Annotated in this window: 102 protein-coding genes (1 of these 102 cut by a window edge); 53 read left to right on the top strand and 49 right to left on the bottom strand. The window is 67.0% G+C overall.

The window, feature by feature from the left end:
• Positions 1–535 carry the 3' end of an aldehyde dehydrogenase family protein gene (locus DEQ67_RS18655; protein WP_115861441.1) on the top strand. 956 nt of this gene lie to the left of the window's left edge, so 535 of the gene's 1491 nt are visible here — the last part of the coding sequence; the start codon falls outside the window, past its left edge; its stop codon occupies positions 533–535.
• A 214-nt stretch (positions 536–749) separates the two neighbouring features.
• Here the strand turns inward: DEQ67_RS18655 and DEQ67_RS18650 are convergent, their stop codons facing one another.
• The 10 genes from DEQ67_RS18650 to DEQ67_RS18605 all read right to left on the bottom strand — a co-directional run bounded on the left by DEQ67_RS18650 (position 750) and on the right by DEQ67_RS18605 (position 10106).
• A complete protein-coding gene (locus DEQ67_RS18650; RefSeq protein ID WP_004041164.1) occupies positions 750–1559 on the bottom strand; it encodes a molybdate ABC transporter permease subunit in 810 nt (269 codons plus the stop codon).
• A complete protein-coding gene (locus tag DEQ67_RS18645) occupies positions 1540–2457 on the bottom strand; it encodes an extracellular solute-binding protein (RefSeq protein ID WP_004041165.1) in 918 nt (305 codons plus the stop codon). Before DEQ67_RS18645 ends, DEQ67_RS18650 begins: the two co-directional genes overlap by 20 nt.
• Complete coding sequence (gene mobA / locus DEQ67_RS18640) at positions 2454–3212, bottom strand: molybdenum cofactor guanylyltransferase (RefSeq protein WP_115891581.1); 759 nt, start codon at positions 3210–3212, stop codon at positions 2454–2456. Before mobA ends, DEQ67_RS18645 begins: the two co-directional genes overlap by 4 nt.
• Positions 3213–3216: 4 nt before the next feature.
• Positions 3217–3690, bottom strand: a complete 474-nt coding sequence (locus DEQ67_RS18635) for a molybdopterin-dependent oxidoreductase (protein ID WP_006600054.1) — start codon at positions 3688–3690, stop codon at positions 3217–3219.
• A 151-nt stretch (positions 3691–3841) separates the two neighbouring features.
• Positions 3842–4435 (bottom strand): TorD/DmsD family molecular chaperone, encoded by a 594-nt coding sequence (locus tag DEQ67_RS18630; protein ID WP_115861433.1) that lies wholly within the window; start codon positions 4433–4435, stop codon positions 3842–3844.
• Positions 4432–5745, bottom strand: a complete 1314-nt coding sequence (gene nrfD / locus DEQ67_RS18625) for an NrfD/PsrC family molybdoenzyme membrane anchor subunit (protein WP_115861431.1) — start codon at positions 5743–5745, stop codon at positions 4432–4434. The genes DEQ67_RS18630 and nrfD overlap by 4 nt, the downstream gene beginning before the upstream one ends.
• Entirely contained in the window at positions 5745–6566 is an 822-nt protein-coding gene (gene dsrO / locus DEQ67_RS18620) for a sulfate reduction electron transfer complex DsrMKJOP subunit DsrO (protein ID WP_004041170.1), read from the bottom strand. Before dsrO ends, nrfD begins: the two co-directional genes overlap by 1 nt.
• Before the next feature lie 2 nt (positions 6567–6568).
• Positions 6569–9100 (bottom strand): molybdopterin-dependent oxidoreductase, encoded by a 2532-nt coding sequence (locus tag DEQ67_RS18615; RefSeq protein WP_115891582.1) that lies wholly within the window; start codon positions 9098–9100, stop codon positions 6569–6571.
• Positions 9093–9332 (bottom strand): 4Fe-4S ferredoxin N-terminal domain-containing protein, encoded by a 240-nt coding sequence (locus DEQ67_RS18610; RefSeq protein ID WP_115891583.1) that lies wholly within the window; start codon positions 9330–9332, stop codon positions 9093–9095. The genes DEQ67_RS18615 and DEQ67_RS18610 overlap by 8 nt, the downstream gene beginning before the upstream one ends.
• Before the next feature lie 132 nt (positions 9333–9464).
• Complete coding sequence (locus DEQ67_RS18605) at positions 9465–10106, bottom strand: helix-turn-helix domain-containing protein (RefSeq protein WP_004041174.1); 642 nt, start codon at positions 10104–10106, stop codon at positions 9465–9467.
• Positions 10107–10264: 158 nt separating this feature from the next.
• Here DEQ67_RS18605 and DEQ67_RS18600 point away from each other — a divergent pair, with 158 nt between their 5' ends.
• From DEQ67_RS18600 to DEQ67_RS18570, 7 genes are all read left to right on the top strand, one after another.
• The gene (locus tag DEQ67_RS18600) at positions 10265–11527 is read left to right on the top strand and encodes a glycosyltransferase family 2 protein (RefSeq protein WP_115861427.1); all 1263 of its coding nucleotides are present in this window, start codon (positions 10265–10267) and stop codon (positions 11525–11527) included.
• Between the two features lie 248 nt (positions 11528–11775).
• A complete protein-coding gene (locus DEQ67_RS18595; RefSeq protein WP_004041176.1) occupies positions 11776–12942 on the top strand; it encodes a hypothetical protein in 1167 nt (388 codons plus the stop codon).
• A gap of 177 nt (positions 12943–13119) precedes the next feature.
• Entirely contained in the window at positions 13120–13845 is a 726-nt protein-coding gene (locus DEQ67_RS18590; RefSeq protein ID WP_004041177.1) for a hypothetical protein, read from the top strand.
• 69 nt (positions 13846–13914) lie between these two features.
• Entirely contained in the window at positions 13915–15741 is a 1827-nt protein-coding gene (locus tag DEQ67_RS18585) for a spermidine synthase (RefSeq protein ID WP_115861425.1), read from the top strand.
• Positions 15742–15747: 6 nt separating this feature from the next.
• Complete coding sequence (locus DEQ67_RS18580; protein ID WP_115861423.1) at positions 15748–16272, top strand: hypothetical protein; 525 nt, start codon at positions 15748–15750, stop codon at positions 16270–16272.
• Positions 16273–16288: 16 nt separating this feature from the next.
• Positions 16289–17260, top strand: a complete 972-nt coding sequence (locus tag DEQ67_RS18575; protein WP_115861421.1) for a hypothetical protein — start codon at positions 16289–16291, stop codon at positions 17258–17260.
• A gap of 237 nt (positions 17261–17497) precedes the next feature.
• Positions 17498–19801: a pentapeptide repeat-containing protein gene (locus DEQ67_RS18570; RefSeq protein WP_115803614.1), complete on the top strand. Its 2304-nt coding sequence runs from the start codon at positions 17498–17500 to the stop codon at positions 19799–19801.
• Positions 19802–19826: 25 nt separating this feature from the next.
• Here DEQ67_RS18570 and DEQ67_RS18565 read toward each other — a convergent pair whose 3' ends face one another.
• On the bottom strand, positions 19827–20657 hold the full coding sequence (locus tag DEQ67_RS18565; protein ID WP_004041188.1) for a carbon-nitrogen hydrolase family protein: 831 nt from the start codon (positions 20655–20657) through the stop codon (positions 19827–19829).
• 42 nt (positions 20658–20699) lie between these two features.
• Positions 20700–21053: a hypothetical protein gene (locus DEQ67_RS18560; RefSeq protein WP_006600061.1), complete on the bottom strand. Its 354-nt coding sequence runs from the start codon at positions 21051–21053 to the stop codon at positions 20700–20702.
• A 253-nt stretch (positions 21054–21306) separates the two neighbouring features.
• On the opposite strand from DEQ67_RS18560, the gene DEQ67_RS18555 reads away from it, so the two are divergent.
• Complete coding sequence (locus tag DEQ67_RS18555) at positions 21307–21732, top strand: DUF5518 domain-containing protein (RefSeq protein ID WP_004041190.1); 426 nt, start codon at positions 21307–21309, stop codon at positions 21730–21732.
• Positions 21733–21934: 202 nt separating this feature from the next.
• On the opposite strand, the gene DEQ67_RS18550 is transcribed toward DEQ67_RS18555, so the two are convergent.
• The 3 genes from DEQ67_RS18550 to DEQ67_RS18540 all read right to left on the bottom strand — a co-directional run bounded on the left by DEQ67_RS18550 (position 21935) and on the right by DEQ67_RS18540 (position 26249).
• The gene (locus tag DEQ67_RS18550; RefSeq protein ID WP_115891584.1) at positions 21935–22657 is read right to left on the bottom strand and encodes a ThuA domain-containing protein; all 723 of its coding nucleotides are present in this window, start codon (positions 22655–22657) and stop codon (positions 21935–21937) included.
• A gap of 492 nt (positions 22658–23149) precedes the next feature.
• Positions 23150–25099, bottom strand: a complete 1950-nt coding sequence (locus DEQ67_RS18545; RefSeq protein ID WP_115891585.1) for a hypothetical protein — start codon at positions 25097–25099, stop codon at positions 23150–23152.
• Between the two features lie 211 nt (positions 25100–25310).
• Positions 25311–26249: a dihydrodipicolinate synthase family protein gene (locus DEQ67_RS18540; RefSeq protein ID WP_049922017.1), complete on the bottom strand. Its 939-nt coding sequence runs from the start codon at positions 26247–26249 to the stop codon at positions 25311–25313.
• 102 nt (positions 26250–26351) lie between these two features.
• Here DEQ67_RS18540 and DEQ67_RS18535 point away from each other — a divergent pair, with 102 nt between their 5' ends.
• The 6 genes from DEQ67_RS18535 (at position 26352) to DEQ67_RS18510 (ending at position 33209) form a co-directional block, all read left to right on the top strand.
• On the top strand, positions 26352–27404 hold the full coding sequence (locus DEQ67_RS18535) for a Gfo/Idh/MocA family protein (RefSeq protein WP_115891586.1): 1053 nt from the start codon (positions 26352–26354) through the stop codon (positions 27402–27404).
• 92 nt (positions 27405–27496) lie between these two features.
• Positions 27497–28738 carry a mandelate racemase/muconate lactonizing enzyme family protein gene (locus tag DEQ67_RS18530; protein WP_115891587.1) on the top strand — a complete coding sequence of 414 codons (1242 nt, stop codon included), beginning with the start codon at positions 27497–27499 and terminating at the stop codon, positions 28736–28738.
• 99 nt (positions 28739–28837) lie between these two features.
• Entirely contained in the window at positions 28838–29974 is a 1137-nt protein-coding gene (locus DEQ67_RS18525; protein WP_115861410.1) for a mandelate racemase/muconate lactonizing enzyme family protein, read from the top strand.
• Positions 29975–30097: 123 nt separating this feature from the next.
• Positions 30098–30547, top strand: a complete 450-nt coding sequence (locus DEQ67_RS18520; protein ID WP_004041197.1) for a universal stress protein — start codon at positions 30098–30100, stop codon at positions 30545–30547.
• Between the two features lie 63 nt (positions 30548–30610).
• Complete coding sequence (locus DEQ67_RS18515; protein WP_115861408.1) at positions 30611–32044, top strand: glycoside hydrolase family 4; 1434 nt, start codon at positions 30611–30613, stop codon at positions 32042–32044.
• 82 nt (positions 32045–32126) lie between these two features.
• Positions 32127–33209, top strand: coding sequence for an LLM class flavin-dependent oxidoreductase (locus tag DEQ67_RS18510; protein ID WP_115803623.1), 1083 nt, complete (start codon positions 32127–32129; stop codon positions 33207–33209).
• A 57-nt stretch (positions 33210–33266) separates the two neighbouring features.
• Here DEQ67_RS18510 and DEQ67_RS18505 read toward each other — a convergent pair whose 3' ends face one another.
• The 3 genes from DEQ67_RS18505 to DEQ67_RS18495 form a co-directional block, all read right to left on the bottom strand.
• Entirely contained in the window at positions 33267–33512 is a 246-nt protein-coding gene (locus DEQ67_RS18505) for a hypothetical protein (RefSeq protein WP_115861406.1), read from the bottom strand.
• Between the two features lie 70 nt (positions 33513–33582).
• Complete coding sequence (locus tag DEQ67_RS18500) at positions 33583–34236, bottom strand: ThuA domain-containing protein (protein ID WP_115803625.1); 654 nt, start codon at positions 34234–34236, stop codon at positions 33583–33585.
• Positions 34237–34336: 100 nt separating this feature from the next.
• The gene (locus DEQ67_RS18495) at positions 34337–35020 is read right to left on the bottom strand and encodes a carbohydrate-binding family 9-like protein (protein WP_115803626.1); all 684 of its coding nucleotides are present in this window, start codon (positions 35018–35020) and stop codon (positions 34337–34339) included.
• Positions 35021–35106: 86 nt separating this feature from the next.
• Between DEQ67_RS18495 and DEQ67_RS18490 the strand changes: the two genes are divergently transcribed.
• The 6 genes from DEQ67_RS18490 (at position 35107) to DEQ67_RS18465 (ending at position 41515) form a co-directional block, all read left to right on the top strand.
• On the top strand, positions 35107–36297 hold the full coding sequence (locus tag DEQ67_RS18490) for a UxaA family hydrolase (RefSeq protein WP_115861404.1): 1191 nt from the start codon (positions 35107–35109) through the stop codon (positions 36295–36297).
• Positions 36294–36605, top strand: coding sequence for a UxaA family hydrolase (locus DEQ67_RS18485; RefSeq protein ID WP_008612426.1), 312 nt, complete (start codon positions 36294–36296; stop codon positions 36603–36605). The genes DEQ67_RS18490 and DEQ67_RS18485 overlap by 4 nt, the downstream gene beginning before the upstream one ends.
• Positions 36602–37816, top strand: a complete 1215-nt coding sequence (locus DEQ67_RS18480) for a UxaA family hydrolase (RefSeq protein ID WP_115861402.1) — start codon at positions 36602–36604, stop codon at positions 37814–37816. Before DEQ67_RS18485 ends, DEQ67_RS18480 begins: the two co-directional genes overlap by 4 nt.
• A gap of 192 nt (positions 37817–38008) precedes the next feature.
• The gene (locus tag DEQ67_RS18475; protein ID WP_223174136.1) at positions 38009–39148 is read left to right on the top strand and encodes an MFS transporter; all 1140 of its coding nucleotides are present in this window, start codon (positions 38009–38011) and stop codon (positions 39146–39148) included.
• A 132-nt stretch (positions 39149–39280) separates the two neighbouring features.
• Complete coding sequence (locus DEQ67_RS18470; RefSeq protein WP_115803631.1) at positions 39281–40315, top strand: Gfo/Idh/MocA family protein; 1035 nt, start codon at positions 39281–39283, stop codon at positions 40313–40315.
• Between the two features lie 78 nt (positions 40316–40393).
• Positions 40394–41515: a Gfo/Idh/MocA family protein gene (locus DEQ67_RS18465; RefSeq protein ID WP_115891588.1), complete on the top strand. Its 1122-nt coding sequence runs from the start codon at positions 40394–40396 to the stop codon at positions 41513–41515.
• 161 nt (positions 41516–41676) lie between these two features.
• On the opposite strand, the gene DEQ67_RS18460 is transcribed toward DEQ67_RS18465, so the two are convergent.
• Together DEQ67_RS18460 and DEQ67_RS18455 are read right to left on the bottom strand one after the other, a co-directional pair.
• Positions 41677–42792 (bottom strand): ABC transporter ATP-binding protein, encoded by a 1116-nt coding sequence (locus tag DEQ67_RS18460; protein ID WP_115891589.1) that lies wholly within the window; start codon positions 42790–42792, stop codon positions 41677–41679.
• Positions 42789–43850 carry an ABC transporter ATP-binding protein gene (locus DEQ67_RS18455; RefSeq protein ID WP_004041211.1) on the bottom strand — a complete coding sequence of 354 codons (1062 nt, stop codon included), beginning with the start codon at positions 43848–43850 and terminating at the stop codon, positions 42789–42791. Before DEQ67_RS18455 ends, DEQ67_RS18460 begins: the two co-directional genes overlap by 4 nt.
• Positions 43851–44065: 215 nt before the next feature.
• On the opposite strand from DEQ67_RS18455, the gene DEQ67_RS18450 reads away from it, so the two are divergent.
• The gene (locus DEQ67_RS18450; RefSeq protein ID WP_115803634.1) at positions 44066–44284 is read left to right on the top strand and encodes a hypothetical protein; all 219 of its coding nucleotides are present in this window, start codon (positions 44066–44068) and stop codon (positions 44282–44284) included.
• A 233-nt stretch (positions 44285–44517) separates the two neighbouring features.
• Here DEQ67_RS18450 and DEQ67_RS18445 read toward each other — a convergent pair whose 3' ends face one another.
• Together DEQ67_RS18445 and DEQ67_RS18440 are read right to left on the bottom strand one after the other, a co-directional pair.
• Entirely contained in the window at positions 44518–46644 is a 2127-nt protein-coding gene (locus DEQ67_RS18445; protein WP_115861396.1) for an ABC transporter permease subunit, read from the bottom strand.
• A 204-nt stretch (positions 46645–46848) separates the two neighbouring features.
• Positions 46849–48942 (bottom strand): ABC transporter substrate-binding protein, encoded by a 2094-nt coding sequence (locus tag DEQ67_RS18440; protein WP_115861394.1) that lies wholly within the window; start codon positions 48940–48942, stop codon positions 46849–46851.
• 162 nt (positions 48943–49104) lie between these two features.
• Between DEQ67_RS18440 and DEQ67_RS18435 the strand changes: the two genes are divergently transcribed.
• The 3 genes from DEQ67_RS18435 to DEQ67_RS18425 all read left to right on the top strand — a co-directional run bounded on the left by DEQ67_RS18435 (position 49105) and on the right by DEQ67_RS18425 (position 52625).
• Positions 49105–49347 carry a hypothetical protein gene (locus DEQ67_RS18435; protein WP_231896186.1) on the top strand — a complete coding sequence of 81 codons (243 nt, stop codon included), beginning with the start codon at positions 49105–49107 and terminating at the stop codon, positions 49345–49347.
• 566 nt (positions 49348–49913) lie between these two features.
• Positions 49914–50978, top strand: coding sequence for an alpha/beta hydrolase family protein (locus DEQ67_RS18430; protein WP_115861392.1), 1065 nt, complete (start codon positions 49914–49916; stop codon positions 50976–50978).
• A 96-nt stretch (positions 50979–51074) separates the two neighbouring features.
• The gene (locus DEQ67_RS18425; protein ID WP_115891590.1) at positions 51075–52625 is read left to right on the top strand and encodes a glycoside hydrolase family 28 protein; all 1551 of its coding nucleotides are present in this window, start codon (positions 51075–51077) and stop codon (positions 52623–52625) included.
• Positions 52626–52671: 46 nt separating this feature from the next.
• On the opposite strand, the gene DEQ67_RS18420 is transcribed toward DEQ67_RS18425, so the two are convergent.
• Together DEQ67_RS18420 and DEQ67_RS18415 are read right to left on the bottom strand one after the other, a co-directional pair.
• Positions 52672–54048, bottom strand: coding sequence for a DUF362 domain-containing protein (locus tag DEQ67_RS18420; RefSeq protein ID WP_115891591.1), 1377 nt, complete (start codon positions 54046–54048; stop codon positions 52672–52674).
• Positions 54049–54071: 23 nt separating this feature from the next.
• Positions 54072–55220 carry a Gfo/Idh/MocA family protein gene (locus tag DEQ67_RS18415; protein ID WP_115891527.1) on the bottom strand — a complete coding sequence of 383 codons (1149 nt, stop codon included), beginning with the start codon at positions 55218–55220 and terminating at the stop codon, positions 54072–54074.
• Between the two features lie 377 nt (positions 55221–55597).
• On the opposite strand from DEQ67_RS18415, the gene DEQ67_RS18410 reads away from it, so the two are divergent.
• The 3 genes from DEQ67_RS18410 to DEQ67_RS18400 all read left to right on the top strand — a co-directional run bounded on the left by DEQ67_RS18410 (position 55598) and on the right by DEQ67_RS18400 (position 59780).
• Positions 55598–57712, top strand: coding sequence for a pectate lyase (locus DEQ67_RS18410; RefSeq protein ID WP_199506011.1), 2115 nt, complete (start codon positions 55598–55600; stop codon positions 57710–57712).
• Between the two features lie 84 nt (positions 57713–57796).
• Entirely contained in the window at positions 57797–58903 is a 1107-nt protein-coding gene (locus tag DEQ67_RS18405) for a Gfo/Idh/MocA family protein (RefSeq protein WP_115803641.1), read from the top strand.
• Positions 58904–59012: 109 nt separating this feature from the next.
• Positions 59013–59780, top strand: a complete 768-nt coding sequence (locus DEQ67_RS18400; protein ID WP_008605612.1) for an IclR family transcriptional regulator — start codon at positions 59013–59015, stop codon at positions 59778–59780.
• A 386-nt stretch (positions 59781–60166) separates the two neighbouring features.
• On the opposite strand, the gene DEQ67_RS18395 is transcribed toward DEQ67_RS18400, so the two are convergent.
• The 3 genes from DEQ67_RS18395 to ade form a co-directional block, all read right to left on the bottom strand.
• Entirely contained in the window at positions 60167–60961 is a 795-nt protein-coding gene (locus DEQ67_RS18395) for an IclR family transcriptional regulator (RefSeq protein ID WP_004041223.1), read from the bottom strand.
• A gap of 333 nt (positions 60962–61294) precedes the next feature.
• A complete protein-coding gene (locus DEQ67_RS18390; protein ID WP_004041224.1) occupies positions 61295–62470 on the bottom strand; it encodes a BMP family ABC transporter substrate-binding protein in 1176 nt (391 codons plus the stop codon).
• A gap of 169 nt (positions 62471–62639) precedes the next feature.
• Positions 62640–64319 carry an adenine deaminase gene (gene ade / locus DEQ67_RS18385; RefSeq protein ID WP_233509318.1) on the bottom strand — a complete coding sequence of 560 codons (1680 nt, stop codon included), beginning with the start codon at positions 64317–64319 and terminating at the stop codon, positions 62640–62642.
• A gap of 220 nt (positions 64320–64539) precedes the next feature.
• Between ade and DEQ67_RS18380 the strand changes: the two genes are divergently transcribed.
• The 3 genes from DEQ67_RS18380 to DEQ67_RS18370 are packed head-to-tail and all read left to right on the top strand — an operon-like array spanning position 64540 to position 68293.
• A complete protein-coding gene (locus DEQ67_RS18380) occupies positions 64540–66168 on the top strand; it encodes an ABC transporter ATP-binding protein (RefSeq protein ID WP_115803643.1) in 1629 nt (542 codons plus the stop codon).
• Complete coding sequence (gene tsgB13, locus DEQ67_RS18375; protein ID WP_115891529.1) at positions 66165–67307, top strand: glucose ABC transporter permease TsgB13; 1143 nt, start codon at positions 66165–66167, stop codon at positions 67305–67307. Before DEQ67_RS18380 ends, tsgB13 begins: the two co-directional genes overlap by 4 nt.
• On the top strand, positions 67301–68293 hold the full coding sequence (locus DEQ67_RS18370) for an ABC transporter permease (protein WP_008607967.1): 993 nt from the start codon (positions 67301–67303) through the stop codon (positions 68291–68293). Before tsgB13 ends, DEQ67_RS18370 begins: the two co-directional genes overlap by 7 nt.
• A gap of 322 nt (positions 68294–68615) precedes the next feature.
• On the opposite strand, the gene DEQ67_RS18365 is transcribed toward DEQ67_RS18370, so the two are convergent.
• From DEQ67_RS18365 to DEQ67_RS18345, 5 genes are all read right to left on the bottom strand, one after another.
• On the bottom strand, positions 68616–69200 hold the full coding sequence (locus DEQ67_RS18365) for a nucleotidyltransferase family protein (RefSeq protein ID WP_115891530.1): 585 nt from the start codon (positions 69198–69200) through the stop codon (positions 68616–68618).
• A complete protein-coding gene (locus DEQ67_RS18360; RefSeq protein ID WP_115861377.1) occupies positions 69197–70339 on the bottom strand; it encodes an XdhC family protein in 1143 nt (380 codons plus the stop codon). The genes DEQ67_RS18365 and DEQ67_RS18360 overlap by 4 nt, the downstream gene beginning before the upstream one ends.
• A 116-nt stretch (positions 70340–70455) precedes the next feature.
• Complete coding sequence (locus DEQ67_RS18355; RefSeq protein WP_115891531.1) at positions 70456–71325, bottom strand: FAD binding domain-containing protein; 870 nt, start codon at positions 71323–71325, stop codon at positions 70456–70458.
• On the bottom strand, positions 71322–73685 hold the full coding sequence (locus tag DEQ67_RS18350; protein WP_115803647.1) for a xanthine dehydrogenase family protein molybdopterin-binding subunit: 2364 nt from the start codon (positions 73683–73685) through the stop codon (positions 71322–71324). The genes DEQ67_RS18355 and DEQ67_RS18350 overlap by 4 nt, the downstream gene beginning before the upstream one ends.
• Position 73686: 1 nt before the next feature.
• Positions 73687–74163 (bottom strand): (2Fe-2S)-binding protein, encoded by a 477-nt coding sequence (locus DEQ67_RS18345; RefSeq protein WP_115803648.1) that lies wholly within the window; start codon positions 74161–74163, stop codon positions 73687–73689.
• A gap of 922 nt (positions 74164–75085) precedes the next feature.
• On the opposite strand from DEQ67_RS18345, the gene DEQ67_RS18340 reads away from it, so the two are divergent.
• The 9 genes from DEQ67_RS18340 (at position 75086) to DEQ67_RS18300 (ending at position 83417) form a co-directional block, all read left to right on the top strand.
• A complete protein-coding gene (locus tag DEQ67_RS18340) occupies positions 75086–76405 on the top strand; it encodes a Zn-dependent hydrolase (protein WP_115803649.1) in 1320 nt (439 codons plus the stop codon).
• Positions 76406–76431: 26 nt separating this feature from the next.
• Positions 76432–76848 (top strand): DUF3830 family protein, encoded by a 417-nt coding sequence (locus DEQ67_RS18335; RefSeq protein WP_115803650.1) that lies wholly within the window; start codon positions 76432–76434, stop codon positions 76846–76848.
• Between the two features lie 359 nt (positions 76849–77207).
• The gene (locus tag DEQ67_RS18330) at positions 77208–78632 is read left to right on the top strand and encodes a uracil-xanthine permease family protein (RefSeq protein WP_115803651.1); all 1425 of its coding nucleotides are present in this window, start codon (positions 77208–77210) and stop codon (positions 78630–78632) included.
• Positions 78633–78718: 86 nt separating this feature from the next.
• A complete protein-coding gene (locus tag DEQ67_RS18325; protein WP_115891532.1) occupies positions 78719–80098 on the top strand; it encodes a dihydroorotase in 1380 nt (459 codons plus the stop codon).
• A gap of 83 nt (positions 80099–80181) precedes the next feature.
• Positions 80182–80688 carry a 2-oxo-4-hydroxy-4-carboxy-5-ureidoimidazoline decarboxylase gene (uraD, locus tag DEQ67_RS18320; RefSeq protein WP_115803653.1) on the top strand — a complete coding sequence of 169 codons (507 nt, stop codon included), beginning with the start codon at positions 80182–80184 and terminating at the stop codon, positions 80686–80688.
• A gap of 97 nt (positions 80689–80785) precedes the next feature.
• The gene (gene pucL / locus DEQ67_RS18315) at positions 80786–81772 is read left to right on the top strand and encodes a factor-independent urate hydroxylase (protein WP_115861369.1); all 987 of its coding nucleotides are present in this window, start codon (positions 80786–80788) and stop codon (positions 81770–81772) included.
• Between the two features lies 1 nt (position 81773).
• Positions 81774–82124, top strand: coding sequence for a hydroxyisourate hydrolase (gene uraH, locus DEQ67_RS18310; RefSeq protein ID WP_004061872.1), 351 nt, complete (start codon positions 81774–81776; stop codon positions 82122–82124).
• 594 nt (positions 82125–82718) lie between these two features.
• Positions 82719–82904: a hypothetical protein gene (locus tag DEQ67_RS18305; protein WP_004041242.1), complete on the top strand. Its 186-nt coding sequence runs from the start codon at positions 82719–82721 to the stop codon at positions 82902–82904.
• Positions 82905–83015: 111 nt separating this feature from the next.
• Positions 83016–83417: a hypothetical protein gene (locus DEQ67_RS18300; protein WP_004061875.1), complete on the top strand. Its 402-nt coding sequence runs from the start codon at positions 83016–83018 to the stop codon at positions 83415–83417.
• A gap of 47 nt (positions 83418–83464) precedes the next feature.
• Here DEQ67_RS18300 and DEQ67_RS18295 read toward each other — a convergent pair whose 3' ends face one another.
• The 5 genes from DEQ67_RS18295 to DEQ67_RS18275 all read right to left on the bottom strand — a co-directional run bounded on the left by DEQ67_RS18295 (position 83465) and on the right by DEQ67_RS18275 (position 88686).
• The gene (locus DEQ67_RS18295) at positions 83465–84598 is read right to left on the bottom strand and encodes an ABC transporter ATP-binding protein (protein WP_004041244.1); all 1134 of its coding nucleotides are present in this window, start codon (positions 84596–84598) and stop codon (positions 83465–83467) included.
• A 10-nt stretch (positions 84599–84608) separates the two neighbouring features.
• On the bottom strand, positions 84609–85475 hold the full coding sequence (locus tag DEQ67_RS18290) for a carbohydrate ABC transporter permease (RefSeq protein ID WP_115861363.1): 867 nt from the start codon (positions 85473–85475) through the stop codon (positions 84609–84611).
• Between the two features lie 4 nt (positions 85476–85479).
• A complete protein-coding gene (locus DEQ67_RS18285) occupies positions 85480–86373 on the bottom strand; it encodes a carbohydrate ABC transporter permease (protein WP_004041246.1) in 894 nt (297 codons plus the stop codon).
• Positions 86374–86395: 22 nt separating this feature from the next.
• The gene (locus DEQ67_RS18280; protein ID WP_115891533.1) at positions 86396–87877 is read right to left on the bottom strand and encodes an ABC transporter substrate-binding protein; all 1482 of its coding nucleotides are present in this window, start codon (positions 87875–87877) and stop codon (positions 86396–86398) included.
• Positions 87878–88008: 131 nt separating this feature from the next.
• Positions 88009–88686 carry a glycerophosphodiester phosphodiesterase gene (locus DEQ67_RS18275; protein WP_115803656.1) on the bottom strand — a complete coding sequence of 226 codons (678 nt, stop codon included), beginning with the start codon at positions 88684–88686 and terminating at the stop codon, positions 88009–88011.
• 114 nt (positions 88687–88800) lie between these two features.
• On the opposite strand from DEQ67_RS18275, the gene DEQ67_RS18270 reads away from it, so the two are divergent.
• Positions 88801–89565, top strand: coding sequence for an inositol monophosphatase family protein (locus tag DEQ67_RS18270; protein WP_008610349.1), 765 nt, complete (start codon positions 88801–88803; stop codon positions 89563–89565).
• 97 nt (positions 89566–89662) lie between these two features.
• Here the strand turns inward: DEQ67_RS18270 and bioB are convergent, their stop codons facing one another.
• Together bioB and DEQ67_RS18260 are read right to left on the bottom strand one after the other, a co-directional pair.
• Complete coding sequence (gene bioB, locus DEQ67_RS18265; RefSeq protein WP_115861359.1) at positions 89663–90721, bottom strand: biotin synthase BioB; 1059 nt, start codon at positions 90719–90721, stop codon at positions 89663–89665.
• 140 nt (positions 90722–90861) lie between these two features.
• Positions 90862–91059 carry a hypothetical protein gene (locus DEQ67_RS18260; protein WP_004041251.1) on the bottom strand — a complete coding sequence of 66 codons (198 nt, stop codon included), beginning with the start codon at positions 91057–91059 and terminating at the stop codon, positions 90862–90864.
• A gap of 149 nt (positions 91060–91208) precedes the next feature.
• Between DEQ67_RS18260 and DEQ67_RS18255 the strand changes: the two genes are divergently transcribed.
• On the top strand, positions 91209–91727 hold the full coding sequence (locus DEQ67_RS18255) for a TRAM domain-containing protein (RefSeq protein ID WP_004041252.1): 519 nt from the start codon (positions 91209–91211) through the stop codon (positions 91725–91727).
• A gap of 93 nt (positions 91728–91820) precedes the next feature.
• Positions 91821–92261 (top strand): hypothetical protein, encoded by a 441-nt coding sequence (locus DEQ67_RS18250; protein ID WP_049896016.1) that lies wholly within the window; start codon positions 91821–91823, stop codon positions 92259–92261.
• 141 nt (positions 92262–92402) lie between these two features.
• Here DEQ67_RS18250 and DEQ67_RS18245 read toward each other — a convergent pair whose 3' ends face one another.
• The 4 genes from DEQ67_RS18245 to DEQ67_RS18230 form a co-directional block, all read right to left on the bottom strand.
• Complete coding sequence (locus tag DEQ67_RS18245) at positions 92403–93437, bottom strand: transcription initiation factor IIB (protein ID WP_004041254.1); 1035 nt, start codon at positions 93435–93437, stop codon at positions 92403–92405.
• A gap of 170 nt (positions 93438–93607) precedes the next feature.
• Entirely contained in the window at positions 93608–93910 is a 303-nt protein-coding gene (yciH, locus tag DEQ67_RS18240) for a stress response translation initiation inhibitor YciH (protein WP_004041255.1), read from the bottom strand.
• A gap of 99 nt (positions 93911–94009) precedes the next feature.
• Positions 94010–94783, bottom strand: a complete 774-nt coding sequence (locus tag DEQ67_RS18235) for a helix-turn-helix domain-containing protein (RefSeq protein WP_004041256.1) — start codon at positions 94781–94783, stop codon at positions 94010–94012.
• A gap of 113 nt (positions 94784–94896) precedes the next feature.
• Complete coding sequence (locus DEQ67_RS18230; protein ID WP_115891534.1) at positions 94897–96279, bottom strand: helix-turn-helix transcriptional regulator; 1383 nt, start codon at positions 96277–96279, stop codon at positions 94897–94899.
• Positions 96280–96699: 420 nt separating this feature from the next.
• On the opposite strand from DEQ67_RS18230, the gene DEQ67_RS18225 reads away from it, so the two are divergent.
• From DEQ67_RS18225 to DEQ67_RS18215, 3 genes are all read left to right on the top strand, one after another.
• Positions 96700–97137 (top strand): hypothetical protein, encoded by a 438-nt coding sequence (locus DEQ67_RS18225; protein ID WP_115891535.1) that lies wholly within the window; start codon positions 96700–96702, stop codon positions 97135–97137.
• A 365-nt stretch (positions 97138–97502) separates the two neighbouring features.
• Positions 97503–98120, top strand: coding sequence for a class I SAM-dependent methyltransferase (locus DEQ67_RS18220; RefSeq protein ID WP_004061895.1), 618 nt, complete (start codon positions 97503–97505; stop codon positions 98118–98120).
• 67 nt (positions 98121–98187) lie between these two features.
• Entirely contained in the window at positions 98188–98349 is a 162-nt protein-coding gene (locus DEQ67_RS18215; RefSeq protein WP_004041260.1) for a hypothetical protein, read from the top strand.
• Between the two features lie 99 nt (positions 98350–98448).
• On the opposite strand, the gene DEQ67_RS18210 is transcribed toward DEQ67_RS18215, so the two are convergent.
• Complete coding sequence (locus tag DEQ67_RS18210; RefSeq protein WP_115803661.1) at positions 98449–99237, bottom strand: helix-turn-helix transcriptional regulator; 789 nt, start codon at positions 99235–99237, stop codon at positions 98449–98451.
• Between the two features lie 199 nt (positions 99238–99436).
• Here DEQ67_RS18210 and DEQ67_RS18205 point away from each other — a divergent pair, with 199 nt between their 5' ends.
• Positions 99437–100408 (top strand): DMT family transporter, encoded by a 972-nt coding sequence (locus tag DEQ67_RS18205; protein WP_115803662.1) that lies wholly within the window; start codon positions 99437–99439, stop codon positions 100406–100408.
• 266 nt (positions 100409–100674) lie between these two features.
• Here the strand turns inward: DEQ67_RS18205 and DEQ67_RS18200 are convergent, their stop codons facing one another.
• From DEQ67_RS18200 to DEQ67_RS18190, 3 genes are read right to left on the bottom strand one after another with little or no spacing between them, the layout of a single operon-like run.
• Positions 100675–101073, bottom strand: coding sequence for a hypothetical protein (locus DEQ67_RS18200; protein WP_115891536.1), 399 nt, complete (start codon positions 101071–101073; stop codon positions 100675–100677).
• Positions 101070–101435, bottom strand: coding sequence for a phosphatidate cytidylyltransferase (locus DEQ67_RS18195; protein WP_115891537.1), 366 nt, complete (start codon positions 101433–101435; stop codon positions 101070–101072). Before DEQ67_RS18195 ends, DEQ67_RS18200 begins: the two co-directional genes overlap by 4 nt.
• A 57-nt stretch (positions 101436–101492) precedes the next feature.
• Positions 101493–103199, bottom strand: coding sequence for a histidine kinase N-terminal 7TM domain-containing protein (locus tag DEQ67_RS18190; RefSeq protein ID WP_115861349.1), 1707 nt, complete (start codon positions 103197–103199; stop codon positions 101493–101495).
• 204 nt (positions 103200–103403) lie between these two features.
• Between DEQ67_RS18190 and DEQ67_RS18185 the strand changes: the two genes are divergently transcribed.
• The 5 genes from DEQ67_RS18185 to DEQ67_RS18165 all read left to right on the top strand — a co-directional run bounded on the left by DEQ67_RS18185 (position 103404) and on the right by DEQ67_RS18165 (position 110787).
• Positions 103404–105392, top strand: a complete 1989-nt coding sequence (locus tag DEQ67_RS18185; protein WP_115891538.1) for a helix-turn-helix domain-containing protein — start codon at positions 103404–103406, stop codon at positions 105390–105392.
• 199 nt (positions 105393–105591) lie between these two features.
• Positions 105592–106224, top strand: a complete 633-nt coding sequence (locus DEQ67_RS18180) for a TasA family protein (RefSeq protein ID WP_004061909.1) — start codon at positions 105592–105594, stop codon at positions 106222–106224.
• Between the two features lie 153 nt (positions 106225–106377).
• Positions 106378–108081 carry a TasA family protein gene (locus DEQ67_RS18175; protein ID WP_115891539.1) on the top strand — a complete coding sequence of 568 codons (1704 nt, stop codon included), beginning with the start codon at positions 106378–106380 and terminating at the stop codon, positions 108079–108081.
• Positions 108078–108902 carry a signal peptidase I gene (locus DEQ67_RS18170; RefSeq protein WP_115891540.1) on the top strand — a complete coding sequence of 275 codons (825 nt, stop codon included), beginning with the start codon at positions 108078–108080 and terminating at the stop codon, positions 108900–108902. Before DEQ67_RS18175 ends, DEQ67_RS18170 begins: the two co-directional genes overlap by 4 nt.
• A gap of 7 nt (positions 108903–108909) precedes the next feature.
• The gene (locus tag DEQ67_RS18165) at positions 108910–110787 is read left to right on the top strand and encodes a hypothetical protein (protein WP_115891541.1); all 1878 of its coding nucleotides are present in this window, start codon (positions 108910–108912) and stop codon (positions 110785–110787) included.
• Positions 110788–110821: 34 nt separating this feature from the next.
• Here DEQ67_RS18165 and DEQ67_RS18160 read toward each other — a convergent pair whose 3' ends face one another.
• Both DEQ67_RS18160 and DEQ67_RS18155 read right to left on the bottom strand, forming a co-directional pair.
• Complete coding sequence (locus DEQ67_RS18160) at positions 110822–111178, bottom strand: hypothetical protein (RefSeq protein ID WP_004061917.1); 357 nt, start codon at positions 111176–111178, stop codon at positions 110822–110824.
• Positions 111179–111243: 65 nt separating this feature from the next.
• Positions 111244–112266: an LLM class flavin-dependent oxidoreductase gene (locus tag DEQ67_RS18155; RefSeq protein WP_115861339.1), complete on the bottom strand. Its 1023-nt coding sequence runs from the start codon at positions 112264–112266 to the stop codon at positions 111244–111246.
• 345 nt (positions 112267–112611) lie between these two features.
• Here DEQ67_RS18155 and DEQ67_RS18150 point away from each other — a divergent pair, with 345 nt between their 5' ends.
• Positions 112612–113790, top strand: coding sequence for a M24 family metallopeptidase (locus tag DEQ67_RS18150; protein ID WP_115803671.1), 1179 nt, complete (start codon positions 112612–112614; stop codon positions 113788–113790).
• The last annotated feature ends 15 nt before the right edge of the window (positions 113791–113805 follow it).

The following is a 113805-nucleotide window of genomic DNA, read 5'->3' as shown; positions in this document are numbered from 1 at the left end:
CGTCGGCTCCGCCCACGAGGACGACACGGTCGTCGGCCCCATCATCGACGAGTCCCAGCGCGACGAGATGCTGGGCTACGTCGAGGAGACGGTCGCCGCCGGCGCGACGCTGGAAACCGGCGGCTCGACGGCCGACCTCGACGGCGTCGACGACTCGCTTGTCGTCCAGCCGACCGTCCTCTCGGGCGTGACCAACGACATGGCCGCGGCCTGCAACGAGCACTTCGGCCCCATCGCGCCCGTCATCCCGTTCTCGGACGTCGACGAGGCGGTCGAACTCGCCAACGCGACCGAGTACGGCCTCTCCGGATCGGTCCACGCCGGCGACCTCGCCACCGGCAAGGAAATCGCCCTCCGGATGGAGACCGGCAACGTCCACGTCAACGACCAGCCCATCAACGACGAGGCGCACGTCCCGTTCAGCGGCATCGGGGCGTCCGGCGTCGGCACCTACAACAGCGACGCCTTCCTCGACGAAATCACCGAGGACAAGTGGATTTCCCTCCAGCACGAACCCCGCGACTACCCGCTGTAAGCGGGACGACGCCGGTCTGAGTGAGTCCTGCGGTCGGTAGCCCGACTCCTCTCTTCGTTCCTTCCTCTCACGCCCCCGTCGTGCGCCAGCGACAACACGACGGCCTCGCCGGAGACGACCGTCTCGTCGCCCACGCTCGCGACGGGCATACGGTCGCTTCGGGGGCCGCCGCACTCGACCCTCGGGTGCGGCGCGATGGTGGGTTTCTGTCCGTTCACTCCCACGGGTTCGTCCCCAGCGCGTGGACCAGCAGAATCGCCCCGACGGCGATGCCGACGAGGACGAGCGCGACCGGGAACGCGGCGTCGAGGCCGGTCGAGAGGTACGACACCCAGATTTGCACCGGGAGCGTCCGCGGGTAGTACGCCAGCATGAGCGTCGCGCCGAACTCTCCGATTGCCCGCGCGAACGTCAGGGTCACGCCGGCGAGGATGCCCTGCTTCGCCAGCGGGAGCGTCACGCGTCGAACGCTCCCGACGCGGTCCTCTCCGAGCGAGCGGGCCGCCGCTTCGAGTTGCCTGTCCACGCCGTCGAAGGCCGTCTTCGCGGTCACGACCAGAAACGGCGAGGCGACGTAGGTCTGCGCGAGAACGACGCCGAAAAGCGAGCGCGTCAGCGGGACGCTCGTCAGTTGGCCGAGGCCGGCGGGGCCGACGAGTCTGAGCAGTAACATCCCGCTGACGACCGGCGGGAGGACGAGCGGGAGCATCACCAGCGCCAGAATCACGTCGCGGCCGCGGAACGACGTGCGCGAGAGCCAGTAGGCCAAGGGAACGCCGAAGGCGACGGCGACCAGCGTACTGAGCGTCGCCGCGACGACGGAATTGGTGGCGGCGGTCAGGACGACCTCGTTCGTCACGTCGGTAGCCAGCGACGCCGGCGACTGCGCGAAGACGAGCGCGCCGATTGGAAGCAGGTAGTAGAGGAGAAGCACCCCCGCGAGAAGCAGCGTCAGGCCTCGCCACGTCTCGGGCAGGAGTCGCGTGACGCCGCGCTCGCGGCGGTTAGGCTGTCGGTGGGACATCTCCGAAGTAGTGTGGGTGGCTCGCGCGCACGGTGAACCCGGAGGGTTCGAGGAAGTCGCCGGCGGTCCCGACGAGCGCCTCGAACACCGACTTCGCCGCCGCCGTGTCGGTGCGGCGCGTCGCGGCGTACCGAATCGGGCCGCCGCGGACGGTGACGCCGTCCGGGAGCGTGTAGCTGACTGTCGCGTACGCCGACGCGTGGTCGGGGTCGCTCAGGTTGATTGCCGCCGGGAGTTCGAGGTACGGGTAGTCGCGCTCGACGGCCATGCTCCGGTAGACGAACGCCGCGTCGACGCCGCCGGCGTCGAACTGCGCGAGCAGTTGCGTCTCGGGGTATATCTGGTCGCGGCGGAGCAGGTCCGCTGTGAGCGCCGGCCGGTCGTAGTGGTCGGCCGCGAGCGCGAGCGCGAACCGCGTCCGGTAGCCCAGCGGGTCGAGGTCGGGGTCGGTCCGACCGAGGCTGACCGCGTCGTCGAGGAGGGCGTCGGGCCACGAGGCGGCCTCGGTGACCCGCGTTCCGCCCTCCGTCTGGGGGTTGTACGCGACGACGAGCGCGTTGTTGGCGAACGTCGCGTACCACGGGACCGAAAGCGGCGCGTCGAACAGCGCCGGGTCCGCGAGGGCGACGATGTCGGGGTCGCGTTGGTCGTCGTCGACCATCCGGGCCACGCGCGCTGAGCCGTGGGCCTCGACCTCGATGCGAGTTCCGTCCGGCGCGTCGAACTCGGTGGTGAGCGCCCGCTGGAGGCTTCCGGCGGCGAGAATCGATACGGTCGGTGCTTCCTCACCCCGGCCGAGACAGCCCGCTGTCGCGGTGAGGCCGCCGGCCGCGACCCCGCCGACGGCCGCGAGGAACGCCCGTCTGCTCGACCGACCCGCGGCCGAGTCGGGGTTCATCGCCGCACCTCGTCTCCGGCGGCGACCCGCGCCAACTCCGTGCGCGTGTTCACGTTCGTCACCGACCGGTCGACGCTCTCGGGAAGCGCGTCGAATCCGACGTACTCGACGCCGTCGAGTCGGTTCAAAAGCGCCCCGAGGCCGTCGTCGGGAGCGAGTTCGGAGACGTTGTCTCGGACCGCGGCACGACGGTACAGGGCGTGAAGCGGTTCGTGGCCGCGCTCGGAGACGGGGACGATGGCCGGCGGACTGGGGCGGTCGCCGTCCGCTGAGACGTGCCGGTCGCGGTCGCGGTCGCGGTCGCCGTCGCTCCGGGCGGCGCACTCGAACAGCGCCGCCACCGCGTGCGGTTCGAGAAGCGGCATATCACAGCCGGCGACGAACAGCCACGAAGTGGTGACTGTGTCGGCGGCCGCGGTGACGCCCGCGAGCGGCCCCGCTAGCCTCGGTTCGTCGCGGACGAACCGCACGTCCCAGTCCCTCGGGAGCGCCTGCGCGAGGCGCTCGCGCTGGTCTGCGGTCCGAACCGCGACTATCGGGGGGCGGCCCGCCACGGCTCGGAGCGTCCCGACGACGCGCCGAATCAGCGGCTCCCCGTCGAGCGTCGCGAGAGCCTTGTGTCCGGGCCCGAAGCGGGTGCTCTCGCCGCCGGCGAGGACGACGGCCGTCGCGTCCGGCGTGGGCCGTAGACTCGGCGCGGCCGCCGCTGTCGGCGCGTCCGTCCGGTCCGGTCGGTTCTGTCTCTTTCGCATCATCTGGTCAGGGTTTCTTGAAGATGTCTTCGAGCGATTCGGGGTCGGTGGCGGGGTCGAGCGCGAGCGCCTCGACGGCGCGGACGCCTTTCACCGTCCGCGACCCGTCGACGTCGGGCGCGATAAAGCGCGTCTCGTAGTCGTGTTCTTCGCCTATCGGTGTCCCGTCACGGGCGTAGGCGACGACCGCGTCGAGGGCGGCGTACACGTCGATGCAGACCCGATAGCCGTCGGCGCTCTCGACCAGGAGGTGCGTCGTCTCGTCGTCGAGGCCGGCGTCGGCAAAGAGGTCGAGGACCGGAACCCCGGTCCACGTCGCGGTGTGTCGCGTCCCCGACGCGCACGCGACCGTCACTGTTCGGTCCTCGCTGGCTAACCCGCGTAGCTCTGGGCCGGTCAGCGACACTCGACTGTCGCCGCAGACGAGAATCGACTCGGAGAGGGGGGTCGCCGGCCGCGACCGGTCGTGGTGTGCGTGCATGCGTACTCACTACTCCAATATCGGTTGACTCTAACGGTGTATGTAACCGCTGATAATTAAGGCTTTTAAAGAGGTCGAAAAAGCGAGTCGACTCGGCGCGGGAGCGACCTGGTGAGTGCGTTCGGTTCGGCGGTTCCAACTCGGCTGTGTGTCAGTCGCTGACCACCTCCCGCGTCGTCCGGGCGAGCGCCGCGTAGAACGGCGACCGCGTCTCGGTTTCGACCCGGTCACAGAGGTCGTCGACCCACTGCGTGAGGTGTTCGTCGCGGAACTGGTCGAGGCGGTCGTCGCGGCCGTGTTCGGCGAGGTACGCGCAGAACTCCAGTTCCGTCGCGACGTGGTCCGGCAGGTCGCGCTGCTCGGGTCGGTGCTCGACGCCGAACGCCTGATACCAGCGCTCGACGGCCGTCGTCGCCGGTCCCAGTACCTCTCCGAACTCGTCGTCGTCCGCCCTGTCGCGGTAGACGCTCTCGTAGGGCGGACACGGCGGGCCGGCCGGGCCGATGAACAGCCGGGCGTACTCGCTTCGCAGCGCGTGGAGTTCGAGCGACTCCAGCGGGCCGAAAAACGCCGACAGTTCGCCGTCGTTTGCGACTTCGACCAGCCGCTCGGTCGGTTCGCGCCAGCAGGCCGCGAGGACCGCGTACGTCGCCGTCCGAGCCGACTCGAAGGCGTCGCCGGCCGCCGCGTGCTCCTCGTACTTCTCGTTCCCCTCGCTCGGGCTTTGGGCGGCGGGTTCACTCATCGGTCTTCCCCCCGCGTCTCGCCACCGTCGGTCGCGACGGCGGTCGATTCGGGTTCCGCCTGAACCGGGACGTACCGCAGTCCGAGGGTGACGATGAGCGCGCCGATGGCGATGACGCCAGCGGTGACCGCGACCTCGACGAGCGTGGGAGTGTACGACCCCGCGGTCGCCCAGATGTCGGTCGTCACGCCGGCGTACTCGCCGCCGACGGAGATGCCGGGCGCGGCGTTGATGTTGGCCGCGTCGTAGCCGGTGAAGACCAGTCGAACCCCCTCGAACGTCGTCCCGAACACCGCGAGGGCGCTGGCGGTGAAGATGACCGACACGCGCTTGCGGAACGACGGGAGCGCGAGCATGACAAGCGGGACCGCCCCGCCGACGACCGTCCAGAGCCAGAAGTACGCCGACTCACCGATGAGGAAGCTTTCGGTGATGGCCCAGAACCCGAAGTGGTCGGCCCACGCGTGCGGGAGGCGCTCGGCCGCGAGCAGGTAGACGACGTGGAACGCGAGGAAGATGCCGAGCACCTTCCCGAGGCTCGTCAGCTCCTCGCGGTCGACGCTGAAGCGGGTGAACCGCGAGACGAGGACGGAGACGACCAACAGCAGACCGAGCCCGGACACGAGCGCCTTGGCGATGAACACCGGCGCGACGAGCGGGCTGAACCAGTCGCCGCGGCCGATTTGCGTCGCGAAAATCCACCCGGTGACCGAGTGGAGCGCGACCGCGGTCGGCAGCGCGACGGCGGCGGTCCAGAACATGAGCGTCCGGTCGCGCTCGCGGCCGGCTTCCGTGTCCTCGACGCCGAGCGCCAGCCGCGACCCGCGGGCCGCGAGGTCGCGGCGGGTCAGGAGCCAGAGATACCAGAGGTTCAGCGCGCCGTAGAGGATGACGATGCCGAAGTCCCACACCATCGGTGACCGGAAGTCCGGCGAGGTGAAAAACTGGTAGAGGCGCTCGGGGCGGCCGATGTCGGGCAGGATGAGCAGCCCGGCGACGGTGATGCACGCGAGGCTCACCAACACCCCGAGGCGCGCGAACCCCTCGTAGCGGTGCGAGTGGAAGAACTTCGGCGCGCTGGAGATGATGAGCCCGCCGGCCGACAGCCCGACGAACAGGACGAACATCATGATGTACAGCCCCCACGAGAACACGTTGCGCATCCCCGTGACGACGAGGCCGGTGGTGAGCTGGTAGGCCCACGCGGCGACGCCCACTAAGACGACGGCGGCGAGAAAGCCCACCCAGAGCTTCCCGGCGCTTCCGAACTCGGGGACGACGAACCGCGAGGTGGCGGTCTCTCTCGACATCAGTCGTCACCTCCCTCGAACGCGGGAACGTGCGGAAGCGCGTCGTTCGACAGCGAGCCGTGCGACCCGCCGCCGCCGCTTCCGCCGCTTTCCTCGACCGGACCGTTGTCCTTCGGCTCCGACCAGACCGACACGTCGTCGAGTTCGCTCTCCATCTTGTCGGAGGTCTGCGGGCGACCCGGACTCATCTCGCCGCGGATGTAGTACGTCTTCGGGTCGGTGCCGCGGTCTTCGAGCAGTCGCGTCGTCTGGTACTTTCTGATGTACTTCGAGACGGTGCTTTCCTCGTTGTCGAGGTCACCGAAGATGCGGGCGTCCGCCGGGCAGTTCACGACGCAGGCGGGGTCGAGCCCCTCCTCGACGCGGTGTGAACAGAACGTACACTTCTCGACGACGCCCTGCGGCCGGGCCGGCACGTCGCCGGTGCCGTCTTCGGGGACCGTCTGCGGTTCGTCCCAGTTGAACACGCGGGCGTTGTACGGGCAGGCGGCCATGCAGTAGCGACAGCCGATACACTTGTCGTAGTCGATTTCGACGATGCCGTCCTCGCGGGTGTAGGTCGCGTTGACCGGACACACCTTCACGCACGGCGCGTTGTCGCAGTGCTGGCAGGCCGTCGGCTGGTAGGACATCTCCAGCGTGCCGTCCTCGCCGTTCTCCGGGTACGTCCCGGCCGGCGTGTCCATCTTGTCGCCGCCCTCGGTGAGCACGCGGTTCCAGTACTGGCCGAGGCCGACGTTGTTCTCCTGTTTACACGTCACGGCGCAGGCGTGACAGCCGATACACCGCTCTTGGTCGATTACTAAGCCGTAGTTAGTCATGGTCAGTCACCTCCCGCCCCGGCGCTGGTCGCGCCCGAACCGGTCGGCTGGTCGCTCGTGTACTTGCTCGTGTCGACGTCGCTCGGCGCCGGTTCGACCTCGACTCTGGTGTCGTAGAACGCGAAGTTCCCCGTCACCTCACACACGTCCGTGTGGGTCAGGTCGTTGTGGTGGCCGCGGACGTAGTCGCTTCCCCACCAGCCCTGGTCGGTGTTCACCAGCCCGGGCTGCATCCCGTCGTTCAGCTTCGCCTTCACGACCATCTCGCCGCGCTCGTTGTGGACGCGGACGTAGTCGCCGTCTTCGATGCCGCGGGCCGCGGCGTCCTTCGGGTTGATGTCCAACTGCGGCTCGTTGTTTATCTCCCGCAGCCAGTTTTGGTACTCGTACTGCGAGTGGATGCGCCACTTCGAGTGCTTCTGGATGAACATCAGCGGGTAGTCCTCCGCCGTGTCCCAGTCGTCGGCCGTCCGGCTCTCGATGTGCTTCGGCAGTTCCAGCGTGACGCCGCCTTCGGTCGGCGCGTCCTCGTCGTACAGTTCCAGCCGGCCCGACGGGGTGTTGAACTCCCCAGTGAACTTGACGACCGGCGTGCTCACCTTCACCGTTCCCTGTTCTTTCAGCGTCTCGTAGTCCACCTCGTCGTCGTTGGCGAGCAGTTCTCGGAGCGTCGCCGACTTATCGCGGTTGAAGTAGTCACCGAAGCCGAGGCGCTCGGCCAGCCTGACCAGCATCCAGTGGTCGGACTTCGACTCCCACAGCGGGTCGTGGGCGGGCTGGCGGTACATGATGTGCGGGTGGCCGCCCCACGTGTCGACGACGTCCTCGCGTTCGAACCAGTGGGACGCGGGGAGGATGATGTCCGCGTGCTGGACCGACGGCGTGTGGTGCATGTCGGCGACGGCGATGAGGTCGAGGTTCTTCGACGCCTCCAGCCACCGCTGTCTGTCCGGCATCTGGTTGGCGATGAAGTTCGACTCCTGTGAGTACATCACCTTTAGCTGGTAGGGGTCGCCGGACTCTATCGCGGTGAGGATGTCCGTCTGCGGGAGCGACGTGGTTCCGGGCCCGTCCTCGGGGGCGTCGTAGCCGCCGTTGTCGTACGACCCGCCGAGCGGGTGGCTCCCCTGAATGCTCCCGTGGCGACCGAAGTCGCCGGTCAGCCCGAGGAGGATGGCGTACGCCTGCCCGAAGGTGTGACCGTACTTGTAGCGGTCGACGCCGTAGCCGGAGGCGATGCCGCCGGGGCCGCGCGTTGCGAGCCAGCGCACCGCGGTGCGGATGTTGTCGGCGTTGATGCCGACCTCGGCGGCGACGGCATCGGGGTCGTAGTCGGAGACGTGTTCTTCGAGGAGCGAAAGCGCCGTGTGGCAGTCGACGCCGGCGACGGTGTACTCACCGAACAGCGCGTACTCGCCGTACGTCTCGGGTTCGAGCGCGACCGGCTCGCCCGTCGATTCGTCGACCGCGACGGGCAGGTCCTCGGTCACGTCGTCGAACACGTCGCTCGCGTCGAGCAGTTCGCCCGTGTCGTCGCGGACGAGCGCCGGCCCGAGCGTCCGCTTCCGGAGGAACTCGGTGTCGTAGGTGCCGTCGTCGAGGACCGTCTTAATCATCGACAGGGTCAGGAGCGTGTCCTTCCCCGGCTTGATGGGGAGCCAGAGGTCGGCCTTCGCGGCGGTGTTCGTGTACACCGGGTCGACGCAGACGAGCTTCGCGCCGTTTTCGACCGCGTCGAGGAGCTTCGAGGCGTCCTGTTGGAGGTTGCTGGCGAAGATGTCCGACCCCCAGACGATGACCGTGTTCGCGTTCCGCCAGTCGACGACCTCGTTGGTCGGGACGTTGAAGAAGCCGGCCCCGGCGAGTCGACTGAAGCCGAGTCCGACGTTGATGTCGATGGACCACGATTTTTGAGTCCCGCCGAACAGCGACGACAGCCGGCTCTGGATGGTGCCGCTGATGCCGTTGTTCCCCGACCCCGTCTCGAAGTAGACGCTCTCGGGGCCGTAGTCGTCGCGGACGCGCTCCATCTCCGCGGCGATGTAGTCGAGCGCCTCGTCCCACGTGACGCGCTCGAACTCGGCGTCGTCGCCGCGACCCTCGGGGTTCGGACTCCCCGGCTCCCAGCCGACGCGCTTCATCGGGTACTTGAGCCGCGTGGCGTTGTAGATGCGCTGGGTGTGCGACAGCCCGAGGGTACAGGCGCGTTTGTACCGCTCGTCTTCGGGAATCTGCGGCTCGATTTTCCTGACGCGTCCGTCGCGGACGTGCGCTTCGAGCGGACACTTCCCGCGACAGTTCGGCGCGCACGCCGTCCTGATAATCTCGTCCTGTCCGACGTAGCTCTCGATGCCGGGGTTCTGCCTCGACGCCGGTTCGGTGGCGGTCTCGGCCAGCGAGGAGGCGTAGCCGCCGCCCCCGAGTCCGAGCGCGACGGCCGCGGCCCCGCTGGCTTTCAGCACGTCGCGTCTGAACACGCCGTCGCCGTCGCCGTCGCCACCACCTCCCGTCGAGCCGCGTCCGTCGTCACTCATCGAACCCCTCCGGTTCGGTCGGGCGGGCGTCCTCACCGAACTCCGCGACGACCGCCTCGTGGTACTTCTCGTGGAACGCCTCGTCTGAGAGTTCGCCGTTCGAGACCCGAATCGCGTCGCGGGCCATCCGCAGTCCCAACTCGGCGTCGTAATCGCCCCCGTCGAGGATGTTCGCCGCTTCCGTCTCCCACTCGTCGAGCGGAGTCAGTCGCGGCTGTTGTGGGTCGCTCATGGTTACACACGTACCGAGGGTGGCGGCCTCGGTAGGCCACCCGCTGGATAATGAAGCGGTTTATATACTCGACGTCGCACCGAGCCGTCTCGAACGTCAGCTGTCTGCCGTTTTTGCGGGGTGGTCGAGGGATTACTCGGAGTCGAACACCGCCGTCGCGAGCTTGGCTTCCACGGCGTTCAACCGCTGGGAGAGCGCCGACTTCGAGATGCCGAGCGCCTCCGCGAGCGTCGCCAACTCCGTCCGTCGCGGCGTCTCGTAGTAGCCGTGGTGGACGGCGATGAGCGCCGCCTCGCGCTGCTTCGCCGTGAGCGACGAGAGGTCGATCGTCGCCGTCTTCGACTCGGTCGAATCGCCGCGCCCGTCGGAGGTGAGTCGCCTGAGACAGACGCGCTCGGTCAGTTCGTCGAGCCGCTCCACGAGGTCGGTGATGACCGCGCGGTCCGAGAGATACGTCTCGACGACGATACACTCGCCGTCGGCGCGGCGGATTCGCGGTACGCATTCGAACTCGGCGAACGCCCGGCAGAGACAGTCGTCGCCGACGCTCGTCGTCGCGTGGACCACTTTCGAGGCGTCCCCGTCGCCGACGGTCACCTCGGCGTGGCAGACGTCGCCGTCGAGCTGCGTGTGGACGTCTTCGACCGCCGAGTCGGGGCCGGCTAACGGGCACGAACAGCGCTTTGCAGGCTCGATTTCCAGCAGGAGCTGGAGGTGTTGTTCCCGCAGTGTGTCGGCTTTCGCCTCCGCGACGCCGCTCGTGGAATCAGCCATTGGTAGTCAGTCGGTCAACACGGGGGAAGTGGGTTGTGCTGGTTCTCAGATTCCGGCACTGCTCTGTCTCGTCGCGGGCGACGGCTCCTGGCCCGCACCGAGTCGGTCGATTCCGTAGTCCGTACATTCATTACTCCAAGAATGTATGTCTAATCTACATGTTCGAAGTCCAGTCCGAGCTGGCGATATTCGTCCTCTTGATGCTCGTCTGGACCGTCTTCGCGCTCTACTCGGCGTCGGTCTTCACGTGGTTCGTCGAGGTGCTCGTCCTCGCGTGGCGACAGACTATCGCCGCCGACGACGTCGCCTACGGCTACGACGACATCCAAGTCCGCATCATCACCATCGACGCGGCGGGAATCGTCCAATCGACGGTCGACGCGGTCCCCGACGGCCTCGCGGACGTTCGGGTCGTCGCCGAGAAGCCGATTTCGGTGGACGGTGCGTCGGTCCACGTCGTCCCAGAGGAGTTCACCTGCACGGCGACCCACAAGGGCCGGGCGCTCGAATGGGCGCGCCGCGAGATTCCCTGCGACAAGGAGTTCGTCCTCTACCTCGACGAGGACACGCTGATGGCGAACTTCGAGGGGTTGCCGGAGGGCGACATCGTCCAGATTACGGAACTCCCGCTGTACACCGGGTCGTGGGTGACGTATCTCTCGGAGGTGTTCCGCATCGGCTACCAGCGCGAGCAGCGGGCGTTCGGCCGGTTCAGATTCCCGCTGTACGCGTGGGGCGGCGGCATCGCGATTCGGACGCGCCTCGAAAACGACATCACGTGGGACTCGAAGACCATCACCGAGGACACGGACTTCGCGTGGCGCGCCGCCAGCGCGACGAACCTCGAGTTCAACGTGCTGGACTGCAAGTTCCGCAATCAGGCCCCACCGTCGGTGATGACGATGCTCAAACAGCGCCGTCGGTGGTTCTCGGGGACGCGACAGGATTCTGACCTCCTGCCGCTACATTATCAGGTGTTCCTCCAGTTCCGCCTCGTCGCGTGGGGCTTTTCGCCGCTCATCCCGCTGATAACGCTCCTCACGTTTCTCGTCCCCGGCGCGCTCCCCGACCTGATGCTCTACCGAATCGGCTCGCTCGTCGAGTTCGCCACGCTGTTCGTCGTGACGGGCGTCGGCGTCGCGAGCTACTGGTCCGAGTCGAAACTCACGCTCCTCGCGGTCCCGTGGACGCCGGTTCTCGTCGTTCTCAACACCGCGGGCGCGCTCTGGGGGTTCGTCTCGCCGGTCGAACACTTCACCGTCACGACCAAGGTTCCCCTGGAGACGGTCGAAAAGCGGAACCCCGCGTTCGAACCCGGTTCGCTCACGGACCACGACGGCCGGGACGACCTGCCGGAACAGTTGGACGTGCACCGACTCACGACCGAACTCCGCGAATCATTTCACATAGATGATGATTGATTGTGGGCCGACCGAGCCGTCTCGACGTGGCGGCTGATAATATCCCGTAGAATACAGTGTGTGCGCTGCCGTCCAGCGATTTTTGGTTCGTCGTCAGCCCGTGAGAATCGAATCAAGCCTTATCCACCGTATCTGTGAATCTCCATGTGTATGTCACCGAACATTCAACTATGTCAGTGCCCGTCACGGTGCTCGGTCGGGTGCGGTTCGACCCCTCGCGTGCATCTCGGTCTCGGGGGTGACCGCCCGTGGCGATAGTCGAGTCGCTCGTCGGCAACGGCCTGTTCGTCCTGTTCCTCGCGGTGCTCGTCGGGATGGGGCTCGGCAAAATCAGCTTCCGCGGCGTCAAGTTCGGCGTCGCCGGCCCGCTGTTTGCGGGGCTGGTGCTCGGCCACTTCGGCTTCACCGTCCCCGACGCGTACAGCGGGCTCACGCTGGCGCTGTTCGTCGCCGCCGTCGGTCTCATCGCGGCGCACGAAATCGAGGGGACCGTCAAGGCGTACGGGCTCAACTTCGTCGCCGTCGCGGTGCTGATGCCGACCGTCGCGCTGGCGCTCACCTACGTCTGGACGCAGTTCGTCTTCCCCAACGCGTCGACGCCCCTCATCATGGGGTCGTTCTCGGGCGCGCTGACGAGCAGTCCGGGGCTGGGGTCGGCTATCGAGGCCCTCCCCGCGGCCGCCCGGCAGGACTACCAAATCGGCCACTCGGTCGGCTACGTCGTCGGCGTGCTCGTCATCGTCGTGTTCCAGCAGTTGTACCCCGTCATCGCCCGCCTCGACCTCGACGAGGAGAAGCGCGGCTTCGACGAGGCTATCGGCGGCACCGACGACGACGAATCGGGCTCGTCGGTCACCGAGGTGACGTTCAGCGTGATGGGCTACGCGCTCGTCATCGTCGCCGGCGCGGTCATCGGGTCGATTCCGATTCCGATGGGACCGTTCGGCACGCCCTCGCTCGGGACCACCGGCGGCGTCCTCGTCGCCGCGCTCGTCTTCGGTTACTTCGGCCGGGTGGGTCCCGTGCCGACGCGCATGGACACCGGCATCCTCTCGGAGATTCGGGCGTTCACGCTCGCGATGTTCCTCGCGGTCGTCGGCATCGGTGCCGGCGGCGGCTTCCTCGCAACCATCTCCGAGTACGGCCTCCAAATCGTGGCGGCCTCGGCGCTGACGAGCTTTATCGCCATCCTCGCCGGGCTCGCGCTCACTCGCTACGTCTGGGGCATGGACTGGATTAGCGCCGCCGGCGGTATCACGGGCGGCCACACCGACACGAAGGGTCTCGCGGCCGCCGTCGACGCCACCGGAGCCGACGAGGTCGCGGCGGGCTACGGTAACACCTACCCCTTCGCGCTCCTGTTCATGGTCGTCTACGCGAAGCTCCTCGTTATCATCATCCCGCTGGCCGCGTAGCCGCTCGTGTGCGTTCGCCGCGACACGAGGCGGTCGGCGCGGTCGCGGGCCCACCGCGGGCCCACCGCGGCCCCGTTCCGAGATACGCACCGGCCGGCGCGGTTTTCTCTCACGCCGAACGTATCGAACCACAAGACTGTTATCCTAGTTTTCTGATTGACAGAGACGAGAGTCCCCATGAAGCGCCGCACGTTCCTCCAACTGACCGGTCTCGGGGCCGCCGGCGGGCTCGCCGGCTGTCTCGGCTCGAACTCCCCTCCCCCGCGAAAGTCCAGCGTCGTCTCCGACTTCGAGGTGTCCGACGGCTCGCTCGTCGTCGACCTCGCCGACCAGACGTGGGTGATGTCCCGCTACGAAGCCGCCGACCAGTCGTCGCTGTCAGGGTTCGACCCGCAGTCGCTGGCCGCGCTCAGTCCCGTCGGGGTCGCGAGCGCGAAAGGAAAGGGCGGCGGCGGTGGCGGCCGCGGTGCGACCGGTCGCGGCACGGGCGGCTACGCCTCCGCTCCGCGGACCGTCCACGGCCACGCGTGGTACCACGGCGGCGACTACGCCGACGACTGGTACGAGAACAACGCCGGCAAAGTGAGCCGGTTCCCGGTCGGCGTCGCCGCGCTCGGCATCGCCTACCTCGGGTCGACCGCGGCGATGCGCGACGACGCGCCCGACGCCGGCCCGGTGCCGTGGGACCGCGAGATACAGGACCCGAGCGGCACCGCCGAGTACGACATGTCCGACGGGAGCCAACTGGGTCGCGACGGCTGGTACCGCGTCGGCGCGCACATCGTCGGCGACGACGTGAACCACGACTTCCGCTGGGAGTGTTACGACCTCGAAGTCACCGACGGCATCGGTGACGCGGGGTACTCCATCGAGGAAGAGTGGAAAGTCTCCCCGCGCATCTGACCGGGACGAACCACGACGACCGCCGCGGCGACATCGTCGCGTCCGCCGCGACCGACTCGCCTTCCATCGATGTCTAACACACGAACCGACACGGCGACGCTCCTGACGCTCACCTTCGTGGTGTCCTTTTGTAGCTTCGCCTACGAGTTCGTCTACTCGGAGCTGCTGACGGTGATGTACGGCGGAACGGTCACCCAGTACGTCATCACGGTCGGGCTGTACTTCTTCAGCCTTGGCATCGGCGCGGCGCTTTCGGACGACCTCGACGGCGAGACCCTCGGCGGGAACTTCTTCCGCACCGAGGTGCTCTTGGCCGCGGCCGCACCCGCGGGCTTCCTGCTCATCGTCGGCCTCAACAGCGTCCGCATCCCGCAGGCGGTGCCCGCGGAACTCGTCTGGACCGTCGCCCGCCTGCCGGTCGTCGTCGTCGGGTTCCTCTCCGGGTTCGAACTCCCGCTTTTGACCCGCATGTTCGACGACCTCGACGGCGACGGGTCGTCGACGCCCTCGTGGCTCCGGACCGTCGGCACGCGAATCCACGATTTCGTCGTGGCCGCCGTCGGCACCCTCTGGACCGTCGAGCGGACCGAGGGCCGCAGAAGCGGGCTTTCGGTCGTCCTCGCGATGGACTACGTCGGCGGCCTCGCCGGTGCCGTCGTCTACGCTCGCGTCCTCTACCCGGGTATCGGCCTCATCCCGACGATATTCGTGCTGGCGCTCCTCAACGGGGTCGCCGCGCTCGTCTTCGTCGCCCACTTCGGTGCGTGGTCGTGGTGGCCCCTCGGCGGCGACGAGGCGTCCGCAAGCGCCGGCACCGGCGGGAACGCGGCCGCCAGCGCCAGAACGGACGGCTCCGACCGCTCGCTTTCGGCCGCCCGCGTCTCGAAGACGCTCCTCGTCGTCTGCCTCCTCTTGACGGCGACCTACGCGGGCGTCGTCGCCAAACACGACGCCGCCGACGAGCGCCTGTCGCAGCTCTACCTCGAACAGCAGATAGAAAACGAGTACCCGCCGGGCGCGATACGCGCGACGGTCACCTCACAGGAGACGACCGCCTACCAGCACGTCATTCGGTACGACCGAACCTGGACCGGCACCGGCCCGAACCCGCACTTCGACGGGCGGACAGAACGGTGCCTCCGCCTCGGCGCGGCCGTCCAACTCTGCGAGAGTTGGGCCGACAGCTACCACGAGGGGCTGGTCGACGTGCCGATGTCGCTGGTCGACCCCGGCCCCGACACCAAGGTGCTCGTCGTCGGCGGCGGCGACTGGATTGCCGTCGACCACCTGCGGGAGTACGGCGTCACCGTCGACCACGTTGACCTCGACGGCGAGTTCATGCGCGACGCGAAGACGGACCCGTTTTTCGCCCGCTGGCACGACGACGCCTACGAGTACGACCGGCTGAACACGACGGTCGCGGACGGCTACCGCTATCTCCAAAAGACGAACGAGACGTACGACCTCGTGTTGCTCGACATCCCCGGCGCGACCGACGACGACCTGCTCACCCTCTACTCCACGGAGTTCTACCGCTCCGTCCGAACCCACCTCTCCGAGGACGGCGTCGCGGTGACGTGGGGCTACTCGCCCGACGCCTACCCCGAACACCACAAGGCGTTCGTCAACACCGTCGGGGCCGCGGGCTTCACCCGAGAGCTTTCCTACTGGGTGCGCGAGGATCTCGACGACGACGGCGAGACCGAGCGCGTCGAGCAGTTCTACGTGCTCGCCCCCGGCGACCGCCCCCGACTCACCGGCGACGGCGCGACCCGGTACGTCCGCGCCCGCGAGGAACACTACGGCGCGGTCGAGTGGCACGCGGTCCCGCACTACCGCGGCGTCCGCGAGAACTCCATCTTCCACCCGAACTACGACATCCTCGTCGACACTTGATTTCCCATGCCCTCCCACCCACCTTCCACGACCGAATCGCCTTCCCCCGCCGACCCGTCGCCGCCAGCCGAGACACCGACGGAACTGTACTTCGGTTACAGCGCCGACGTCCCCGACCTGACGACCGTGGACGTGAAGACGGTCGCCCCGGCGACGCTCGCGGGCGAACCGGCGGTCCTCACCGTCATCGGCGAGTCCCACTACGTCGGCCTGCCGGCGCTCGACTTCCACGAGCTGTGTTCGTGCAAGCCGCTGCCGCACGAACGGACGCATCGGACGCCGCTGTCCGCCGGCGCGGAACGCGAGTTCAGCTTCGAGAGCGACCGGCTCGACGCCCGAACGGTCGTGGAGGGTCGGCCGCTCGAGGCCTTCCCCGGCCCGGACGACGCGACGGTCGCCTACCGGTTCGACCCGGAGGCGTGGACCACCATCCGCATCGCAGACGGTGGCTACGAGACGTACCACACCTACCCGGAGTACGACCTCGCGCTGCACACGGAGACGACGATGACGCCCAACACCCACCGATGACGCTCAACACCCACCGATGACCCGAAACGCTTCCACCTACGACGGCGACGTGACGCTCAACGGCTCCGAACGACCCCCGGTCGAACTCCGCGACCCCGCGGACGTGTTCGTCGGCGGCGCGAGCGTCGCCGGCGACCTCGCGGTGCAGAACGCCGAGTACGTCTTCACCCACGCGCCGGTGACCGACGACGCGGCCGTCGGCGATGGGACGGGCGGCGACGCGGCCGTCGAGACCGAAATCCGCGGCAGTCTCGAAGACGGCTACGTCCAGTCGGTCGCCGGCGACGTGCTTCTCGGCGACGCCGAAGACGTGTTCATCGCCGCGGACGCCGCCGACGGCGCGGTTTCGGCACCCGGCGCGGAGAACGTCTACGCTGGCGAGGCAACGCCCGCGGCCGCCCCCGACGACTACGACGTGTCCACCTTCGGCTGGAAGCAGTCGGGGAGCGTGACCGACCCGGACACGGGCGTCTACGCGGTCGGCATGGCCCACGACATCGACCTCACGAAAGTCACCGCCGACGTGGAGCTCTACCTCGTCGGCCACGGCCACGAGGTGCGCGTCGAGGGTCGGGGCGCGGCCGTTTCGGTTCACTTCGTCGGCTACGACAACACCGTCAGCGTCGGGCCGTATCTCGCGTCGAGCGTCGAGACCGACACCGGCTTCGACAACGCGGTCGATTCCGACCCGTATCCAGCCGAGGACCTCGTCGAGATGTCCAGAAGCGAGGCGTACTCGAACGCCGGGTTCGGCCGCCGGAAAGTGACGTTCCAAGAGCCGGCCGACGGCGACGAGTGGTGTCCGAACTGCGGCAAGCCCGCCGAAGCCATCATCGAGCGCCACCAGATGGAGGCGTTCTTCCTCTTCGGGTGGCCGCTTTGGACCTTCGAGCAGAGCACTAATCCCGCCCGCGAGTGCGAACACTGCTCGCCCAACGCGATTCACGCCGAACTCTCGGCGTCCGAGCGCCGCGAGATATTCGACTGACGCCGGCGGCGGTCCGAAGATATATATCAACACGTCGGACAATGTTGCACATACGACCGTCCGCGCGGTCGAGCGTCGCCCCGACGCCCGAGCGCGCTCGCCGCACTCGGCTCGGCCGCCGGACTCGCGGCACCCGTCACGCCCGCCGTCCTCAGCGCGCCCACCGCAGCCGTCCGCCCCTCCCCAGCCATCCGCCCCTTCCCAGCCATGTCGAGAAATGAGTCCACGCCGGCGCTGATGTCCTCTTCGTCGTGTCGGTACACGTTCGACCCGTCGGTGCAGACCGACGCCCACCTCCAGACGACGTGGGAGTGTCCGCACGAAGCCCACCCCGAAAGCGAGTTCTGCGTGTTCCACATGAGCCGCGACGAGCGCGCATCGCTCGACGTGACCGGCGACGACATCGTCGACGAACTCCGGGCGAACCTCCAGTCGCCCGACACCCGCGTCAACGAGTACGTCGGCGCGGACCTCCCGCATCTCTCGCTCACCTATCAGGACATCAACGGCGCGACGAACCACGTCCTCAACTTCCAGCACGCCGATATCGAGGGCTTGGATCTCACCCACGGCCGCCTCGACCAAGGGTTGATTCTCCGCGAGGCGACGGTCGACCGCCTCAAACTCGACGAGGCGGTCGTCACCGGCGACGTGGACGCCCGGGAAGTCACCGTGACCGGCGCGGTGACGGCCGACGAGGCGACGTTCGAACAGGACGTTCGCTTCTCCGGGGCGACCTTCCGCGGCGAGGTCCGGTGCGACGAGACGGTGTTTCAGGGCGACACGAGCTTCGCGGACGCCACGTTCCACGGCACGGCGCGCTTCCGAAACGTCGAGACCAGCGGGAGCAGTCACGTTCTGGAGGACCACATCACCTTCGCGGACGCGACGTTCCGCGACGACGCGAGCTTCAGACAGGCCATCTTCGACTACGTGACGTTCGACGGCGCGCGGTTCACCGCCGGCTCGGACTTCGAACACGTCGAGTTCGAGGGCGACGCGCGGTTCGACGGCGTCCGCTTCGACGAGATGGCCGACTTCGACGAGGCGCGGTTCGACGACGACGCGAGCTTCGCAAACGCCCGATTCATGCAGTTGGCCGAGTTCCGCGGCGTCGAGTTCAACGGCGGCAGCCGGACGACCCACGACGACGTGACGTTCGAGGGCGCGACGTTCGAGGGCGAAGCCGACTACAAACTCGCGCGATTCCGCTATTCGGACTTCAAAGACGCCGTGTTCAAGGGCGCGGTCAGCTTCGACCGCGCGACGTTCACCGCCCGCACCGACTGCTATCGCCTCCGCGTCGACGGCGCGTTCGACCTCTCTTTGGCGTCGTTCGGCGGGCAAGCGAACTTCGACGACAGCGAGTTCCACGACGCCGTCGTCGCCGAGGAGGCGACGTTCGGCTCCGATGCCTCGTTCGAGGCGGTCGAGTTCCAATCGAACGCCCGGTTCGGTGAGGCCCGATTCGAAGAGGACGTGAGATTCAACGCCGCCACGTTCCGCGGCCTCGCGTCCTTCCGCGGGGCGTTCTTCCAGGGCGAACTGCAACATCTCGAAGCCAACGCCTCGTTCAACGAGGCGACCTTCGAGGCCGGCGCGGAGTTCGAGGCCGCGAACTTCACGAGCGCGTCGTTCTGGGAGACGACGTTCCACGACCGGGCGGACTTCCGGCAGTCGGACTTCGAGACGGCGCGCTTCCGCGTGCTCGTCGGCGACCGCGACACCTACCTCGACTTCACCGACGCGACGCTTGACGGCGGCACGATTTCGCAGGGCTCCGGCGAGCCGACGCCGTACGACCTCACCCGCGCGACCATCGGCGACCTGACGCTGGAGGGCGACGGCAACGAACACCAGCTTTTGGACCACTTCCGCTTTTGCCTCACCGAGTTCGACCGCTTCGACTTCAGCGACCACCACGGCTATCTCGAACGCAACGACTGGACCATCCACGACTTCGTCGGCAACGGCGCGACCGGCCAGTTCGCCGTCGAACTGACGCCCGATATCATCGAAGAAACGTACCGAAAGGCGCAGGACAGCGCCAACGCCGTCGGTGACACCCCCGCGAGCCGCGAGTTCGAGTTCAAGCGCTACTACTACAACCGCCAGAAGAACTTCGACATCATCCTCAACGAGTACTCGCTGAACACGTGGGCCCGCGGCAAGAAGGTCGCCAGCGTGGGGCTGAACACGCTCATGCAGGTCACCTGCGGCTACGGCAACCGACTCCCGCGAATCGCGGCGTTCACGTTCCTCCTCCCGGCGCTGTTCGGGCTGTGTTACGCCCTCGGCGGGCCGTTCCTGACGCAGGCGGGGAGCGTCTTCGACCCCGCCGCCGTCGACAAAACGACGATGGAAGTGCTCTTCGACAACGTCTATTACAGCTACATCAGCTTCAGCACGGTCGGCTACGGCGATATCAACCCGCTCGGGCCGGCGGCGCGGGTGCTCGCGGCGAGTCAGGGGATGTTGAACGGGCTGTTCTTCACCCTGCTCACGTTCACGCTGTTCAAGCGCGTCCTCGGCGGGAGCTAATCGGGCCGGGTCCGCGGTCCTGTCCTCACTTCTCCGACCGCTCGTACACGTCCGGTCGCGCGTGCTGGAGCGTCTGCATGTCGCGGCGAATCTCGTCCAGGTGCGACAGGTCGATGGTCGCCGTGACGACTTCCTCGCGGTCCCGCGCCTTCGAAATCACGTTCCCCCACGGGTCGACGACGAGCGTGCGGCCGTAGGTCTCGACCCACGACGGCTTGTCCCCGATTTGGCCGGGCGCGATGACGTACGCCTGATTCTCGATGGCGCGGGCGCGAAGGAGCGGCTCCCAGTGGTCTTTTCCGGTGTGCATCGTGAACGCCGACGGGACGAGTAGGACGTTCGCGCCGGACTGCGCCATCGCCCGGTAGAGCCCCGGAAACCGGAGGTCGTAGCAGATAGAGAGGCCGAACGTCGCGAGGTCGGTATCGACCGTCACCGGCCTATCGCCGGGGGCGACGTAGTCGGACTCGCGGTGTTCGACGCTGCCGTCGAGTTCGATGTCGAACAGGTGGACCTTCCGGTAGGTGTCGAGCACCTCGCCGCTCGGGCCGATGAGCGCCGACGTGTTGTAGACTCGGTCGCTGTCCGGAATCCGCTCGAAGAAACTGCCCGTGTGGACGAAGACGCCGTGCTCGCGGGCCTTCTCCGAGAACCGTTGTATCGTCGGGCCATCCAGCGCCTCCGCGACCTCTGCGAACCGCTCTTCCGGGCCGATGAAGGTCGTCATCTCCGGGAACGCCACGAAATCAGCGCCGTCGGCCGCGGCCTCGTCGAGGAGGCCGAGCGCCCGCTCCACGTTCGCCGCCTTGTCGTCTCGGGAGTCTAGCTGGCACGCGGCCGCCACGAATCGGGACATCTCGTCGGGAGGCTACGCGGACCGGCGGTATGGTAGTCACGGTTACTCGCTCGGGTCGAACTCCAGATAGACGAGTCGCTCGTCTCCGACCGTCCAGCCGCGATGCCCCGGCGGGATGGTCGCGGCACGGCCGGCGGCAATCTCCGTCCGCGCCCCGTCGTCCAGTTCGAGACCGAGCGTCCCGGAGACGACGTAGATGTCGTGGGCGTTCTGACAGTAGTCGGGTTCCGTTCCGTCGCGGTCGGCTTCCGCTCCCCACCCCGGCTCCAGCGTCGCTCGCGTGACCGACACGCCGCGTAGTTCGACCGACTCCGTGCGACCGCCTTCGAGTGCTGTCGAGGTTGCGTCGGAAAGCTTCGTGACGACCAGTTCGTCGACTGTTGTACTGTCTGCCATGAAACACGTCCTGCGGGCATCGTAGTATCTCTTGCGTCGGAACCGAACCCCCCGATTACAATATATCAAAATACTTTATAGATTATATTCATCTACTACTTATGATATTTATCGCTCCGAGGGTCCTGTCGTCATCGCCGGCCCCACAGTCTGCGAACAGTACCACGAACGGCCCGGACGCCGAGTACAGTTCGACCCCCGCGGTCAAACCCCGCCAAATATATGACTTCTTAGCCGCCTTACATACGTGCGTATGGTCTCGATTCCCCGCTTCAGTGCCCTCTCTCCGGAATGGAACGCCGCGCTCGTCGGGGCGATAGCCTCGCTTCCCATCAGTGCCGTGGTGAACTGGTTCCCGAACTCGGAGGCGACCGTCGGTGCCGGGATGATGATATTCGGGGCGGTCACCGCGGGAGTCGTCGCCGCGGTCCGCTCGGTGGATTCGGACGCCGCCGGACTCTACGCCGGTTTTCTTGGCGGCGTTCTAGAACTGGTCATATTCGCGGTGACGACGGGAACGACGGTGGCGTGGCCGCTGTCCAGAGTCGCGTTCTTCGCATTCGCCGGCGGGGTCGTCGTCTGTCTCGCCTCCATGTTCGGTCTGGGGTGCGGTCGAATCGGCGGATGGCTGATGCGGACTGTCGGCTCACGGTGGAACCCCACCGCGAGCACGTCGTAGCCTCCTGTTGCTGTTCTACGTTGAATTACCAATTTTCAAATATATATCTAAATCTGGTATGTGTGGCCGTCCCGCTGCTCAACCCCGAGGTCGAACATCCTCCCAGTTCTCCCAGTGACCAAAGAGCGAATTCGTTCAGCAGCAGTTGTGGTCGTCGTTCTTCAGTGGGGAACAGTCTCCGCGCCGACGCGCGCCGCTCCGCTCACTCCTCGACGTGTTCGAGCGGGTCGGTCTTCCCCCACCGCACCGACGCGCCCTCGGTCGGCGTCGCCCACTCGACGGCGTTGTCGATGACGCGTTTGACCTCGTCTTGGTGGAAGATGGGATACTCCTCGTGGCCCGGTCGGAAGGCGAAGATTCGTCCGCGACTGCGGCGGTAGCAGACGCCCGAGCGGAACACGTCGCCGCCTTCGAACCACGAGATGAAGACGGTTCTATCGGGTTCAGGGATGTCGTAGGGCTCGCCGTAGGTCTCCGTTGCCGGGATGACGAACTGCTCGTCGAGGCCGTCGGCGATGGGATGTCCGGGGTCCGCGACCCACACCCGCTCGCGCTCGCCGCCGTGGCGGTATTTGATGTTGCAGGTCGTCCCCATCAGTCGCGTGAACGGCTTCGAGTTCTTCCCAGAGTGCAGCGGGATGAAGCCCATCCCCTCGTGGACGCGGTCGACGACGCGCTCCGCGACGGCGTCTGTCACCTCGTCGTTGGCGCAGTGGGACCACCAGACCAACACGTCCGTCGCGTCCAGCGTCGCCTCGTCTAAGCCGTGTTCGGGTTCCTGTAACGTCGCCGTTCGTACCTCGCGGTCCGGTCCCTCCAGATGCGCCGCGATGGTTCCGTGGATTCCCGTCGGATACCGCTCCGCAACGGCCGGTTCCTCCCGTTCGTGGACGTTCTCGTTCCAGACGGTGACTCGTGTGGGCATGCGCCATAGTGTTCGCCCCCGGTGATAAATTCTCTCACCACTCGTGACTGCGGTCCTCGTTCACGCGCAAAGCCCGTTCCCTCAAAGGGAACAATGTGTATAATCGAAGAAGAACGGCTATCAGCGACGAATCAGCCACTCCTGCGTTCGGAGCCGACGAACTACGAGATGCTGACCCGATTTCCCGACCCATTTTCGTTACAGACGTATGGGTGTAATCTGTGTCTGGTAGCTCCTCCCACGGCCCTCGCTCCGGACTCGTAGAATATATCTCGATTAATAATTCCCAACACGGGAACACCGTCTCTCCCGGTGTTTCCGTCGCAGGGCGACCTGATAGCTAATCATCGGTTTCGAGGCTTTTCAGTCGCCCTCTCGAATACTGAGATGCCACGCGACGACTACTGTCGTTCCCGTGACGGGAACGAATCGACGCTTTTCCCGTCCTCGTACGCGCCTTCCGAACCCGGCGCGGCCCGGTCGGCGTGTCGCTTACGGCTCCGTCTCCGACCACGGGTGGTCGTAACTCGGGTCGTCGACGAAGCGGTCGAGGCCGGCGCGAATCGACATCCGGCTTCCGGCGGGGAGTCGGACCCGGAGCGCGTCCGCGCTGTTGTCCTCCCCGTCGCTCGCGCTGTCGGAGTCGTCCGCGCCGTCGTCGACACCGCGCTCCGCCCCGTCGGTCTCGACCGCGGTGAACCGGTGTTCGCCGTACGCGCCGGCTTGGACGACGACCTCCTCCCGCCTCGCGCCGGTGTTGACGAGCGTCAGTTCGAGGCCGTCGCTCGTCACCGACTCCACGAGCGCGGCGACGCCGGACGGGAGCCCCGGCCGCTCTCTTCGGGCGTCGAAGTGGCGCACTTGGGCCATCACGAGGCCGCCGTAGTAGACCGGCTGTGGCGCGCCCATCGTGAGTTGGAGGAGCGCCTTGTGGAACGCCGGGTTCCGGTCCCTGAGGTAGTCCTCGTCCACGGTCGTCGGTTCGTTCCCCTCGGCGTCGAACAGCCGCAGTCGCTCGTCGACGTGCTCGCGCGTCGCGTCGAGGATTCGGTCCGGGTAGTCCGGGAACTCCCCGTCGAGATAGGCGAGCCACGCGTACTCGTGGCCGTCGCCGTGTTTCGTCTTCGCCCGCGGGTCGACGCGTCGCCAGTCCTGCGTCCCCCAGTCGCGGAGCCGACGAATCCGGTCTCGGTCCTCGTCGCGCATCGACATATACCAGAGGTGGACCGCGTAGGGGTCGTCCGTGTGCGGCTGGAACTCGTACCAGCCGTCCCGCCACAGTACCTCCCCGTCGTCCTCCGTGAGGACGCCCGACGCGTCGTAGTGGTAGTCGCCCTCGCCGCCGTACTTGTGCGGGATGTGGAGGGTGCTGTGTACGTCGTCCTCGGCGACTTCGATGCCGTTCTCGATGAGGACGTCGAGCTGCGACCGCGGGAAGTCGAGATACTCCCGGTCGCCTTCGAGCAGGACCGCGTTCTCGGCGGCGACCGTCGGCCCGATGCCGACGTAGTGCCACCCGCCCCACGACCAACCGTAGTAGCCGCCGTACCACGAGCCGTCGGTGTACTCACCGATTTCGCCGGAGCGCCCGACGTTGTCGGGGATGATACCGCCGTTCTCGGCCGTCCGCTCCCGCCACGCGCCGAGGTAGTCGGTCACCCACTCGCGGTAGCGTTCCTCTCCGGTGTGGAGGTAGGCGTTCGTCATCAGGCTCGTGATGTTGAGGTTCAGCGGGATGTCGCCCTTCGCGCAGCGCTCGTTCAACACCTCGAACAGGCGCTCTTCGTTCGCCGGGTCGAGGAGGTCTGCGGCCTCGTCGAACTCCAAGTCCCGCCACGGGAGGCCGTGTCTGGCCCAGCGGTAGTCCGCGCCGTAGGGGTGGTGTTCGTAGGCGGAGAAGTCGCAGAACTCCGGGCCCATGCTCCCGTTCATCGGCCCGCGAACCACCCGCTCGTCGGCGTCGTAGTTCCTCGCCTCCGAGTCGGCGGTGTAGAGCTCCGCGAACTTCTTCGCCCGGTCGACGACCGCCTCGTCGTCGGGCGCGGCGAGGCCCATGTTGTACGTGTAGAGGTTGCCCTCCCCGAGGTGGAACCAGTCGCGGCACTGTTCGAACTCGTCGACGACCATCGGATGGCCGAACGGCGTCTCGGTCTCCGCGCCGCGTTCGAGCGCGGCCTCGTACACGCGGCGGGCGTGGTCAAGCAGACGTTCGTCGCCGCCCATCGCGTACACGAGCGGCCAGTTGTAGAATCCCTCGACCACGTCGTCGAAGCCGTCGACGCCCACGTGGTCGTCCGGCGGCCAGAACGGCTCTCCGTCGGGTCCGGTGTAGTCGGCGACGAACCGGTCGACCGCGTCGGCGGTCAGGTCGAACAGCGCTCTCTGTTTGTGCGCCCACGTCGGCGGCCGAGTCGCCTCGGCGGTCGCTTCGAACTCGCGCATGCCAACATACCCCGCGTCTCGGGTGATGAATATTTGGGTCGCGCGAGATACTGGTGGCTGTCCGGTCCGGCCCGCGGTGCGCAGGCCGGCCGTCTCGTCGCTGAACCGTCGGTTCAGTCGTCACTCTCCGCGCCGATAGCGACGCACTCGACCTCGTGCGTGGCCGTCGCTCTCGCCGCTGTCGGTCGTCGGCGTCTTCTGTCGTCCCCACTCAGTCGATGAGACGTTCGATGTCGTCGTCGAGTTGGTCGTACAGTTCCTCGGCGCGGCGCTCGTCGTCGGCCGACAGCGACCGAATCGGCTCGCGGACTTCCCCGCCGCGCAGGCCGGCCAGTTCGAGCCCCTTCTTCACCGCTGGGACGCTGATAGCGCCGTCGAGGCTGTTGTTCTGCCCGGTCTGGTCGCGGAAGTTCTGGTAGGGCAGACAGATGTTTCGAAGCTCGCGGGCGCGCCCCCAGTTCTCCTCGGTGAGCGCCTCGAACAGCGCGAGGCCGACTTCCGGGCGGAAGTTGCTCACGCCCGCCGAGAACCCCTCGATGCCCTCGTTCCAAAACGAGACGGCGAAGGGCTCCGCGAGGCCGTCCACCCAGACCACGTCGTCGCCGGTGGTGCTGGCGGCCGCGCCGAGTTTTACGGCGTCTTCGATGGCGTACTTGATGCCGACCACGCCGTCGAGTCCCGCGAGGTCACGGAGATAGTTGATTGACGGGTTAAACCCCTTCACGTACGGCACCAGCGGGGCCGTCGAGGCCTCGGCTAGTTTCTCGTAGTAGCGAAGCAGGCCGCGCTCGTGGACGTAGGTGTGGTCCGGCGGCATTATCATCATCCCGTCGACGCCGATGCGGTCGTAGGCGTCGATGAGTTCGCGCGCGCTCGCCGTGCTCCCGCCGACGCCGGCGAGGACGCACACGTCTGACGGGAGCGCGTCGACCGCCGTCGCCGTCACATCGACGCGTTCCTGCCGGGTCAGCGAGTGGTACTCGCTGATGTTCGCCGACGCGAGGAACGTGCGGATTCCCCCGTCGTAGAGCGTCGTCGCGTTCGCTGCCAGTTCGTCGTGTTCGATGTCGAGGTCGTCGTCGAACGGGGTGAGGAGCCCGGCGGCGACGCCGCGCAGGTGCTCGCGCACACCGCTCTCTGCGAGTGGCATACCCGAACCACCGGGCACTCGCGCATAAAATCTTCGGACAGGGGGGTCGCGCGCCCGACGACCGTCACAACAGTTATCTGCCCTATCTCTGTAATCGCATCCATGCCGCGTCAGACAGACCCGTCTCCAATCGCCGTCGGCGTCGTCGGCCTCGGTAGCCTCGGTCGTCGGCTCTGCCAACAGTTCGTCGAACTCCCCCGGTCGGACCTCGTCGCCATCTCCGACGTGGACCCCGACGGCCTCACCGAGGTCGGTGACTCCTTCGACGTTCCCGAGGCGCACCGCTACCGGTCGTTCGAGGCGTTCCTCGACTCGGCCCCGATGGACGCCGTCGCTGTCGCGACGCCCAACGGCCTCCACTACGAACAGACCTCGGCCGTGTTGGACCGCGGCCTGCACGTCCTCTGCGAGAAGCCGCTCGCGACCGACGCCGAGGAGGCCTACGAACTCACGACCCGCGCCGAGGCGAGCGACCAAACCGTGATGGTCGGCTACCAGCGACACTTCAATCCGGCCTACAAGCGCGCCCGCGACGAGTGGGCCGACGGCGACCGCGTCCCGCGCTTTATCACCGGCGAGGTGACTCACGACTGGCAGTCCTACTACGAGAAGGAAGACGACTGGCGGATGAGCCCCGAGTTGAGCGGCGGCGGCCACCTCCTGAACGTCGGCACGCACGTCATCGACGCCATCCTCTGGACGACCGGCCTCACGCCGACCCACGTCAACGCCTACGTGGACTTCCACGACGACGAGCAGGTGTTCGACCGCCAGTCCTCCATCATTATCGAGTTCGCGGAGGGAGCGGTTGCGAACGTCTCCGACACGGGCGTCGTCGCGCGGACCCGCGAGCACGTCCACATCTGGGACGACGAGGGCGCGATATACCTCGAAGGCCACGAGTGGGACGACCGCACCGGCTACGTCATCGACGACGAGGGGACCGAACACCACCCCTACGACGGCTACGAGCGGTGGCTGAGCAAGGGAACCGCGTTCCTCGACGCCATCGAGACCGGCGAGACGCCGCCCGCGACCGCCCGCGACGGCCTCAAGGCGGTGCTCATCACCATGGCGGCCTACGAGTCGGGCCGGCGCAACGAACGCGTCGCCCTCGACGACCTCTACCCGTTCGCCGCCGACGTCTTCCAGTAGCGCGCCGCCTTTCTCTCCCGGTTGTCTCCGCTCCCTCCCCGAGTCCCGCTTGCGAGGCGGAGTTTTATCGTGATGGCCGAGTCTGTTGAGATATGCGAATCGCGACTATCAGCGGCTACGCTCTCTCGTCACCCATCGAACCGCCGCAGGACCGCCCCTTCCACGGCGGCACCCGTCGCCTGCTCAAACGCGACGTGGTGCTCGTCGTCGTCGAGTCGGCCGACGGCACCCGCGGCATCGCCACCGCCGGCGCGAGCAGTTCCGCGATGCGGGAGTACTTCGAGGGCGACTCGCAGGGGACCTTCGCGGACGTGGTGAACGGTGCGGTCGCCGACGCGCTCGAAGGCGAGCCAATCGAGGAAGTCGAAGACGCCCACGCGATACTCCGCGACACCGACCTGCCCGACCGACTCCGCCACGAGGCTATTTCGGCGCTCGACGTGGCGCTGTACGACATCCGCGGGAAGCAGGTCGGCGCGCCCATCTACGAACTGCTCGCCGACGACTACGGCACCGACCCGACGACGGAGATGCCCCTGTACGCGAGCGCCGGGATGTACATGGAACCCGAGGGCTACGCCGAACAGGCGGCGACCATCCGCGACCTCGGCTTCTTCGGCTACAAGTACCGACCGGGCATCGGTCCCGACGGGGACCGCCGGACTATCGAACTACTCTCCGAAATTGCGGGCGACATGAAAGTGATGCTCGACGTGCACACGTGGTGGAAGATTCGCGACGGCTACGACCGCGAGACGGTCGAGGACCTCGTCACCTTCGCCGCCGAGCGGGACTGCTACTGGGTCGAGGAGCCGGTCTCGCCGGACGACCACGCGGGCTACGTCGACCTCGCGGCGACGGGCGCGCCGCTGGCCGGCGGCGAGAGCGAACCGACGCCAGACGGACTCGTCGCGCTCGGTGAGACGGGTGCGGTGGCCTTCCTCCAGGGCGACGTTCGCCACCACTGCGGCTACACCGGCTGTCGTCCCGCGGTCGAGTCCTGCGTCGGCCGCGACGTGGAGTTCGTCCCGCACAACTTCGGGACGTGGGTCGGCCTGCTGGCGAACGCGCACCTCGTCGCGGCCGCGCCCGAGGTGTCGCTTCTCGAATATCCGGTCTTCGAGGACGACCCGCTCCTCGACGCCGACACCGACCTCGGCATGTACCCCTTCGACCTCGCGTTCGACATCATCGAGGGTCAACCCACCGTCGAGGACGGCGTCCTCTCGCTGTCCGACGCGCCGGGGCTTGGCGTCGAGGTGAACCTCGACGTGCTCGACGACTACCCCTTCGAGGAGGGGCCGTGGACCGAGTTCCACTACGACGGGGACTGAGCCGGCGATTCGAAGGTTCTTCGTCGCTCTCGTCTCGTCCGCCGCGCCGCGTTCGCCGTCTGCACAAGCTATAATGCGTCTCTCCGTGGTACACTTTTCATGCACGTAACCGACATCGAAGTCATCCCGATATCGCACCGCCTGCCCGACGGGCAGGGCCTCGGCGACGCGCGCGGGTTCGGCCACGACAGGGCGACGACGCTCATCCGCGTCGACACCGACACCGGCGAGGTCGGCTGGGGCGAGGCGTTCGCGCCGGGGAGCGTCGTCGCGCCCGTCGTCGACGAGTTTTTCCGCGACGACGTGGTCGGGATGGACCCCTTCGACGTGCGGCGGCTCGCCGAGGAGTCGTACACTGACCCGTACCACTTCGGCGGGAGCGTCTTCGTCCAGAGCGCCCTCAGCGGCATCGACGTGGCCCTGTGGGACCTCGTCGGCAAGGCGACTGGCAAACCCATCCACCGGCTCCTCGGCGGGACGCCCCGCGAGACGCTCACGGCCTACGCCTCGACGATGTACTTCACCGAGGCGGACCGCGACATCGCCGCGCCGATTCGAGACGCCGTCGACGAGGGCTTCTCGGCGGCCAAGATAAAAATCGGCACCGGCACGGACTCCGACGTGGAGCGGGTTCGAACCGCCCGCCAACTCCTCGGTGACGACGCGCGACTGATGGTCGACATCAACGGGAACTACCGGCCGCGACAGGCGATTCGAACCGCGAAGGCCATCGAGGAGTTCGACATCACGTGGATGGAAGAGCCCGTCCCGCCGGAGAACCTCTCGGGCTACCGCGAGGTCAAACGCGGCGTCGACGTGCCGCTGGCGGCCGGCGAGGCGCACTACGGCCGCTTCGAGTTCAAGCGTCTCGTGGACGACCGGACGGTCGACGTGGTCCAGCCCAATCTCGGTCGGTGCGGCGGGCTCTCGGAGGCGAGTCGCATCGCCGACCTCGCCAGCACGGAGAACGTGGCGGTCCGGCCGCACGTCTGGAACAGCGCTGTCGGCCTCGCCGCGGCGGTCCAGTTCGCGGCCTCGGTCTCGGACTACCCGCACACGCGGCACGTCCCGGACCCGATGATGGTCGAGTTCGACCGGAGCGAGAACCCGCTCCGCGACGAGATTCTCAAGTCGCCGTTCGACCCGACCGGCGGCGAAGTGGACGTGCCACAGGGCCCCGGACTGGGCGTCGACATCGACGAAGACGCGGTCGAGCAGTACCGCGCCGACAACTGAATCGGGCCGTTCGCCCGCTCGTCTCCTTCCTCACCGCGCCGCCGAACCGACCTCGCGCTGTTCCGACTCGCGGGATAGTTTTATGCGTCAAAGCACCGTGGCACCGGTATGCAGTCATCGTTAGTGGTAGTCGACAGTACGGACTCCAACGAGCGCCTCCTCGCCGAGGCGGGGCAAATCGCGGCCGGCACGGACACGCCGCTCGTACTCCTCACGCGGATCACCGAGGACGAAATCGTCGAGAACGCCGAGACGTTGCAGGCGATGAGCGACGCCGCCAACACGCCGCTGGAGTCGAACTCCGCGCGGGAGGTCGCCACCCGATTCGCGTCGCAGGCAGCGGACGAGGCGTTCGAGTCGGTGGACGGAACCGTCGAGTACGACGCCGTCACCGTCGTGGCCGAGGAGGGCGAGTTCGCGGACGAGGTGATTCGCGTCGCCGCCGAGCGCGGCTGTGACCACGTCTACGTCGCCGGCCGACAGCGCTCGCCGACCGGAAAGGCGCTGTTCGGGGACACCGCACAGCGCGTCGTCCTCAACTTCGACGGACCGGTCACCATCCTGACCGAGTGACGGAGCATCCGGACCTCCCGAAACGACAGCTATTTGCGACCCTGTCTCGTCATATGTTATCACATGTATCAGCTATCGGAGCAGGCGGAGCCTGTACCGTCGGGTTCGTCCCGAACCATCGACATCGGCTACATCGGCGGCGGGAGTCAGGGGTGGGCCCACACGCTCATCAACGACCTCGCGCAGTGTCCTGACCTCGCGGGGAGCGTCACGCTGTACGACGTGAACTACGAGATGGCGTCGAAGAACGCCCTCCTCGGCAACCGCGTGATGGACCGCGAGGAGGCGGCCGGTGACTGGTCGTTCGAGGCGACCCGGAGCATGGACAAGGCGCTCGACGGGGCCGACTTCGTCATCTGTTCGATTCAGGACCCGCCGGGCGAGACGTTCGTCCACGACATCGACGTGCCGCAGGAGTACGGCATCTATCAGACGGTCGCAGACACCGTCGGTCCCGGCGGGGCGATTCGGGCGCTGCGCGCGATTCCGCAGTACCGCGACATCGCCGCGACGGTCCGCGAGCGCTGCCCGGACGCGTGGGTTATCAACTATACCAACCCGATGACGGTCTGCACGCGGGCGCTCTACGAGGAGTTCCCCGACATCAACGCCATCGGGCTCTGCCACGAGGTGTTCAAGACGCAGGAGCTGTTCGCCGACATGGCGGAGCGCTACATCGACGAGGCGGAGGACGTCGCCCGCGACGAGATTCGAGTGAACGTCAAGGGCGTCAACCACTTCACGTGGGTCGACGAGGCGCGGTGGCGCGACCGCGACGTGTTCCAGTACCTCGACGAGGAACTCGACCGCCGGAAGCCGCTTTTCGACCGCGACCCGGGCGACCTCGACGGCGAGTCCTACTGGGTGAACAACGAGGCGGTCGCCTTCGACCTCTACGACCGCTTCGGCGTCCTCGGCGCGGCGGGCGACCGTCACCTCGTGGAGTTCGTCCCGTGGTATCTGAGCATCGACGAACCGGAGGTAATCCAGCGCTACGGCATCCGACTCACGCCGAGTTCGGCCCGCGTCTCCGACGACGAGGGTCCGGACGAGATGGAGCGCTACCTCGAAGGCGACGCGGCGTTCGAGTTCCGCGAGTCCGGCGAGGAGGCGGTCGACATCATGCGGGCGCTCTCCGGCGAGGGGACGTTCGTCACGCACCTCAACTACCCCAACGAGGGGCAGGTCGACGGCCTCCCCGAGGGCGCGGTCGTGGAGACGAACGCGCTCCTCTCCGGCGACGACGTGACGCCCCTCTGTGCGGGCGGCCTGCCCGACGAGGTCGAGAGCATGGTGCAAACCCACGTCACGAATCAGGAGACGCTCGTCCGCGCGGGCTTCGAGGGCGACCTCGACCTCGCGTTTCAGGCGTTCCTCAACGAACCGCTCGTCACCGTCTCGCGCGACGAGGCACAGGAGTTGTTCGCGAAACTCGTCGAACTGGAGCGGGAGTACTTCACGGACTACGACCTCGACGCGTCGGTCCTGCGGGCGTAAGTCGGCGTTTCGACCCCCCGAACACGTCACTTCCCCGCTTTCGGGGGCAGCTATTTATCCCGCCGTTCAGTCGGTACACGCGATGTCGAGCACACCGAGCCGCGGCTTGAGCTTCGGCTGTCAAGTGGTCAGCTACGGAAACGTCGAGGAAACCATCCAGCGATCGGTCCGAGCCGAGACGGCCGGGTTCGACACCGTCACCGTCCCGGACCACCTGTTTCACCCGACCGGTTCCGAGGAGTATCTGGTGGACCCGCCGTGGGAGGCGTTCTCCGTCCTCGGGGCGATAGCCCAGCGCACCGAGGAAGTGACTCTCATGCCCGGCGTCGCAGACTCGGTGCGCCGCCACCCGACCGAACTCGCGCACGTCACGGCCACGCTGGACCGGATGACGGACGGTCGCGCCGGTCTCGGCATCGGGGCCGGCGAGGCGTTCAACTTCGCGCCGGTTGCGGACATCGACTGGGACGACCCGTACACCCGGTTCAGGGAGTGCGTCGCCGTCATCGACGGCCTGTGGAACTCGACGGCCGACGAGCCGTTTTCCTTCGCGGGCGACTACTTCGACCTCGACGACGCGCACATGGGGCTGAAGCCCGCACGGGAGCCGCGGCCGCCGCTCTGGATAGGCGGCTACGGCGAGAGCATGCGCGGCCTGACGGGCGCGGTCGCTGACGGCTGGTTCCCGTGGATTTACTCGCCCGACGAGTACGCGGCCGACCTGCGGAAGGTCCTCGACGTGGCCGCGGACCGCGGCCGCGACCCCGATGCCATCGACCGCGCCGTCATGGTCCCGACGACGGTCTCCGACGACGGCGACGAGGCCCGCGCGGCCGGTATCGAGCGCAACCGCGTGAACCTCGCGCTCCGGCCGCCGCTCCTCGCCGACATGGGCTACGAGGATATCGCGGCGTCGACGCCGGTTATGTGGCAGATGGCGTTCGACGAGCAACAGGAACGCCAGCTATCGGCGGCGGCCGAGCGCATTCCCGACGAGGCCGTCGACGACATCTGCGTCGCCGGCGACCCCGAGCGCGCCATCGAGCGCATCGAGGCGTTCCGCGAGGCGGGCGTCGACAACCTCGTTCTCATCCCCGTCGGTGACTACGAGACGACGATGCGCCACTACGAAGACGAGATTATCCCGTACTTCAGCGAGCGATAGCGGGCGAAGCGGCATCTGAGAACGCTGTTTTCCGGCGGTGCGACTCGGTGAGGTCGGTCACTCCCCCGCGCCGTCGCCGGCAGCGGCCTCCTGTCGGTCGGTCCCGTCGTCCGCTCTGCTCGCGTCGATTCGCGGTTCCACGCCGAACCGGTAGTAGACGGTCCAGACGGCCGCGACGACGGCGACGATGGCGAACAGCATCGGCGACCACTGCATGCCGAACTGCTGGGCCAGCCACATCCCCGAGAGCAGGACGCCGAGGACGAACACGAACACGGTCAGGTCGGCGGCTCGAAGGTTCATGCCCCGACGTTCGGAATCGACCGGGATAAACGTTCACACGGTGACGCCGGCGACGCCGCGGTCGACCCGCTCAGTCGCGGACCAGCCAGCCGACGGCGTTGCGGAGCAGTCGCCGGTAGTCCTCGTTCTCGAAGGCCTCGGCGGTGTGGCCGAGCGACGCGTAACAGACTCGCCCCGAACCGTACTCGCGGACCCACGCGACCGGGTAGTCGGTGAGGTCGGGGTGGGCCATGCGCGCGAGCACGGTCACGTCGTCGTCCACGTCGACCTGATACGGCTCGTCGAACACCTCGAAGCCGCCGACGCCGTCTGTCACGGCGTGGTCGGAGACGATTTCGACGCCGAACGTCGAGCGCTCGGGGTGGGTGAGGAAGTGACCGCCGAGGAGGTCGCGGAGGTCGGGAAACGGCTCGTCGCGTTTGTCGAGGCCGCCGTCGCCGTCGTGGACGTTGATGAGGTCGGCTGCGCAGTGGAGACCGAGGTACGCCCCGCCGTCGCGGACGAACCCGAGGAGGCCGTCCAACTGCTCGTCTGTTAGGGTCGCGTCGGTCAGGTAGTCCACGACGAGGTCGTAGCCCCCGAGGGCGGCGAGGGCGTCCCTGTCTGTCGTCGCGGTCACCGCGGCGGCGTCGCCGATGGCGGACTCGATGTGCGGTCGCATCTCCTCGAAGTCGTGGAACGAGAAGGTCGTCTCTCCGATGACTAACGCTGACGGCTGTCGCATGGGCTGCCGTTCGCGACCCGTGCGAAAAGCCGTTTCGGTGCCACCACCCACCACGGCTTGCGCGGGATAACCACCCGCCTCGCCAACTGGCGACGACCGCTCACTCGAACTCGATGCGCCCGAAGAACTCCGGCGAGTGGTACGTCGGCTCCGGTAGGTCGATGCGGTTCCACGTCCCCTTCTGCGCGTCGGGGAGGCCGCTCCGGTAGAAGTTCCCGCGCCAGACCGCCCCCGAGTCGAGTTCGAGCGGGAGGCCGGTCAGCGACCGGAGCGTCGAAAGCGGGAGCCGCGCCGCGAGCCACCAGGTGTCGTCGTCCGGGGACGCGGTCTTCGTCGGGCCGGAAACTGATGTCTCGACCTCGACGGCCGCCGCGTCGGTCGGTGCGACGAGGTCGCGGCCGATGTCGCGCTCGCGCCAGTTCGGCTCCTGCCACGCGAGTTTGAACGCGCCGCAGCAGTTCGCCTCGAAGTTGCAGTACCGCCCCGGCGAGCCGTCGTCTGGCGGCTCTGGCGTGGCGAACAGTTCGACCGAACTGTCCTCGAACGTCGGCCCGTTCAGTTCCGTCACGTCGGCGGTTATCTCGTCGTCCTCGACGTGGAACTGGAGGTAGAGCGCCGCCGGGTCGAACAGCGCCCTGACCGTCGTCTCCGGGCCGGGTTCGTCGCCCCACGCGTACTCGTCCAGCCGGGCGACGTTCGCCCGCTCCCACACCGTCCCGTCGACCGTCCCGGTCAGCGGGACCGCTCTGGCCGCGTCGATGCGGCTGACCTCGTAGGTTCGCATACGACTCACTCACTCGACCCGCCCGCAAGAGCGTTCCGCCCGCGCCCGACGAAACCACTTTGTCGGGCGCTACCGAATCCCGTGGTATGAGACGAGAGTTCACCGGCTACCGCCGGGAGAGCGGCCGCGTCGGGGTCCGAAACCACGTCGCCGTCCTTCCGACCTCGGTCGCGTCGTCCTGCGTCGCCCGCGGCGTCGCGGCCGAAGCGGGGGCGTGGGCGCGTGCGACGCCGCACCAGATGGGAGCGAGCCAACCGGACGCGGCGCGGAAACAGACCGAGCGAGTGCTGGTCGGCGTCGGACGCAACCCGAACGTCGGCGCGGCGCTCGTCGTCGAGTTCGGAACCGAGGACATCGACGCCGGCGATATCGCCGACCGAATCGCCCGCGACGGGAAGCCGGTAGAGACGCTGTCGGTCCGCGAGGTCGGCGGGGCGGCCGCGGCCCTCCAGCGCGGACGCACCGCCCTCGACTCGCTGAACGAGGCGGTCGCGGACGCCCGCCGCGAGTCGGCCGACGCGAGCGAACTCGTCGTCGGCGTCGAGTGCGGCGGGAGCGACGCCACCTCGGGCATCGCCGCCAACCCCGCCGTCGGCGACGCCTGCGACCGTCTCGTCGCGGCCGGGGGAACCGCCTCGTTCAGCGAGACGCCGGAGTTCATCGGCGCGGAGCACGTCCTCGCGGAGCGATGCGCCGACGAGGAGACCCGCCGTCGACTGCTCGACCGCGTCGAACGACGCGAGGCGACCGCCGACCTGATGGGCGTCGACCTCCGGGGCGCACAGCCCTCGCCCGGCAATCAGGACGGCGGCCTCACGACCATCGAGGAAAAGAGCCTCGGAGCCATCTCGAAGGGCGGCACGACCCCCGTGCGCGGCATCGTCGACTACGCCGAGCGCCTGCCGGTCGGCGGCGGCCTCGTCCTGATGGACACGCCGGGCTACGACGTGGAGAGCGTCGTCGGCAAGGTCGCCGGCGGGGCGCAGATTATCGTCTTCACCACCGGCCGCGGGAGCACCACCGGCAACCCCGTCGCGCCCGTGGTGAAGGTCACGGGCAACCCCCGGACGTGGGAGCGAATGCGGGCGAACGTGGACGTGAACGCCGGGGCAGTGGTCGAGGGCGATGCGACGATTGCCGAGGCGGGCGAGCGCGTCTTCGACGAGGTGCTCGCCGTCGCCGACGGGAAGCGCACCGGGGCCGAGACGCGCCGGATGGAGGAGTTCGCCATCACCGAGGTCCACCCGCGCGAACTCGCGGAGGTGCGTGGCGCGTGAAGGGCCGCGTCCTCGACGGGGCCGCCCTCGTGCTGGCCGACGGCGACAGCGTGGCGACGGCGCTCGGAGACCTCGACGACGGCCGCGAGGTCCGCGACGGAGACCGGACGGTGACGCTCGCGGACGACGTTCCGTTCGGCCACAAGTTCGCCCTCGAACCGCTGTCGGCGGGCGAGGCGGTCCGCAAGTACGGCGAGGTCATCGGGCGGGCCACGGAGGCGGTCGCGGCCGGCGAGTGGGTCCACACGCACAACTGCGAGAGCACCCGCGGCCGCGGCGACGTGGCGGCAACGGAGGCGGAGCGATGACCGAGAACCGCCTCACTGACCGACCCGATCGACCCGACCGAACCGGCCGCGATTCGTTCTCGGGCTCCCGCCGACCCGACGGCCGCCTCGGAATCCGCGACCGGGTGCTCGTCCTCCCGTCGGTCATCTGCTCGCACGTCGTCGCCGAGGAGATAGCCGCTCGCTCGCCGGGCGCGGTGGCCGCGCCCCACGACCACGGCTGCGGGCAACTGGGCGCGGACGCCGAGCAGACCGAACGAACGCTCGTCGGTCTCGCCGGCAACCCCAACGTCGCCGGCACGGTCGTCGTCGGCCTCGGCTGCGAGACGGTCCGCAGCGACGCCGTCGCCGCCGCGGTCGAGGAACGCGGGCTTCCGGTCCGCGAACTCACGATACAGGACGCCGGCGGGACCGACGCCTGCGTCGACCGCGGCGCGGCCGCCGTCGCCGACCTCCGCGAGTCGGCGGCCCCGCAGGAGCCAGCGGAGGCGGACGACTCGACGGCGGCGGCCGACGACTCGGCGGCGACGCTCGGGGACCTGACGGTCGGCGTCGTCGTCGACGACCTCGCGGACTCAACCAGACGGCACGCCCACCCGCTGGTCGCCGCGTTCGTCGAGCGAGTCGCGGCGGCCGGCGGGCGGGTCGTCGTCGCCGGCAACGAACGGTTCGCCGCGCACCCCGAGGAGACGCGGGCGCTCGTCGGCGGCGCGGCCGCCGACCGACTGCTCGACGCGGCGGGCAGGCCCGCGAGGGCGACGCGCGTCGGCACGGAGGCGGCGACCCGCGGCTTCGACGCGGCGACGGGGTTCCTCGGTGACGCGCCGGTCACGGGTGTCGTGGCGTACGGCGAGCGGGTCGGAGCCGGGCACGACCGAGGCGACGTGGACGCCGCGAACGGCACGAACGCCGACGGCGGGGTGACGATTCTCGACGCCCCCTCCCGGGTCGAGGAGGCCGCGACCGGCCTCGCCGCCGCGGGCGCGCATCTGATCCTCCACGTCACGGGACAGGGGACGCCGGCCGGCCATCCCGTCGTCCCGGTGGTGAAACTCTCGGGTGACGCGGACACCCTCGCGGCGGTCCCCGACGACATCGACCTCGACGCTCGCGAGGCCGACGCGGACGACCTCGAATCGCTCCTTCTCGCCGTCGCGGACGGCGACCGAGCCTGCGCCGAGCGACACGGACTCACGGAGTTCGCCATCGCCCGCGCCGGCCCGTCGACCTGACGCACCACCGAGTCCGCTCGCCGGGTCGGACGCGCCGCCTTCCGCCTCGCCAATCTTTATTGGGTGGTAGTGTCACACCCGGTCGTAGTGGGAGTCAATCAGCAGGCTCGACCAGCGAGTCGAGGGCAGCGGAGCGCACTCGCGCTCATCGGCGTCTCGCGCGTCGCGTGCGGGTCGCTTTTCGGCACGGCGATGGCGCTCTACATCGGAGAACAGGGGTCGCCGTTCGCGGTGAGCCTCGCGTACGCGGCGTTCTCCTTCGGACTGTTCGTGTTCGCCCCGGTCTGGGGCGCAATCGCCGACATCACGGGTCGCCGGCGGGCGATACTCATCGGCACCGCGTTCCTCTCGACGCTCGCGGTCGCCCCGTTGACCGTCACCGCGTCGGTCCCGCTCCAAATCGCCTGTCGCGGGCTGTTCGCGGTGTTCACCGCCGGCTTCCAGTCGGTGATTCTGACCATCGTGAGCGAGTCGGGCGGCGAGTCCGGCCGCGGGCGCTCCATCGGCTTTTACAGCAGCGCCCGCTCCTCGGGAGCCATCAGCGGTCGGCTGTTCGTCGGCTATCTCGTCGGCGTGCTCGTCCCGACAGACCTCTATCTCGTCGTCGTCGGCCTCGGACTCGTGGCGACCCTCCTCACGCTCCGCATCAGCGACCCGACGCCGCCGTCGGAGGCGACGCTGACCGCGGGCCGACTCCTGGGGGAAGTCCGCGGCCGACTCCTCCCCGGCGGCGCGCGGCGAGAACTGTTCGAGCGGACCGGACTCGGCTGGCTGTACGTCGGTATCGTCCTCCGGAACATGACCGAGAAGGGGTTCATCTCGGTCGTCCCGGTGTTCCTCGTCGCCGACGTGGGCCTCTCGAACGTCGTGATGGGTGCCGTCCTCGCGGTCAGCCCCGCGGTCCGCGTGGTCTCGATGTACGGCTTCGGCCGCCTGAGCGACAGCATCGGGCGGAAGAAGCTCATCGTCGGCGGTCTCGCCGGCAGCGGCGTGCAGGCGCTCGTCGTGGTGCTCGCGCTCGTCCCCGACGGACAGTTGGCCCGCATCGGTATCAGCAGCACCGCCTTCGTCGTCCACGCGGTGACGTTCTCCATGCTCACCGTGGGCACTATCGCCTTCGTCGCCGACGTGGCCCCCGTCGACCGCGAGTCCGAACTGATGGGCCTTCGCTCGACCGCTCGCGGCCTCGGCGGCGTGCTCGGCCCGCTCGTCGTCGGCGTGCTCGCCACCCGGTTCGACTACGCCACGGCGTTCGTCTGCACCAGCGTCCTCGCGTTCGTCGCCGCCGGACTCGTCGGGCGGACGCTCACCGAGAGCTTCTCGCCCGAGTGAGGCCGCGCGACCGCACGACTGCGCGACCCCGACCCCCGCTCGTAAACGCTTATCACGCCGCCCGCTGACGTTCGAATCGATGACGCCCACAGTCACAGTCACTGCCACTCTCTCGTCCGACGGTGAGCGCCGATGACCGAGACGCCGGTTCGGGTCGGTATCGTCGGCTGTTCGAGCATGGGCCGGTCCCACGCCGAAGCGCTCGCCGCCGTCGACGGCGCGGACCTCGTCGGCTGCGCCGACCACACCGCGGAGACCGCTCGTTCGTTCGGTGAGACATACGGCTGTCCGTCGTACACCGACCACGCCGCCCTGTTAGTCGACGCCGACCTCGACGCCGTCTGCGTCTGCACGCCCAACGGTGCCCACCGCGACATCGTCGTCGACGCCGCGGCAGACGGCATCGACGTGCTCTGCGAGAAGCCGCTGGAAATCACGCCCGACCGTGTCGACGACATGGTCGCCGCCTGCCGCGACGCGGGCGTCACCCTCGCCTGTATCCTCCAACGGCGGCTGTTCCCCACGATGCAGTTCGCCCGCGAGGTGGTCCGCGATGGCCGGCTCGGACGACTCGTGTTCGCCGACGTGCGGGTGAAGTGGCACCGCGACCGCTCGTACTACGACGTGTCTTCGTGGCACGGGAGCGCGGACCTCGACGGCGGCGTCTTGTTCACGCAGGCGCTTCACGGCATCGACCTGCTCCAGTGGGTCGCGGGCGACGTGTCACGGGTCGCGGGCACCGGCGACGCGCTGTACCACGACATCGACGCCCCCGACACGGCCGCGCTCTCCCTCCGATTCGAGGGCGGCGCGCTCGGGCAGGTGTCGGCGACGACGGCGACGCGGCCCCAACAGCCCATCAGCCTCGAATTCAACGGAACCGAGGGGACGCTTCGCGTCACCGAGACGGGCGTCGAACTGTTCGAAGTGAACGGGGAACAACAGCCCGTTGAACTCCCCGAACCCCGCCCCGACGGCCCGCACGTCGCCCAGATACGCGACTTCGTCGCGGCCGTTTCCGAGGGGCGACCGCCGATGGTCTCACCCGCTGCGGCCAGAAAAGGACTGGACATCGCCTTCGCCGCCGAGGTATCGGACAGCCGCGGCGAGTGGGTGTCGGTGTCGTCTATCGGCGGCCGCGGCAACCTCGAAGACGCGGACGACTGAGCGCGCTTCCCTGACCGACGACCCCTTCGCGCCCGCGCCCGGCAACAGCTATTTGGGCCTCTCCCGCGTCGCCCCGGTATGGAGCGCGTGACTCTCGGTATCATCGGTTGTGGAGCCATCAGCGACGTCTACTTCGAGGCGGGGAACCGCTTCGACGCCCTCGACATCGCCGCCTGCGCCGACCTCGACGCGGACCGCGCGGAGTCGAAGGCGGACGAGTACGGCGTGCCTCGCGTCCTCGCGACGGAGGACCTGCTCGCCGACCCCGTAATCGACGTGGCGGTCGTGCTCACGCCGGCGGGAACCCACGGCGACCTCGTGTCGGCCGCGCTTCAGGTGGGCAAGCACGCCTACACCGAAAAGCCGCTCGCGGCGACGAAGGCCGAAGGCGAGGCGATTTTGGAGACCGCCGCCGAGCGCGGACTGACCGTCGGCGTCGCGCCCGACACCGTCCTCGGCACCGGCATCCAGACCTGCCGCGACCTCATCGACGAGGGCCGCATCGGCGACCCAGTCGGCGCGACGGCGCTCTGGTCGAACCACGGCCACGAACACTGGCACCCGGACCCCGACGGATTTTACGAGGACGGCGGCGGCCCGCTTTTCGACATGGGGCCGTACTACCTCGCGTCGCTCGTGACGCTCCTCGGCCCGATTCAGTCGGTCGCCGGGACCGCGAACACCCCGTTCGCAGAGCGCGAGATAACGAGCGAACCGCGCCGCGGCGAGCGGATTCCGGTGTCGGTGCCGACCCACGAGACGGCCGTCGTGACCTTCGAAAACGGCGCGACGGGGACGCTCCTCACGAGTTTCGACGTGTGGGAGTCGGAACTGCCGGGGTTCGAGATTTACGGCACCGAGGGGACGCTGAGCGTCACCGACCCCAACCGGTTCGACGGGACGCCTCGCGTCCACCTCAGCGACGACGACGACGGCGAGTGGCGCGAGGTTTCCGTCGAGCGCGACCACCCCGGCCAACAGCGCGGTCTCGGCCTCGTCGACCTCGCGTACTCGCTTCGCTCCAACTGGGACCACCGGACCAGCGGCGACCTCGGGTTCCACGTCCTCGAAGCGATGGACGGCATCCGCGAGTCCGCCGAGGAGGGCGCGTACGTCCAACTCTCGGCGCAGTGCGAGCGCCCGCCGTCGGTCCCCGACGGCTTCCCGACTGATGTCGGTCCGGCGGGCGACGCGGAGTGAACTCGGGAGTGAGCGCAGGCATCGGTGCGGGAGCCAAAACGGGCGTCAGTACGGGAGCGAAAACAGGAGTCGGTACGGGAGCGAAAACTGGCATCGGTGCCGGTACCGGTTTCGGTGTTGGCGACAGCGTCTGAACAGCAGTCCCAATCGAGATTTTTCTTTCAGTCGGCCGGTTGTTCCGCGTCGTCCGCGACGTCGATGTCGAGGTCGTCAGTGAGCGGCTCGCTGTTCCGGTAGTCGATGCTGTCGTGTGCGTCGAAGCAGGCCGCCTCGTGGCGGTCAGACGGGCCGCCCATGCCGGAGAGGTCCGGCGTGTTCGACGTGCAGTACTCCCGCGCCTCGGGACAGCGGGTGTGGAACCGACAGCCGCTCGGCGGGTTCTCCGGGTCCGGGATGTCGATTTTCCTGACCGGCGGCGTCTCGATGGGGTCGTTTATCTCCGAGAGGCCGGAGGTCGCCCACAGGAGGCTCTTGGTGTACGGATGCTGGGGGTTCTTGATAATCTCGTCCGCCGGGCCGATTTCGACGATGCGGCCGAGGTACATGACGGCGATGCGGCCGTCGGCGCGGCCGGCGAGGTACCGGGCGTTCGCCATGTTGTGCGAGATGAAGACGAACGAGGTGCTGAACATCTCCTGGAGTTCGAGAAGCAGGTCCATCAGGTTCACCCGGAGGCTCACGTCGAGGGCGCTCACGGCCTCGTCGGCGAGGATGAGGTCCGGTTCGAGCAGCATCGACCGGACGATGACGGTCCGCTGGGCCTCCCCGCCGCTCAGTTGGTGGGGATACCGAGACGCGTAGTCGTCCGCGGGGGTGAGCCCGACCGTATCGAGCATCTGGTGGACGAGTTCCCGCCGTTCGACGAGGTTGAGTTCCGGCCGCCACTTCTTCAGCGCCGGGTTGAGGTTCTTGAATATCGTCCGGTTGGGGTCAAGCGAGTTGCCGGCGTCCTGGTGGACCATCTGGAGCGACTTCCGAATCTCCTTGTACGGGATGTCGCCGGCTTCGAGGTCGGACTTCCAGATGTCCTGTCCGCGGAAGCGGACCGTTCCCGAGGTGGGGCGCTGGAGGCCGATCATGGCCTTTCCGAGCGTCGTCTTGCCGCAGCCGGACTCGCCGACGAGCGCGACCACGTCGTTCTCGCCGATGTCGAGCGAGACGTTGTCGACGGCGCGGACGACGCCTTTGTCGTCACCGAGGAAGCGGTCGAGGATGCCCTCGTTGCCGCCGAAGTGGACGCTCAGGTCGTCGACGCGGAGCAGGGGGTCGGCGCTCATTTCGAGACCTCCTTCTTGAGGGGAATCGTCTCGCGGGCCTCGTCCGTGTAGAAGCACGCGGCCCCGTGGTCGTCGGACACCTCCATGAGGTCCGGGTTCGTCGCCCGGCACCGCTCGTCGGCGAGCGGGCATCGGGTGTGGTACGAACAGCCCTTCGGGACGTTCAACGGGTCCGGGCTCGTCCCCTCGATGGACGCCATCTCGTCGAGGTCGGCGTCGATGTCGGGTATCGAGTTGAGGAGCTCCCGCGTGTAGGGGTGGGCGGGGTCCATGACGATGTCCTGCACCGGGCCGAGTTCCAGCAGTTCGAAGGCGTACATCACCGCGAGGCGGTCGGAGATGCGCGCGACGTGGCTCAGGTCGTGCGTCACGATGACGATGGTGAGGTCGTACTCGGCTTTCAGCTCCGAGAGGAGCTTCAGAATCGACTGCTGCATCAGGAGGTCGAGCGCGGCGGTCGGCTCGTCCATCACGAGCACGTCGGGGTCGAGGATGAGGCTCAGCGCGATGAGCGCGCGCTGTTTCATCCCGCCCGAAAGCTCGTGGGGGTATGCGTCGAGGACGCGGTCCGGTTCGAGGTGTACGTCGGAGATGAGCTGTCGGGCGCGTTCCATCCCCTCCTGAATGTCGTAGTCGTGCGCTCGGAGCGTCTCGACGAAGTGGTCACCGATGCTGAGCGTCGGGTTGAACGAGTCGAGAGCCCCCTGTACGACCATCGAGACGCGCTCCCAGCGGAACCGGCGAAGCTCCTCTTTGCTCAGCTCGTTGACCTTGATGGGCTCGCCCCCCTCCGGCGGGTTGAACACCACGTCGCCGGTGAGCGTCCCCGGGGAGTCGATGGCGTCGAGCATGGAGTCCGCCAGCATCGACTTGCCGGAGCCGGACTCGCCGACGACGCCGAGCACCTCGCCGCGGCGAACGTTTATCGACACGTCGTCGAGGACCCGCGCGTCCCCGCGCTCCATCGCGAACGCGACGCTCGCGTTCGTTATCTCTAAGACGTTGTGCTCGGCAGATGGCTCGTCCCGCGTCTTCCGTTTGGTGTGTTGCGTCGCCATGGTCAGTCCCTCTCGTCGGTTCGTACGGCGGGCGAGCGACCCCGCCCGTTACGCGTGCCTATCGTCAACATGTGACCGTAGTGGGAAACTATCATGTTCAATCCTACTTAACACTTTCCGCCGGCGCAGTCGTCGCGTGCCGATTCCGTGGGCTTCGGGTAGTTCGACCCGCGATACCGGCAAACTATAAGTTCGTCCGCGATGTCCGTGCTGACATGGCGCAAGCGCAGACGCGACAGAACGTCCTGTGGACAGTTCGCTCCAAATTCGGCGGTATCACCTCGGCGGTGATTCTCATCGGCGCGCTGTTGATTCTCCTGGGCGCGGTCCTCCAGACCGGCGTCTGGGCGGGAATGTTCGGAATAATCGGCGGATTGCTGGTGTTCGTGGCCGTCGCGTTCCGGGTCCTTATCTGGGCGTACCGGCTGGTCTGATCACATCATGGTGAACCCGTAGTACACCCCGACGAGCAGGAGTACGAGTATCACGAGGCCGAGCAGGTACCGCGTCGTATTTCCTTCTTTCTCCACTTTCATGGTTGAAGTCCGTTTGATAGGTCGATAGCGCGTGTGTTAATCTTTTCCCTGCTATCGAGTGGCACGGATACGCTCGGCGCGAAACGACCGAAAAAACAGCGACACGAAATCGACCGACTGGGGTGTGCTCGTCAGTCCGCAGCGGACGCGGCACCGTCGCCGCCCTCCGAGCCGCCGCGACCGCCTTCCATGTCGTCGGTCGAGACGGTGGCCGCGTGGCGGGCGCGCAGGCGGGGGTTGAACAGCCGGTCCGTCCCCTGGGCGAACAGTTGGAGGCCGTACGTCATCGTGACGATGAACAGTATCGGCGCGAGCAGCCAGTGGAAGCGGTCCATGCCGGACAGCGCGCCGCCGTTGCGGGCGATGTTGAGGATGACGCCCCAGTTGCTCGTCGTGAACGGCAGCACGCCGATGAAGTACAGGCCGACCGACTCCATCAGGATGTTCCGCATGGAGCCGACGGTCCCCATCGTCAGCATCGGCATGAGCCGGGACATGACGTTCTTCGAGAGGATGCTCGACGTGGGCAGTCCGAGCACCCGCGAGGCCTCGACGTGGGACTCACTGCGGATGGTGAGCACCTGCGACCGAAGCTGTCGGGCCAACCGTGGCCAGTTGTCGATTGCCAGCACGAACCCGACGAACACCGGGCTCTTCGGTTCGAGAATCACGGCGAGGACGATGACCAGCGCCAGTCCGGGGATGTTCATCATCACGTCCGTCACCGTCATGAGCACCTTGTCGATGACGCCGCCGAGGTAGCCGGCCGTGACGCCGAGAAGGATGGCCAGGCCGAGCGTCACCGCCGCGCCCGACAGCATCATGATGAGCATCGGACGGGTCGCGAGCACCTGCTGTGCGAGGAGGTCGCGGCCGATGTCGTCGGTGCCGAGCGGGTAGCGCATGTTCTCCAGCGGTTGCAGGAGAATCGGCCCTTGCATCGGCCTGACCTCGGGGACGAGGTACGGTCCGAACAGCCCGAGGAAGCCGAAGATGCCGAGGATTATCGCGCCGACGCGCGCCCGCGGCGAGGTCCAGATGATGCGGAACGGGGTCAGGAGGCTCTGGTCGATTCGCTCTCTGATGTACTCGCCGCGCGAGAAGTCGGAGCTATCGACGTCGAAGCTCATCGCGCCGCTGGACGAGATGCGGTTGCCTTCGATGCGGTCGTCGATGGTTTCGGTCTCGTCCGCGCCGCCGCCCCGCAGGCGGTTGACGAATCGCTGGAGGGTTTCGCGGTACGACCGCGAGTAGGACTCGCGCTGGGTGTGCCCGGCGCGGGGGTCGATGAAGCCGTAGGTGAAGTCGGCGATGAGCAGGCCGACGACGGTGACGATGGTAAAGAGGATGACCGCCGCCATGACCGTCGTGTAGTCCCGCGCCATCGTGGCCTCGTAGAAGTAAAAGCCCATGCCGCGGTAGCGGAATATCTGCTCCATGATGACCGACCCGCCGAACAGGCTGGCGAGCCCGGCCATGAGGCCGGTGTACATCGGCAGCATCGAGTTCCACCCGATGTACCGCAGTTGAATCCGGCTGTCGGGCAGTCCCCTGAGTTCCGCCACGTCGACGTAGTCCTCACCGATGATGCGGGTACAGTGCGCCCGGAATTCGAGGCCGCCCCACGAGGTCAGCGCGAACGACATGATGGGGAGCGCTGCGTGTCGCAGCACGCTGGCCATGAACTCGACGTTGAAGCCGGGCGTGAGCGCGTTGTCGTAGCGGCCGCCGTTGGGGAAGAACTCGGTGCCGAACCCGAGCATGAACAGCAGCACGAGGCCGACGATGTAGTACGGGACGGCGTCGGAGAAGATGACGAAGTAGCTTCCCACGATGTCCCAGGCGTCTCCCTCGTGGACGGCGAGGAAGCCGCCGATGAGAAACACCATGATGGTGCCGATGACGAGGGCGAAAAGCGAGACGAACATCGTCCACGGGATTGCCGGCCCGAGCACGTCCCAAACCGGTTGCGCGTAGAAGATAGACCGTCCGAAGTCAAACTGTGCGACCGATACGATGTATTCGACGTACGCTTGCAGCATCGGCTTGTCCGGATTGACGTTCGAGTACATCTCGACCATCTGGTTGAGACGAGTCGACGAAACCGCCCCTCCGGACCGCTGTCTAATCTGCGCGGCGATGTAGTCCATCGGCCCGCCCGGTATGAGCCGAACCGTCGCGAACGAGAACGTGATCGCCGCCCAGACCGTTATCAGGGCCTGCGCTATCCGGCGCACGTAGTAATTTTTCTCGACCATCCTTGCTAGTTGTTAGCTCTCATGTGTGTACTTAATCATTATGAATGGGGCTACTTTCGACCGCACTCGACCGAACCGACCTCGCCGTCGTCGCGTCCGGAGGCGAGTATCTCGGCCGCCGGACGGGGAGTTCACCGCATGGCTGATACGTGACTGTCTCGGTGAGACGACGGGTTCTGGTTCAGGTGGCGGCGCTCGGCGCGGTCACTGCCCTCCCGCCGGGTGGAAGTACTCGGTTCCCATCTTGGCCATGTACTGGCAGTAGGAGTACTGGCCGATTTCGACGATTTCGTAGCGGTACGCCGGGTTCAGATTGTCGTTCGGTGGCTTCGTCGCCCAGTTGTCGTGATTCAGCCAGTAGCCGCCGGTGCCGCCCTCCTCGTTGATGAGCATCATCGGGAGCGACTGGTTGAATATCCACGAGACTTCCGCGACCTTCTGTCTGCGCTCGTCGTCCGACATCTGCGTCCGAAGCTCGTTGAGCTTGTCGATGACGTCGACCTCTTGGAGGTCGCCGCTCGGGTCACCGATGGGGTACGGCACCTCGACCACGCGGTCCATCGCCCAGTTGTCGTTGGTCGGCAGCGGCTGTCCGGACAGCGACTCCTGCACTCTGAACGAGTTCGAGAAGCCGAGGAACGGGGGACCGGACTTCGCGCCGCCCCAGTTGTCGAACAGCAGCTCCCAGTCGCCGGACTCCATCGTCTTGCCGGCGCGGATGGTCGCCTCCTGTGCGGTCACTTCGGTCTGGAGTCCGAAGTCGTCGAGGTAGGTCTTCGCGATTTGGGCGAACCGCAGGGCCATCGGCTCCTCGTCGGAGGTCGCGGTGTAGAACCGCAGGGTGACGTTCTCGCCGTTGGGGTCCTTCCAGCGGTTGCCCGGCTTCGTGAAGCCGGCGGCTTCGAGGAGTTCGGTCGCCCGCTGTTCGTCCACGTCGCTCTCCGTGTGTGCGTACCGTTCGAGCTCCGCGAGGTCCCCGCTCGGCCAGTTCGAGTTCCCGCCGAACCAGGGCACTTCCTTGTCCTGCCCGATGCCGGACGGAATGCGGTCTTCGACCCAGTAGGTGCCGTAGTCAGGGACCCACTCGACGAGCGGCTTCCGGGGGACGATGTGGTGAATCGCCTTCCGGACGCGCGGGTCGCCGGTGATGTCGCTCTGACAGTTGAGCAGGACGCCCATCGCCCCGCTGCGCATCTGCGGCGTAATCTGGTCCTCGGAGAGGCTGTCGGCCGGCCCCCAGCCGTTCTCCTTGAGTCGGTCCCGGGCGGACTGCGACTCCGGCGGGTAGCTCACGTCGATGACGCCCTCCTGCATCGCCCTCGTCCGCTGTTGCTGGTTCGGGTAACGGTGCCAGTCGAGGTTGTAGTCTATCATGTCGCCCGTGATTTCGCCGTTCGCCCACTCGGCGTCGCTGAATGGGCTGACGTAGTCGTCGTAGGGTTCGAAGTGCGCGACGTTCTCCTCCCCGCTGACGAACTCCCAGACGGAGTTCCCCGGCACGTTCGCGTTGTCCCAGACGTCCTGCTGAATCGCCTGCATCATCTCCTGTTGGGCGGAGGTCCGCTCCGATTCGGTGGTGGCGTCGTCGAACATCTCGGCGTACTGCCCCCAGATGTCCCGGTGCGCCCAGAGCCACGCCCGGCGCTTCATGTGACCGAACTCGAATATCTCCCGGCTGATACTGGGCTCGACGAGGTCGAAGGTGAGTTCGTACTTCCCGGTCTGCTCTACGTTCTCGTACAGGGGCTGTGCGCCGTAGCCCTTGTGGACGGTCTGCATCAGCTGACCGATTTTGAGCTGCGTCGTCACGTCCTCCGCCGTCAGGTCGTCGCCGTTGTGCCACGTGTAGGTGTCGCGGATGTTCCACGTGACCTGCCCGTTGTCGGCGTACTCCCAGTCCTTGACGACCATCCCTTTCGTCTTGTTCGACACCTTGTCGTGGACGGCCAACTGGTCGAACATCGCCCAGTACCACCGGAACGAGAAGTTCGCGGCGTTGCCGTACGGGTTGAACCGGGCGTTCGTCGGTGCGAGCGAGATGATGTGGTTGAGCGTCCGCCCCGACGACTGGCCGCTCGACTCGCCGTCGGTCGTCGTGCTTCCACCGCCATCGCCCTCGTTTTCGAGGGGCGTCGGCGTGTCTTCGTTCCCGCCCTGACTACACCCGGCCAGCGCGGCGGCCCCGGCCGTGGCACCGAAGGCGTTTCGAAGCAGACGGCGGCGCGTCTGTGACGACGCGTCTTCCCATTCATCGTCGCTGATCCACTTGTCGGACTCAGCGCTGCTTTGCGAATCCATCACACAGTACCCATTACGACTATTCTATATATACCCATCGATAATGCTGATTATTTAATGACATTAAGTTTGACTGCGCGGACGCGCTTGCGACTCTGGACGGCCGAACCGCGAGATGGTGGCCCCAAAGGACTATTATCCCGTTTTGCGAAATCGCCGGTAATGGGAACCTCAAAACGGTCGTACTTCAAATGTTGGATCTGCCGGAAGAAGATGCTGTGGACCAGCGTGCTCTCGTTCACGCTCCTCATCGTCGTGCTCGGACTCCTCGCGATGACGGGCATCGAGCGCGGGACCGCCTCGTACGTCGTCCTCATGATGGACTTCGCCCTCGCCGGCGTGCTTCTCGCGACCGTCGGCGTCGTCTTCTGGCGGTGCGGCTACCTGAGCGACGCGCTCGACTGACCGACTGACTCTCGGCCCGGTCTCGTCCGGTCTGGCCCGTTCCGTTTCGGTCCGTCCCGGCCGGTCTCGGTTTCTTTCTCGCCCTCGCTCTCGACTCGCGTCGCCACCGTTCTTCATACTACAATGTCCTGTTCTCCATACCACGCTGACATTTTTGACGCTATCATTCCGCTGTCTATTGATTTCGGCGTCGAGTACACCTCCGAGACGGCCGTTTTTGTTCGCGTACGGGGAACTCAGACCCGTCGGCCGAGCGGGCGTCCCCCCGAACCGACGCTCTGTCAGCGCCCCGTGTTCGAGAATCCCCGCTCTCAGGACTCTTATCGGCAGGACTGCGGTCGGTGGGCGTCTGTCGATTGCCGTGACGCCGCTACAACCGTAATGCTCGTTTCCCCGCGTTCTGCTCGTTTCGTTACCCGCCAGATATGTCCGAAAACGGGTCGTAGACGGCCTCAGATGCGAGCTATCGCTTCTCTCTGTTCTGTTCGCCCACGGGGAACGATTTACCCCGTTTACGGCGTCGACACGCACTTGTGAGGTCGTCGCGTTCGTCGAAACGACACCGAATGACCGGCTTCGACTACGACGACTGGTTCGACGGCGTCCTCCGAGCGAGCGACGGGAGCGACAGTTCGGTCGCGTCCGCGGGCACCCCCGGCCGGGCGTTCGCGGCGTGGCAGGCGTCGTTCCGCGGCGAACTGCGCGATGTACTCGGATTCCCGGCGATGCGTGACCGCGCCGTCGAGGGCATCGACCCGAGGCGACGGGAGCGCTCGGGAGGGTCGGTTCAACACCGGAGTTACGAGCGACAGACGTGGAGCGTCCGCACGGAACGGGGGTTCCGCGTCCCGTTCTATCTGCTCGTCCCCGACTCGGTGGACCCGCCGTATCCCGTCGTCGTCGCGCTTCACGGCCACACCGAACACGGCAAGGACCTCGCCGCCGGTGTCGCAGATGGCGAGGCGGCCCGCCGTCACATCACCGACGACCGACGGGACATCGCGCGGCAGGCGGTTCGCCGTGGCTTCGCCGTCGTCGCCCCCGACATGCGCGCCTTCGGTGAGCTAGCCCCCGACGCGGCCGACGAATCGAACGCGTCCAACGCCGTCAGCGCGTGTACGTACTGGCAGCAGCGCGCCCAACTCGTCGGCCGGTCGCTCGTCGGCGAGCGCGTCTGGGACGTGTGCCGGCTGGTCGATTTCGTCGCGGACGCCCCCGACCTCGACGCGGACCGACTGGCCGTCTGCGGTCACTCCGGCGGCGGGACGGTCGCACTCCTCGCGGGCGCGCTCGATGAGCGACTCGGGGCCGTCGTCGCCTGCGCGTCGGTCTGCCCGTTCGAGGACTCCATCGTCCCCATCGACCACTGCCTGTGCAACTACGTCCCGGGCCTCCGACGCCTCGGCGAGGTGTGGGACATCGCCGGCCTCGTCGCTCCGCGGCCGCTCCGCGTCGTCGCTGGCGACGCCGACCAGATTTTCCCGATTGCCGGAACGAGACGCGCGTTCGACCGCATCCGCGAGCGGTACTGCGCCGCGGACGCCGACGGCGAGTGCAGTCTCTACGTCGGCGACGGCGGCCACCGCTTTTTCGAGGCCGGCGCGTGGCCCTTCCTGCGCGACCGGCTCTGAGGCGACCTGCCGTCTTCCTCCCATCGGGCGACCGGCCGTACTGCGCCGTGGTACCTCGGCACAACGTTTATCAACGCGCTCGCGGATGCTTCAGGCGTGACTCTCGAACAGCGGAACGTGCGCGACTACGGTATCGACGACGACGATTCGTTCGACACGGCGGCGATTCAGACGGCGCTCGACGACTGCGCCGGAACGGGCGGCGAGGTGTATCTCCCGCCGGGGACGTACCGAAGCGCCCCGCTCCGCGTCGGCGACGACACGACGTTCAGGCTGGCCAACGGCGCGGAACTCCGGTTCGTCCAGGACTTCACCGCGTTCCCGACGGTCGAGAGCCGCTGGGAGGGGTGGAACCAGGACGGCTTCCACCCGTGTCTCTACGTGGCCGACGCCGCGAACGTCACCATCACCGGCGAGGGCGTCATCGACGGCGGCGGCTCCTACTGGTGGGAGTTCGTGTCGGTACCGCCCGAGCAGTACCCCTCCGAACTCACCGAGCGCCTCGAGGAGATTCGGAGGGGCAACAAACAGGACGCGGTGAGCACGTTCACGGTGCGCCCGCCGCTGCTCCAGATAGACGGCTGCGAGAACGTGACCGTCTCCGGCGTGACGCTCCGGAACTCCCCGTTTTGGAACACGCACGTGGTCTACTCCGACGACGTGACGATTCACGACGTCTCGATTCGGAACCCCCCGGACGCCCCGAACGGCGACGGCATCGACATCGATTCCTCGCGATTCGTCAGGGTCAGCGACACCCACATCGACGCCGGCGACGACGCCATCTGCCTGAAGTCCGGCAAGGACGAGGAGGGCCGCGAAGTCGGTCGCCCGACGGAGAACGTCGTCGTGACCAACTGCACGGTCGAACACGGCCACGGCGGCGTCGTCATCGGGAGCGAGACGGCCGGCGACGTGCGGCACGTCACCGTCACGAACTGCACCTTCACCGACACCGACCGCGGCATCCGCATCAAGTCCAAGCGCGGCCGCGGCGGGACGGTCGAGGACCTCCGGTTCGACACCATCGTCATGCGCCGCGTCGCCTGCCCGTTCGTCATCAACGGCTACTACCAGACGGACATCGACAGCGACCCCGAGCCAGTCACCGAGGCGACGCCGAACGTCCGCAACGTCGACTTCCACCACATCACCGCCGAGGAGGTCGAGTCGGCGGCGTTCCTCGCCGGCCTCCCCGAACAGCGGTTCGAGGGCATCTCCTTTACCGACGTGGACATCGACGCGACCCGCCCGTTCGACGCGTCGGACCTCTCGCCGGCGATGGCGAAGGGCTACGACCAGCGCCACGGCGTCTTCTGTAAGTCGCTCGGCAGCGTCTCGTTCCGAGACGTTCGCGTAACGGTCCCCGACGGGAGCGGGACCCCGCTGACCGCGGAAGCGAGTTCGACCGTCGTCCTCGAGGGCTTCGAGACCGAGGCCGACGAGGGGCCGGCCGTCGTGGCTGACGGCGTCGAGCACCTCCGAATCGGCGGCTGTGTCGCCCCCGACGACGGCGAACCGTTCGCGCACGTCCGCGACGGCGCGGCTGGCGCGAATGACGGGGAGTCCTCGGTGCTCCTCGCCGGCAACTACGGCGACATGGCCGAGGCCGTCGTCTCGGCCCAGCCGGAAACGGTCGAGCGGTAGGCGACGCCCGACGCACTCGTTTTTGCGAAAAACGCTCCTGTGCGCTTCAGTCCCGGAGCGACGGCGCGGCGAACTGGCCGTTCTCGAACGCAATCGGCGAGGGTTCTTCGACCACGCGCAGGTCGTCGCGGTCGCGGGCCTCCTCGACCAGCGCCGGCGAGGCGTACAGCCGGTGGAGGTGCATGGTGTCGGCCGCGCGGACGACTCGGACCGTGTCGGGGTCGACGACGCCGATAGTCGAGAGCGCGGCGACGACGCCCGCGCGGTCGGTCTCGACCACGGGCGGGAGCTTCACGCCGCGGATGGTGCTCGCGGTGAGCGCGTTGATGAGCGTCGTCCCCGCGTCCAACTCGGCGGCGATGTCCTCGTGAATCACGTCCGCCGACCCGACGCCCATCGCGTTGCCGTGGGTCTTCTCGGTCAACCCGCGGGTGTAGATGCGCTTGATGTTCGGTTTTTCCGGGGCCGGTTCGTTGATGGAGAACGGTCGGCGGCCGATGACGTTCGTGTCCATCCCCTGCCCGCTAATCTCCTTGCCCTGCCGGTCGAACACGGCCAAGTCGAGCTCATCGAACGGGAGTTTCGGCATCAGTTCGTAGGCGGTTTCGAGCAGTTCGCGCTCGCGGTCGAGGAAGCCCGACGGGGGGACGCCCTCGATGAGCGTGGTGTCGTCGTGCTGGTCTTCCACGATAGCGACGCCGCCGACGATGGGAAGCGAGTCCAAGAGCTGCTCGGTTATCTCGGGAATCATCCGTCGGAACGACCAGTCGACCGCCCACTTGTGGGCGATTTGCGCGCCGCGCTGTTTGCCCATGCCGATGACGAGCATCTTCGACAGCCCGCTTTCGACCTCGCCGTCGAAGTCGGTGTGGGGTTTGACGCGGTTGACGGGGACGATGGCGTCCGCGGCCGCGGCGTTGGCGTCGGCGACGACGGGTACGTCGCGGTCCGGCGTGCGCCCGACCTCCACGACCTCCATGCTGGACCGAATCTCGCAGCCGATTCGCGCTTCGGTGACGCCGAGTTCGTTCAGCATCTCCCGCTGTCCCTCGCCGGTCGCGCCGCCGTGGCTCCCCATCGCGGGGAAGACGAACGGCTCGTACCCCGCCTCGGAGACGGCGTCGACGACACCCGCGACGATGTCCGGCAGGTTCGCGATACCGCGGCTCCCGACGCCGAGCGCGACCTCGCCGCCCTCGGGAACGTCCGCGAACGACAGCGTGTCGACGGCCCGTGCGGCCGCCTCCGGCACGTCGTCTGTCGGAATCGGGTCCGTCTCCCAGACCTGTTCGACGATACCTAACTCGGGGAGCGGGGGGTTGCCGCACGCTTCGAGGATAACGTCTTCCGGGACTGAGAGCCAGTCTGCGGGGTTCTCGTTGTCATCTGTGTGCATGCCGCACCCGACGGCCGAGTTCGACATAAAACTGTTCGTCGGGGGCGTTCCTACGCGTTGAGGTCGTCGAGGACGACCCGGCGACCCTCCTCGGAGGACCGATAGCTCGCCTCGGTGAGTTGGACGCCGCGCGCCCCGGCGGTGAAGTCCCACGGGAACGGCTCGTCGGCGACGACGTGGCGGACGAACTTCTCCCACTGGAGCTTGAACGCGTTCTCGAACACCCGGTTGTTCGGGACGCCCGTCCAGTCCTCGTAGAAGTCGTGTTCCTTCGGCGTGTCGGGGTTCCACTCCGGTTTCGGCGTGTTCGCGTGGCCCTGCGTCTTGCAGTCGCGCAGGCCGGCGACCGCGCTTCCCTCGGTCCCGTCGACCTGGATTTCGAGGAGGTCGTCGCGGTTGACGCGGACGGTCCACGAGGAGTTGAGTTGGGCGACGATGTCGTCTTCCAACTCCATGATGGCGTAGGCGGCGTCGTCGGCGGTCGCCTCGTACGGTTCGCCGTCCTCGTCGATTCGCTCGTCGATGTGGGTCTTCTGGAGACAGCGGACGGACTCCACCTCACCGAACAGGTTCTCCAGCACGTAGCTCCAGTGGGAGAACATGTCGTCGACGATGCCGCCGCCGTCCTCGGCGCGGTAGTTCCACGAGGGGCGCTGTGCCTCCTGCCCGTGGCCGGTGAACACCCAGTAGCCGAACTCGACGCGCACCGAGAGGATGTCGCCGAAGAAGTCCTGTTCGATGAGCCGCTGGAGCTTCAACAGTCCGGGGAGCCAGAGTTTGTCCTGGACGATGCCGTGTTTCACGTCGCTGTCTTCGGCCATCCCGGCCACGTCGAGCGCGGCGCTGAGGTCGCTCGCCAGCGGTTTCTCGCAGTAGACGTGCTTTCCGGCGTCGATAGCCTTCATGACGCTGTCAGGGCGGCGGGGGGTTATCTGCGAGTCGAAGTACACCTCGTCGTCGCCGTCGAGACACGTTTCGAGGTCGGGGTCGACGGTCCAGCGGTCGATGCCGTGTTCCTCGCTCAGTTCGCGGAGCTTGCGCTCGTTGCGGCCGACGAGAAGCGGGTCCGGCATGACTCGTTCCCCGCTGGGGAGTTCCACGCCGCCCTCCTCGCGCAGCGCGACGATAGAGCGGATGAGATGCTGATTCGTTCCCATCCGGCCGGTCACGCCGTTCATGATGATACCTAGCTCTTGCATGGGCTAACTCGTTGCACCAATCTGCTGGTCGGAGTGTAATAACCTTTTGCATGGTTTCGGGTTCCGCCGTGAACGATTCGCGCGTCTGACCGTCGCCCGCACCCGTGAACAGCCGATTCGACGCCGAATGTGAGCGCGGAGCCGACGACGTGCGTGACTCGGGCGACTCCGATTCGGGTATGCCGAACTTTATATGTATCTCCCGATATGTTACAAACATATGCTTGTAATATACTGGGTTTCACCTCGTCATTTCGTCACAGACACCGTTTCATTCGTTCGCCACTCTCGAACTTTATCTACTGCCGTCGCCCCAGTTCGGGGCTACCATAAATTATAACAATCGTTGAATATGTTATCTGGTGAGTAATTCGCTCATGACACCTGACAGGAGAACGTTCCTCCGCGTGCTCGGAGCAGGCAGTATCGGCGCGACGACTGCTGGCCTCTTCGGTGGCGGCGCTGCGGCCGCGACCGTGATTTCGATGCAGGGCGGCGGCGACGACATCTGGGGCACGGCCGACGCGTTCCACTACCACTACACGGAACTGAGCGGCGACTTCGACGTCGCCGTCCAGAACACCGGCATCGACAACGTCGAAAGCTGGACGAAGGCGGGCCCGATGGTTCGCGAGTCGCTCGACCCCGACGCGAAGAACGTCATGGTCCGCCGCCGCCCCAACGGCGAGGCGTCGATGCAGTACCGACCCGAAGACGGGGCCGAGACGAACAGCGTCGGCGGCACACCGGCCGACTGGCTCCGCCTCGCGCGAAGCGGCGACACGATAGAGACGTACCACTCCACGGACGGCGAGACGTGGACCTCGATTACCACGCTCGGCGGCGACGACATCTCGCTGGGCGACAGCGTCTACGTCGGTCTGGCCGTCACCAGCCACCTCTCCGGGACGCTCGCGACGGCGACGTTCCAGAACCTCTCGGGGGTCGACCCCGACCGGAACCGAGACATCGGCGACGTCGATGTCGCGGGAAGCGTGGAGAGTACGGCGGGCGTCCCGCTCGTCTCGACCGGCGACGTGACCGCCATCGCCTCCGACGCCGCGACCCTCACCGGCGAACTGAGCGACCTCGGCGGTGCGGATTCCGCGGCGTGTTACTTCGAGTACCGGGAGGTCCCGACCGAGTCGTGGAACACCACGGCATCGACGGAACGCTCCTCGCCGGGCGCGTTCAGCGTCGAGGCCGGCGACCTGACGGACCGCCGCTACTACGAGGTGCGCGCGGTGGCCGACACGGCCGACGGAGACACCGCGAGAGGCGCAGTCTCCACGTTCAGCACGCCGAACCCGTCGAACAGCAAGGCCCCGGACAGCGCCGGCTCGGACCATGCCGGTCCGGACAGCGCGTCGCAGTTCGGACCGAGCGACGGGTTCGCGGACGCGGCACCGTGGCTCGACGACGACACGCCGGTCATCGTGATAACCGAACCGACGCGCCGCCAACTCGAAAAGGCGGTCACCGTCGACGGCGAGCGACTGGTCGTCTTCGAGACCAGCGGCACGGTCGACCTCGGCGTGCGCGACCTGCCGATTCCGTACGACAAGTGCTACATCGCCGGGCAGACCGCGCCCTCGCCGGGCGTCACGTTGGTCAGGGGCCGCGTGAACGTCGCGGCGAGCGACTGCGTCCTCCAGCACGTCCGGGTCCGACTCGGTGACGCGGGAATCGAGGAGCCGACCGAGGACTGGGCGCTCGACACGGTCAACACGGCCGACGAGACGGAGAACAACGTCATCGACCACGTCTCCGCCTCGTGGAGCGTCGACGAGTGTCTCTCGGTCGGCTACGAGACCGCGGACACGACCGTCTCGAACTGCCTCGTCGCCGAGGCGCTCGACGACTCGGTCCACCCGAAAGGCGAACACGGTTACGGGTCGCTCATCGGCAACGACGCGACGAACGTCGCCATGCTGGGGAACGTCTGGGCGTTCAACACCGACCGCCACCCCCGACTCAAGGAGGGAACCGAGAGCGTCGTCGTCAACAACGTGATGTACGACTTCGAGGACGGAACGTGGCTGGACCCCGACACCGAGGCGAGCATCGTCGGCAACGCCTACCGCAACCCCAACTCCGACAAGGCGAACGTGTTCGCCGAGGACGATGTGGACACGGCCACCGCGTACCTCGAAGACAACGTCACCGACGACGACGTGCCGATGGTCGACGAGAACGTGACCGTCGTCGACGAGCGACCGCTGTGGCCCGACGGACTCGCGGCGATGCCGTCGGACCGGACGTTCGAACACAACCTCGAAAACGTCGGCGCGCGCCCGGCCGACCGGACGGCGACCGACGAGCGCATCCTCGAACACGTCGAACTCGGCGCGAGCTATCTCGTCGACAGCCAAAAGCAGGTCGGCGGCTACCCGGACCTCCCGGTCAACAGCCACGAACTGAACGTCCCGAACGGCGGGACCCGACAGTGGCTTCGGTCGTGGTCTCGGCGGGTCGAATCGCCCGACGGCTGACTGCGCGGAGCCGACGCGCCGCCCGCGACCGGCTATATTGCTTGTACCCGCATCTTTTTACATCATTTTCGGTGAACTACGTGTATGGGTGCGAACATCGGATACATCGGTATCGACCACCACCACCGGGACCCCTACTTCGCCGTCGCGAGCGAGTTGGACGCGACGATTACCGCGGTCTGCGAACCCGGACGACGGGTCGACGTGGGGAACATCGCGGCGATGGACGACCGGCCCGACGAAATCACGACCGAGGGACAGGACATGGCGGACCTCGTCGGCGGCGCGGCGGTGTACGAGGACCCTCACGAACTCGTCTCCGACGCCGACGTCGACGTGGCGTGGATAACCTACCGGAGCGACGAGACGCCGGCAATCATCGAGAGCACCGTCGAGAACGGCGTTCACGTCATCAGCGAGAAACCCATCGCTCGGACCGCCGCCGACCTCGAAGATATCGCTGACCGCGCCAACGAGCTCGGCGTGACCGTCTCACCGACGATGTACTACCGGCGCAACCCCGTCGCGATGACGCTCCGCGACCGGGTTTCGGAGGGCTTCTTCGGTGACGTGTGGACGCTCGACGGCCGCTTCAACGCCAGCCAACTCTCCTACCGCGACACCGACCACTACCTCTACGACCGCGAGACGAGCCGCGGCGGCGCGCTCCAATGGATAGGCCCGCACTGGGTCGACGTGATGCCGTGGATTCTCGACGACCCCATCGCGCGGGTGAACGCCCGGTTCCACGACGCGGTCGAGGCGGACGTGGAAGCCGGTGCCGTCCTCCAGTTCGAGACCGAAAGCGGGACGCTCGGCACGTACCACACCGGCTACTACCTGAGCGACCGCGGCAAGGACACGCACCTCGGGCTCTACGGCACCGAGGGACAGGCGCTGACGCCGCTGCACCACGACTCGCTCCAACACGAACCCACGGTCCCGCTCGATATCACCTCGGAGCACCCCGACTGGACCGCCGCGCCGAAGCGGACCGTCGAGTTCGAGTTCACGTACGACCGCTTCCCGGCGTGGGGCGACTTCGTGCAGGACTACTTCGAGGACTACTTCGCGGGCTACGAGACCGGCGACGTGCCTGCGACGGTCGACGACGCCGTGCAACTGCTGCGCGTCCTCGACGCGGCGTACGAGTCCGGCGAGCGCGGCGGGTGGGTCGAAGTCGAGGGGTGACGTCGGTCGACGCCGCCCGGACGCCGCCCAACACCGTCTCGCTGAGACCGCGTCCGCTTAGTCGTTCGACCATCCCGAATTTTAAATACATAGCCGAAAATATTGAGGTATGCCAACGGATAACTCACCAAAGACGCTCCGGACGACCGCCACCTCGATAGCGATTCTGAAGCAACTCGAAGCGATAGACGGCGCGCGAGTCTCCGAAATCGCCGAGCGGATGGACAAGCCCAAGAGCACGATTCACGGTCACCTCGCGACGCTCAAGCAGGAACAGTTCGTCATCAAGGAGGGCGATTTCTACTTCATCGGCCCGGAACTGCTTCGGTTAGGGAACCAAGTCCGGACGCGGGAACCGGCGTTCGTCCTCGCGCGGCAGTTCACCGAACGACTGTTCGAAGAGACCCGCCTTCGGTCGATTTTCACCGTCGAGATGGGTGGGAAGGCCGTCTTCCTGCACACCGCCTCGGGGAGCAAGATGGGGTGGTCCCACGAGCAACTCGGCAATCGGTTGTTCCTGCACAACACCGCCGTCGGGAAGGCGATTCTCGCGGAACTCCCGGAGCCGCGCATCGAACAGATACTCGACCGATGGGGCCTCCCACAGGAGACGGAAAACACCACGACTGACCGCGAGACGCTGTTCGAGGAACTGGAGCGCGTCCGCGAACAGGGCTACGCCGTCAACCGCGCCGAGAACTTCAACGAACTCTACGCCATCGGCGTCGCCGCGACGCGCCGTTCGGGCGACGTTATCGGCGGTTTCAGCGTCACGGGCCCGGCCCACTCGGTGACCGGCGAGGACCGGAAGGCCGAACTCGCACACACGGTCAAGGACATCGTCAGCGAGTTCGAACTGGAACTCGCGCTCGCGTGACTCGGGTTCGAGCGAGCCGAACCCGCGGTCTTCGCCCGCTCTCCTGGCTCGACCGACGGTACGTTCGTTTTTGCCGAACTTTATATGCTCTCGAATCGTGACTATCTAATGATACAATTTCAGCACTTTGTCGCAGGGGATTACGGTCGTAGATGTGTAAAATCATCTGCCGCTCCCGCATCCGTGCCATCGCGCACGGTGTATTGTACGATAATAACACATTTGTGTGGGTGTGCTGAATCAAATCCAATAGAGCGTGCTTCTGTCGGTGGTATTAGGCGTTCTCCAAGACAATGCAAGGTGAATATCGCGGGTATTTAACAATATTCTCACACGACTCCCGTTTGGAAGCGCGTTCGAGCATTACAAACGTCCCGTCCCATCGACTACGACTGCGCGTTCATGTTGATGTTGACCTCGATGACGTTCGCGGACTGCGTGACGAGTTTCGGGACGTGCTCTTGGAACTGCTCGCCTTGCAGGAGACTGGTCGGGCCCGACACGCTCACCGAACCGAGCACTTGCCCGCTCGGGTCTTCGATTGGCGCACCGATGGCGCGAAACCCTCTGATCTCCTCTTCGTCGTTGTACGCGTAGCCGCGCTCGCGAATCTGTTCGAGTTCGTCGAACAGCGCCTCGCGGTCGGTGATAGTGGCCTTCGTCTGCGCAGGGAGTCCGCGTTGTTCGATGATTTTCTCGACTCGCTCGTCGGGAAGGGCGGCCAAAATCGCCTTTCCGGAGGCGGTGTAGTGGAGGTGGTCTTGGCTCTGTACCTTCTCGGTCTGGTACTCTCCATCGACGCTCGTGTCCCCTTTCACCTGGTAGAGGTTGACCCCGTAGCCGTTCTCCTCGGTGACGATGTGCGTGTACTGGTCGGTCTCCGCCGCGAGTTTTTCGACCTCCGGCTTACCGTATCGGTACAGCGGGCTCTGATTCCGCGCGTACTCTCCGAGGACGGTGAATTTGAACGCGAACCGGTAGCGGTCCCCGCGCTGGACGAGCAAGCCGTTTTCCTCCAGCGTCCTGAGATGGATGTACGCCGTGCTCTTCGAGATGTCCAAATAGTCGGAGAGCTCCGAAACACCGATTCCATCGCAGTCTTTGACGGCGTCGAGAACCCGTGACGCCGTCGTGACCGTCTTCAGCGTCCGTGGCCCCCCTTTTTGCCCCGTCTGTTTCATAGTGTGGTTGTGTCACTCCTCCCGTATTAACGTTCGCCTATGTTAACTATACGATGCTACATGAATATGTACGTACGGTAAATACACTATATTTGGCCTTATTCTCATATTCCGGTCTAAGGGCGGGTCTGTCCGTTCTCGGAATCCGCGAAATTCGTTTACCATAGCCGAACGCAGTGACTCCGGGTCGCCGCCGCCGGCGGGGGTCCGGTGGCCCTCGTCGTCTGCGGTAGTTCGCGGCCGCAAAAAGTGCGCTGTGGGTTGGCATACTCGTCCGTCGGTCGGCCGGTCGACCGTCGTCGTGCTCCGCCGCGCATCCCCGGCAGACGCGGATTAGCTCGGCACTTCGCCTTCGACGCCCTCGACGAAACTGCTCATCTCTTGGAAGAGGAACTCGTCGCTTTCCCCCTCGAACGCGCTGCCCGCCCACACGTCGAGTTCGTCGTTCAGGATTTGCTCTTCCGTCGCGGCGACCTGGTCTTTGACCTCCTGTGAGACGTTCGGTCCCCACTCGTCGAGCATCGGAACGCCCGTCTCCATCCCGCCCCAGAACGCATCGGCTTCCCACGACCCCTCGTGGAGCGATTCGAGGGTCGGACCGTAGAACTCGGTCCAGTCCCAAATCGGAGAGATGAGGTAGTTCTCACCGCCGAACTGCCCCATCGGAGCGTTGTACCCTGAGGTCCAGACGCCGGCGTCGCTGGCGGCCCTGACCGCCGCCGGCGAGTCCTGCTCTTGGGCGATGACGTCACAGCCCTCGTCGATGAGCGCGTTCGCGGCCTCTCTGGCCGTCGGCGGGTCGAACCAGGCGTTGACCCAGCGAACCTTGAACGTCGCCTCGGGGTTGACGGAGCGCGCGCCCAGCGCCATCGCGTTGATGGACCGAACGACCTCCGGAATCGGGAACGCGGCCACGTACCCGATGGTGTTGTTCTCGGTGACCATTCCGGTGGCCTGTCCGGCCAGATACCGCGGCTCGTAGATGCGACCCATGTAGCGACCCATGTTCTCCCGCGTCCGGTAGCCCGTCGCGTGTTCGAACACGGTGTCCGGGTAGTCCTCCGCCACCGCGTACATCGGGTCCTGGTAGCCGAACGTGGTTCCGAATATCACGTCCACGTCCCCTTGGGCGTACTGCTCGAAGACCCGCTCGGAGTCCGAGGGCGCGACGGCCTCCGTGTACTCCGTCTCCAACCAGTCGTACTGCTCGTCGACGGCCTGCCGGGCTTGGTCGTGCGCCCACGACCACCCGAGATCACCGATTTCGGAGATGTACACCCACGCGGCGTTGACCGTCTCTCCCTCGCTTGGCCCCCCGCCGTCGGTGGTCTCGACGTCGCCGGTCGTCGTTCCACTGGTCGTTCCCTCGCTGGCCGTCGTTTCGCTCGCCTCCGTGTCGTCGGTGTCTCCGGTGTCTCCACCGGTACAACCCGCGAGCGTGGTGACGCCGGCGGCACCGAGCGCACTCAGTACGTCTCTCCGCTGAATCGAAGATTCCTCGTCTAACATCGCGTAACCGCTTACTTGTCATTGTAATTTATACTTAAATATTTTCATAATCTTCTATATATAATTGTCATACAAGTCAGTTCCTCCCCGTTTTGCAATCGAATGTCTCTGAATACGATGTTTCTGTGGACGAATATCGACTCCACGCGCCGCGACGGTCGTTCTGCTGTCAGTCGATAACTGTCGGCACGTACTCGAACGACTCCACGTCGACCAGCCCGTTGTTGGTGAGTCGGTACGTCGGAATCACTTCGAGGGCGAGAAACGACAGCGCCATCAGGCCACCGTCGCGGTCGAGTCCGAGGTCGTCGGCGGTCGCCTCGACTGATTCGAACGTCTCCTTTACGGTCCCCAGCGATTCGTCCGACATCAACCCTCCCATCGGAAGCGCCAGCGACGACAGGGCGTCGTCCTCCGGGTCGTACGCCGCGACGCCGCCGCCGACATCCCGGAGGTGGTTCGCCACGGTCGCCATCGAGTCGTGGTCGACGCCGGCGACGATGCAGTTGTGCGCGTCGTGGGCCACCGTCGATCCCACAGCGCCCCGCTCCAGCCCGAGCCCGCGGACGAATCCGCGGCCGATGCCGCCCGCTTCCCCGTGCCGTTCGATGACGGCGAGTGGAAGCACGTCGTCGTCCGCGTTCGCGGTGAGGACCCGTTCCTCGTTGACCGACGCGACGGGAACGTCTGCTTCCGCCCGTCCCGTCTGGAGTCCGCCGACCGCGTCGATGACTCTGACTCGCACGGGGTAGTCCCCCGCGTGTCGCACCGCGAGGTCCGCCGCCGACACCGGTTCGAACCTCACGGTGTCGGTCGCTATGGCCGACGCCGGCGGCGCGCCACCACCCTTCGTCGGGTCGACCGCGCCGTCGACGACGACGTGGTCCACCTCCCACGTTCGCAGGTCCGAGAGCAAGACGAGGTCAGCCGGTGCCCCCGGCCGAATCCGCCCGAAGGGGAGCCCGTAGCTCTCGGCGGTGTTGACGGTCGCCATCTGCACCGCCTCCACCGGGTCGACGCCCAACCGGATGGCCTTTCGAACCGCGAAGTCGACGCCGCCCCGCTCGACGAGGTCGACGACGTCTCTGTCGTCGGTACACAGCGAGAGCCGCCGACTGTCCACCTCGTCGACGAGACCGACCACGTCCGCGAGGTTCTTGCTCGCGGAACCCTCCCTGAGGTAGACGCGGAGTCCCGCCTCGACTTTCTCTCGGGCTTCCGCGAGACCGATGCTCTCGTGGTCGTTGTCGAGGTATCGGGCGACCGTCTGGAGGTCGCTTCCGCGTACCCGAGGCGCGTGTCCGTCGACCGTCAGCCCGCGGTCCCTCGCGGCCCGAATCTTCTCGTGGACGGAGTCGTCGCCGGCGACGACGCCGGGAATGTTCATCACTTCGCCCAGCGCGACGACCTCGTCTTCCCCGAGCAGGGCGTCGACGGCCTCGACATCGAGCGTCGCGCCCCCGTCCTGTAACGTCGTCGCCGGGACCGACGACGGAACGGTAAAGCGGACTTTCAGCGGCGTCCGTGTCGCGTCGGCCATCATCGCTTCGACGCCGGCGACGCCGCTCACGTTCGCAATCTCGTGCGGGTCGTGAACCACGCTCGTGACGCCCCGCGGCACCACCGCGTCGGCGTACTGCGGGAGCGTCACCATCGACGACTCGACGTGCATGTGCGCGTCGATGAGACCGGGCGCGATGTACTCCGCGTCGAGTTCGCGGGCCGCCGGTCGCTCTTCGAGCGCGACGATTCGCCCGTCGTCCACGGCGACGAACGACTCCGAGACGGTCCCCGTGTTGACGTTGACGAGGTTCCCGCTGACGAGGAGGTCAACCGGTTCGTCGCTCATCGTTGCGCTCCGTTCGATTCGGCTATCCGAGAGGCGGTCGGTGTCCACATCGATAGGCGCTCTTGTCGGAGGCGGGATTTATGAATTTCCCCACGTCATCCGAACACCCCCGAACAGATGGGCACGTCAAAACAAATATTCCGGTCATGAGAACAGTTATCTTGGTGGATTCAATACACTCCTGTGAATATACCACATGACAAGGGAACCATTTCTCCGGATGGAGAACATCGTGAAAGCGTTTCCGGGCGTCGTGGCCAACGACCACATTGACCTCACCGTCGAGCGCGGTGAAATCCACGGGTTGCTCGGCGAGAACGGCGCTGGAAAGAGCACGCTCATGAAGATTCTGTACGGTCTCTACTCGCAGGACGACGGCGAAATCTCCCTCTCCGGAACGCGGCTTCGGCTGGACTCCCCGCAGGACGCTATCGACGCGGGAATCGGGATGGTCCACCAGCACTTCATGTTGATTCCCCGTCTAACCGTCGCGGAGAACGTCGTCCTCGGCGAGCGCGAGCCGGCGACGCTGTTTCGCCCGGACGCGGACGCGGGCGGATGGCTCCCGGACGCCGTCCGCTCCAATTCGCTCGTCCAGTCGCTCGCCGGGCGGTTTTCGCTCGGCCTCGACGTTCCGGAGCGGCGCATCCAAGAGCTGGCCGACCGGTACGGCTTCGACATCGACGTGAGCGCGAAAGTCTGGGAGCTGGGCGTCGGCCAGCAACAGCGCGTCGAGATTCTCAAGGCGCTGTACCGCGATGTCGACCTGCTCATCCTCGACGAGCCGACGGCCGTGTTGACGCCGACCGAGGCCGACCGCCTTTTTGACTCGCTCGAACGCCTCACCGACGAGGGCGTGTCGATTATCTTCATCACGCACAAGCTCGAGGAGGTCGAAGCGGTCGTCGACCGCGTGACCGTCCTCCGCGACGGCGAGAACGTCGGCACCGTCTCCACGTCAGACGTTTCTCGGGCCGACCTCGCGGAGATGATGGTCGGCCGCGAAGTGCTGTTCACGGTCGACAGAGAACGCGTCGCCCCCGGCGAGCCAGTCCTCCGGGCGCGGAACGTCTCCGCCACGGACGACCGCGGCATCGAGGCGCTGTCGAACGTCGACCTCACGGTTCGCCGCGGTGAGGTCGTCGGCATCGCCGGCGTCAGCGGTAACGGGCAGAAGGAACTCGCGGAAGTCATCGCCGGACTCCGCACTGTCTCCGCGGGCAAACTGACTGTCGACGGGACGGACCTCACGAACGCCTCGCCCCGGACGTTTATCGACAACGGCGTCTCGTTCGTCCCTGAAGATAGAAACCGCTACGGCTCCGCGGGGGACCTCTCTGTGATGCACAACGCGGCGATGAAGGATTTCCGCGAGGACCGCTTCGGGAGCGGGGTGACGCTGGACTACGGCGAACTCCGGGCGCACGCCGAGGCGCTCGTCGAGGCGTTCGACGTTCGCGGCGTCCACGACGTGACCGACGCGACGGCCGGCGACCTCTCGGGCGGTAACTTACAGAAGCTCATTCTCGCCCGAGAAATCTCCCGTGACCCCGACCTCCTCGTCGCGAACCAGCCCACCCGCGGCGTCGACGTCGGCGCGATAGAGTCCATCCGCGAGGCGATTCTCGACCAGCGGACCGAGGGGACCGGCGTGGTGCTGCTCTCGGAGGACCTCGACGAGATTATCGACCTGAGCGACCGCATCCTCGTCGTCTACGAGGGCGAGGTCGTCTACGAGACGACGCCCGAGGACGCCGACCGCGAGCGAATCGGGCTCGAAATGACCGGCGGCGGGGACGCCACCGCGACCGCGGGCGCTCAAGTCCGAGGACTCGGTGGGAGCTCATGAACGTCGAACTGCAACTCGACCCCCGGCGAACCGTCCCCGCGTGGCTAGCCTACGGGACGCCGGTACTGACGGTCCTCGCGGCCTTAGCCGTCGGCGGCGTCGCGCTCGTCGCGCTGAACGTCGACCCGGTGGACGCCTACGGCGTGATGTTCGTCGAGACGCTCACCAGCCAGTTCGGCCTCACGGAGGTCCTCGTCAGGGCGGTCCCCCTGATTCTGGCGGGCCTCGCGGTGTATCTCCCGCTGAAGGCGGGGCTGTTCAACATCGGTGCCGAGGGACAGCTCCTCCTCGGCGCGCTCGCCGGCACGTGGGTCGCCGTAAACGTCTCGCTTCCCGCCGTGGCGTTGCTCCCGCTGATGTTTCTCGCCGCCTGCGTCGCCGGCGCGTTCTGGGCGGGCATCCCCGCGTGGCTCCGCGCGAAGTGGGACGTCAACGAGATTATCACCTCGCTTCTGTTGACGTTCGTCGCACAGGAACTCCAGAGCTACCTGCTCCGCGGGCCCATACAGGGCGGCACCGGGAACTTCCCGCAGTCGGCTCGCTTTTCGGACGCCGAGACCCTCCCGCCGCTCGCCGGACTCGTGCCCGGCGGCGAGTCGATACCGCTCTTCGCGGACGTTCACGCCGGCCTGTTGGTCGCCGTCGCCGCGGTCGTCGCCACGTACGTCGTCATGACCAAGACGCGCCTCGGCTTCGAGGTCACGTTCGTCGGCTCGAACGACGAGGCCGCCCGGCAGGCGGGGATGAGCCGGTACACGGTGTACCTGTTCGTCTTCCTCCTCGGCGGCGCGTTCGCGGCGCTCGGTGGCATCGCTGAAATCGCCGGCTCGCAGGGGCGGTTCCGCGCCGCCTTCGCCCCCGGCTACGGGTTCACCGCGATTCCCATCGCCCTCCTGGGCCGCAACAGCGCGGTCAAGGTCATGCTCGCCGGGCTGTTTTTCGCCGTCCTGTTCGTCGGCGGGTCGAGCGTCGAGGTCGCCTTCGGCGTCCCCGCGGCGTTGGTCGAAATCATTCAGGCGCTCGTCATCCTCTTTCTCATCACCTCGGAGTTCTTCAAGCGCTACCGAGTCGGCATCGCGTTCGACCGGCGGGGGAACGACGCGCCGGCCGACGCCACAGGCGGTGATGCGCGGTGGTGAGCTTCGCCGCCGGCCTCCTGAACGCGACGGTGCAGGCCGCGACGGTGCTGTTGTTGGCCGGGCTCGGAGAGCTCATCAGCGAGCGCGCGGGCGTCCTCAACCTCGGCGTCGAGGGGATGATGCTCGTCGGCGCGCTCGGCGGGTTCGTCGTCACCGCCGTTACGGGGAACTACTGGCTCGGCTTCGGTGCCGGCATCGCCTGCGGGATGGCGCTCGCGGCCGTCCACGCGTTCCTCTGTATCTCCCTGAAGTCGAACCAGGTCATAAGCGGCGTCATGCTGACGCTGTTGGGGACCGGCCTGACGACGTTCTTCGGGTCCGGGTGGGTCCAAGAGTCCATCACCGGCTTCCCCCAGATGACTTTCCCGATAGTCGGCCGCTACCTCGTCCACCTTCCACTCGTCGGTGAGGCGTTCTTCCGCAGTACCGCAACCGACTACCTCGCGCTCCTCGCGGTGCCGGTCGTCTGGTTTTTCCTGTATCGGTCGAACCTCGGTCTCGAAATCATCGCTGTCGGCGAAGACCCCGAGATGGCCGACACGATGGGTGTGCCGGTGTTCAAACTTCGCTATCTCGCGGTCATCATCGGCGGCGGCTTCGCCGGGGCCGCCGGCGCGCACCTCTCGCTGGCGTTCTCCCAACTGTGGGTTCCCGGCATGACCGTGGGCCGCGGCTGGATTGCGGTCGCACTCGTCGTCTTCGCCCAGTGGCGGCCCAGCAGGATGCTCGTCGGCGCGTACCTCTTCGGCCTGCTCGACGCGCTTCAACTCCGGTCGCAGTCGCTCTCGCTGGCCCTCGACCCGAACGCCCCCCTTGCCGGCGTCCTCAACCCGCTCGTCAACACGCTCACGAACCCGCAGATTATGTCGACGTACCCCTACCTGACGACGATTGCCGTCCTCTCGTACGCGGTCATCCGGACCGAGAGCGTCCGACTCGCGGTCCCCTCCGCGCTGTTGCAGTCGTACAACCGCGAGATGGACTGACCCGGCGTTCGACGCCGCGACCGTGGCACTGGCCGTGCCCTGACTCGCGCCGTCACCCCTCTTTTCACCGCTCATGCCGCCTTCACTCGTGTCGCCCGTCGTTCGGTCACGCCGAGCCGCGCCCGCGACTCGTTACAGTAGTACCGTCGTAATGTTGTTAGTATCTCCTCTCTCTCACCCCACGGATATAATGAATATAATTGTCTACTGCATTCCGAGGGCGGTGGTGTGGCTCCCGCGTCGCTCCGGCGGTCCCGCGTGCCCGGTCAGCCCTCCACGATGCCGAACTCGCGGCGGTCGGGAGACGCCTCGACGACCGGCGTCAGCGGTGCGCTTCGAGGTCGGCCACCGTGTCGATATCCGCGTGGATTCCGGGGTCGTCCACGGCGACTCGAGCGACTGGCATCGCTTCGAACAGGGCGCGCGCACCCGCGTCTCCCGTGAGCCTCCCGAACCGGTCGAGCGCTGCCGCGTCGAACGCGACGGGGTTTCCGCGCCGCCCGTCGTACACCGGGACGACGACGTGTCGGTCGTCGCGGTCAATCGCCGCGAGGAGTTCGTCGTAGGTCGCGCTCCCGACGGCGGGCATGTCGCCGAGCGCGAACACGCCGACCGACCCGTCGCGCGACAGCACCTCCTCCGCCCCGCGCCGAACCGACGCGCTCTGTCCAGCGTCGTATCGCTCGTTACGGACGACCGTCAGCCGACTTTCGAGCGGTTCTAACGCCCGCCGGACCCGTTCGGCGTCGTGTCCGAGGACGACCACGGTTTCATCGACCGGTGACTCGACCAGCCGCCGGGCCGCCCGGCGGACGATTGGCTCGCCGTCGAGCGGCTGACAGAGCTTGTTCCCGCGTTCGAACCGGGTTCCCGCCCCCGCGGCGAGCAGGATGCCCACCCGGGTCATCCGAGCTCGGGCCGCCCGTGAATCGGGCCCGCGCGGTCGGTCAGCCGTGCCCCGCTGCGGCCGTTGTGAACCGCGAGCAGTTCGCTGACGACGCTCAGCCCGACGGTCGACGGCCCGTCGCCGCCGATGTCGAGCCCGCACGGGGCCGCGATTCGCTCGCGGTCGGTCGCGTCAAGCTCTCGGTCCATCGCCTCGCGGAGCTGGTCGAACCGCCGCCGCGGGCCCATCACGCCGACGTACGGAACCTCGGTCCCGAGTATCGACTCCAGCGCGAGTCGGTCGTCGACGAAGTTGTGCGACATGAGCACGACGTAGGTGTGGTCGGGCGCGTCGACGAGGGCCGCGAGTTCGGCGGGGTGTACCGCGGTCACTTCGCTGGCCGCCGGGAACCGACTCTCGCCGGCGTGCGCCCCTCTCGCGGCCGCGACGCGGACGCGGAAGCCGGCCTGCGCGCCGAGCGACGCGACGGGGTTGACGTCTCCGTGGCCGCCGAAGACGAGCAGCTCCGGCGTCGGCGCGAGGTCGTTTGCGAACACCCGCACGTCGCCGTCGCTCGTCCGCACGTCGAGCGTCGCCGCCGCGCCTGACGCCGCCCCGTCGAGCCGCGATTCTGCCTCGGCGACGACCGCCTCGGGAAGGCCGGGACGGCCCTTCGAGAGCCGTTCGCCCCGTCCCCGCGTTATCACCGTCCGGTCGCCGACGCCGATTGCCGGGTCGTCGGTCTCGACGGCGGTGAGCACCGTCGCCGCGCGTTTCTCGCGGAGTTCGCTCAACGCGGGGTCGAAACTCGCGTCGACCGGCTCGACGAGCACGTCGATGACGCCGTTGCAGCCGAGTCCGAGCCCCCACGCGTCGCCGTCGCCTCCCCGGAGATCGAACGTCTCCAGTCGCGGCGTCCCGCTCGCGCTCACCCGCCGCGCGGTCTCTGTCACCGACTCGGTTATACAGCCGGCGGTGACCGCGCCGAGTCGCTCGCCGTCGGGCACGACGACCATCCGCGCCCCCGGTCGGCGGTAGCCCGACTCCTCGACGTTCACGACGGTCGCGACGACCGCCTCCGACCCCGAGCCTCGCTGCTCGCGCATCGACTGCCGGACGCTGTCTGCGGTCGCGCTCCACGGGTCGTCTGTCGTTCGCATCGTTCAGTCGCCTTCCCGTACTCCCGTCAGCAGTATTGATTTATCGGTCGGTTCGGTGGCCCCGCCGCACGGGACGGTCGGACGAACACGCCCACACGCCCCGCTCGGCCGGCGGTTCACGGCTCCGAAGCGGCCCGCTCGATTGCCTGTCGGCAGTACGTCCGGACGAGCTGTCGCCGGTACTCCTCGGTCGCCGCGTCGTTCGCCAGTAGCGACGCCGTCTCGACGTCGTCGAGTGCGGCGGTCGCGGCCTCGGTCGCACCGTCGCCGTCGACGACCCTGCCGACGGCCTCGTCGACGAGCGCGCGTTCGACGTTCGGGAGCCGAACCGGATACGGCTTGGCCCCGTTCACCGCGACTCGGGCCGAGCGTACGACCCCGTCGTCCGTCTCGAACGCGGCCGCGACACCGACGACGGCGTACCCCGAGTACTCCGAGGTTCGGACGTAGCCGCTCCGTTCGGCGTCCGGCACCTCGATTCTAGTGACGAGTTCGTCCGCGTCGAGCGCGGTCGTTCCGGGGCCGCGGAACCAGTCGTCGGCCGCTATCGCTCGCCCGCCGGCCGGCCCGCGAGTGACGACTCGACCACCGAGCGCGAGAAACGCCGCCGGCGCGTCGTACTTCGGGTCGGCGAACACGAGATTCCCCGCAATCGTCCCGCGGTTTCTCGCCTGAAAGTCGCCGACCGAATCGGTCGCGTCGGCCAGCGCCCGCGCGCGCTCCGCGACGGTCGCGTCGGTTGCAATCTCGTCGTGGGTCACGAGCGCGCCGATAGCGACTCCGTCGCCCCGCTCCGTGATTCCGCGCAGCTCGTTGAGGCCGCTCACGTCTATCAGCCGGTCGGGGGTCTCGATGCCGTCTTTCAGCAGGGGTACGAGACTGTATCCGCCGGCGATGACGCGCGCCTCGTCGGCGTCTGCGAGTCGCTCGACCGCCTCCGACACGGTCTCGGGTTCGACGTACTCGACCGACTCGAACGCCGTCATCGGTCCCGGCCCTCCTGGAGCGCGGTCCACACCGTCTCGGGCGTAATCGGGAGTTCGGTCGCCCGGACGCCGACGGCGTCGTGTATCGCGTTCGCAATCGCGGCGGGCGGGCCGAGTATCGACACTTCGCCGACGCTCTTCGCGCCGAACGGCCCCGTCGGCTCGTCGGTTTCGACCAACTCCGTGTCGATGTCGGGGAGTTCCGGCGCGTGCATCACCTCGTAGTCGCGGAGCCCGCGGAACTCCGGCGCGCCCCGGTCGTCCAGCGGGAGGTCCTCGGAGACCGTCTGTCCGAGTCCCATGACCGCGCCGCCGATGACTTGGCCGCGAGCGCCCGCGGGATTAATCGCCCGTCCGCAGTCGACGGCGTTCACGAGTCGGCGCACTTCGAACTCGCCGGTCTCGGTGTCCACTTCGACCGCCGCGAGCTGCGCCGCGAACGGCTTGGGCGAGAGCGCAGTGTGGTGCTTCCCGGTTCCGGTGAGTCGCCGCTTCGGCCCGTGAATCCCCTGAAACGCCTCCGACGCGAACCGTTCGAGGGCCATCGACTCTCCGTCGGGGAACCGGACCTCGCCGTCGGCCAGTTCCACGTCGTCCGGGGCGACTCCGCGCCACTCGGCCGCGAGGTCGCGAACCTTCGCCGCGAGGTCGCGAGCGGCCTTCTCGGTCGCGTTCCCGCTGATGTAGGTCGTACTGCTCGCGTACGCCCCGTTGTCCCACGGGGTCGCGTCGGTGTCGTCGGCCTTCACGTGGACCGACTCGATGCCGAGTCCGAACACGCTCGCCGCAATCTGGCCCATCACCGTCTCAGAGCCCTGTCCGGTGTCTCCGACGCCGACCCGGACGGTGAGCGTCCCGTCATCTTCCAGCGTGATGTTACACCGGGAGAACTCGCTGCTCGGGACGCCGGATTTCGCCATCGCCAGCGCGACCCCGTAGCCGCGCTGGTAGCGGTCGTCGGCCGGTTCCTCGGGGCCGTCCGCCCAGCCGAGCGTCTCGCAGGCGCGTTCGAGACACTCCTTGACGCCGACGGATTCGAGGGTTCGCTTGCTCTCGCTGTACTCCGGTTCGAAGCTCTCGTCGCCCTCCTCGACCGCGTTTCGCCGCCGCAACTCGACCGGGCCCATCCCGATGGCCGCGGCGACCTCGTCGAGGTGGCTCTCGATGCCGAACGTCCCCTGTACCGCCCCGTACCCGCGCATCGCCCCGCCGGGCGTGACGTTGGTGTAGACCGCGCGCCCGGTGAAAAGCCGGTTCTCGCAGGGGTAGACAGACAGCGGTTCGTGGGCGGCGTTCATCAGCACCGCGGAGGCGTGACAGCCGTACGCGCCCGTGTTCGAGGTCACGTCGACGTGCATCGCCGTGAGCGTCCCGTCCTCCCGGACGCCGGTCTTGACGCGGACGGTCTGGGCGTGGCGCGTCTGCGCCCCGTGGAGGTCCTCCTTCCGGTCGTTTTTCAGCCGGACCTTCTCGCCGGTTTCGAGCGCGAGCGCCGCGCCGATGAACTGGTTCGGGAGCGTGTCCTGTCTGACGCCGAAGCCGCCGCCGACGCGGGGCTTGACGACTCGAACGTCGGTGCGGTTCAGGCCGAACACGCGGGCGATTTTGTCGCGGCAGATGTGCGAGACCTGCGTCGTCGTCCGCAGGACGAGCCGCCTTCGGTCGTCCACCCACGCGATGGTCGTGTTCGTCTCCATCGGGAGGTGGTGGACGGCCTGCGTCTCGTACTCCCCCTCGACGACCTCGTCGGCCGCCTCGAACCCGCGTTCGACGTTTCCCTCCTCGTGGCGGGTCTCGCAGACGACGTTCCGCTCGGGAGCCGCGTTCTCTTGAGGGTTCTCGTACGGCTCAGGGTGGAGCGTCGGCGCGTCCGCCCCCATCGCCTCGTGCGCGTCGAGGACGTGGTCGTACGGCTCGTAGTCGACCTCGATGGCGTCGACCGCGGCCGCGGCGGCCTCGGCGGTTCGCGCGGCGACGGCGGCCACCGGCTCGCCGACGAACCGGACCGTCTCGTTCAGGACGCGCTCGTCGAACGGGGCCGGGGCCGGGTAGGGAAAACCGGTTCGCGTGAAGCGGTCCTCGGGAACGTCCTCGTGGGTGAGCACCGCCTTCACGCCGGCTATCGCTTCCGCGGCCTCGGTGTCGATAGACCGAACGCGAGCGTGCGCGTGCGGGCTCCGAAGCACCTTCGCGGCGAGGGCGTCGTCGGTCGGCACGTCGTCGGTGTAGCGTGCCTTGCCGGTGACGAGCCCCCAGCCGTCGACTTTCTCGACGCTCTCGCCGACGGGGGCGTCGTCTCCGCGCGCCTCGCTGGTCGACTTCGCCGCCGTCTCGGGGTCGCCGGTGTCGGACCGAGGCATCTTACCCGGAGCCCTCGGACGACGCGTCCGACCCGGAGAGGCGGTCGGCCGCCGCTTGCACCGCCTCTATCTGCTGGACGTAGCCCGTACAGCGACAGATGTTGCCGCTCAGCGCGTCTGCGACCTCGCTCTCGGTCGGCTCGTCGTTCCGCTGGAGGAGGTCGTACGAGGCGAGCAGTACGCCGGGGATGCAGTAGCCACATTGGGCGGCCCCGTGTTCGAGGAACGCCGACTGAAGGGGGTGGAGGCCGCCGTCGTCGTCGGCCAGTCCCTCGACGGTCATCACCTCCGCTCCGTCGCAACTCGCCGCCGGAACGAGACACGACCGGGTGACTCCCTCGTCGCCGAGGATGACGTTGCATGCCCCGCAAACGCCCTCGTCACAGCCGTTTTTGACGCCGTAGTACCCCGCCCCGCGGAGCGTCTCCATGAGCGTCTCGCCGGACGAGACGGCGAACTGTTCGTCTTCACCGTTCACGCTCGCTCGGATTACGGTAGTTGACGTGCTATCTTGAATCATTCTTGAATATATCGGCTCCTATACGCAATTAAATATTCTGGTAGGGGGCATAATTGTGCCAGCATCCCCTCGATTGTCCGGTTCACGAGCGCGGTCTTCGGGAGCGGTCTCGATGTCGCCGGTGTGGTCGTTTCGTTCGTCGTCTCCCCAGCCTCACCCCGCCTCGCACCGACCCCGCCTGATTCCCGATTCGACGCTCCCGTTTGAAATAGTCGAACGCGTTCCGCGGGAGGTCGAGCGCGCTGTGGCGACCGCTCGCGGCTCGCGAGAGACACGATACCGTTTGTCATCACGGGGGTCGTGCGTCTGGAATAGGAAATTACAACCGTAAATTTGTAATCCATCGCGAGGAGTTCACCCAAGGACGGGAGCGCACGCCGTGGTGTCGCTGTCCCCCGTCGCGCGTTCGAGCATCTTGGACGAGCCGAGGTAACCACCGTCGCTCGGCGGTGGCTAACGGAGCGGTATCACCCCACTTTCGTCGAGCGCGCTCGATGTCTCGCTCGGACGGGATGAGTAATCGGGTTCGAGCTGGTCGTGTGGGCGGTTGTCGGACGCACTTGTCTCGTCGGCGTTTGAAATAGTCGAACATTCTAATCCGGCCCTCCGGTTGGAACTGTGTATGTATTCACTAAATTTGAAAAATATCGAGTATTCTGGCCACCAAATCGCCATCTCACGAAATGTTTATCAACAAGTGGTGTTACTCTCGGGGTAAGTACGCAATGATACCTTTCAGACCGAAGCCGACAGCCGCCGACCGCCGGCTCCGGACGACGGGGACGGGCGGCGGTTCGGTCGCGGACGTTCCTGCCTCGCCGCGACACGGTGCCACCCGGCGGCGGAATCGACGGCGCAGCGGTCGCCGTGACGGGGGACCGTGACGGCCCCGACTCGCGGCAGTGCGGGTCGCGTTTCGTTCGACATCGACGGCGACTCTCTCCGCGAAGACATCGAGCGAACGGCGGTATTCGGCTCGGTAGACACCGAACACGGGCGCGGTCGAACCGCGCTCCCCGCCGACGCGGCGAACGGGCGGGCCCGCGATTACCTCGTGAGCCGCCTCGAAGCGGTCGGTCTCGACGTCCGTATCGACGCCGTCGGCAACATCGCCGGTCGGTGGACCCCGGACGGCGTCGACCCGGATGCGGCCCCGGTCGCCGCCGGGAGCCACCTCGATTCGGTTCCGAACGGCGGCATCTTCGACGGACCGCTCGGGGTCTACGCCGCCGTGGAGGCCGTCCGAAGCATCCGCGAGAGCGACCTGACGCCCGCTCGCCCGCTCGAAGTCGTCTGCTTCACCGGCGAGGAGGGGACGCGCTTCGCTGACGGCGTCCTCGGGTCGACGGTCGCCGCCGGGAAACGCGGCGTCGACGAGACGCTCGCGCTGACGGACGGCGACGTGACGCTCGAAGACGCCCTCGACCGCGTCGGCTACCGCGGCTCGGGCCGCCTCGACGCGAGCGCGTGGGACGCGTGGGTCGAACTCCACATCGAACAGAACACGCGCCTCGGAGACGCCGGCGTCCCTCTCGGTATCGTCACCGACATCACCGGAACCGCGCGGTGTCACGTGTCTATCGAGGGGCAGGCCGACCACTCGGGGACGACCGAGATGACGGCGCGCCACGACGCGCTCGCCGCCGCGAGCGAACTCGTCTTGGAGGTCGAGCGGCGCGCCGCGGACATCGCGACGACCGGCAGCGGCACCGCCGTCGGAACCGTCGGCGAACTCGACGTCGAACCGAACGTCGTCAACGTCGTCCCCGGCGCGGCCTCGCTCCGCCTCGACCTCCGGTCGGTCGACCGCGAGGAGATACGCCTCCAGTTGGACGCGGTCGAACGGGCGCTCGACGCGGTCGAGACCCACCGCGGCGTGACGACTTCGTTCGACTGCACCTACGACGTTCCGCCGACGCCGCTGTCGGAGCGCTGTCGGCGGGTCGCGACCGAAGCGGCCCGCGCGTGCGACATCGAGACGCTGTCGCTCCATTCGGGCGCGGGTCACGACACGATGCAGGTCGCCGACGTGACCGACGCCGCGCTCGTGTTCGTCGCCTCCGAGAACGGCCACTCGCACTCACCGAGAGAGCGGGCCGACTGGGCCGACTGCACCGCCGCGACCGAAGTGCTCGCGGGGACGCTCGCCAGACTGGCGACGACGGGCGACACCGAGACGGACGACACCGAACGAAACTAACCACCATCACACGAACCACTACACCCATGTTACAGCTAGAAATCGGAGACCGGACGTTCACCGCAGAACTGCACGAAGACCGCGCGCCCGCCTCCGTCGAGGCGGTTCGAGAGTTCCTCCCGTTGGAGTCGGGGCTCATGCACGTCCGCTGGAGCGGCATCGCGACGTGGATAAACATCGACGAAATCGACCTCCCCGAGATTCCGCGGGAGAACCACACCGTCTACCCGTCGCGGGGCGACCTGCTTCTCTACCCCGGCTACCGGAACGAACAGGAGATTCTCGTCCCCTGCGGCCCGACGTGCTTCAAGAGCCCCGCCGGTGAACTCGCCGGGAACCACTTCGCGACCATCGACGCGACGGCGGAGGAGCTGAAGGCAATCGAGGAACTGACGCTCCGCGAGGGCGTCCAAGACGTCGTCATCCGAGAGGTATCGGAGTGACCGACATCGCGGTCCTTCACGACGTGCTTTCGGCCGCCGCGCGGAGCGACTACCTCGTACTCGCGTGCCCCTCACCGAGACGACGCGCGGCCTCGTCGACGAGCGGACGTTCAACGCGCTCCCGACCGTCGGTATCGGCCCGTCCGTAGGCGGGGACGCCACAGGCGGTCGCACCGGTAGCGCGCGCCCTCGATGAGCCGCGCGATTGCATACGTTCCCTCGATGATTTCTACGACTGTCTCGCTCGACGAGCGAGCGCTGTCTGTACGTGTGTTCTTGCTCGAAGGAAAACATCATTCATAGATATATTAGGTGAATAAGGGGTAGTTTCAAAAGCCAGTCTCGTGTCGTGTGAGCTGATGACTAGCACATCCGCCGATGCGGAGAGCGACTCGGTCGTACTGTACGATATCGAAGACAGACCGCCGCTGGGCGAGGCGGTCCCGCTGGGAATCCAACACGTCCTCGCGATGTTCCTCGGCAACGTCGCGCCGCCGCTCATCCTCGCGGGCGCCGTCGGTTCGGTGTCGGGCCAGACGACGTTTCTCGTGCAGATGGCGCTCATCGTCGCCGGCGCGGCGACGCTCGTGCAGGCCTTCCCAATCGGTCCCGTCGGCGCGCGACTCCCAATCGTCATGGGAACGAGCTTCGCGTTCCTCGGCCCGCTCATCGGCATCGGCCAACAGTTCGGCATCGCCGCGGTTTTCGGCGCGTCACTTCTCGCCGCGCCCGTCGAGTTGGTGATGGGCGTCACGCTCGACCGCTTCCAGAAGTACTTCCCACCGCTCGTCACGGGCATCGTCGTGATGCTCATCGGGCTGACGCTCATCCCGACGGGGATGAACTACGCCGCGGGCGCGTCCGCCGGCCCCTCGGCCGCCGGCTACGGCTCGTTTGCGAACCTCGGCCTCGCGGGGCTCGTCTTGGTCGTCACGGTCGTTCTCAACCAGTTCTTCGACGGCTTCCTCCGCGTCATCAGCGTCTTCGTCGGCATCGTCGTCGGCTACGTCGCCGCCATCGCGCTCGGGATGGTCGACTTCACCGCCGTCGCGACCGCGGGGTGGATAACCGTGCCGACGCCGCTCAGGTTCGGCCTCGAATTCCCGCCCAGCGCCGTGCTCACGGTCGCGTTCCTCTACGTCATCACCGGTCTCGAAACCATCGGCGACATCTCCGGCACGGTGTCGGCGACCGGCCGGAACCCGACCCGCAAGGAGTTCCGCGGCGGCCTCGTCGCCGACGCCGTGATGAGCGCGTTCGCCGCGCTGTTCAACGCGCTTCCCAACACGTCGTTCTCGCAGAACGTCGGCCTCGTGAGCTTCACCGGCGTCGCGAGCCGATACGTCGTCGGCATCGGCGGGGTCGTCCTCGTCGTGCTCGGCTTCGTCCCGAAGGTCGGCGCGGTCGTCTCCGTGATGCCCGACGCCGTCCTCGGCGGCGGCGCGCTCATCCTCTTCGCGATGATCTTCTCCTCGGGGGCGCGCATCATCACGCAGAACGTCACGCTCGACCACCGGAACTCGACGATTCTCGCGCTGTCGATGGCGTTCGGCCTCGGCGTGGCGTTCCGCCCCGAGGTGCTCCAGAACTTCCCCGCCGAGGTGCAGACGCTGTTCGGCTCCGCGCTCGTCACCGGCGGTTTCACCGCGCTCGCGCTCAACGTCGTGCTCCCCGGCGGCGGCGTCGGCCTCGGCCCGACCGAGCACACCGACGGCCTCGACCCGGAAGACCTGACCGAACTGTCGAGTTCTGAGTCGTCGCCCTCCGCGCCGGTCGACGACTGAGTTCGCCCCGTCTGCTGCTTTCTCGCCCCAGTTCGACCCGCGGTCTACCGGTACGTATAATTCGCTCCACCGAGGAGTGTGTCGTGATGATTATTGACACGATACTCGCCGGCGGGACCGTCGTCACCGACTCGCGGACGCTCGACGCAGCGGTCGCGGTCGACGAGGGTCGCATCGTCGGCGTCGGCGACGAGGACGCCCTCCCCGCTGGACGGAACCGAATCGACGCGACTGGACAGGTCGTCATGCCCGGCGTCGTCGACCCGCACGTCCACGTCGACGACCACGTCTCCATCGACACCTACCGAACCGTGTCCAGCGCGGCGGCGCTCGGCGGGGTCACCACGTTCATCGACTTCGCGTGGCAGGCCTACGAGGGTGCGGACAGTCCGTGGGACGAGCCGGCGACCCTCTCGGAGGGCCTCGAACGCAAACGCGCCAACCAAGAGCAGGCGCTCGTCGACTTCGGATTACACGGCGGGATTCTCAGGGAGGACGACGCGGTCTTCGAGGAGATTCCGGCGCTCGTCGACGACGGCGTGACCTCGTTCAAGATGTACACCGCCTACGAGTTCGGCGTCTCGAACGGCTTTCTCAAGCGGGTGTTCGACCGCCTCGCCGAACACGACGCGGTCGGCGTGGTCCACAGCGAAGACGACTCGGTCTGCCGGGCGCTCACCGCCGAACTCCGGGCCGCTGGCGAGGACGCCCCCGAGACGTACCCGCAGTCTCGCCCCGACTACGCCGAGGCGATGGCCGCGTCCGACGCGGTCACGCTCGCGACCGAGGCCGGGGCGAAATACTACGGCATCCACACGACGTGCCGGGCGGCCGCCGACGCGCTCGCCCGCCACCGCGAGGACGGGTCGCGGGTCAGGGCGGAGACCTGCACGCACTACACGACGCTCGACGACTCCGTCTACGCGGAACTGGGGAACCTGCCGAAAATCGCGCCGCCCATCCGCAAGGAAGACGACGTGGAGGCGATGTTCGAATACCTCCGCCGCGGCGTGCTGAGCGTCGTCTCGACGGACCACGTCGCCTCGAAGCGCGCCGACAAGGTCGACCGGCCGTGGTGGGAGGGCCCGTTCGGCGCGAACGGCGTGCAGGTCAGTCTCCCGGTGTTCCACGACGAGGCGGTCAACGAGCGCGGGCTCTCGTACCCCTTCCTCGTCCGCGTGATGTGTTCGAACCCGGCCGAGACGTTCGGCCTCCCGAACAAGGGCACGCTCGAACCCGGAACCGACGCCGATATCGTCCTGTTCGACCCCGACGAGACGTACACGATTTCCGCCGACGCGAACGCCTCGAAGGCGGACTACTCGATTTACGAGGGTCGGGAAGTCACGGGCCGGGTGACGAAGACGCTCGTCCGCGGCGAGGTCGTCGCGGCCGACGGCGAGGTCGTCGGTGACCCCGGCCACGGCCGGTTCGTGGAGCGCGAGCGCCCCGATTGGAGCGCGTGAGTCGGGCCCCCCGCCGATTCGACGCGGAAGGAGGGAGGTTCACGAGTAGGTTGAAGTGTCGAGGTCACGCACGCCAAACAACGATGCACGAACTCACGCTCCAGCAGGTGAACCGCCTCGACGACGACTCGTTCGTGGACGCGCTCGGGGAGATATACGAACACTCGCCGTGGGTCGCTGAGCGGGCGCGGTCGTCGCGGCCGTTTTCGTCCGTGGACGAACTTCGGTCGGCCATGAAGCGCGCCGTCGAGGACGCCTCACGCGAGAAGCAACTCCAGTTGCTCCGGGCGCACCCCGACCTCGGAGAGCGGACCGAGATGACCGACGCCTCGGAGGCGGAACAGGCGTCGGCCGGGCTGGACTCGCTCTCGCGGAGCCAGTACGAGACGTTCCAACGACTGAACGAGACGTACCGCGAGCGGTTCGGCTTCCCGTTCGTCATGGCGGTGAAAGACGAGAACCCCGACGCGATTGCCGCGGCGATGGAACGCCGGGTCGACCACTCGGAGTCGACGGAGTTTCGGACCGCGCTGGACGAGGTCCACACGATTGCGGAACTCCGGTTGGCGGAGCGATTCTCGTCAGAATAGGAATCGACTGTCTGTCTGAATCAAAGCCGAAACGAGTCGCGTATGTCACGCGAACGCAAAGATTTTTGTTTAACGATGCACCGTTCTTAGACGAATTATGACAGCGCAACAGTCACCGGTGGACGGTGACGCCCCGGACAGCGGCGAACAGCGGACGATGAACTACGGGAAGGAGAACGTCGCCGTCTACCGGACGTACGCGACCCCGCTGGAGGGCGTTCGCACGATTCCGGAGTCGTCGTTCGACGGGCGGGACAACGTGCTGTTCGGCCTCGACGTTCGCGTGCAGGTCGAAGGCGAGGAGTTCCTGCCGTCGTTCAGCGAGGGCGACAACACGAAGGTCGTGGCGACGGACTCGATGAAGAACTTCATCCTCCACCACGCCGGCGAGTACGACGGGGCCACCCTCGAAGGCTTCTTGGAGTTCGTCGGGTCGGGGTTCTTGGACACCTACTCGCAGATGAGCGCCGTCGAGGTGTCGGCCGACGAGATTCGATTCGACGAACTGCCCGTCCCAGAGGACGACGGCGACGGGTACGAGGCGAGCGACCTCGTCTTCCGCGTCTCCGACAACGAGTCCGGCTACGGCTCCATCTCGCTGACGCGAGACGACGGCACACCCGTCATCACCGACCAGACGAGCGGCGTCACCGGCCTCGAACTGGTCAAGGTCAAGGGGAGTTCGTTCACCGGCTACGTCCAAGACGAGTACACGACGCTCCCGGAGCGCGAGGACCGAACGCTCTACATCTCGCTCGATATCTTCTGGAGCTACGACGACCCCGAAGACGCGCTCGGGGAGGACCCAGAACAGTACGTGCCGTCCGAGCAGGTCCGCGACATCGCCCACGTCGTCTTCGACGAGGTCGACTCGAACTCGATTCAGGACCTCATCTACCAAATCGGCCTGCGCGTCCTCGAACGCTATCCGCAGCTCGCGTCCGTTCGGTTCGAGGCGAACAACCGCACCTGGCTCAGCGTCCGCGACGACCTCGACGGCGACGCCAGCGTCCTGCGGGAGCCGCCCGCGCCGACCGGCTTCCAGCAGTTCTCGATGGACCGCGGCGACCTCGACGAGCAGTAAGATGAGCGAAGGAGTAACCACGCACGTCCTCGACACCAGCAGCGAGGGACCGGCGGCCGGCGTCGACGTGACGCTTCAAAAACTGGATTCGTCCGGCGAGGCGGAGACGGTCGGCCGCGGCACGACCAACGACGACGGACGGGTCGACGAGCCGCTTTTGTCGGGCGACGCGATGGAGACCGGAACCTACCAACTCCTGTTCGAAGTCGGCCCGTACTACCGCGACGGCCCCACGGAATCGTCGTTCTTGGAGACGGTTCCGGTCCGGTTCGTCGTCGACGACGCCAGCGAGCACTATCACGTTCCCCTGTTGCTGTCGCCGGGGAGCTACACGACCTACCGGGGAAGCTGAGACGCCGATCGGGACCATGGCTCGTCGCCCCGACAAGAACGCCAGAACGAACTAACAGAAATTCGGGAGTATCGAAAAAATACCACATTCCATTCAATTTCGGGACTGGACGATGGACCCACTCGTCTCGGAACCCGCCGTCGGATACTCGCCGGTTTCGAGACCTTGCTACCAGAGTACAACCGACGCTCAATCACTGTACCCGACGAAAGCGACCGTACTGCCGCTACCGACTCGAACATCACGCGAGGCCGTCGTTCGTGCTGACGACGCGAGAGTCGCTCCGAACGGCACGTATCGAAGGCTCGACCCTCGCGGGCCTGAAGACTGCGTCTAGTTCCTTTTTTTTCGTCTGTTGGTTCCTTCGAACGGGCCGTATCGACCGACCCGTTCACTCCTCTCCTACCGTAGAGAAAGACGATTGACTGCTCGCACACCTCTCAGTAGTTTATCATATATTGAATTTATAGATATGCCGTTCTTTCGACTGTTGATTCACCGTCTCCCCGAAGCCGGCCGCCGTCTCTCTCGGGTGTCGATTCCGCGGTTCGGGGCCACCACCTTTTCCTCTGAGGAGTCGCTACTGCCGACGCCATGGGCGTGATGAGCAAGCTTCGACGGCTGCTCGGACTGGTAGAGGGCCACGAAGACGAAGTCGCCAAACAGGTCGGAAAGCGGACGAAGGTGAGCGAGGAGAAAGCCAAGAAAGGCATCGAAAAGGCGACTGACGCGGTCAAAAACGGCTCTGACTCCGGTTCGGGAGATCGGAGTAGCTACTGACCGCTGGTGGTAGTGGTGGTGCAGGGGCCGCGACGGGCGGTCGACCGGGGGAAGTCGGCCGCTCGCAGTTCTCGGCGGACCACTCATAACGGTCCGCCTCGCACACGGACTATGTCCGAATCTCACGCGCCGTCCCTCGACGGGCGCGTCTTCAAATCGGTCGCCAACGCCGAGAGCGGCGACGTCGGCGGCGACACCCACTTCTGGTTCGACCAGTCCGGCGACCTGATTCACGCGACGTACCGCGGCGGAACCGTCAGGCTGGGCCACCTCGTCGGCCGCCACCGCGGCGACACGCTCGACTTCCGGTACTCTCACGTCACCGACGACGGGACGACTGCGACCGGCCACTCGACGGACCGCATCGAGCGACTGGAAGACGGCCGCCTCCGCCTTCACGAGGACTGGTCGTGGGACTCGAAACCGGGGTCCGGCACGAGCGTCCTCGAAGAACTCACCGACGAGGAGCGCGCGGGACTCGACCTGTCGCCCGAGGCGTTCGACGGGCGGTAGCGACGCGCCCTGCGTTCGCTTCGCCGCTCGCCTCGCCGCCTGCCTCGTCAGTCGGCTACGACGCTCTCGGTCGCCCGCTCGGGAACCGACGAGTGGTAGACGGCGTCGCCGTCCGCATCGAACAGGTGCAGGCGGTCCGTATCGACGGCGAGTTCGACGGTGTCTCCGGCCGTGATTCGGCTTCGCGGCTCGACTTTGACCCGAATCTCCTCGTCGCCGAGGCGACAGTGCAGAAGCAGGAGTTCGCCGAGCGGTTCGGTGACCGTCACCTCGGCGGTGAACGACTCCGACGCCCCGGCGGTGTTCGAGACGAGAGACACGTCTTCGGGTCTGACGCCGAGCGTGAGGCCGTCGTCGTCCACGTCGTCCAGCCCGGAGCCCGCAGGGAGCGTGAGCGAGAGGCCCGGCGCTTCGGCGACGAGTTCGCTCCTCTGCCGGCGGACCGCCACGGGAACGAAGTTCATCGCGGGCTCGCCGACGAAGCCGGCGACGAACTGGTTCGTCGGGTAGTCGTACAGCTCTTGGGGCGGTGCGACCTGCTGGAGCCTCCCGTCTTCGAGCACCGCGACCCTGTCGCCGAGCGTCATCGCCTCCGTCTGGTCGTGGGTGACGTAGACGGTCGTCGTATCGAGGTCGCGGTGGAGTTTGAGCAGTTCGGCGCGCATCTGCACCCGGAGCTTCGCGTCGAGGTTGGACAGCGGCTCGTCCATCAGGAACACGTCCGGTTCGCGGACGAGCGCCCGGCCGATGGCGACCCGCTGTCGCTCCCCGCCCGAGAGTTCCTTCGGCTTCCGGTCGCGGAGGTGTGCGATACCGAGCGTCTCGGTGGCGTCTTCCACGCGCCGTTCGATTTCGTCGGCGGAGAACTCGCTGGCCGATTTCATGCCGAACTTCATGTTCTCCGCCGCCGTCATGTGCGGGTACAGCGCGTAGTTCTGAAACACCATCGCGATGCTTCGGTCCTTCGGCGGCACCTCGTTGACGACGCGGTCGCCGATGGCGATGGAGCCGTCCGTCACCGATTCGAGGCCGGCGAGCATCCGGAGCGTCGTCGATTTGCCGCACCCCGAGGGGCCGACGACGACGAGGAACTCGCCGTCTTCGATTTCGAGGTCGATACCCTTCACGGCGCGCACGTCGTCGTACGTCTTCCGTAAGTTCTGAATCGTGATGTCTGACATGGTGAGTTCGCTATTTCTGTTGGATGGTGAGCGTTCGCAGGAGCGGTCGGTGCAGCACGACGAGCACGACGAGCGGCGGGAGCAACGCGAGGACCGCGCCGGCCATGATGAGCCCCCACTGCGTCAGCCCCGCCTGCGCGGAGCCCTGGAGGTACCGAATCCCCACTTGGACGACCTGACTGCTCTTGTCGGTCACGACGACCAGCGGCCAGAGGAACTGGTTCCACGTGTAGATGAACGTGATAACGCACACCCCGGCAATCATCCCTCTCGACATCGGGACGAGCACCCTGAACAGGAAGGTGAGCGGGCCGACGCCGTCGAGGCGCGCGACCTCGACGAGCGAGGCCGGAATCCCCGTGAACTGCTGGCGAAAGAGGAATACGGCCGTCGCGCTCGCGATGTAGGGTCCGGTCAACGCCAACAGGGAGTTCGTCCAGCCGAGGTCGGCCATCAGCTGGAACAGCGGGACGATTCGAACCGGCACCGGCAACAACAGCGTCAGCAGGATGAACATGAACACCGCCCGCTCGTACGGGAAGCGGTAGTAGACGAGCGCGAGCGCCGCGAACAGCGAGAGCGTGACCTTCCCGACGACGACGACGACGCTCATCACGAACGAGTTCAGCATGTACGTGCTGAACTCGTAGTTCACGAGCGCGTCCGAGTAGTTCGATAGCCCCCTCGACCCGAGGCCGAGGTTCGTCACCTGATACACCTCCGTCGTCGACTGCGTGCTCATGATAATCGCGAGCAGCAGCGGCGACGCCATCAGGAGGATTGCGAAGACGATGCCGCCGTGCAGCAGCGCGTCGTCCGGCAGTCGGTGCGCGAGTCTTCCCGCGTCGAACGTCGTGGTGTCTGTCTCTGTGGCCATCTCGTTATCCTCCGTACCGCCCGTAGCCCGACGCGAACCGAAGCTGGATGTACATCAGAACCGACACGACGACGAACAGAATCACGGACTGCGCGGACGCCAGCCCGAGGCTGTTGAACTGGAAGGCGTCGCGGTAGAGCTTGAATATCAGGAAGTTCGTTGCGTCGCTCGGCCCGCCGCTCGTCATCAGGTCGACGAGCGGGAACGTCGAGAAGAACGCGTATATCGTGTTCATGACGACGAGGAACGTCATCGTCGGCGCAATCATCGGCACGTACACCTTGTACAGCATCCTGAACCGACCGACGCCGTCGATGCGTGCGTTCTCCGTCAGTATCTCGGGGATGTTGTTCAGCGCGGCGACGATGAAGATGATGTTGTAGCCGAGCTGTTTCCAGACGGCGACGACCGCGAGGATGGCGAACGCCTGCGGGCCGTCGTTGAACCAGTCCAAGGTGAGCGGCGTCAGGAGTTCGAGGTAGTGGGTGAAGATGCCGAGATTCGGGTGGAGAATGAAGTTCAGGAGAATCGCGGCGACCGCCGGCGGGAGCGCGTACGGCCAAATCGCGGCGACGAGATAGACGGACGACCGAACGTCGACGGAGAATATCAGGTAGCCGATCAGCAGCGAGACGCCGAGCGTCCCGAAGACGACGACCGCCGCGAACGCGACCGTGATGAAGAAGCTGTACTGGTAGGTGCCCGACGTGAGCAGGGTGACGAAATTCCCGAGCCCGGTCCACGTCTGTCGCTGTCCGAGAAACAGCGTCTCGTAGAGACTGAGGCGGAACGTTTCGAGCGCGGGGTAGTACAGAAACGCGACGAGTACCGCAGCTGTCGGGAGCAACAACAGCGCCGCCTGAAGCGTCGAATCGTACGGTTTTGTGGCAGTAGACATGTGACTGACGTGTCGAGGGAGCCTACTGGCTCCCGTCGTAGTTGCCGTTGTACCCGGCGAGCGCCTCGCCGACCTGCGTGTCCATCCGCGACAGTCCCTCCTCGACGCCGAGTTGGTCGTTGATGATGCTGACCGATATCTCCTCGTTAATCGACCGGGTCTTGGGGAACACGCCCATCACCGCGCCGCGAGTCGCGGGCGTGTCTTCGGTGTCTTGTAGCTGGTCGAACGCCGTGCTGAAGTTGGGGTTGTTCTCGAACCAGCCGTCGTCCGTGAGCTGGTCGATGGAGCTCTGTCGGACCGGGAAGTAGCCGCTGTTGCGGTGCCAGCGCGCCTGCTGCTCGGTCTGGGTGACGTAGGCGATGAACTCTCCCGCGGCCTGCTTTTTCTCGTCGGAGAGGGCGTCGGGCACCCACAGCGACCCCCCGCCGATGACGACGCCGGTGTTCGCGCCGTCGGGCGTCGGCAGGTAGCCGGAGCCGAGTTCGAAGCCGTTCTCCTTCGCGCCGGACTGCATCGAGACGATGTTCGACGTGGAGTCCCACAGCATCGGCACCTTCTGGGTGAGGAACGCCTGTCGCGCTTCGCCCCACGCCTCGATTCCGGGGTTGAGATAGAGGCCGTCTTGGGCCATCCCCTTCCACCAGGAGTAGACGCTGCGGCCCGCCTCGGAGTTGAAGAACGTCTGGTCGGGTCGACCGTCGCGGCCGTTCTCTTGGTTCACGAGCACTTGGTCCTGTTTGGCGAACTGCTGTTCGACCTGCATCCAGGTGTGGTTCGGCCAGCTGATACCGCTCTCCATGTCGGTCTGGTCGACGATGGTCTGTGCGGCCTGCCGGACCTCCGCGAGGCTCCGCGGCGGGGTTTCGGGGTCGAGGCCCGCCTGCTCGAACGCGGTCTTGTTGTAGAGCATGATGGTGTTCGAGGAGTTGAACGGCATCGAGTTCAGCGTCCCGTCCATGCGGTAGTAGTTCAAGACTGACGGCAGGAAGTCGTCGAAGTCGATTTCCTCTTCCGGCAGAATCTCCTCGACCGGCGTGAACGAGCCGCTGTCGAGCGCGAGTCGCGTCCCGACCTCGAATATCTGGACGATACCCGGCGGGTCGCCGGCCCGCGACGCCTGCAACGACTGGTTGAGGTTCTGCCGGTAGCCGCCGTTGTTGACCGCCTCGATGGTGATTCCGTCGTTCTGCTGTGAGAACTCGGCGGCCATGTCTCCCAGCGTCTGGCCGAGTTCGCCGCCGAAGATGTGCCAAAACGAGACGGTCACGTCCTGCGCGCCGGATGTCCCGGCCGTCGTTCCCGACTGTTCGGTGCTCCCGCTTCCGCCCTCGGTCCCGGTCGGTGAGTCGCCCCCGCCGCCGGAACAGCCCGCGAGTCCCGCGACGCCGACGGCCCCCGCCGTCGCGAGGAATCCGCGCCGACTGGTTGTGCGTCCGATAGCTCGGTTCGTCGTTTCGGCTCGCTCGCCGATAGGGCCATTTTCAGGCATGTACTGGGACATATCCGAACATATAATTTAAATTTTCCTATTATTTGGAGTATAATTAGACATATGTTGTTCTCTGGTGTGGCTCGTACCGCTCTGATTGGGGTATAAAAAGGTGGTCGACGGCCTCGGGCGTCGAGTCGGGTTCACGAGCACGCCTCCGGGGCGACGACATCCCATCGGTCGACGGTGAGGGCGTCCACGCCGAGCGACCGGAGGGTCGTCGCGGTCGCTTCGTCGTCGACGGTCCACGCGTCGACGAGCAGGCCGGCGTCGTGCGCGCGCTCCACGAGGTCCGAGGAGGTACACAGGCCGTGTTCGACGTGGACGAACTCACAGCCTCGTTCTGCCGCCCACGTCAACTCCGCGGACGCGTCGTCGCGGAACGAGTAGCCGACCTCGGCCGGCGTCGGCGTCTCCAGCGCGATATCGACCGCTTCGCGCGACGGCGACGAGAAGACGACCCGCTCGTCGAGTCCCTCGACGGCCGCTAAGGCGTCTTCGACGAGGCCCGGGTCGCGGGTGTCGAGATTCATGCCGGTGCCCGCGGGCCACGCCTCGACCACCTGGTCGAACCGCGGAATCGTCGCCTCCGAGCCGTCGACGCGAAGCGCCGTGAGGTCGTCGACGGCGGTTTCGTCGAGTCGACCCGCGGCCGTCGTCAGCCGCGACAGGTCGTCGTCGTGAAACGCCACCAGCTCCCCGGAGCCACAGCGCATCACGTCCACCTCGACGAGGTCGACGTGGGGCGCGGACCCCTCGATTGCGGGAATCGTGTTCTCTGGATACTGGCCCGCACAGCCTCGATGCCCGATAGTGAGCATACGATACGTCATCGACAACGACTTATCAACCGTACTATGATAGCAACGTACTGAACAGATTACTATTGAGACAACATAGCAGTCACAATATACGAGCCCCGGCCACGTCGGTGCATGGTGAACGACCGCTACCTGTGGACCGCGATTCGGGCGGCCGAGGTCGCCGGCGACGAGTTACGGGCCCGGTTCGAGTCGAGTTCGCGCGAGCGGTTCCGCGACCGCCCGGCGGACGAAGCCGCCGAAGCGCGAATCACCGACGTGATAGCCGCCGCCTTCCCGGACGACAACGTCGTCTCCGAGGAGGGTTCCCCGGAGTTCCGCCCGAAGCCGCGCTGGGTCGTCGACCCGCTCGACGGCACGGTCAACTTCCACAACGGCGTGCCGCACTTCTCCGTCTCTATCATGTACGAGGGTGCGACGCGGCCCGACGTCGGCGTCGTCAACTACGTCCCGGCGGACCAGTTGTACGTCGCAATCGAGGGCGAAGGCGCGTTCGTCAACGGGCGGGAACTCTCGGTTTCGAACGCCGCCGAGCTGTCTGAGGCGCTCGTCGTGACCGGGTTCGACTCGCTGGCCCGAGCGAACGGCGACGGCGCGTACCTCGAAGCGCTCTGCGAGTCGACGCGAGGCGTTCGCCGGATGGGGTCGGCCGCCGCGGAGTTGGCGCTCGTCGCCGCCGGCCGCTTCGACGTGTACTTCGAGCAGAACCTCGATATGTGGGACGCGCGGACCGGCCCGCTTCTCGTCCGCGAGGCCGGCGGCGAGGTGACGCACGTCGAGGCGATAGACGACGTGACCGGCGACACCGTCGTCGCGTCCAATCAGGCGCTCCACCGGCAGGTCATCTCGCTCATGTCCCGGCACAGCGCGCTCGGGTGATGTGGCGCGTCTCGGGCGGCGGTTCGGCGGTTCGGTGGTTCGGCGGTTCGTCGATTGGGCGGTTCAGGGTTCGACGGCTCGGCGGTTCGTCAGTCCCTCAGCCGTCTCTCGCTTCTCGGCGCTTGACGGCGTCCACGTCGAAGTCGTTGACCGCGCGGTTCGGTTCGAGGCCCGCCCGCTCGACGACCTCGATGTCGGCCGCCGGCGACTGGCCGTCGGTCGTCAGGTAGTCGCCGGTGAGGACGCCGTCCGCGCCGGCCTCGAACGGCAGGTGTTGCTCGTCGGGCGCGAGATTCACTTCCCGCCCGCCGGTCAAACGGACGCGCGCGTCGGGGTGGAGCAGTCGGTAGACTGCGACGGTCTTGACGAGTTCCGTCGTCGTGATGTCGGCGTGGTCGGCGTCGCCGAGCGGCGTGCCGGGGACGGGGTTGAGCACGTTCACCGGGAGCGACTCGATGCCGATTTTCTGGAGTTCGAGAGCGGCGTCGACCCGGTCCGCCGGCGTCTCGCCCATCCCGAGGATGACGCCGGCACAGAGGTCCATCCCGGCGTCTTTCGCCCGCCGGAGCGTCACGAGTCGGTCCTCGAAGTCGTGGGTTCCGACCACTTCGTCGAAGTACCGCGGCGAGGTCTCGATGTTGTGGTTGTAGTGGTTCACGCCCTCCGCAGAGAGGATTCGCGCCTCCTCCTCGGTGAGCAGGCCGAGCGAGGCGTCGATTTCGACGCTCGTCTCGTCGCGGACGAGTCGAATCGCCGCCAGCACCTCCGCCCACTCGTCGGGTCGGCGCTCCTTCGAGACGCCCTTCTCGGCGACGACGATGCCGAACCGCTGTGCGCCGTCGCGTTCGGCGCGCCGCGCGGCGTCTAACACCGCTTCCGGCCCGAGAAAGCCGTGCGTCTCGATGCCGGTGTCGAAGTGCGCCGACTGCGCGCAGAAGCCGCAGTCCTCGGCGCAGTCGCCGGCCTTCGCGTTGACGATGGAACAGGCGTCGACGGTCCCGTCGGAGCGGACGGAGCGGACGTAGTCGGCACCCGCCGCGAGGGGCTCGACCGGCTGCGCGATGAGCGCTATCCCGTCGGTCCGGTCGAGTTCGTCGCCGTCGAGCACCCGCCGCACCGCGTCGTCGACAGTCGGGTTCCCAGTCTCGTAAACCATACTCAACTACTCAGTTGACGAACTCAAAAATCCGTTGTCTCGTCGACATCCGTCTTCCCGACGAGAAATGCTCGCCCGTGTGTGGGACGGCCGACCCCTCGGGGGCCGCCCGGCCACGTTCGCGCCCGCGGATGCGTCACTCACCGAGCGGCGTCGCTCGGTTCCACGGCCGTCTGCTCGTCGTCGGACTCCTGTATCGACTCGTACTTGCCGCGGTAGTACAGCCACCCGAAGACGAGCAGCGTCAGGGGAAAGAACACGAGGGCGACGAGCGCCGCCGGCGGAAACAGGACGAACAGCGCGAACGTCTGCCACGAAACGAGTGTGTCGCGTGCCATGCCCGATAGTTAGCATTGGTTTGACATGTGTCTTCGGGAACGATTCCGGTCGGGTCGAATCGGATTTCCGGGGATTCTATCGTGTCTCGGCGACCGGAACGGTAGTCACTTTCACCACCTTTTATTTTGTTTGAGTCGAAGTAGCGGTAGTGACTGATATCTCAGATTCTCTTCGGCTCCTTTTCGAGACGTCGGTCGAGCGAGACGGCGACCGTTACGTGGTGTCGATTCCGACCGAACTCGTCGAAAACGGGTCGATTTCGACGGAGGAACTGTACCGCGTCGCGCTGCTTTCGAGTCCGCACGCCGCGTCGGCGACCGAGGCCGCTGTCGAATCGGCGGCGGCGACGACGACGGAGACGACGGCGACGACGACCGCTGACGACCGCGACATCGATTCGGACCCCGCTCGGGAATCCGCCGCCGACACCGCGTCTGGACCCCGCGAAGCGCACTCTCAGCCGCGACAACCGCCCGTCGCGGAGGGCGACGTTCGGTCCGTCATCATCGACACGCTCGGTGACCAAGGCGACGGCATCGCGAAGGTCGAACGCGGCTTCGTCATCATCGTCCCCGGCACGGAACCCGGCGACCGCGTCGAGGTCGAAGTCACCGACGTGAAACAGACCGTCGCGTTCGCGGAACCGGTGGACGGCGCGAGCGTCTGACCCGCGGGTCCGAACGCCGGCTCTGCCCTCGTGGTTGGTATATTCCAAACGAGACCACATTAGGCTCGGAACCGTAGCCGCCGATACCATTCTATGTCCGAACGAACGTTCCGTCACGCCTCTACGCTATCCGACGATGCGCGAGCCGAGTCCCATCGAACGGACCGCCCGGCGTCCGAATCGGGCGATGACGCCGACATGGACGCCGCCGACGTGCAGTCGCGGTCGGCGCGCACGAACCGATGGTGTCCGACTATCCGGCAGGGAATCGCGCTGTGGGCGATTATCGCGGTCGGCTGGGCGGTCATCCCCGCAGACCATCCGATGCAGATTGCCGTCGCTATCAGCGGCGTGTACGCCTCGCTTCTCCTGCCGACGGCGCTCTACTTCGACTACCGGGAACGACGCGCCGAATCGAGCGCCGAGGGGAGAGTCCGCGAAACCGCGGGCGCACTCGCTGACCGCGTCCGCGACGCGCTGCCGGGTCGCGGCAGTTCGACTCGCGCGTCGTCGTCGTGTTCGTGCAACCGCTGACGGCGTGAGAACGGCGTCGCGTCGCCCGCGGCCGAACCCGCACAGTCTGAATGGGTCGAACGGGTCGAACAGTCCGAACGGGGCGTCTGAAAACGACGCGAATCGAAGAAAGAAGCGTCTTCTCGCGCTCGAAACGTCCGCTTAGGCGGTCGACCCGACGGCCCTTTCGCCCGATTTCTGGGTCGCTTCGAGGAGTTCGCGGTAGCGGTTTCTGATGGTCACTTCGCTGATGTCGGTCACGTCGCTCACCTCGGACTGCGTCAGTTCCTCGTCGGCGAGGAGCGCGCCGGCGTAGATGGCCGCCGCCGCGAGCCCGACGGGGCTCTTGCCGCTGTGGATGCCCTGCCGCTTCGCGTTGTCGAGGAGCGACCGAGCGCGGCGCTCCACGTCGTCGCTCACGTCGAGTTCGGAGACGAACCGCGGGAGGTACTGCGCCGGGTCGGCCGGCTTCATGTCCAGCCCCAGTTCGCGGGAGACGTAGCGGTACGTCCGGGTGAGTTCCATCTTGTCGACGCGGGAGACGCGCCGCACCTCGTCGAGGGAGCGCGGGACGCCGGCCTGCCGAGCGGCGGCGTAGATTGCGGCGGTGGCGACGCCCTCGATGGAGCGGCCGGGCAGCAGGTCGTCGTCGAGCGCGCGGCGGTAGATGACCGAGGCGGTCTCGCGGACGGTGTCCGGAAGCCCGAGCGCCGAGCCCATCCGCTCGACCTCGCCGAGCGCCTGCTTGAGGTTGCGCTCTTTGGAGTCGCGGGTGCGGAACCGCTCGTTCCACGTCCGGAGGCGCTGCATCTTCTGGCGCTGTCCCGTCGACAGGGAGTTGCCGTAGGCGTCTTTGTTCTGCCAGCCGATGTTAGTCGACAGCCCCTTGTCGTGCATCATCGTCGTCGTCGGCGATCCGACGCGGGATTTCTGGTCGCGCTCCGCGGCGTCGAACGCGCGCCACTCGGGGCCGCGGTCGATTTCGTCCTCGCGGAGGATTTCGCCCGTCTCGGGGTCGACCCACTCGCCGTGCTGCTCGTCGTAGACGAGGTCGGTCCGCTCCGCGACCGCCGCCTCGGCCGATTCGGTCTCGGCCTCGCCCTCGTCGCGCTCGTCGCCGGACTGTCGGGCCTCGGGTCCCGCCGCCGGTGCCGACTCGTCTCGCATCGAACGCCAGTCGACGTGTTTCGTGTCCATTGAGTACCTCTGTATTCCGGACCCAGGGTAATGGGCTCTCGTTTGGAATATACCAACTGTGTTCGTTCCCGGAATACGCGACCGGGAGACATCGACCGCTCGCACGTCGGTTGCCGCGTCAGTCATCCGCCCTTTTCGGCCGCGAGAGCTATCGAATCACGACAACACGCTCAGCGCTCGACGCCGAAGCCCTCGTCGCGGAGCGCGGCTTCGAGGCGCTCGCCGTGTTCGCCCTGCAGTTCGATGCGCCCGTCGGTCACGGTCCCGCCGACCGCGAGCCGTCGCTTCAACGTCGACGCGAGGGCGTCCAGTTCGTCGGCCGGGAGGTCGAGACCGTCGACCACCGTCACGGGCTTGCCGTACCGTCGGGTGTCGACGCGAATCGACGCGCGCTGGTCCGCCCGCGCGAGGTCGTCGCCGATTCCGAGGTCGTCCGGCAGGCCGGTGATGTCGCTGAAAGTGTCCTTTCCCACGCATCTACGTACGCGTCCGCGGCGTATCAGGGTGTGGTTGGAATGTTCCAACCGTTCTGCGGCCGCCTCTCGTCGAGCGTCCGGCCCGGGAGTCGCCGGTCAGGCGCTCGCTTCGAGCTGTTCGGGGTCGACGCGGTCTTCGACTTCGGTGCCGAGCGTGCCGGTGACGAACTGCCGGGCCAGCCACGCCTCGGCGCGGGTCAGGCGGTACTGGAGCGTCGAGTTCGGGATGTCGAGTTCCTCCGAGATTTCTTGGACGGTGTGCTGGCGCGGCGTCTCGTAGTAGCCGAACTCGACGGCGGCTTCGAGCGCGGCCTGCTGTTCCGGCGGGAGGCCGTCGGCGGAGACGCTCTCTTCGAGCCAGCACTCGGGTTCGCTGATGCGCTGGACGCTCAGCGAGAGGCCGTCGCTGAGGCTGTCTTTGACCTCCTCGTAAATCTCGCTTACCGTGTCGTCGTCGGAGATGAGCAGTCGCCACTGGTTCTGTGCCCCCCGGCGTTCGGCCTGCATCAGGAGGCCGTCGCCGATGTGCTTCGCGGCGACGTGGGGAATCGACTGAATCCCGTCGCCCTCCTCGCGGCAGGAGTAGACGATGCGCCCGTTGGGCGTCTCCGACAGCACCTCGTACTCCCACTCGACGACCGGCGCGCCGCACATCCCGAGGACGCCGTTGCACCGGGTGGCCTGCTCGATGACCTCGTCGAACGCTTCGAGCGCCTCCGTCGGCCCGGTGAGGCGGTCGAGTCGCCACATCGACTCGCTCGTGGCGTGTATCGCCATGGTCTTGGAGTGTAAATCCGGGTTCTCGATGAACAGGTCCATCACCTCGTCGGCACCCCGCTCGTACTCGACGGTGAAGACGAATTCTCGCATGAGTCTTCCCTAGTTCCCCGAGGCCTATATTCTTGGTTGGTATGTTCCAACTCCGTCCGCGGTTCGGGATTCCAACTCGCGGGTCGGGTCGTCCCGGTCGCCGCGTCGCCCGCTCAGGACTCGTCGAACGGCGACCGGGCGTGTTCGGGAACGCTCTCCGGGCGGGCGATGAGGTTCTCTCGGCCGAGATTTATCTTCGCGACGGTTCCCTCGTCGGCCATCCGCGAGAGGACGCGACTCACCTTCGATTTCGACCACTCCGTTCCCTCGACGACTTTCGACTGCCGGAGTTGGCCGCCGTTGTCGTCGAGGAGCCTGAGGACGCGCGTCTCGTCGTCGAGGAGTTCCTCGGCGGCGGGGGAGCCGTCGGCGGGGGAATTGTTGGCGGCCGACTGCGCACGCGCCGCACCGCCGCCTCCGCCAGTCTGGACCGCGTCCGCCGACGCTCCGTCGCCTCGGCCGTCGACGTGGTCGGCCGCGCGGGCGCGAACGTCGGACAGCCTCGCTCGCGCGTCGCTGTCGCGGACTCGCACGCCGACGACGAGCAGGGCGACCGCGATGGCCGCGACCGCGAGGACGAGCAGCCAGCCCTCGCCGCCGAGTTCCAGCGACCCGACGACCGCCCCCGGCGCGGCGTTCGGGTCAGTCCCCGCTTCGACCTCAGCACCGTCGCCGCGGCCGTCGCCGTCGGTGTCGGTGACTGTCGGGTTGGTTTCGTAGCGGTTGACCTCCGCGCCGTCGTCGAGGCCGTCGCCGTCGGTGTCGGCGGTCGTCGGGTCCGTGCCCTGGGTCGTCACCTCAGCGCCGTCGTCGAGGCCGTCGCCGTCGGTGTCGGTCTCGGTCGGGTTGCTCCCCTGCTCGTTGATTTCGACGCCGTCGCTGAGGTCGTCGCCGTCGGTGTCCGTGCTCGTCGGGTCGGTCTCGTAGCGGTTGACCTCCGCGCCGTCGGGTACGCCGTCGGTGTCGGTGTCGGCGACGAGCACGTCCGTGCCGCGGCCGAGTTCGTCCCGGTTGCCGAGGTTGTCGCCGTCGGCGTCGCCGGCCGGCGCGAGCACCGTGACACCGCGACTCGCCTGCGCGACCGGCTCGCCGCCGTCCCCGGGTCTGACGACCGCTGTCACGGTGCGGTCGCCGGTCGCGTTCGCCGGCCACGTTGCGAACTCGAAGCCGACGCGCCGTTCACCGGTCGCGTTCGCCCCCTCGCTTCCGAGCGGTTCGCACCCCAACAGCATCGTCGAGCCGTCGTCGCGGTCGGTCTGCAAGCAGACCTCGGTGTCGTTGCCGTCTCCCGCGACGGTCACCGAAACCGTCGAGGGTTGCCACGAGGCGACGTACGGCCGGCCGTTCTCGGTCGCGACGACGCCCGGGCCGCCGTGGTCGACCGCACGCACTTCGACGCCATCCGCGGCGACGACGACCGGCGAGACGGCGACCGCGACGACGAGTAACGCCGCGACGAGCGTCCATCCGACCCCCGAGACGCGTTTGACTGGCATGTGTTTGTTCTTTATCTGTCGACTCTGCTAGTGTATAATGTTTTGTTTATCTGTTTATTGAACATTTTTACAACTATTCGGACAGTCAATTCGGTCTGAATGTTTTCATATACTGTATTTTCTCCCGGTCCGGGTCGTCGGTATCGACAGTCGCCACCGGGGTTCACAGGCGGGTCTATCGCTTCTCGATGTCGTTCGTCGCCGTCCGCGACCGCTCGCCGTCGTCTCTCGCCGGGTCGCTCCGCAGCGACGAGACAATCGCCGTACTGGGCCGCCCTCGTCGGCCCTCGGTTGGCTGGCGAACGTTCCGTTAATCCGACTGAAACGGTCGAAACAGTCGCTCGAAACGGTTGTTCAGGGGGAGAACGGTCGGGACGACTCTCCCCCATTATCATCCGCCGAGCGAGACTGCTGACTGCGATGCGCGAAACGCTCACTCGACGGCAGTTCGGTGTCGGCGTCGCGGTAGCGACCGTCGCACTCGCCGGCTGTACGGACACGGGCGGTGGTGGTGGTCCCGTGAACGGTACGAACGGCACGGACGGCGAACCCGCGGTCGGCGGTACCGAGACGACAGCCGAGACCGGTGGTGTCGGGACGACGACCGAGGACGAGACGACGATAGCGACGACAGAAGACGAGACGACGACGATAGAGACAACCGAGGAAGAAACGACGGAAGACGAATCGACGACCGACGACGGAACGACCGACGACGAGATGACGGAAGACGAGACGACGACCGACGACGAAACGACCGAGAACGAGACGACGACCGACGACGAAACGACCGAGAACGAGACGACGACCGACGACGAAACGACCGAGAACGAGACGACGACCGACGACTCGGCGTAACGACCGCGGTCGACGACCCGCTGGCGCACGCGCCGCGAGCGAGGCACGGCACGCTCGACTGGTACACCCGACTGCTCGTGCCCGCGGCGGCGCTCACCCCTCCAGCCCCCCACGACACACTCGCTCCCTGTCCCTTCGCGGGACAGCCGAATCCCCCCTGACGCACCCTTCACGTTCGGTCCCCTTGACGCACACCTCCTCGACGTGCCCTCCAGCACGCTCCCCCTGTGCCCTCCAGCACGCTCCCTGCGCCCTCCAGCGCACTCGACCGACGTGCAGTCACCGACTTTTCGGACCCCAATCGCGTTCCGTCCCGGTGGCGCACACTCCGCGGAACATTTACCCGCCCGCTCGCTACTCGGGGTATGGACGCAGACGACAACCACCGCGGATGGGCCGAGCGTTCCGGCGACTTCTCGCCGGAGTACTACGCCCAAATCGGCCCGAACGAGGTCAGCGAGACGCTCGCGACCGTGTTCGAGCACTACGCGGCGGAGGACGCGTCGATTCTCGAACTCGGATGTAGCTCCGGTCGCCACCTCGCGCACCTCCACGACCGCGGCTACGAGGACATCACCGGCATCGACATCAACGACGACTCCTTCGAGGTGATGGCCGAGTACTTCCCCGAACTCGTCGATACCGGCACGTTCCTCACCGGCGCAATCGAGGACCTGCTCCCCGACTTCCCCGACGACAAGTTCGACGTTATCTACTCCGTCGAGACGCTCCAGCACGTCCACCCCGACGACACGTGGGTGTTCGAGGAAATCGCCCGCGTCTCCTCGGACCTCGTGATAACCGCCGAAAACGAGGGCAACGGCCCGACGCGCGGGCGCGCCGGCTCCGAGGTGAGCTACGTCAACGACGACTTCCCGCTGTATCACCGCAACTGGAAAGACGAGTTCTCGGACCTCGGCCTCGCCCAACTGCTCTGCGAACCGGGCAAGCGCGACACGGTTCGCGTCTTCCGGGTTCTCTGACGCCCCGCGCTCGGCTGCCACACTCACAACTTGTTTCAATGAAGCCGGCGAACAGGGCGTGCTGACCATGTACACGATGTCCAGCGACGACTTCAGCGTTCATCAACAGGACTGCGACGAGGCCGGGTCCGGGATTCCCATCACCAGCCTCCCGGACGAAGTCACCTCTCTGGACGACCTGCCGTGTTCCTGCTGGGACGAGGTCGACTCGTTCGACGAACTCGACTGACGGGTGGGACGAGGGCATCTGCTGGCATCTCGCAGGCCGCCGATATGTCTCGTGAGTCGGTTGACGGGGCGACGACGCGGTCGGTCGTGATACCCGCTTTCAGAGTCGGTCGAGGTCGAGTGGCTCCGCCGCCTCCCAGTAGCGCTCGAACAGCTCGTCGGCCCACGTGAGCACCTCCGGTTCGGTCACGTCGATAGAGGCTTGGAGGATGCCGCTGTCGTCGCGGAGGAACAGGTGGACCGTCGAGTCTGCGATGGTCGCCGCCATCGGAATCGGCTCGTCGGTGATGCGGACGGCGGCCGCGTCGGCGTCGAGGAGGTCGCGGAGCTGTTCGCGCAGTTGGGAGTCGTGGGCGAGCGCGTCGATGGCGTCCGACGAGAAGACGCCCTCGAACCGCTGGTCGCCGGCGGCGGTCCGCTCCCTGACGATGTCGAGGTTCTGTTCGTTGAAGGCGTACGAGAAGATTCGCACGTCCTCGGCCTCGCTCAGAAGGGTCACGGCGCGCTTGACAGGCGCGTTCGGCCGGACCTGACTCGGCGTGGTAATCGTCGCCTCGGTCAGGTGTTCGAGGTCGAACGTGATGGCGTCGGTCGGGAGCCACTCGACGACCGGCCGGAGCTTGGCGTCGGTGTCGAGGATGTCGACGAGGTCGTCGAAGCCCCGCGAGACGAGTTCGCCCGTCACCGTCGCCCGGTACGCGCCGTCCTCGCGGACGAGCCACGACCGGTCTTCGAAGTCGCTGAGAATCCGCCCCATCGTCGGCTGCGACGCCCCGGTTCGCTCGACGAGTTCGCGTCTGGAGTGCGGCCGCTCGGCGAGGTATCTGAGCGCGTCGACGCGGTTCTGCGAGAGCGCGAGGAACTCGATTTCGTCTAATGCCGACTCCATGCGGCGACGTTGTGCGCGCTCCATTAAACCCTTTTCGCGTCTCGAAATTATTTCACACCATGAATCATGCTCGACCGCCGCGGACTTTTCTTGCCGTGAATTGATTTCTGAATCAAACTATACGTGGGGGAGTCGTACGTGTATCCAAGATGCGTTCACTTCACTCTGCGTTCGGTCTCTCGCTCGGAGGTGTGGGTCGGTGACGGCGACGCGCCGGCGGCTCGTCCTGTTCGTGCTGACGGCGTTCTTCTTCGGCGGGACGTTCGTCGCCGCGAAGGCGGGCCTCGACTACCTGCCGCCGCTTTTGTTCGTCGCGCTCCGGTTCGACATCGCGGCGGTGCTGCTCGTCGGCTACGTCGTCGCCACCCGCTCCCGCGCCGAACTGCTCCCGCGGTCGGTCCGCGACGTGGTCGGCATCCTCGCCACCGGCGTGTTCGTCATCGGCCTCGCCAACGCCCTCCTGTTCGTGGGGCAGGAGCACGTCTCCAGCGGCGTCGGGTCGATTATCTTCAGCCTCAACCCGATTCTGACGCCCGTGTTCGCCATGGCGCTTCTCGCGGATGAGCGCCTCTCCACCCGGGGCGCGCTCGGGATGCTCATCGGCCTGCTCGGCGTCGGCCTCGTCGTCGGCGTCGACCCCGCGAACCTGCTCGACGGCGAGGCGCTCTGGAAGGGCGTCGTCTTCCTCGGCGCGGTCAGCGGCGCGCTCGGGACCGTGCTCATCCGCTGGGCCGACACGTCGCTTTCGAGCACCGTCCGCACGGCGTGGGCGCTCCCCGTCAGCGCGGCGCTCACCCACGGCATGAGCGTCGCTTCCGGCGAGTCGCTCGCCGCGGCTACGTGGTCTCCGACGGCGCTCGTCGCGCTCGCCTACGTCGGCGTCTTCGCCGGCGCGGTGGCCTACCTCACCTACTTCGGCTTCCTCGACGACGTGGGGCCGATTCGCGGCAACCTCGTCTTCTACGCCGTGCCCATCGTCGCGACGCTCGGGGGGACGGTGCTCCTCGGCGAGTCGATTTCGACGCTCACCGTCGTCGGCTTCGCGACTATCTTCACCGGCTTCGCCGTCCTCGCGACGGAGTCGCTCCGCGGTACGGTCGTCCGCGTCTACGACGAACTCGGGTCCCGCGTGGCCGGTCTCGCCGGGGCCGCGGCTCCGGGCCGCGACTGAGTCGCTGACGAGTCGCAGACCGGTCGCTCGCTGAACGACGATGACCGGGTAGAAATGTAGGGGCGGACCATCGGGCGGCAGTCCGAGGGGGCAGGGTCGGAGTACCGTTGGCACGGGATGGGCCGCCTGTCTGTGCAGATATGTCACCTGTCCGCCGACCAGACAGCGTCGTGCGGACATGTGGAAATCGCCAGCTCCCTAAGTAGTCTTTTTGGCCGACGCCTCGAAAACCAGCGGACTGCGACGTGGTCCTTCCGATTTTCGCACTATCTATCGGAGAGCGCGACCGCCCCGAGCGCGGCAATCAGACAGCAGTTCCCGACGCCGACGAGGAACAACGCGTTCCAACCGGACGTATCGACGACGAGGAGCGCCGCGAACGCCGCGATACCGAGGGCGAACAGGAGGACACCGAGATAGCGGTCGTACCGCGGGTCGTAGTCGATTTCGGCCAGACGCAGGAGCGGTCCCGGTTCTGGCGGTTCGTCGCTCCGAGCGTCGCGGACTTTCCCGCGGAGATGCAGGAGCACCATGCCCGTCGCAGCGGTCCAGCCGACGCCGGCTGCGAGGTTGCCCTGCGGGCCACCGAAGGCAACGGCAAGTCCCACAAAGACCGACGTGGCGGCTATCGCCCCTGAAACGGCGGTCTCGCTCGGTCCCGTCATTCGAAATCCAGCCGGAGATAGCTCGTTCCGTGCCGGTAGTTGTACGCCTCGACCACGATGCCGAATGCCGAAAGAACCGCGAGAACGGCCCACAGGAGATTCGACAGCGCGCCGCTGACGTATCCGCCGGCGAACAGGAACGTCGTGTACACCGCGGAAGCGAGCGGGAAGGCGGGGTGTTCACGGACGGTATCGACCGCGCCGGCGGCCATGTAGACGAGCGTGAGCAGACCCATGGCGGCGAGCACCGGGTCGACCGGCCCGTCGATGAGCGTCGCCAGACCGACGAAGACGGCGGCGACGGCCGCGAGCACGGCCACTCGCCACCGGCTGACGCCGGCGGGCAGAACGGTGGAGGGCATCGCCTTCCTATCGACGTGCTGACTTTTTGAGTGTTTGGGAGCGCGGTCGTCCCGCTCTCAGGCCTTCCGCAGGCGGACGACGAAGACCGCGCCGCGGGGCTCGTTGTCCTCGACCCACACGTCGCCGCCGTAGCCGCTGACGATGGTGTCGACGAGGTAGAGGCCGAGGCCGGTTCCGGGGCTTTCGAGCCCCTTTTCGCCGCGGCCGAACACCACCTCTTTTCGGTCGTCGGGGATGCCCGGTCCGTTGTCGGCGATGCGGACGAGCGCGTCGTCGTCGCGGACCTCGACCGACACGTCGATTTCGGCCCGGTCGGTGTCGTTGTGCCGCACCGCGTTCGTGAGGAGGTTGCGGAAGACGGTCCCCAGCATGTCGTCGGCGACGACGGTCACGGTCGACGGCTCGTCGGGGAGCGAGACCGACGCGTCGGCGGTTCCGTCGCGGACCGCGCTCGCTTCCGCCCAGAGCGGTCCGGCGAGCGTCGTCGGGCGATTCGTCTCCTCGTCGTCGAGCATCGTCGCCATGAGGTTCCGGACGTTCACCGTGAGTTCGGTGGCGTGCTCGCCGTTCCTGATTATCGTGTCGAGGCGCTCGCGCAGCGCCTCGTCGTCGACCGACTCCTCGACCAGTTGCGCGTTGCCGAGGATGACGGCCATGTCGTTTCGGATGTCGTGGCGGACGATCTGATTGAGGAGCGTGAGCTTCTCGTTTTGGGAGAGAATCGTCTGTTTCTGGCGGTGTAACTCGGTCACGTCGCGGAGGACGATGACCCACCCGACGGTCTGGTCGCCCCGTTCGAGTCGCTGGGAGCGGGCGCTGAGATACACCGCTTCGCCGCCCTCTCGGGTGGTTTCGATGCTGTCGTTTTGTTCCGTCGTCAGGTCGAGGTCCGGCGAGACCGCGGTGACCGGGTCGCCGACGGCCGCGCCGAAGCGCTCTAAGAGCGCCGCACCGCGGGTGTTGACGTGGACGATTCGCTTGTCCGCGTCGAGGACGAACACGCCGTCGGGCGACTCCTCCATCGCGGTCGTGTAGGCGATGGGCGGCAAGTCGAGAAACCGGTAGCGAAAGAGCGCGATGCCGATGGCCGCGGAGGTGACTGCGGCCGAGGTCGGAACGAGGTTCACGCCGTCGCTGTTGAACGGCGGGATTCCGAGCGAACTGCACGCGACGAAGACGAACGGGGCGGCGAGACCGACGCTCACCAACACCGCCTGCGGGATGTACGTTCGACCCAGTCGGGCCGCTTCGTAGAGGATGAGCACGATAGCCAGCACGGAGAGCACCGCGTTGTAGAGCAACTGCAACACGACGTGACCGAGACCGACGTCGACCCGCAGGACGACGAGACCGTTCGTCTCGACGAGGCGCGTCGCCTCGATGGCGAGGCCGTTCGGATTCGCAAACAGGACCGCCAGAAAGACGGCCGGCACGGTCATGACCGCCGCGACCAGTCCGGGCGTGATTCGGCTGACCCGGTCGGTGTGGAGGAGCGTAAAGAGGAACGCGAGCGCGCCGAGCGGCGCGACGCCGAAGTAGAGAAACCGGTAGAAAAGCAGCTTCAGCGCCGGGTCGGTCTGCAGGAGTTTGAGCGCCGCAAACCCGGTCCAGAGGGCGAGTCCGACGTTCACGGCGAAGAAGGTAACGAGCTCGGACGACTGCCCGTGGGCCTGCATGTGCCGGAGGCTGTACGCCCCGAGTAGGACCGCGGTACTCATCGCAAAGAGGGTCGGAAGGACCAAAACGGTGTACTGCCAGTCCATCTCTCACCGGGCCCGACCGCTGCTCGCGTCCATCGGTGCGTGTTCTGTGCCCGCTCTGGTATTTAGAGGTGTCTGTTTGCGAGCGATTATTCCCGTCGCTGTCGGCGCAAACCAAACGAGCATTCCATGTTTCTCGGGCCGCCGCCCGGACCCGTTACCCGAACAGCTTATCCCGGTCGATGTGCCACGGACGGCCGAACCGCCGTGACCGAGACGACAGACGAGACGAGTGCGGACCCCGTCACGGTCCTCCTCGTCGACGATAACCGCGACTGGCTGGCGCTCGTCGTGCAGCGACTCCGCGAGGAGGCCCCCGACTTCGACGTTCGGGAGGCCAACAGTCCAGAGGGCGCGCTCGACCGCCTCACCGACGACGTGGAGTGCGTCGTCAGCGACTACTACATGCCCGGTCGGACGGGCATCGAGCTGCTTTCCGAGGTCCGCGAGCACCGACCGGACATCCCGTTTCTCCTCTTTACCGGCGCTGGCAACGAGGGACTCGCCAGCAGCGCGCTGTCGGCCGGCGCGAACGACTACATCGTCAAGACGAGCGTCGGAGACAGCGCCGCGGCGCTCGCCACGCGCGTCCGAACGGCCGTCGACAAGCACCGGACCGAGCGCGCGCTTGCCGAGAGCGAGGCGCGCTACCGGACGCTCGTCGAGAACGTCCGCGACGCCATCTTCGTCGCCCGCGACGGCGGCGTCGTCTTCGTCAACGAGGCGGCGACGACGCTCACCGGCTACGACCGCGCGGCGCTCACAGACGGCGACATCGTCGAGACGGTCGTCCACCCCGACGACCGGGCCCGCGTCCGCGACGCGCTCGACCTGTCGGCCCCGCGGTCGCTCGACATTCGCATCCGCGACCGCGCCGGCGAGACGCGCCACTGCATCCTCGATGTCGACTACGTCGTCGACGACGGGCTGCCGGGGTCCATCGGCGTCCTCCGGGATATCACGGCGCAGGTCCACCACCAGCGCCGACTCGAACGCGAACGCGACACGAAGGAGGCGATTCGGGAGATTCTCGTCCGGCAGTCCTCGCGCGTGGAGGTCGCGGAGTCGTTCTGTCGGTACATCGGGAGCGACCCCGACGCCGTCGTCGCGTGGGTGGGCGAGCGGACCGCGGGCGGCGGGCTCGACCCGCTCGCGGTCGTCGGCGACGAGCCGTACCTGCGCACAGCAGGCGTTCTCGACGCCGACGCGGCGGCCCGGCGCGACTCGACCGAACCGAGCCTGACCGCCTTCCGCGAGGGCACGACGGTCGTCCGCGGCGTCGAAGGCGTCGACGGACGCGAGTCCGACGCGCCGGCGACCGCCCCCGACGCCGGGTGGACGGCGGCCGCCGGCGCGGACGGTATCGAAACCGCGGTCGCCGTCCCGCTTCGGTACGGCGGCGTCGACTACGGCGTTCTCGGCGTCTACCGCCGCGGTGCCGACGACGACCGGGAGCGACGGCGACTCGAAGAGTTGGCGGAGACGCTCGGCTACGCCCTCAGCACCGCCGAGAGCCGCGAGGCGCTCGTGGCCGACGAGGTCGTCCGCGTCAGCCTCCGCGTCCGCGACGCCGACGCGGGGGTTCTGGCGGTCGTGGACGCGCTCGGCCGCGACGCGGAACTCGTCGTCCACACGGTGTTGCCACGCGGCGACAGCGAGCGCTACTTCGTGACGGTTCGCGGCGCGTCCGAGGCCGCGGTGACGGACGTGCTTTCGAGCCTCGACGGCGTGACCGCCGGTGCCGTGACCGCCGACGGCGGGGTCGTCCGGGCGCAGTTCGACACGGCCGCCCCCTCGCTGGGGACGGCCGTCGCCGACGCGGGCGGCGTCCTCCACCGCGTCGTCGTGGCCGCCGGCGAGGCGACCGTCGTCGTCGACCTCCCCCGGCGGCGACCGGCCGGCCCGTTCGTCGAGGCGCTCGCGGCCGTCTTCGACAGCGTCACCATGACCGCGCGGAGCCACCGGACCGTCGAGTCCGATATCGGCGCGAGCGTGCTGGCCGGCCTCACCGACCGACAGCGCGAGTCGCTCGAAGTCGCGTACCGGACGGGCTACTTCGAGCGCCCGAAACGCCGGAGCGCCGCCGAAGTCGCCGAGGCCATCGGCGTCTCGCGGTCGACGTTCACCCAACACCTCCGGGCGGCCCAGCGGAAGGTCTTCGCAGAACTGTTCGACGGCGAGCGCGGCGGTCGGTGAACCGACCGCTCCGATACGCGTTCGTCGGTTCCTCCGCGCTCACGTGCCGAGCGCTATCACGTCGCTCGGTTCTTGTCGGATACCGCATAGTGGTGGTATCGGGTTATTGCCGCGTAATCGAGTAGAGATATCTGAAGGTCACCCCACCCAGAATATCACGGACGGGAGTGGGTGTACGGTGGGCCGCACGGAGAACTCAATGGCAGACAAAGTATTCAAACTCACGCGACGCCGCGCCCTCGGGGGGCTCCTCACGATTGGTGCGGGAAGCGCCGCCGCCGGCGTGGGCACGTTCGCCCTCTTTAACGACACCGAATCGAGCACCGAGAACACGCTTCAGGCGGGGACGCTGAGCCTCGCCGACGGAGCCAGTTCCGCGAGTTTCAGCGCCACGGGTCTCGCGCCCGGCGACGAGACCGACACTTTCGAAGTCGACCTCGAAAACGACGGGTCGCTCGACGGCAGTCTCGACATCGACCTCACGCTGACCGAAAACGACAGCGACGCCACGGCGGGCGACGACGGCGACGCGGACGCCTCGGTGGCAGACCTCGCGGGCGTCCTCGACGTGACGACGTTCGAAGTCGGGAGCCTCGACGTGCTCGACGACCGCTTCGGCGGCTCGGCCACCCTCGCTGACGTGGTCGCGGCGAACAGCGACGCGGCCGACGGCGACGACGACTCGAACGTCCAGGACATCGACCTCGAATCCGGCGAGACGAAGACGTTCTCCTTCGCGCTGGCGATGCAGGAAAGCGCCGGCAACGAGTTCCAGGCCGACGGGCTCGACATCCAGTTCGACTTCGAACTGAACCAGCGGGACAGCCAGTAACGACCCGGCAGAACCGCCGGTAACGACCCCGCAGCACAGCCAGCAATCACCCTCGTTCGCGGGCGACGGGGACGACGCGACTCGGTCGCAGCCACTCCGACCGAGTCTCCTCTTTCGTCCCGGCCGTTCGGACGCACTCATCGACGCCACTCAATGCCGAAACAGACGCCAACGCTGACGCTCACTCGACGCCGCTTCCTCGGCGGGCTCTTCACGATTAGCGCCGGAAGCGCCGCCGCGGGCGTCGGCACCTACTCGGCGTTTTCCGACGCCGAGCGCGCCGACGCGTCGTTCGGCGTCGGCACGCTCGACCTGACGGTCGACGGCGACGACGAGCAACTCACGTTCCTCGAAGAGGTCGACGTCGCGCCCGGCGACAGCGGCACCGCGTCGGTGACGCTCCGCAACCGCGGGTCGCTCACCGGCTTCCTCGACATCGACGTGCTCGGCGTCACCGACGACGAAAACGGCCAGTCGGAGCCCCCGTCGCAGAACGACCCCCGCGTCGGCGACGGCGAACTCGCGCAGGTGCTCGAAGTCCGCGCGTGGCTCGAAGCTCCCGACGGGTCGAAGACGTTCCTCTGCGGGCGTTCGGACTACGCGACCCTCGACTCGATTTTCGTCGCGGACGAGACGTTCGACCTCGATTACGAACTCGCCTCCGGCGAGTCGGTGGAGTTCTCCATCGCGTGGCGACTCCCGTCGAGCGCCGGCAACGAAGTCGCCTCGGACATCGCGGGCGTCGACCTCCGGTTCGCGCTCGACCAGCGAGCCGACTCGGACGGCGGCGCGACCTGCGAGGCCGGCGACGACGACTCGGAGTCCGGCTCCGGCGACGCCCGCGACGCGATGGGCGGCTGGGACTGGGCGACGGTCGCCCGCTACGGCGAGCCTTACGACGGCTTCGTGTACGGCAACTCGGAGCCGGAGAACTACGAAATCGCGGTGCTGAAGCGTTCCGGTCCCTTCGAGACCCGCCTCCACAAGCAGAACAACGACTGGCAGCGCGCGTGGGTCTCGGGCCGAACCGAATCGTTCCGCGTCGACTTCGACGGCAGCAAGGTGACGATGACCGTCGGCGACACGGAGTACCCGGACAAATACGGCCAGAAGGGACAGGGCGTCGGCGCGGGCGACGTGGTCGCGCTCGGCGTCACGGTCTCCGCCTCGGCCGCGTGGTCGTCGGTCGCGGTCTCGGACCTCGAACTCACCGCCGACGGGCGGACGAGCAGCCTCGCAGACGTTTCGGTCGACGCGACCGGCACGAACCACGTCCGCATTCGCCGCGAGATGGACGGGTCGTTCTCGCTCACCGGCAAACTCCGGTTCTCGTGGCACCACTACTCGCACGCCGACCCCGACGACCTCGTGGTGCGCGTCGACGTCAAGACAGACGGCGGCCACCATCACCACACCAGCGCCGAAGACGACATCGAAGCGGCTGAAATCGACGCGGACGAACGCGACCCGGTCGAAAAAGCCGCCGAAGGCGACGAAGACGACGAGAGCGACGAACTCACCGAGGCAGGCGGAGACGACGAGCCTCGCTCGGAGGAAAAGGACGCAGCCGAAGCTGACGAGAGCGGCACGGTCAACGAAACAAGCGGAGACGACGAGAGTCGCACGAGCGAAGACGCAGGCGACGAACCCGACCGGAGCGGCACGGTCAACGACACAGCCGGAGAGCCCGACCGGAGCGGCACAGCTGAAGCAGACGAGGGAACCGACGAGAAGCGTCGCCCGGGCGAGGATGCAGACGGTGAGACCGAAGTTGACGACAGCGACGACGACGGTGAGCAGGCGATGACGACGGAGACGACGGAGACGACGGAGACGATGGAGACGACCGACCAATGAACTGGTCTCGCCTCGCCGCGGCGGCCCGCGTCCTCGGCGGCGTCGTCCTCCTCGTCGTCGTCGCGCTCGTCGTCGTGCTCGCCGCGCCGCAGGCCTTGGGGGCCGACGCCAGTTACACCGTCCTCTCCGGAAGCATGTCACCGACGTTCGACGCCGGCGACGTGGTGGTCGTCCGCGACGTGTCGCCCGCGGACATCTCGGAGGGCGACATCATCACCTACCGAGCGGCCGGGAGCGCCATCACCGACGAGCGGACCGACCGCGTGACCCACCGGGTCGTCGCGGTGGACCGAAGCGGCGACAGCCCGGTGTTCCGGACGAAAGGCGACGCCAACGAGGATATCGACTCGGACCCCGTCGCCGCCGACCGCGTCGTCGGCCGCGTCTGGTTCCACGTCCCGTACCTCGGCCTCGCCGCGCAGTTCGCCCAGTCGCAACTCGGGTTGGTCCTGTTCGTCATCATCCCCGGCGTACTTCTCGTCGTGACCGAACTCTACTCGCTGTACGCCGACGCGCTCGTCGAGGTCGACTCCGACGAGTCCGACGAGAGCGCCGGACGCGACGGGTCGCCCGACGCGGGGACCGAGACCGGAACTGGCTACGTCAGCGCCTCCGACGGCGGCGTCACGCTCTCCCCCGAGCGAACGGGCGTCCGTCTCTCGGAGCCCGTTGCGGTCGTCGACCCGTCGACCTCGGCGTCCGCCTCCGTCTCCGCCTCCGCGTCCTCCGACTCGCCCGGCGACATGGTGTGGGTGACCGACCCCGTCGACCGCGCTTCTGACGCGGCGGCGACCGACGAGCCCTCCGAGGACGGGAGGTGAATTTCTCGTGACCGGCTCGGACGACGGGGACGCGTTCGACTTCGACTGGACGCCGGAGCGGTCGCCCGAACTCCTGCTCGCCGACGCGACGCGGTGTCGCCGCCTCGTCGACGCGTCGGCGGCCGACCGCGACGACGACGCCGAGCGCTTCGAGGAGGTCGACTTCGACCGTCTCTCGCGGGGCGACCGCGTCCTCTGTCTCCCGGGCGAGCGCCTCCCCGTCCACGGCGTCGTCCGGGCGGTCCGGCGTTGGGACCCGTCGTCGGCGTCGTTCGTCGGCGTCGACGGTGACGCCACGCTCGTCGAACGCGAGCGCGAGCGGTCCTCTTCCGACGAGGGTGACGGGCCGCGAACCGAGACGCGTCCGGTCGACGTCGGCGACGAAGTCGAACCCGGCGACCGGCCGACCGAGACGGCGCTGGTGGTCGAGTACCGCCCGCCGCGTGCGGGCCTGTTCCCGCTTCCGCTGTCGCTCGCCTCGCTCTTGCCGGCGAAACTTTTCGGCACGCTCTCGCCGCAGTTCTCGCAGGTCGTCGGCCGGGTGTTTATCGTCTTCGTCGTCATCGGCATCGTGCTGGTCGGAACCGGCTTTGCCGCTCCCGGAAGCATCGAACGCTTCCTCGACGACCGCGGTATCAACGACGTGCTCTCGGACCTCCGTGGCGACGACCCCGAGCCGTCGCCGCCGACCGTCACCGTGACCCCCCCGCCGCCGCCGACGCCGGACGCCCCACCGGAGGAAACGAACCAGTTCGAAGACCCGGACACTCCGACACCCGCGTCGACGCCGAGCGCGACCACAACGCCGAACCCGACCCCGTCGTCTCCCACGCCAACGCCCGCGCCGACGAGCAGTCCACCCCCGACCACCACGGCACGCGCTGGAACTGGCGGTGGCGTTGGAGGCGGCGGTGGCGGTGGCGGTGGCGGTGGAGGTGGTGGCTCCGGAGACAGTCAAACGACGACGACGGCCGAATCGTCGGTGTCGCCCGACCCGACGCTCACGGTCGAGGCCGCGGACCCGGCGACGGTCCGCAGCGTCGACGGGACGGTCGGGACGCTCAGCGGCCCCGTGACCGGGACGCTCTCGTGGACCGGCACGGTCGACAGCGTCGTGCTCGTGGTGAACGCGTGGGTCCCCGACGACGGCTGGCAGGAAGAGCGCCGCGTCACGCTCCGGGAGTCGAGTCCCGTGGACATCGCCACCGCACTCGGCTCCGACGTGACGTACGCCGAGGGGAACCGAACCGCCGGCTTCGCCGCCACCGACGACGGCGAGACGACTGTCACGACGGGCTACGTCTCCGTGACCGCGGTGTTCTTCCGTGACTCGACCGAGGTCGCCCGAACCGAGGAGACGGCGTCGTTCGACGTGACCGTCGAGAACACCGCCGGGAGCGCCCCGGCGGGCGTCGACCTCGAACTCGGCTCCGGCGGGGCGGGCGTCTCGCTTCTCGACACCCAGTCGGTCGCACCCGGCTCCGCGGGCAACTCGACGGGGACGCTCACCAACCGCGGGCGCGACCCCGGCGTGTTGACGCTGGAGTCGATGCCGTTCGAGTCCGCCGAAAACGGTCGCTCCGGCCCCGAGTTAGCGGTCGATTCGACCGGCGGAGCCGACGAGGGCGAACTCCACGAGGTGCTCGCCGTCCGGCTTCGCGTCGAGCGGGCGAACGGGACGAGTACCTACGTGCTCGGTGACGAGACGACGTATCTCGACTTCGCCGACGTGTGGAACGAGTCCGTCGCGCTCGGCCGACTCGACGGCGGGGAGTCCCTGTCGCTCGTCGTCGAGTGGCGGATTCGGGAGGCGGCAGGCAACGAGATACAGACCGACAGCGTCGACGTGGAGTTCGTCTTCACGCTCGAACAGGCGACCGACTGAGCCGTTCGCGCCTCGTTTTTCCGTCGCTCGCCGCTCAGCCGACGAAGAGCCGGAGGTTGAACGCCGTGGCGAACGCTCCGATGACGGCGAGCGTGACCGGCGGGAGGTAGTATAGGACTTTATCACCCACGCGAGCGCCGTAGACGCAGATGCCGAGACAGAGGAGGAACACCGCGAGCTTCGGGAGGACGAGTCCCCACCGTCCGAGAGCGTCCGTGCTCGCCACGAGGAGGGCGTTCGCCTCGTCGAACCGGCGCTCGTAGTAGAGAATCGTCAGCGTCGTGACGATGTCGCCGACGCCGTAGGTCGCCAGCGCGATGAGCCAGAGCAGCGAGAACTCTCTGGCCTCGAACGGCGTGTCTTCGAGCCGGAGATGACGTAGGCGTGACACACCTCTCATTTCGGGGACTGGGATATGAATCGACCGGGAGCCGGACTGTCTCGGAGACCGGCGCGTCAGACGAGGCCGACGCCCTCTGCGAGCAGTTCGTGCGAGCGGAGGCCGTCTTCGTGATTGCCGACGACGTGTTGAATCATCATCTCGTCGGCCCCGACGCGCTCCGCGAGCTGGTCCAACAGCCCCGAAATCGTGTCGGGACTGCCGGAAATCGCGCGCGGCCACTCGTTCGCTCCGAGGGTCGCCGGCGTGGGCTCGGGGACGCCGCCGAGTTCGTCTATCGCCTCCTCGACGGTCGGTCGCGTGCCGACCTCGCCGCGGCGCATCCGCTTGTACGACGCCTCGGCCACCGCGCGGAGTCGCGCGGCCTCCTCGTCGGTCTCGGCGCAGACGGCGTTCACCGCGACCATGCCGTGTGGTTCGTCGATGCCGCCGGCGAGCGACGACGACTGGAAGCTCTCGCGGTACTCCTCGAAGGAGTGGACGGCGAACTGGGGTCTGATGAAGCCCGCGAAGCAGTAGGGGAGTCCGAGTTCGCCCGCGATGGTCGCGCTTGACGGACTCGACCCGAGCACCCACGGAACCGGCAGGTCGCCGTCGCCCCGCGGGATTTCGAGGTCGGCGTAGGGGTGTTCGTCGGGGTAGTCGTCGTAGAGGTGGTTGACGACGGCCTCGATTTTCTCCGCGTGGTCGCCGTCGGGGTCCTCGACGTGCCGGTCCGTCCCGAGCGCCTGGTCCGCCGCCGGCGACCCGTTCGCCCGCCCGAGTCCCGCGTCGATGCGGCCGGGCGCGAGTCCGTCGAGCGCGCCGAACTGTTCTGCGACCTTGAACGGGCTGTAATGGTTGAGCAACACCGCGCCGGAACCGAGCCGAATCGAGTCCGTCTCGGCGGCGAGGTGGCCGAGCAACACCTCGGGCGTCGTCCCCGCGAGGGTGTTCGCCATGCCGTGGTGCTCGGCGACCCAGAAGCGCGAGTAACCCAGTCGCTCGGCTTGCTTGGCGGTTTCGACGGTGTTCGCGTACGCGTCGGTCGCGGTCCCACCTTTTGGAACCGGCGAGAGGTCGACGATAGAGAAGTCCATACCCCCGCTCCGAGACTGCGAGGAATAACGATTGGGCTCCCAGCAGATGCGTACTGTTCTCGGTGAGCTGGTGGCAGTTAGAATTGTATCTGTGGAACACAATAGCTTGGTGAAATAATCTAGATTATCTATATAAGTCACATAGTTTAGATAATTCAAATTTCTGGAGGCTTAATATGGCTGTAATGAGATACGACCGGTACCTGTGGCCCTCTGCATCGGATATAGTCATGTGGATAATATACAATACTAACTGCCACCGCGGCGTTGACGTACACAGTATCCGTGACCGTGGTCCACAAAAAATTTTTACGGGCCCTATTCGATGGTTCGATAGAGGTTCCCATGCCAAGAGCCGTATTCGACAGCGCCGAGTACGACAGACGCATCGCCCGGACCAAAGAGCGGATGGCCGAGCGGGGACTGGACGCGCTCTTCGTGAGCGACCCCGCGAACATGAACTATCTCACCGGCTACGACGGCTGGTCGTTTTACGTCCATCAGGGCGTCGTGGTCACGCGGGACCGCGACGAACCCGTGTGGGTCGGCCGCGACATGGACGCCAACGGCGCGCGCGCGACGACCACGCTGAGCGAGGAGAGCATCCGGCCGTACAGCGACGACCACGTCCAGTCGCCGCACGACCTCCACCCGATGGACTTCGTCGCGGCCGTGCTGGAGGACCTCGGCGTCGACGACGCCCGCGTCGGCCTCGAAATGGACGCCTACTACTTCACCGCGAAGTCGTACACGCGCCTGCAAAAGAATCTCCCCGAGGCGAGCTTCGAGGACACGACGCTCCTCGTGAACCGCGTGCGCATCAAGAAGTCCGACGCCGAACTCGACTACATGCGCGAGGCCGCCCGCATCTCCGAGAACGCGATGCAGGCCGGCCTCGACGTCATCGAGGAGGGCGTCCCCGAGTACGAGGCCGCCGAGGCAATCTACTCGGCGCTCATCGAGGGGACCGACGACTACGGCGGCGACTACCCGTCTATCGTCCCGCTGATGCCCTCGGGGGACCACACCGGCACGCCGCACCTCACGTGGACCGACCGCGAATTCGAGGACGGCGACCCGGTCATCATCGAACTCTCGGGCTGTCGACACCGCTACCACTCGCCGCTCGCACGGACGACGTTCGTCGGCGACCCGCCCGAAGAGCTGTCCCGGCGGGCCGACATCGTCGTCGAGGGGATGGAAGCCGCCCTCGACGCGGTCGAACCCGGCGTGACCTGCGAGGCCGTCGAGAAGGCGTGGCGCGACACCATCGCCCAGTACGGCATCGAGAAGAAAGACCGCATCGGCTACTCGATGGGGCTGGGCTACCCCCCGGACTGGGGCGAACACACGGCGAGCCTCCGCCCCGGCGACGAGACCGTCCTCGAAGAGAACATGACGTTCCACACCATCCCCGGTCTCTGGTTCGACGACTTCGGCGTCGAACTCAGCGAGACGTTCGTCGTCACGTCCGACGGGGCGGAACCGCTGGCCGACTTCCCCCGCCGGCTATTCACAACTTAATTATGACTCCGGGTC

Source organism: Haloferax sp. Atlit-48N, from assembly GCF_003383015.2.
GTDB classification, from domain to species: Archaea; Halobacteriota; Halobacteria; order Halobacteriales; family Haloferacaceae; genus Haloferax; species Haloferax volcanii.
The sequence above is the reverse complement of the archived record's forward strand: the minus strand, read 5'-3'. Positions and strand labels throughout refer to the sequence as shown.

What these genes read in the sequence shown, in the direction of transcription:
- DEQ67_RS18275 (WP_115803656.1), bottom strand. Translation starts at nt 88,686, where the DNA reads ATGCTCACTATCGGGCATCGAGGCTGTGCGGGCCAGTATCCAGAGAAC.
- DEQ67_RS18290 (WP_115861363.1), bottom strand. Translation starts at nt 85,475, where the DNA reads ATGGCCACAGAGACAGACACCACGACGTTCGACGCGGGAAGACTCGCG.
- nrfD (WP_115861431.1), bottom strand. Translation starts at nt 5,745, where the DNA reads ATGTCGAGAGAGACCGCCACCTCGCGGTTCGTCGTCCCCGAGTTCGGA.
- DEQ67_RS18590 (WP_004041177.1), top strand. Translation starts at nt 13,120, where the DNA reads ATGAAGCGCCGCACGTTCCTCCAACTGACCGGTCTCGGGGCCGCCGGC.
- DEQ67_RS18545 (WP_115891585.1), bottom strand. Translation starts at nt 25,099, where the DNA reads ATGCGCGAGTTCGAAGCGACCGCCGAGGCGACTCGGCCGCCGACGTGG.
- DEQ67_RS18435 (WP_231896186.1), top strand. Translation starts at nt 49,105, where the DNA reads ATGGGAACCTCAAAACGGTCGTACTTCAAATGTTGGATCTGCCGGAAG.
- DEQ67_RS18155 (WP_115861339.1), bottom strand. Translation starts at nt 112,266, where the DNA reads ATGGACTTCTCTATCGTCGACCTCTCGCCGGTTCCAAAAGGTGGGACC.
- DEQ67_RS18580 (WP_115861423.1), top strand. Translation starts at nt 15,748, where the DNA reads ATGCCCTCCCACCCACCTTCCACGACCGAATCGCCTTCCCCCGCCGAC.
- ade (WP_233509318.1), bottom strand. Translation starts at nt 64,319, where the DNA reads ATGAGCGACGAACCGGTTGACCTCCTCGTCAGCGGGAACCTCGTCAAC.
- dsrO (WP_004041170.1), bottom strand. Translation starts at nt 6,566, where the DNA reads ATGACTAACTACGGCTTAGTAATCGACCAAGAGCGGTGTATCGGCTGT.
- DEQ67_RS18605 (WP_004041174.1), bottom strand. Translation starts at nt 10,106, where the DNA reads ATGGCTGATTCCACGAGCGGCGTCGCGGAGGCGAAAGCCGACACACTG.
- DEQ67_RS18200 (WP_115891536.1), bottom strand. Translation starts at nt 101,073, where the DNA reads ATGACGGGACCGAGCGAGACCGCCGTTTCAGGGGCGATAGCCGCCACG.
- DEQ67_RS18560 (WP_006600061.1), bottom strand. Translation starts at nt 21,053, where the DNA reads ATGGCAGACAGTACAACAGTCGACGAACTGGTCGTCACGAAGCTTTCC.
- DEQ67_RS18615 (WP_115891582.1), bottom strand. Translation starts at nt 9,100, where the DNA reads ATGAGTGACGACGGACGCGGCTCGACGGGAGGTGGTGGCGACGGCGAC.
- DEQ67_RS18190 (WP_115861349.1), bottom strand. Translation starts at nt 103,199, where the DNA reads ATGGACTGGCAGTACACCGTTTTGGTCCTTCCGACCCTCTTTGCGATG.
- DEQ67_RS18410 (WP_199506011.1), top strand. Translation starts at nt 55,598, where the DNA reads ATGACACCTGACAGGAGAACGTTCCTCCGCGTGCTCGGAGCAGGCAGT.
- DEQ67_RS18400 (WP_008605612.1), top strand. Translation starts at nt 59,013, where the DNA reads ATGCCAACGGATAACTCACCAAAGACGCTCCGGACGACCGCCACCTCG.
- DEQ67_RS18530 (WP_115891587.1), top strand. Translation starts at nt 27,497, where the DNA reads ATGCGAATCGCGACTATCAGCGGCTACGCTCTCTCGTCACCCATCGAA.
- DEQ67_RS18330 (WP_115803651.1), top strand. Translation starts at nt 77,208, where the DNA reads ATGACTAGCACATCCGCCGATGCGGAGAGCGACTCGGTCGTACTGTAC.
- DEQ67_RS18250 (WP_049896016.1), top strand. Translation starts at nt 91,821, where the DNA reads ATGTCCGAACGAACGTTCCGTCACGCCTCTACGCTATCCGACGATGCG.
- DEQ67_RS18295 (WP_004041244.1), bottom strand. Translation starts at nt 84,598, where the DNA reads ATGTCAGACATCACGATTCAGAACTTACGGAAGACGTACGACGACGTG.
- DEQ67_RS18535 (WP_115891586.1), top strand. Translation starts at nt 26,352, where the DNA reads ATGCCGCGTCAGACAGACCCGTCTCCAATCGCCGTCGGCGTCGTCGGC.
- DEQ67_RS18510 (WP_115803623.1), top strand. Translation starts at nt 32,127, where the DNA reads ATGTCGAGCACACCGAGCCGCGGCTTGAGCTTCGGCTGTCAAGTGGTC.
- DEQ67_RS18475 (WP_223174136.1), top strand. Translation starts at nt 38,009, where the DNA reads ATGGCGCTCTACATCGGAGAACAGGGGTCGCCGTTCGCGGTGAGCCTC.
- DEQ67_RS18585 (WP_115861425.1), top strand. Translation starts at nt 13,915, where the DNA reads ATGTCTAACACACGAACCGACACGGCGACGCTCCTGACGCTCACCTTC.
- DEQ67_RS18565 (WP_004041188.1), bottom strand. Translation starts at nt 20,657, where the DNA reads ATGTCCCGATTCGTGGCGGCCGCGTGCCAGCTAGACTCCCGAGACGAC.
- uraH (WP_004061872.1), top strand. Translation starts at nt 81,774, where the DNA reads ATGAGCGAAGGAGTAACCACGCACGTCCTCGACACCAGCAGCGAGGGA.
- DEQ67_RS18525 (WP_115861410.1), top strand. Translation starts at nt 28,838, where the DNA reads ATGCACGTAACCGACATCGAAGTCATCCCGATATCGCACCGCCTGCCC.
- DEQ67_RS18645 (WP_004041165.1), bottom strand. Translation starts at nt 2,457, where the DNA reads ATGAACCCCGACTCGGCCGCGGGTCGGTCGAGCAGACGGGCGTTCCTC.
- DEQ67_RS18440 (WP_115861394.1), bottom strand. Translation starts at nt 48,942, where the DNA reads ATGGATTCGCAAAGCAGCGCTGAGTCCGACAAGTGGATCAGCGACGAT.
- DEQ67_RS18465 (WP_115891588.1), top strand. Translation starts at nt 40,394, where the DNA reads ATGGAGCGCGTGACTCTCGGTATCATCGGTTGTGGAGCCATCAGCGAC.
- bioB (WP_115861359.1), bottom strand. Translation starts at nt 90,721, where the DNA reads ATGGTTTACGAGACTGGGAACCCGACTGTCGACGACGCGGTGCGGCGG.
- DEQ67_RS18430 (WP_115861392.1), top strand. Translation starts at nt 49,914, where the DNA reads ATGACCGGCTTCGACTACGACGACTGGTTCGACGGCGTCCTCCGAGCG.
- DEQ67_RS18150 (WP_115803671.1), top strand. Translation starts at nt 112,612, where the DNA reads ATGCCAAGAGCCGTATTCGACAGCGCCGAGTACGACAGACGCATCGCC.
- DEQ67_RS18495 (WP_115803626.1), bottom strand. Translation starts at nt 35,020, where the DNA reads ATGCGAACCTACGAGGTCAGCCGCATCGACGCGGCCAGAGCGGTCCCG.
- DEQ67_RS18170 (WP_115891540.1), top strand. Translation starts at nt 108,078, where the DNA reads ATGAACTGGTCTCGCCTCGCCGCGGCGGCCCGCGTCCTCGGCGGCGTC.
- DEQ67_RS18490 (WP_115861404.1), top strand. Translation starts at nt 35,107, where the DNA reads ATGAGACGAGAGTTCACCGGCTACCGCCGGGAGAGCGGCCGCGTCGGG.
- DEQ67_RS18460 (WP_115891589.1), bottom strand. Translation starts at nt 42,792, where the DNA reads ATGAGCGCCGACCCCCTGCTCCGCGTCGACGACCTGAGCGTCCACTTC.
- DEQ67_RS18280 (WP_115891533.1), bottom strand. Translation starts at nt 87,877, where the DNA reads ATGTCCCAGTACATGCCTGAAAATGGCCCTATCGGCGAGCGAGCCGAA.
- DEQ67_RS18245 (WP_004041254.1), bottom strand. Translation starts at nt 93,437, where the DNA reads ATGGACACGAAACACGTCGACTGGCGTTCGATGCGAGACGAGTCGGCA.
- DEQ67_RS18575 (WP_115861421.1), top strand. Translation starts at nt 16,289, where the DNA reads ATGACCCGAAACGCTTCCACCTACGACGGCGACGTGACGCTCAACGGC.
- DEQ67_RS18405 (WP_115803641.1), top strand. Translation starts at nt 57,797, where the DNA reads ATGGGTGCGAACATCGGATACATCGGTATCGACCACCACCACCGGGAC.
- DEQ67_RS18555 (WP_004041190.1), top strand. Translation starts at nt 21,307, where the DNA reads ATGGTCTCGATTCCCCGCTTCAGTGCCCTCTCTCCGGAATGGAACGCC.
- DEQ67_RS18500 (WP_115803625.1), bottom strand. Translation starts at nt 34,236, where the DNA reads ATGCGACAGCCGTCAGCGTTAGTCATCGGAGAGACGACCTTCTCGTTC.
- DEQ67_RS18570 (WP_115803614.1), top strand. Translation starts at nt 17,498, where the DNA reads ATGTCCTCTTCGTCGTGTCGGTACACGTTCGACCCGTCGGTGCAGACC.
- DEQ67_RS18505 (WP_115861406.1), bottom strand. Translation starts at nt 33,512, where the DNA reads ATGAACCTTCGAGCCGCCGACCTGACCGTGTTCGTGTTCGTCCTCGGC.
- DEQ67_RS18325 (WP_115891532.1), top strand. Translation starts at nt 78,719, where the DNA reads ATGATTATTGACACGATACTCGCCGGCGGGACCGTCGTCACCGACTCG.
- DEQ67_RS18220 (WP_004061895.1), top strand. Translation starts at nt 97,503, where the DNA reads ATGGACGCAGACGACAACCACCGCGGATGGGCCGAGCGTTCCGGCGAC.
- DEQ67_RS18285 (WP_004041246.1), bottom strand. Translation starts at nt 86,373, where the DNA reads ATGTCTACTGCCACAAAACCGTACGATTCGACGCTTCAGGCGGCGCTG.
- DEQ67_RS18260 (WP_004041251.1), bottom strand. Translation starts at nt 91,059, where the DNA reads ATGGCACGCGACACACTCGTTTCGTGGCAGACGTTCGCGCTGTTCGTC.
- tsgB13 (WP_115891529.1), top strand. Translation starts at nt 66,165, where the DNA reads ATGAACGTCGAACTGCAACTCGACCCCCGGCGAACCGTCCCCGCGTGG.
- pucL (WP_115861369.1), top strand. Translation starts at nt 80,786, where the DNA reads ATGACAGCGCAACAGTCACCGGTGGACGGTGACGCCCCGGACAGCGGC.
- DEQ67_RS18225 (WP_115891535.1), top strand. Translation starts at nt 96,700, where the DNA reads ATGCGCGAAACGCTCACTCGACGGCAGTTCGGTGTCGGCGTCGCGGTA.
- DEQ67_RS18360 (WP_115861377.1), bottom strand. Translation starts at nt 70,339, where the DNA reads ATGCGAACGACAGACGACCCGTGGAGCGCGACCGCAGACAGCGTCCGG.
- DEQ67_RS18610 (WP_115891583.1), bottom strand. Translation starts at nt 9,332, where the DNA reads ATGAGCGACCCACAACAGCCGCGACTGACTCCGCTCGACGAGTGGGAG.
- DEQ67_RS18335 (WP_115803650.1), top strand. Translation starts at nt 76,432, where the DNA reads ATGTTACAGCTAGAAATCGGAGACCGGACGTTCACCGCAGAACTGCAC.
- DEQ67_RS18650 (WP_004041164.1), bottom strand. Translation starts at nt 1,559, where the DNA reads ATGTCCCACCGACAGCCTAACCGCCGCGAGCGCGGCGTCACGCGACTC.
- DEQ67_RS18175 (WP_115891539.1), top strand. Translation starts at nt 106,378, where the DNA reads ATGCCGAAACAGACGCCAACGCTGACGCTCACTCGACGCCGCTTCCTC.
- uraD (WP_115803653.1), top strand. Translation starts at nt 80,182, where the DNA reads ATGCACGAACTCACGCTCCAGCAGGTGAACCGCCTCGACGACGACTCG.
- DEQ67_RS18235 (WP_004041256.1), bottom strand. Translation starts at nt 94,783, where the DNA reads ATGCGAGAATTCGTCTTCACCGTCGAGTACGAGCGGGGTGCCGACGAG.
- DEQ67_RS18390 (WP_004041224.1), bottom strand. Translation starts at nt 62,470, where the DNA reads ATGTTAGACGAGGAATCTTCGATTCAGCGGAGAGACGTACTGAGTGCG.
- DEQ67_RS18350 (WP_115803647.1), bottom strand. Translation starts at nt 73,685, where the DNA reads ATGCCTCGGTCCGACACCGGCGACCCCGAGACGGCGGCGAAGTCGACC.
- DEQ67_RS18230 (WP_115891534.1), bottom strand. Translation starts at nt 96,279, where the DNA reads ATGCCAGTCAAACGCGTCTCGGGGGTCGGATGGACGCTCGTCGCGGCG.
- DEQ67_RS18270 (WP_008610349.1), top strand. Translation starts at nt 88,801, where the DNA reads ATGGTGAACGACCGCTACCTGTGGACCGCGATTCGGGCGGCCGAGGTC.
- DEQ67_RS18300 (WP_004061875.1), top strand. Translation starts at nt 83,016, where the DNA reads ATGTCCGAATCTCACGCGCCGTCCCTCGACGGGCGCGTCTTCAAATCG.
- DEQ67_RS18365 (WP_115891530.1), bottom strand. Translation starts at nt 69,200, where the DNA reads ATGACCCGGGTGGGCATCCTGCTCGCCGCGGGGGCGGGAACCCGGTTC.
- mobA (WP_115891581.1), bottom strand. Translation starts at nt 3,212, where the DNA reads ATGATGCGAAAGAGACAGAACCGACCGGACCGGACGGACGCGCCGACA.
- DEQ67_RS18480 (WP_115861402.1), top strand. Translation starts at nt 36,602, where the DNA reads ATGACCGAGAACCGCCTCACTGACCGACCCGATCGACCCGACCGAACC.
- DEQ67_RS18395 (WP_004041223.1), bottom strand. Translation starts at nt 60,961, where the DNA reads ATGAAACAGACGGGGCAAAAAGGGGGGCCACGGACGCTGAAGACGGTC.
- DEQ67_RS18515 (WP_115861408.1), top strand. Translation starts at nt 30,611, where the DNA reads ATGTATCAGCTATCGGAGCAGGCGGAGCCTGTACCGTCGGGTTCGTCC.
- DEQ67_RS18550 (WP_115891584.1), bottom strand. Translation starts at nt 22,657, where the DNA reads ATGCCCACACGAGTCACCGTCTGGAACGAGAACGTCCACGAACGGGAG.
- DEQ67_RS18455 (WP_004041211.1), bottom strand. Translation starts at nt 43,850, where the DNA reads ATGGCGACGCAACACACCAAACGGAAGACGCGGGACGAGCCATCTGCC.
- DEQ67_RS18470 (WP_115803631.1), top strand. Translation starts at nt 39,281, where the DNA reads ATGACCGAGACGCCGGTTCGGGTCGGTATCGTCGGCTGTTCGAGCATG.
- DEQ67_RS18215 (WP_004041260.1), top strand. Translation starts at nt 98,188, where the DNA reads ATGTACACGATGTCCAGCGACGACTTCAGCGTTCATCAACAGGACTGC.
- DEQ67_RS18445 (WP_115861396.1), bottom strand. Translation starts at nt 46,644, where the DNA reads ATGGTCGAGAAAAATTACTACGTGCGCCGGATAGCGCAGGCCCTGATA.
- DEQ67_RS18420 (WP_115891591.1), bottom strand. Translation starts at nt 54,048, where the DNA reads ATGTCGAACTCGGCCGTCGGGTGCGGCATGCACACAGATGACAACGAG.
- DEQ67_RS18450 (WP_115803634.1), top strand. Translation starts at nt 44,066, where the DNA reads ATGGCGCAAGCGCAGACGCGACAGAACGTCCTGTGGACAGTTCGCTCC.
- DEQ67_RS18380 (WP_115803643.1), top strand. Translation starts at nt 64,540, where the DNA reads ATGGAGAACATCGTGAAAGCGTTTCCGGGCGTCGTGGCCAACGACCAC.
- DEQ67_RS18180 (WP_004061909.1), top strand. Translation starts at nt 105,592, where the DNA reads ATGGCAGACAAAGTATTCAAACTCACGCGACGCCGCGCCCTCGGGGGG.
- DEQ67_RS18540 (WP_049922017.1), bottom strand. Translation starts at nt 26,249, where the DNA reads ATGCCACTCGCAGAGAGCGGTGTGCGCGAGCACCTGCGCGGCGTCGCC.
- DEQ67_RS18195 (WP_115891537.1), bottom strand. Translation starts at nt 101,435, where the DNA reads ATGCCCTCCACCGTTCTGCCCGCCGGCGTCAGCCGGTGGCGAGTGGCC.
- DEQ67_RS18635 (WP_006600054.1), bottom strand. Translation starts at nt 3,690, where the DNA reads ATGCACGCACACCACGACCGGTCGCGGCCGGCGACCCCCCTCTCCGAG.
- DEQ67_RS18305 (WP_004041242.1), top strand. Translation starts at nt 82,719, where the DNA reads ATGGGCGTGATGAGCAAGCTTCGACGGCTGCTCGGACTGGTAGAGGGC.
- DEQ67_RS18210 (WP_115803661.1), bottom strand. Translation starts at nt 99,237, where the DNA reads ATGGAGTCGGCATTAGACGAAATCGAGTTCCTCGCGCTCTCGCAGAAC.
- DEQ67_RS18600 (WP_115861427.1), top strand. Translation starts at nt 10,265, where the DNA reads ATGTTCGAAGTCCAGTCCGAGCTGGCGATATTCGTCCTCTTGATGCTC.
- DEQ67_RS18355 (WP_115891531.1), bottom strand. Translation starts at nt 71,325, where the DNA reads ATGACGGCGTTCGAGTCGGTCGAGTACGTCGAACCCGAGACCGTGTCG.
- DEQ67_RS18630 (WP_115861433.1), bottom strand. Translation starts at nt 4,435, where the DNA reads ATGAGTGAACCCGCCGCCCAAAGCCCGAGCGAGGGGAACGAGAAGTAC.
- DEQ67_RS18415 (WP_115891527.1), bottom strand. Translation starts at nt 55,220, where the DNA reads ATGCAAGAGCTAGGTATCATCATGAACGGCGTGACCGGCCGGATGGGA.